Consider the following 102,329-nt stretch of genomic DNA (forward strand, 5'->3'; position numbering starts at 1 on the left):
TTAACGCCTTTTGTCAGCGCGTTTATCACGGTGTGCAGAGAGCCTGTCGCACTCATTGCCCCGGCAAAGCTAAAGGCGCTGAAAACGGTAACGAAGCTGCTAAACATTGAAATAGCGCCGCCTCGCTCCAGTAAGCGGGAAACATCGGAAGACAGTGTCGGCAGATTATCTCCGGTAAGCATTGCGAGCTTAAAGCCACTGACAACGGATTCGCCGACAGAGGATGCCGTGAATTGCTGAAAGACTAACGCCAAAATCATTGAGACTATCGTAGATAAAAAGAGCATCGGAATGGGCGGTCTTTTTGACAGTGAGCCATATAAAACGATGATCGGCGGGAGTAGCAGCAGAATATTAAAGTGATAAATCTGACCAATAGAATTCATCAAGTTGGTAATGTTTTCTGGCGCGCTGGACGAGGCATCAATGCCCATGCCCATATAGCTGTAAACGACGCAGCAAATAATAAAACCCGGGCCGGTAGTCCACAGCAGGTGGCCGATATGCGAGTACAGGTTTACCCCGGCAGCCAGTGCAGCCATGTTGGTTGAATCAGAAACCGGTGAGAGCTTATCACCAAACCAGCAGCCTGAAACAATAGCACCAGCGGCAATGGGCAGCGAGACATTCAGACCAATCGCTACGCCAATCATGGCAATACCAACGGTCCCGATAGAACCCCAGGAGGTACCGGTGCATACTGAGATCAGTGCTCCCAGCATAAATGCCGAAATATAGAAATACTGCGGATTAATCCACTTCAGACCATAATAAATCATCATTGGAATAGTGCCTGACACCATCCATGCGCCAATTAAGAAACCGATACTGGCGACGATTAATATGACCGGCAGCGCTTCAGATATTTTATTGCAAATAGATTGTAGAATGTCATCCCATGTATAGCCGTGAGCGATGGCGATAAATGAGGCGGTTGCCGTTCCCATCAGGATCATGGGCTCAGCTCGAATATTGAAGATAAAATATCCGATACTAATCCCGCCCAGCATGACTACCATGGGTAAAACTGACCAAAAGAAAGACAATGGCTTTCTGTTGTTGGCGGTGCAGTTATTTAATTCCATAATTCCATCCCAATCGTTAATGGTTGAACACGTCAAATAAATACCTGCTACAGGTCACTCATGTCTGAGCAACATAGTTGCCAGAGTTCATGGCTGAACCCTATTTTATTAACTGCTGCAGATTATCTTTTTTGACCTGCTATTCTGGTGCTTATATTTAGTAGTAAGGTAAGAGAACGTTTGGTGAATAAATTACCCCTCGGCATAAGGTGAATGATGTCGGCGTTGTTGACTCAATTTTCGATACTGCTGTGGCGGCATGCCGACGTATTTATGGAACGAGCTGTAAAATCGACTGCTAGAGCGAAAACCTGCAATTGTAGCGATATCCAGAATTGTTTTATCCGTATCGCTGAGTAAAGCCCGCACATGGTTAATGCGCATCGCGGTAATATACTGTTTCATCGTCAGTTGCATCACCCGATGAAAAATACCCATCGCATAATTGGGATTGAGCTTAACGTGTTCGGCAATAGCATCAACCGTAAGCTGTTTGTCGCAGTTGGCGGCAATAAACTCCAGCATCTGGCTGACGTAAAACTGTGAATGTCGTGAAATACTGTTTTTCTGGGTGCGCGACGTTTTGTTACCCAGTACCGGCCGCCAGCCAGCGAGGCTAAAGCGCTTGAGCATTAGCGCGATTTCATCAATGGCTAACTGGCGAATTTGTTCGTTATCGCTATTGAGTTCATTCTGCCAACGCTGTACTTCAAACGCGCTCAGCTGCTGTGAAGCCAACGAAGTAATCACCATCCCGTGGGTTACGTGATTAATCAGCTCCCTGTCCAGCGGCCAGGATAAAAACAGATGCATCGGTAAGTTGAAGATGGCCATCTGTTTACAGTGCCCGGCATCCGTGAGTTGATGGGGAGTACAGGCCCAGAACAAGGTGATAAAACCCTGTTTGCTCTTCACCACTTCGTCATTAAAGAGATACTCCACATCACCATCAAACGGTACGTTCACCTCAACCTGGCCATGCCAGTGGCTGTAGGTCATAGCCAGCGGCGCCCGCAGTTCGACATCCATACGCTGATACTCGGAATAGAGCGCCAGCGGACTTCGCGACTTTTTCTCATAGCTGCGACACATATGTGGGTCGAGCGGCAGCTGCGGGGTACTTTTTGCCATTATGGTTGGGTTCCTGGATAGTGATTCCGGCCATGGGGTAACACCAAAGCATGAACATAGCTTAACCGAAAAAAAACGTCGTTTTCTCTCCATTTTCGCGAAGTTATTCCCAAAAACTCAGATCCTGTGCCTGTCGCTTGCCGATCTGAGATATCGGGAATGGTGAGCTTTAATCTTAAAAGCGCTCAATCATAAGGGACTTTGCAGTACCTGACGGATGCGGCGCGGGTACCTTATCTGGGCCTACTAAAGCCTGTAAGCCGTAGGCCTTATAAGCGAAGCGCCATCAGGCATTGATGACCAGTAGCTTGCATCATGCGGACTTTATCGTTAGAGGGGGAGGCTCACAAACCGTACAGTTTTATTTTTCTATAGAGCGTGGCAATGCTGATCCCCAGTTCTGTCGCGGCTTGTTTTTTTCCCTCAACGCTTGAGCCGAATCGCTGGATGACGTTTTCGATAGCTTCCCTTTCCGCCTGTTTTCCTTTGCTGGCAAGCTGACGGGGTTGCGCGGCCATCGTCGTTTTTCTACCGTCAGCGGCGGTGAGCAGGTAGGGGGGAAGATGGCTGGCGTTGATCCCGGCGGCTTCTCCGCGCATCACAAAAATGTATTCGATCACGTTGCGTAATTCACGAATGTTGCCCGGCCAGTGCCAGGCATAAAGGCGGTTAATAACGTCATCAGGCAGTTTTTGCGGTGGTCGCTGGTAACTGACCGAGAACTCATCGGCAAAATACTGTGCGAGGACCGCGATATCAGCCCGGCGTTCACGCAGGGAAGGAAGTACCAGAGGGACCACGTTCAGGCGATAGAAAAGATCTTCGCGAAACTGATTATTCTCCACCATCGCATTAATGTTTTTGTTGGTCGCGGCAATAATGCGCACATCAATATTGATGGTGTTATTTGAGCCAACGCGGGTGATCGCCTTTTCCTGCAAGACCCTGAGCAGCTTGGCCTGCAGGTGCAACGGCATATCGCCAATTTCATCCAGAAACAGGCTGCCGCCGTTGGCCAGTTCAAATTTTCCCATTCGTCCTTTGGGATCGGCCCCGCTGAATGCGCCGCGAACATAACCAAACAGTTCGCTTTCCAGCAGTTGTTCGGGGATAGCCGCGCAGTTGATTGTCACGAAAGGCGCGGTTTTACGTGGACTGCTTTGGTGAATGGCAAAAGCCACGACCTCTTTCCCCGAGCCACTTTCCCCGGTGATGAGCACGCTGGCGTAACTGTTGGCGATTTTACCGATGGTGCTTCTGAGTTGCTCCATTGAGGGAGAGTGACCAATCAGTCGCACCTGCATGTCGGACTCATAAGGGGATGGAGTAAGGTTACTCAGGTAGTCGTGGGCATCACGAAAGATAACCATGGTTAAGCGATCGTTTTCCTGCGAGGAGAGCGAAATTTGTTTGCACAGTACATGATGTTTCTGACCTTCAAGCGTCAGCCACGCTTCTCCATCGCCATACAGGCTATCCCCGGTTGTTTCAATGGTCAGTGGTAATCCCTGAACCTCACGGTTGAGGATGCGATCGGCTGAATGATTGGCATGCCAGATAAGCCCCTTGCCATCAATCGCCACCACGCCGCGGTCCATAGCATCGATCAGACGCCGAAATGCGCCAAGCGTTTCCTGCGCGCGTAAACGCTCCAGGCATTCAAAGACCTTACTGGAGATCATTACGGCGATTTGCTCAATAAAGGTGACAAATTTATCAATCTGGCTCAGTAACGTGTCACGCTGTGCCTGGGTTGAGCAAATAATCCCGATCACGCCAATCACGCGATTATTGAGAAAAATTGGTGCGTTCAAATCCAGCATTTCAGAACAGTAGTGGTGTTTTTCACATAACTGACACAGCGGATGCTCGCCGGGATTTTTGATCAGTACCGTTTCTCGCACCTGCAATACGTGACGATAGATGTAGCCATTTTTGGCCACGTTCTCATTGAGCATATGCCGGTATTTCCCGGTACCCGCGATGCGCATTAAAGATTCATCAATGATTTCAACGTCCGTGCCCGTTATGCCAGAAATAGCGTCGGCATAATTGCATATATCATCCTGAATATTGCTGAGTACTGAAATCATGGTACTTCTCCGGCAGTGTGTCGCATTTCTCAAGGAAAATGATAAATAGGCGAAGCAATGCAAAAATGATTTGCGAAAAATCAATCTATCACGCTGTTTTTGGATGTTTTTCTTATTTTATCTTCAGCGATCACACTATTTATCAATAATGAGAATTTATCAAAATGAGGCGATAAACTGACGCAGTGATTTTTTTTGGTGTCAATTTTTAATTCTATTTAATTCATTGAAATCAAAGCCTTTATTAAAATTATTTTAAGAATTTACTCAATTTATAAAAAGCTGGTAAGCATTTTGCTCTATTGCCAATACCGATAACGGAAATATCTCTGTATTGCACCGATTACAGGGAATGAAATACCAGGACAATGAGGTTTTATGATGCAGGAAAACTTATCATTTTTTATTAACCAGACACCGTTTACCGAACATCCGAATGCGCCGTTGGCACCGTTTAGCCGCCAGGAACTGGTAAAAGCGTTGAATTTTCATCGGTCTATTCCGGGCTACGCGCCGACGCCGCTGTATACGCTACCGGCGCTTTCACAAAAACTGGGCGTAAAAAATATCTACCTCAAAGATGAATCTCAGCGTTTTGGCCTGAAAGCCTTTAAAGCGCTGGGTGGCTCCTATGCGATGGCGTGCCATATCGCTGAATTAGTTGGTAAGGATATCAGCGAACTGCCGTTTGACGTGATGACCAGTGAAGAGGTACGCCACGATCTGCAAACCGTCACGTTTGCCACCACTACTGATGGCAACCACGGTCGCGGCGTGGCATGGATGGCGCGCCAACTGAAGCAAAACGCCGTGGTGTATATGCCGAAGGGCTCTTCGCAGCAACGTCTGACCTCTATCCGTAACGAAGGCGCTACCGCTGAGATCGTCGATATGAACTATGACGATGCGGTTCGTATGACCGCAGAGCAGGCCGAAAAGTACGGCTGGATTGTGGTGCAGGATACCGCTTGGGAAGGATACGAAAAGATCCCGCAGTGGATTATGCAGGGCTACGGCACGCTGATGCTGGAGGCGATAGATCAGCTGCATCAGGTTGCGCCGACGCACATTTTTGTGCAGGCAGGCGTCGGCTCGTTTGCCGGAATGGTTCAGGGAATGGTGACGGCAGCCTGGGGGGAGAATCGCCCGAAAGTGATCGTCGCCGAAGCGTTAATTGCCGATTGCCTCTACCGCTCAGCCCGTTCGAAAGAGGGAGATGCCATTGCGGTGGGAGGTGATTTACAAACCGTGATGGCCGGTCTCGCCTGCGGTGAGGCGAACAGTATCGGCTGGAAACTGCTGCGCGATTATGCCAACGCATTTGCCTCCTGTCCTGATGAAGTTGCAGCGTTGGGCATGCGCATGTTGGGCAACCCGTTGGCAGGCGATCCACAGATTATTTCGGGGGAATCAGGTGCGGTTACTACCGGTCTGCTGGCGCTGCTGATGACCTCGCCTGAACTGGCGCAAACGCGTGAGCAACTGGGGCTGGATGCGCACTCTCGTGTGCTGTTAGTCAGCACCGAAGGGGATACCGACCCGCAACAATATCTGGATATTGTCTGGGGCGGTCAGTACCCGGGCATCAACAAATAATTCCCTGATTGAGAGATATAACGGAGAAACCCATGTTATCTGCAAACCGCATTGAAGAAGTCATTAAAAACTGTCAGGCACTGATCCAACAAAAAAGTTATTCCGGTCAGGAAGGGGAAGTGGTTAATGCCATAAAAACAATGATGCAGCATTACCAATTCGATGACATCCATGTTGATAAGTACGGCAACATTGTTGGCGGCATTGTCGGCAACCAGCCGGGGAAAACGCTGGTTCTCGATGGACATATCGATACCGTGCCGGTGAATGAAGAGAAGTGGTCCCGCAACCCATACGGCGGCGATATTGAAGATGGCAAAATTTATGGTCGCGGCACAACTGACATGAAAGGCGCCGTGGCGGCGATGATCTCCGCCGTGGGCTTTTTCGGTCAAGACAATCAGCGAAATTTTGCCGGGAAAATCTACGTTGCGTGCATTGTGCACGAAGAGTGTTTTGAAGGTATTGCTGCCCGCCTGGTCAGCGAGCGCTATAAGCCAGACTACGTGATCATTGGTGAAGCTTCCGAGTTAAACCTGAAAATTGGTCAGCGTGGCCGTGCTGAGATTGTGGTCGAAACCTTTGGTAAGCCCGCACACTCCGCTAACCCACAGGCGGGGATTAACGCAGTGTACAAAATGGCGCAATTGATCGACAAAATTCGCACGATCACGCCGCCGACGCATCCGGTTCTGGGGCCTGGTATTCTGGAACTGACCGACATTAAATCTTCGCCGTACCCGGAGCCTCGGTGGTACCGGATTACTGTCGCGCAACCTACGATCGCCGTTTGCTGGTGGGTGAAACCAAAGAAAGCGTGATTGCTCCGCTGGAAAATGCGCTTGCTGAACTTATTGCTCAGGATCCGCAGTTTAAGGCCCGAGTGTCCTACGCGGTGGGTCAAGAGTCTTGCTATACCGGCGCCACGATTGAGGGAGAGCGTTTCTTCCCTGGCTGGGTGTACGACGAGTCCGACGAATTCGTGCAGGCAGCGTTGGCGGGCATTCGTGAGGCTGGCTTTAATCCAACCATTACGCAGTACTCATTTTGTACCAACGGCAGCCACTATGCGGGCGAAGCGGGAATCAAAACCATCGGCTTCGGTCCTTCACGAGAAAACCTGGCACACACCATTGATGAGTATATCGAGATCGATCAGTTAACCGGCTCGGCCAGCGGCTATTACAGCATCATCCAGACACTCTATCGCCAATAAAAATAAAGATAACCACCTCTTACCTTACAGGCGGTGTCGCTCAGCAGCACCGCCATGGAGAATAACGATGAAAACCATTTTCAAAAACGGAAATGTAATCGATGGGACGGGCAGTGAAGGCAGAATTGCCGATGTGATGGTTGATGAAGGACGTATTGTCGAAATCGGTCAAATTGAGGTTGGCATCAATGAACAGGTAATTGATGCAACAGGAAAAATTATTTGCCCTGGCTTTATTGATACCCATACGCACTCTGACCTGTCGGCCATTATTAACCCCGCGCTGTCGGCAAAAATTCGTCAGGGTATCACCACCGAACTGTTGGGCCAGGATGGCGTCGCCTTAGCACCGCTACCTGAAGAATATATTCCAGCCTGGCGTAAAAATATCGCCGGACTGGACGGTGACACCGACAAAATTGACTGGAAGTATAAAAATACAGACGGTTATCTCAATCTGCTGGCATCGCGTCATCCGGCGACAAACCTCGCGTATTTAGTTCCTCATGGCAACGTGCGCATGGAAGCGATGGGCCTGGATGGGCGTCCTTCGACCCGTGAAGACGTGGCGAAGATGTGTGAAGTCCTTGAGCGGGAGCTAAAGGCTGGGGCATTTGGACTTTCCACTGGACTTATCTATATGCCTTGCGCCTTTGGTGATACTGCCGAAATGATTGAACTGTGTAAGGTCACGGCGAAATATGACGGGATCTTTGTGGTGCATCAGCGCAGTGAAGCTGACGATATTATCAACTCAACCCAGGAACTGATTGATATCGCCAAAGCCACCGGCGTCTGGCTACATATTTCGCATATGAAGGTTTGCGGCAAGAAAAACTGGGGGCTGATCGACCAGATGCTGGGCATGCTGGAACAGGCGCAGGAAGAGGGAATTCGTATCTCTTTCGACCAGTATCCGTATGTGGCGGGCAGTACGATGCTTGGCGTGATCCTGCCGCCCTGGGTTCACTCCGGTGGTACGGACAAATTACTTGAGCGTCTCGCCTCGCCCGAACTGCGCGCCAAAATGATTGATGATATTCAGCAGGGTATTCCTGGCTGGGATAACTTTATCGATTTTGCCGGCTTGGACCAGATTTTTGTCACCAGCGTGAAAACGGCAAAAAATCAGGATGCTGTCGGTTTGAACCTCGTCCAGTTGGGCGAGCTGCGCGGAAAAGATCCGTATAACGCCACCTTCGATCTGCTCTTTGAAGAGGAAAACGCCGTGGGGATGGTCGACTTCTACGGTACCGAAGAGCACGTGATTAAGTTTCTCTGTCGACCTGAGCAAAACGTCTGTACCGACGGCTTAATGGGGGCAGGCAAACCGCACCCGCGCGTGTTTGGCGCATTCCCTCGCGTACTCGGTAAATATGTCCGTGAAGAGGGATGTCTGAGCTGGGAAGCGGCAATCCGCAAGATGACGGGAAAACCTGCTGAAGTATTGGGTTTGCAGGATCGCGGACTGCTGAAGGTGGGTTATGCAGCGGATATTGTGATGTTCGATCCGAACACAATTACGGATAAAGGCACTTTTGTGGAACCCAATCAGTACCCGGAAGGGATTGAAATTGTCATGGTTAATGGGCGCATTGCCTTAATCAATGGCACGGAAAGTTATGCCTGTAGCGGTACGGTTATTAGAAAACAATATTAATAAATAACGCTAAACACGCATGGATCTATCGCGACTATTTATGGCCGCGGTAGATCACTACACCCTAAGGACATCACAATGAACCTACAAACGTCTTTACCTTCAGGTAAACCCAAGACCTGGAAAGCAAGATATACCGTCCTGACTCTGATCTGGCTGGCGTGGCTGCTCTCTTTTCTCGACAGAATGGTGATGAGCGTTTCGCTCCCTTATATTGGTAAAGATTTAAATCTTGATACGACTCAACAAGGTTTAATTATTAGCGCCTTTTTTATTGGTTATGCTGCGTTTCAAATTCCCGGTGGATTACTGGCAGATAAGTTTGGCTCGCGCAAAATCATGGCCATTGGTATTGCATGGTGGTCTGTGTTCACCAGCTTAACCGGCGCTGTGCTGACGCTGCCGCTGATGTTAGCAGTACGGTTCTTCTTTGGTATCGGTGAGGGATGTTTCCCGTCGGCCTCATGGAAGATGATATCAACCTATTTCCCGTCGAAAGAGCGTGGTCGCGCCACGGCGATTCAGTCAACGGTGAACACCTTAGGCCCAGCGCTGGCGGTAGTTGTGGCGGCAAGCATCATCGGGGCATTTGGCTGGCACATGGTTTTTATCGTGCTGGGTATTCCCGGTCTGTTTATCGCGGCAGGTATCTACTTATTTACGCGTGACAACCCGAAAGATCACCCTGCCATTACGCAGCAAGACCTGGCTGAGCTGGCTGCTGACGATCAGGGGAGCCTGCAAAACACCAGTGCTATCGCGTTTAAAGACGTACTCAAAATGCCGGTGCTCTGGCAAATGGCCAGCATCTGGTTTTTGTTTGATATCACCTTCTGGGGTTTTTCAACCTGGCTGCCAAGCTACCTGATTACCGTACGAGAATTTTCTCTGGCAAAGACCGGTGTCATGGCGGCCATACCTTTCCTGTTCGGGGCAGGCGGAACATTATTAGGCGGTTATTGCTCAGACAAATTCAAACCCCAGCGTAAAACGCTGTATGTCGTAACCTCTGTTATTGCCGCGGGATTCCTGTATCTGACTTTCAGCGTGAGCAGTGCAGATATGGCGGTGGTTTATCAGTGTGTCTCAGCCCTGTTCATGTTCTTTGCCATGGCGACGTTCTGGGGCATTCTGATGGATACGATCCCGAGCAACATCATGGGGCGGGCATCCGGTATTGTTAACTTTGGTGGCCAGATGGCAGGGGTTGTATCAGCGCCGATCATCGGCTGGCTTATCCAAAGCAGCGGCGGAAGCTATAACAGCGCCTTTATCTTTATGATTGCTGCACTGTTGTGCTCAGCTGTCGTTACGCTAACAGTCAAAAGTTCGCACGCAGTGGGGGCGTTGCCCAGTAAAGCCTGATTAATGTTTCTCTCTCTTGTGGCTCTGCTGTTCCAGAGCCACATTAAGGATGACGGAAATAAGTGATTAAGAGCCTATCCCATTAGGCTCTTAGTGGAAACTCAGGAATCGGTTGGAAAGAAATGCAGAGGATCTTTTAATCGTTTTCTCTAAGGAAAACAGTATAGGATTTTGTAAACTACAAAAATGAGATGTTTTGTTATCTCTTTTATCTATAACAGGAAAGGGGTAAAAAACCTTATTTTTAGGGAAGCATTCTGTATAAATGCTCATATGGTTTAATACTTCGCTGTTCAATGGTTTGGCCTTGTTACATATCTCGTTGGCGAATGCACTGCATTTGCTGCAATTACAACGACATGCAGAATAGTCAGTCGAGATGAGGGAATCATTATTGCCAATATTAAATCCTAACTTTCCTCGCCGGATATAAGCATCCATTATTCCACTGGCTTCATATTTTAGCAGTAATCCCTCCCGTTCACTCCGCGTTAAAGATGGCGATAATATATAACTCAGCAACAAGGTGGTTCTTTCATTTATGGATGGATATATATTTAAGTTGTTGATCTGTTTCGTCTTAATGATGAAATAGGACGCGATGACAAAGCCAAGGCATCGAGCGGTGCTCATCTGCAGATCCCAGTTGTCTTTTTGTACGGTATATTCGTATGTTACAGGCATGAGTGAATGTTCGTACGCTAAAAAGTCGGCAATAAACTCCATGGTCCTGATATACGGAAGTTGGTTGCCATTCATCTTGATGTATTGATGTTGGTAACACATCAAATGAACCAATTCATGAAAGAAAACAAAGTTCATAAAAGATCGGGCGGTGTTAAGAGAAACCTCTACTGAATGTATGTCAACGCGATTGGCTATAATGCATAGTGCTGTATCGGCTAAGGCTGTGTGTTTAAATATGGAGGCAAGGTCGAGACTGATGTTTAAGTTGTATGCTCCCGCAACAATAATTACCCATGAATAGAATCTGTGATTAATTGCAATATATGCAATATCTTCGTGGATAACTATCTGGATTAATGGTTCATTTTCGTTCACAAAACCCCATACGGTTTTGTTCACCGGGATGAGTGAGTCTTTACCCAGCCATGCTTCGATCATCAAATCCAGCTCAGTAAATGAGTACCATGTAATATCGGTATCAATATCTTCAGGTGAACACCAGGATTGATAAGGCCATGCGTCAGGCATTGTGTCAGGGAATACAACATTGTTTAATGATTCTCGTATTTGATTCATTTTGCTATACGCCATCAATCAATTGCTTTGCTTACTACCAGAAGCGAAACGTAAGTTGCTGTTCTGGTAACCTATTTTTCTCCTTAGAATGTGAAAGTGGTGCCTTTAACGTTGGCCGGTTTTTCTTCCCGCCAGGTTGTGCCAGTGTACGATCCCTCTGTGTTTACAGTTTCTCCAAAATTCAGGTTAGTAAAATTGTTATCACCCGAAAGTATGAAAAAATGCGCTATCTTATTTTTTTAGCAGCGCATCGATGTAACCTGGAAATTTGAAAATGCGCTGTTTCTGCTTTATTTAAGCATAAAGACAAGTGTAGGATAATTTCATATAGAAATAAAATTAACAAAAAACGGTCGTAGGCAACGTATTGAAAAATAATATTTGTTTGTAATGTAAAGTTGCTGGCATAGAAATATGCATGGGAATGTTCAACGTAAGCGGCTATTTGATGGCGGCTTTCCACCATGCCACCCTAACGGAATGTTCGTCAGATGAGGGCATTTTCCGTATTTTTACGGTTCTAATGCTTACTACGCTATTGATATTAATAACTTTGTTAAGAATGAACCCTAATAAATGAAAGACCTGTCCTACATGTGTAGGAATTTTCTTTTACGTTGTGTTAATGATTTGATATTCGCAAAGGTTCAAAGTTTAATTTTTGTAAATCAAAATGTTATTTTTATGATTTATTCATTCGAATTATGAAAAAATAATAAAATATACGCGTGGCTATGCTAGAATTTTCCTCTTAAAGTCTTGCGTTTATAAAACATAATATTGAAGACTCATCTGCTCTATAGCCATCGCCTCTCTTTATTTATCGGGATTCTTATACGCAATGAACGCGATAATCGTTGACGATCACCCATTGGCTCGCATTGCCATCCGCAACTTACTCGATACCAATGGTATCGCTGTGACCACCGAACTCGACAGTGGGGATCAAGTGGTTCAAACCGTTGAAAAAACCAAACCGGAGCTGTTGATTATCGATGTGGATATTCCGGGTATCAGTGGCATCGAAGTGCTGGAGCAGCTGAGAAAGCGGCACTATGCTGGTGTAATCATTATCATTTCAGCCAAAAATGAATTTTTTTACGGCAAACGTAGCGCCGAATACGGTGCCAACGGATTTGTGAGTAAAAAAGAAGGTATGAATAATATTCTTGCCGCAATCGAAGCAGCAAAAAATGGCTATAGCTATTTTCCCTTTTCCCTTGAGCATTTTACTGGTTCATCCGTCAGCGAGCAGGATAAGCTTGATACGTTGTCGAACCAGGAAATGAGAGTATTGCGTTATATCCTTAATGGCATGGATTACAGCACAATTGCCAGCAAAATGAATATCAGTAATAAAACGGTAAGTACCTATAAAAGCCGGTTGATGGAAAAATTAGATTGTTCATCATTAATGGAAATTTATGATTATGCGCAGAGAAATAAAATAGGATAGAGTAATGCTGGAACGCTTTTTTATTTTTTTGATGGTCATCTTTACCATCGGGTTGTCTACGGGTGTAAGCTCAGCTCGGCAAGTTGAGCTAAAAAGTAACTATAATACCTCAGTGCAAAATATCGGCTTGAACAGGGAAGAAACAAACTGGTTAGCGCATAAAAAAACCTTGGTTGTTGGCACCTGGTTACCGGAAGTCTCCCCCATTGTTTATCAAAATAGCGGTGAATATTATCGGGGCGTCAACGCGGATTACCTTGCGTTAATGCAAAAGAACCTCAATCTAAAAATCATTATAAAGCAGTATGATAATGAACAAGAGGCGCAGGCCGCGCTCGCCAATAACGATGTTGATACGCTGATAACCCAACTGTCACGACGCCAGGATGTTGGCGGAAATCTGTTGCGCACTTCGGCATTGCTGACCACATGGCCGACGCTTGTAACATCGCTAAAAAACACTCTGCTGCCGCTGACCACGAACCATCAGGTTAGCGTCGCGTGTGTGCGGGATTGCCCTTTTATCGATGTTATCCAGGGGGCTTTTCCTGAGGCTAAAGTCTCATTTTATGACGACGAGTATCAGGCTATGGCGTCGGTAGTGAATGGCGATAACCAATATTATATTGGTAACAATATCACCAGCAGTCATTGTATCTCTCGATACTTCTCACAATCACTGGTTATTACGCACTACTTTGATAAGCAAGAACAATATAATTATTTTGTCGTTAACGAAGATCAGCCTGTATTAAGAAATATTCTTGATGGTTTCATTACGTCAATCAGTAATGAAATTCATATGCAAGTCATGCAGAACTGGCTGAACCGCGGCAACCTTGCCTATCTGAATGCGCCTATTCCTTTCACCGATCAGGAAAAAGCGTGGTTGAAGAAAAAGCATGTTATCCGCATTTTAATCAACCCAGATTACTCGCCCTATACGCTGGTCGATCGCAGTGGTGAGTTACGCGGTATTGTTGGTGATTTGCTGAATATTATTCATCTGCAAACGGGGCTCGATTTTGAACCCATTTTAGCTAGCTCCAAAAGTGAGCAGACAAAGCAAATAAGCGGCGAACAGTGGGATATGTATCCCACTATCACGCTAACTCATCAAAACCCGAGCAATTCGGCCTTTAGCGATCCGCTGATGAATGTGGCATTTGTGATGATCACTTCCCGTGAGGAAACCGCCAATTCGCTACTGGAGAAGCCGATACGCATTGCTTTGCCTGCCGGGCATGTGCTGGAAAGCGAGCTGAAGCAACGCTATCCGCAGGCCACCTGGGTGAATGCGGATACTGGCAGTGTTGCGATGGCCATGGTTAAGGAGGGCAGCGTTGATGCGGCAATCGCTACCGAATTGTCGGCAAGATTTATGGTCGATCATTACTACCAGAAAAATATGCACTTTTTTAGGCTTCCAGATATGCCTGGTGCGTCGGTAAGTTTTGCAATCTCTCCCCGCGAGCCGATGTTGAAGTCTGTTATGGATAAAGCGCTACAGGCCATACCGCCACGTGAGATTTTGCAGATGACGGAGAGGTGGTCGAAAATTTCCAATACGCAGGTCGATTTCTGGAGTCGATATAGCAAACAGTTCTATCAACTGGGGATATTCGCGCTGCTGCTGATAGCAATTAGCCTGATCTGGGGGATCTCACTCTCCCGTGAGGTAAATAAAAGGAAACAATCGCAGCGGCTACTGGAAGAGCAGCTTCATCTCAAAGAAGCATTATCTCAAGAACTGGAAAACGAAAAGAATAAAGCAATTGAAGCAACCAAGGCCAAAAGTCGCTTTCTGGCGAGTATGAGCCATGAATTACGTACTCCGGTAAGTTCGATTGTTGGCTTTGTGGAATTACTGTCGAGTTCAGAACTCAGCCCGGCACAGCGAAAAGAGGCGATTGCCCTTACCGGGGCGACGGCCCAGTCATTGCTTGGGCTGATCGGTAAGATTCTGGATGTGGATAAGATTGAGTCTGGTAAATACCAGGTTGTTCCTCAATGGACAGATCTCTCGCAGCTCATTGAATTGCAGTGCCACTCTTTCGATGCTTTAGCCAGACAGAAAGGCATTACGCTTGCCTGCGTTAGCCAGTTGCCAGCAAACGAGCGGGTATTTGTCGATCAGCAGGCTTTGCGGCAAATTCTCACCAACCTGGTGGGTAATGCGTTGAAGTTTACCGAGCAGGGCAGCATTCATGTAACGGCCCGTTTGACGCCTGATGGGGAGAATCACGGTACCCTGACCATCGCCATTAGCGACACCGGTTGCGGGATTAGTGAAGAGGAGCAGGCGGGGTTGTTTCAGCGTTACGCTCAGGGGCGCTGTGGGCGTCAACAAACCGGTTCTGGTCTGGGGTTATTTATCTGTAAAGAACTGGTGACGCTGATGGGCGGGACGCTGGAGTTGATGAGCGTCCCGTTGCAAGGAACCACGTTTACCATAACGCTGCCGGTTGAAACGGCTCGACAGTCAATTGTATCGGATGGCGATGCGCCAGGTACTCTGTTACCGCTGCCGTGTCTGTCTATTTTGATAGCTGACGATAATCCAACCAATCGCCTGCTGCTCAAGCGACAGTTGAATGCCATTGGCTACAGCGTGGATGAAGCGTGTGATGGGGAGGAAGCAGAAGCCAAACTGGCGAAAAAATCGTACGATCTGCTGATAACCGATGTAAATATGCCGAAAAAAGACGGGTTTGATCTCGCGGCTTCGCTACGTCGTCAACAGCCGAATTTACAAATATGGGGACTGACGGCCAGCGCACTTCCACAGTCACGCGATCGATGCCTGCAAAATGGTATGAATTTGTGCCTGTTCAAACCTGTGTCGATTCAGACACTGACCCATGAATTGAGTAAAATCGAAACCGGTTATTCGTCTCCTTGTACAATCCGGCATTTGAAATTCAATGTGTTGACGGAAAATACCGGCGGCGATCGCGCACTCATGAACGAGATTCTCGAGACATTTCGCGAGGCAACGCTGAATGATATACAAGCGGCTGAGAAAGCCGTTTTGCAAGATGAGCCTCAGCTGTTTTTGCGAGCCCTTCACCGGTTGCATGGCTCGGCGCAAATTCTGGGTATCACTGCGCTACAGAACCTGTGCGAACCTTTCGAATCCAGACGACATGACGATCTTCCTCTGGCAGTACGCGAGGAGGCATTGCAGAAGATTATTGCTGTTATGCGGGAAATTGAGATTGAGATAGACAGTCTGATTAGCCATTAATCCCCCTGATCGGGTGGCCGTAGCTGCCCGATCAGGAGAGAAAGTCCTGGTTCAACACTCCGTAGTGCTGAGTACTACTGGCCTGCGCCGATCATCTCGCTATCGACTACAATGCCATCTTCAGCACCTTTTAACACAAGGTTTGCTTCATAGTATTTACCGGAAGTCAGCAGTTTTTGCGCGCTGGTAACGGCTTTACGAGTCTGATTCAGAGGCATCAGGTATTGGGTCTGAAGCACGCTGATACCAGCCAGTTGCAGGGTATCCACTGCACCTTTCCAGTCGCCTTTGGCCATTTTGCCATTCGCTGTTTTGATAGCGGATTCTTTGGCCGGAGTCGCAATATAGTCTTCTGACAGCGCGACCGTAGCGTTAATAACCACGTACTGATCGTCAATCATCTTGGCTTTAGGCGCAGCTTTTACAAATTTCGCCCAATCTTTGCTGTCGCCTGCCAGCAGGGAAGCCGCGTCATCGGTTAATTTTTTAGCGCTGTCAGGCTGTCCATGAAACAGGGCCAGACGAGCAAGCTGAATATCACGCATCGCATTTGCGCCTTGCACTGCGACCTGCATAACATCGGCAGCTTCTTTTTGTACATTTGCTGTAGCAGCTTGCGCCGGAGTGGTTGTGGTAGCAGTAGCAGCCATCACTGGTGCTGAACCCATCATGGTTGCAAGCACACCCGCAAGAATAATCTTTTTCATTACTTTCTCCTGAATAAATTTGGTATATGTCACCAAACGCAATAAGCATATTAAATAATGTTAAAGAGAGGAATCAGAGCCAAGATAGAATAATGACCGTTTAATCCTACACGTGTCAGATGTCTGACATGTGTAGGAATATACGCATAGCGACATTCTCTTGTTCTTATATACGCTTCCTTAGTGGAAGTCTTATCATTCCACTGTAAGTAACATATGTTGAGTGAGTAATAATTCTTGTGTCAACAGGTTACATTGCGTTTATGTATAACGGAGGATGTATGTTTGTTTTTAATCAGCGTAGCCTGAGAGCGTTTAATGAAAAAACACTCGTTCATTATAAAAAGCACGCGACGATTATGGCGGTGTTGATGTTGATTTGTGGCATCTGCTGCTTGATTTATCCGATTGCTGCAGGTGTTTATTTAAGCTATGCAACCGGTTTTATGTTCCTGGTATGTGGTTTCTATTCTATTTATAGCCTGTTTAGCTCAGGTAAAAAGCAATTGAAAGCCAAATTTACTTATGCCTTTTTTGCTATCGCGTGGTTACTGCTGGGTTACTGTTTCCTCGTGAATCCTGTGATAGGCATGAATTCACTGGCAATGGTATTTTGCTGCCTGTTTATTCTGGGGGGTATTTTTCGTATCGCCTCTGGGGTCAAACTGTTCCGTAGTCCGGGTTATGGATGGAACATTTTCATTGGTATTTTTGACCTGCTTATTGCCGGCGTATGGCTGAATATGGATCCCGACAGATCGTATGTATTTACCTCAATCTTTATTGGTGTCGAGATGATCTTTAGTTCTTTAGCTTTTATCAGTCTGCGTAGAAATGCGACGCTGGTTAAAACTGATAAGCTCGCCGATAAAAATTAATACTACTTCTGGAGCGCATAGTGAATATTAAGATGATGGTTTCTGCAGCTATTCTTGTGACCTCTATTATGGCGCCAATGACCCGTGCTTTGGCTACTCAGGCAACGGAAGCTGCGCCACAAGATATGACCTGTAAAGAATTTGTTGATATGAGTCAGCAATACAAGACGGCAATTGCCTTTGTGATTGTTAATAAAAATTCGGACTTTAAAGGCGATGATTATGTTCCCCTGCATGAGGTGGAAACGGAAGCTGTACCGAAAATGGTTAAAATGTGCCATCAGCATCCGAATACAAAACTGGGTGAACTGGCTGTAAATCTGAAAGGTTCCGGTCTGCACTATTGATTAACCGTTTTGATAGCCTGGCTTTAGTTAGAATTGACAACCTCTGTTCCTACCCTCAGTCGTTCCTTATAAAAAATCCGCGTAATGCTTACCCTGCTATCCACGAGAAACTCGCTGGATAGCCGTGCCCACTAATAACCGTAGGCCTGACAAACGAAGCCCCATCCCTGGGATTTAATAATCTAAACCCAGGGATAGGGCAGGGGATCAGCGTCGAGCTTTAAATCGCGCTAACATATTTTCAACGAGTACAAAGAACACTGGTACAAAATAGATTGCCAGTACCGTTGCGGCCAGCATCCCTCCGATAACCCCCGTACCGACGGCATTTTGCGCACCAGAGCCCGCGCCGTTGCTTATTGCCAGCGGAATAACCCCCAGGATGAAGGCCAGTGAGGTCATCAGAATTGGACGTAAGCGCATTTGCGCGGCTTCCACTGCAGCTTCAAGCGGCGTTTTCCCTTCTTTCTGCATAATCTCGACGGCAAACTCGACGATCAGAATGGCGTTTTTAGCCGACAGCCCCATGGTGGTGAGCAGGCCTACCTGGAAATAAACATCATTGCTCAGGCCGCGCAGATCGGTAGCCAGTAAAGCGCCGACCACCCCGATTGGCACAACCAGCATCACCGAGAACGGGATCGACCAGCTTTCATACAGTGCCGCCAGCGCCAGAAACACGACGATCAGCGAAATGCCGTACAGCATTGGTGCCTGGTTTGTGGATAGCGCCTCCTGATAAGACAGACCGGTCCAGGCATAGCCGACGCCTGCGGGCAGTTTATTAATCAGCGATGCCATAAATTTCATCGCATCACCACTGCTTTTCCCTTCAACCGGCTGGCCCAGAATTTCCATTGCTGGTTGACCGTTGTAGCGTTCAAGGCGAGGAGAACCGTAGGTCCACTCGGTGGATGAGTAGGCGGAAAGCGGCGTCATTGCGCCGGAGGCGTTACGTACGTACCAGTGGTTGATATTGTCCGGCAACATACGGAACGGCGTATCGGCCTGGACATACACTTTTTTTACGCGCCCCTGGTTCAGGAAATCATTAACATAGCGACTACCAAACGCGGTGGAGATGGTCTGATTAATATCTGATAACGCAACGCCCATAGCTTCAGCCTTTTTGGCGTTGACGTGAATGCGGAACATCGGTGTATCTTCCAGGCCGTTCGGTCGTACCCCGTCAACCTCACCGGATGACTGGTTGGCCAAAGCCAGAAGCTGGTTCCGCGCCTGCATCATTTTCTCATGCCCAAGATTACCGTTATCCAGTAGCTCCATATCAAAACCTGAAGCCGTCCCCAGCTCCGCGACTGCGGGTAAATTGAACGGATAAACGACGGCATTATTGATGGTGCTTAAGGCCATCATTGCCCGTCGAATAATGGCGGTAACCGAGTTTTCTTCGCCAATGCGTTCTGACCAGGGCTTCAGGCTGATAAACGCCAGACCGTTGTTTTGTCCCTGGCCGCTGAAACCAAATCCGCCAACGGTGAAAACAGAAGCGACGTTTTTCTGTTCTTTTGTCAGGTAGTAGTCGGTTATTTCTCCGAGCACTTTGCTGGTGTTCACCATCGTTGAACCCGAAGGCAATTGTGCCGTGGTCATGAATACCCCCTGATCTTCTTCAGGCAGAAAGGAGGTCGGAGTGCGTAAAAACAGCACAATCATGCCCGCGCCAATGACTAAATAGACGACCATATAGCGGCCTGTGCGACGTAGCAGTCTACGGGTGCTGTCCGTGTAGTGCTGAGTGCATTTCTCCATGAAGTGGTTGAAACGGGTAAACAGAAAATGTGTGTTTGCTTTTTCTCCCTCGTGAGATTTTAACAGCATGGCGCAAAGTGCTGGCGTCAGGCTCATTGCCACAAATACCGACAGCAGCATGGAAGAGATTAAGGTGATGGAAAACTGACGGAAAATTTCACCCGTTGCTCCGCTCATAAACGCCATCGGCATAAATACGGCGGATAACACGACGGCAATACCAACCAGCGCCCTCTGGAGTTGGCCCATTGCTTTATGCGTTGCCGCTTTTGGGGACAAGTGCTCTTCAGCAATAATACGTTCTACGTTCTCAACCACCACGATGGCATCATCGACCAACAGCCCTATCGCCAGCACCATGCCAAACATCGTGAGCGTGTTAATCGAAAAACCGGCGACGTCGAGTATTGCAAAGGTTCCGAGGATAACCACCGGAACGGCGATAGTGGGGATAAGCGTCGCACGGAAACTCTGCAAAAACAGATACATGACGAGGAATACCAGAATGATTGCCTCGATCAAAGTATGAAAAACACCCTGAATCGAAATCTCGATAAACGGCGTGGTGTCATAGGGATAAACGGTTTTCATACTGGCCGGAAACCAGGCCGATAATCTGTTCAGCTCTTGTTTGACCGCCTGGGACGTTGCCAGGGCATTGGCGCCAGCGGCAAGTTTAATCGCAATCCCGGCGGCGGGTTTGCCGTTGTAACGTGCAACCGTTGCATAATTTTCCGCACCCAGCTCAATGCGCGCGACATCGCGCAGCAGAACCTGAGAACCATCTTGCTGAACTTTAAGGAAGATCTTGCCAAATTCATCGGTCGTTTGCAGACGCGTCTGGACGATTATCGACGCATTTAACTGCTGATCGGCTGACTGAGGCATGCCCCCCAACTGCCCGCCAGATATCTGATTATTTTGCACTTTGAGCTGGGTAATGACGTCCTCGGGAGTGAGGTTATACTTGTCGAGCTTTTGCGGATCCAACCAGATGCGCATGGCGTATTGAGAACCGAATAACTGCACGCTCCCCACCCCGGCAGTGCGGCTTAGCGGATCTTTAATGTTCGAGGCCACATAGTCGGCAATATCATATTGGCTCAGGCTGTTATTATCAGAGATAAAACCGGCGACCATTAATATATTGCTGCTGGATTTATCAACGCTGATCCCTTGCTGTTGTACTTCCTGTGGCAAGGAAGGCATCGCCAGCTGTAGTTTATTCTGTACCTGAACCTGCGCAATATCGGGTGACGTACCCGTTTTGAAGGTCAGGATAATCGAGGCATTACCTGCCGCATCGCTGGTGGATGACATATACATCAGGCCATCAAGACCATTCATATTCTGTTCAATCACCTGGGTGACGGAGTCTTCAACGGTCTTTGCGTCAGCCCCTGGGTAGGCAGCGCTGATGGTAATGGTTGGGGGCGCAATTTGTGGATATTGGGCGACAGGCAGGTTCATTATCGCGATACCGCCCGTAAACATCATGATAATAGCGAGCACCCAGGCGAAAACCGGGCGCTCAATAAAAAAGTTGGCCATGAAGAAAGTGTCCTTAATGCCTGAAATATTACTGTTCAGCTACCGTGTCAGATGTGTTCAGTTTTGAAGGGAGGACCCGGGCTTTGATTCCCGGACGAATTCTTTGTAATCCGGACACAATGACCCGATCGCCAGGACGTAATCCCGCGGTCACTAACCATTGATTACCAACGGCCTTCACTGCGTTTATTTCACGCAGTTGCACTACGTTTTCCTGGTCAAGGATCAGCGCGGTGGCTTTTCCTTGCTCGTTATGCGTAATTCCTTGCTGGGGGACCATCAACACGTTTTGTTGACTGCCTTCGTCCAGCAACGCCGTGACATACATACCGGGTAAAATTTCACCTTCAGGATTGGGAAATACGGCGCGCAGGGTCACCGAACCGGTGGTCTCATCAACAGCGGGATCGGAAAACTCAAGCGTACCGGTATGGCGATAGGGCTTGCCGTTTTCCAGCATCAGCTCAACCGGAATTTTGCCTTGTTGCTGGGCGATTTGGCCGTTGGCTTTCTCTTCTTTCAGGCGTAAGAAGTCCTGTACTGACTGGGTTAAATCAACATAAATCGGATCTAATCTCTGAACGGTGACCAGCGCGTTTTCCTGATTGGCAGTAACCAGGGCACCCACGGTCACGGAGGATTTACCGCTGATGCCATCAATGGGCGAGGTAACATTGGCGTATCGAAGATTGATGGTGGCTTGTTCAAGATCCGCTTTAGCGACGGCAACATTGGCTTGCGCTTCATTAAGCTGTGTACGCGTCGTGTCATAGTCCTGGCGGCTGACGTAATTAGATTTTATTAATGCTGACTGCCGATTGAGTGTCAGACGAACATTATTGGCGGTAGCCTGTGCCTTTGCCAACGCGCCTTTGGCTGAGTCCAGCCGTGCCTGCAGCGGGGCAGGATCAATTTGATACAGTGATTCTCCTTTGCTGACTTTATCGCCTTCAACAAAGTTGCGTTTTATGATGATCCCACCAACCTGAGGGCGGATTTCGGCGATCTCGAACGCAAGCGCGCGACCCGGAAGTTCACTTTTAATATTTACTGAGGAGGGCGCTAAGGTAACAACGCCGACCTCGGGCTCCATGGCGGTTTTTACTGCAGGTTTATTATCACAGGCGGTGATGATGACGCTACTAAAGAATAATGGTATCAACAGTAAGCATTTTCTGTTCATAGTAATCCCTGAATAATGTGTAAACACAAATGTTCTTTTATTGCATGCAGGGTGGGGGAGTTGTCGGTAAATAAAAAAAGATGGTCAGGCATGAGAAGGGTAAAGCCCATTTCTTCGCTAAAGAATTAGCGGTTAAAAATTATATGTAACAGGAAGAATGCATGTTAAGCGAAGGATCTCATGAAGCAGGATGGCGCAATAAGATAAACACGGGGTGATGAGAGGGGGTGTTTGCCAACACCTGACTCCGGAATATAGTCGCGCCATCTTACCTCTGGGATTATTTCACTAGCTCCGGAGTTACCTGAGTGACTGTATTGGCGTAGTAAGGCGCTCCCCACATCGGCTCAGGCCAGAATGCGCCGTAACCATAATCCCACATGTTATAGGTGGTGTTGACAGACTCAGTTAAATGCCAAACCTGGATTCCTTGTAAATCAACTTTAACAAAGTTGTACGGGACTTTGTTGATGAATCCTGACTCATCTCCTTGAATTGTTCCCAAAATAGTCACGAAATGGTTTCTGTAGTTTACCGGATCGAGGAAACCTTTCTGCTGGGCAAGAATACGTCCCTGATAGCTCGCGTCTATTTGTGGCTTAGCAGAGTCGTTCAGTGGCAAAACGGCGATTTCCAGCAACGTATCATTTTTGGTGTTAATCACATTGATGACTTTACCGCCAAAGCGAGCCTGTTGACCGGTATATAAACCGGGCTGGTTATGCACGGAGATAAAGTTTTTTTGGATATCGGGTTGATTATTACCTTTGATATTCTCAGGAATGGAAGCACATGATGCCAGGGTGAAAGCAAGGGCAATAATCATCAACCCTTTTGTATTTTTCATTTTACTTTCCTGCTTAAAAAAGACAGGTCTATAGTAAACCTTTGCGTATTATTGTCAGCATGCGCATTGTTGATTATCTAATATTAATATAATTGTAGCTTATGGTAATAACGGATTGTATTTTATCTGGTCGCTGAATGAGGACGATATTTTCAACGACCAGAAAAGTAACGGCTGACATCAAGGTTTCACGTCACGCTGGCGGGAATGTAATAAAGCGGATCGTCAATTTTCGCGGCGCTCATCACCCGACAGAATGACCGAGTTCATTACTCCCGTCACCCAGACGGTAGGCCAGCGCTACCACTAACGACTGCACCAGGCATAGCGTCGCTGACTGGGAGCGAAACGCGTCGACCTGCGCCTCTTTCACCACAAAGCAGAGATCGCTGAATGTGGCCAGCGGGCTTATCTGGCTGTCGGTAATCACGATCTGGCGCGCGCCGGCATTGGCCGCAGTTTCGCTGACCATCACCGTTTCTTCCGCATAAGGTGAGAAGCTTATCGACACCACGATATCGTGCGCTTTGATGCGGTTAATCTGCTCGCGCAGCATTCCGCCCATTCCGTCGAGCAAAATAGGGCGACACTCAAGATGGCTCAGGGCGTAGGTGAGATAGGCCGCTACGCTAAACGAACGACGCAGACCTGCAATGTAAATGGTATCGGCTTCTGCCAGCAATTGTACGGCGCGTTCCAGCATTTCAGGTTCGGCACGGGCTGCCAGCTGCTGGAGCGCCTGGGTATTCGAACGGGCGAACTCCTGCAGGATATCGAGCGGGGTTTCCGGTACGGCTTCGCTTTCCATCTCACGGAACATGCGCGCGCGGTCGCTGTAGCTGGCGGTTTCCTCTACCAGGTTCATACGAAACAGCTGTTTCATTTCGTTGAAGCCGGTGAAGTCAAAAGCATTGGCGAAGCGGATCAGCGTAGAGGGTGGTACTCCGGCTCGTTCAGCAATGACGGCAACCGTATCAAAAGCCACGCTATTGGTATTATCCAGCACATAGCGGGACACCTGCTGCAACCTCTTACTCAGGCTATCGTAGCGATCGCGGATTTGCTGCTGCAGCTCGTTCAGGCTGGTTGCTGTTGTCATTTTACCTCCTGGTACATAGTTTTATGATTCTAAACGCAAAACCGCGTCTTTGAAATGTCACTCATTCATCTGGCTGTAAAAACGAAACAAAAGCTTCAGGCTTGCCGTTCGCTGAAACGTTCTGCCAGTGCACGCTAATCATGCGATTCCGCTTGTTAACATAAAAACCCATCCTTGATCACATTAATCATTATTTATTTTATTTCAACTTAAAATGGAATGTTTGTTTCATATATAGTACACAGATAACAGTGTTCAGGTAACAGTCACGTATCAACAGCGAGAGGTTAAGGATGGAGACAGTAGCGAATTTTATCCACGGCGAATGTGTCACCGGTTCAGGCCAGCGCGTTCAGGCAATCTTCAACCCGGCCACCGGCGAGCAGATCCGCCAGGTGGTGATGAGTACGACACAGGAAACCGAGCAGGCTATTGCGGCAGCGCACGACGCATTCCCCGGTTGGGCGCGTCATTCTCCGTTAAAACGTGCGCGAGTGATGTTCCGCTTTAAGGCGCTGTTGGAAGAAAACATGGAGAGGCTGGCTCGCATCATCAGCGAAGAGCATGGCAAGGTATTCTCTGACGCAGTTGGTGAACTGACCCGCGGCCTGGAAGTGGTGGAGTTTGCCTGCGGCATCCCACATCTGCAAAAGGGCGAACACTCAGCCAACGTAGGTACCGGCGTTGATAGCCATTCGCTGATGCAACCGCTCGGGGTTTGCGTCGGGATCACGCCGTTTAACTTTCCGGCAATGGTACCGATGTGGATGTTCCCCATCGCGCTGGCAACCGGGAATACCTTCGTGCTGAAACCCTCAGAAAAAGACCCTTCTCTCGCCCTGGCTCTGGCCAAACTGCTGCAAGAAGCCGGATTGCCGGACGGCGTGTTCAACGTTGTGCAGGGGGACAAAGAGTCCGTTGACGTGCTGTTAACTGACCCGCGTGTGCAGGCCGTGAGCTTTGTCGGCTCTACGCCGATTGCGGAATACATTTATCAGACGGCATCGGCCCACGGTAAGCGTTGCCAGGCGTTAGGTGGCGCTAAAAATCACTGCATTTTAATGCCGGATGCCGACATGGATATGGCGACCAACGCCATTATGGGGGCTGCTTACGGCGCGGCGGGTGAACGCTGCATGGCACTTTCGGTCGTGCTGGCGGTAGGGGACAAAACGGCAGATGAGCTGTGCTCGCGACTGGAAAAACAGATTGCGGCGCTGCGTGTCGGGCCGGGGCTTGATCAGACACCGGAAAACGAAATGGGACCGCTTATCTCCTCGGTACACCGTAATAAAGTGCTCGGTTATATCGACAGTGGGGAATCGCAGGGGGCCAGCCTGCGCGTGGATGGTCGGCGTTTTAGCGTTAAAGGCCATGAGCAGGGGTATTTTGTCGGGCCGACCCTGTTTGATAACGTCACGCCGGAGATGACCATTTATAAAGAAGAGATTTTTGGGCCGGTGCTTTCTGTGGTGCGCGTAGCAGATTACAGCAGCGCGGTGGAACTGATTAACCGTCATGAATATGGTAATGGCACGGCAATTTTCACGCGTGACGGCGGCTGTGCGCGTCGCTTCTGCGAAGAAGTGCAGGCGGGCATGGTGGGCGTAAACGTGCCTATTCCGGTGCCGATGGCGTTCCACAGTTTTGGCGGCTGGAAGCGGTCCATTTTTGGTGCGCTTAACGTTCATGGCAACGATGGCGTGCGCTTCTACACCCGGATGAAAACCGTCACCGCACGCTGGCCGGAGATGCTGCAGGACACAGGGGCCGCGTTCTCCATGCCAACGCTGGGCTGACAGGAGGGTTTATGCAAATCGAACGTATGACCATGGCTCAGGCGCTGGTCAAATTCCTTAATCAACAATATATCTGTGTCGATGGCGTGGAAACGCCCTTTGTCGAGGGTGTCGCCACCATCTTTGGTCACGGTAACGTGCTTGGCATTGGCCAGGCGCTGGAGCAGGCACCCGGTCATTTGCAGGTGATGCAGGGATGTAATGAGCAGGGAATTGCGCACATGGCGACCGGATTCGCCAAACAGCATCGGCGCCAGCGTATTTTTGCCGTGACGTCATCGGTTGGGCCGGGAGCGGCAAACATGGTGACCGCCGCAGCAACCGCGACGGCGAACCGTATTCCGCTGTTGCTGTTGCCTGGCGATGTCTATGCCAGTCGTCAGCCGGACCCGGTATTGCAGCAAATTGAGCAATACCATGACCTTGGCATCAGTACCAACGACTGCTTCCGCCCGGTCTCGCGATACTGGGACCGGATTAACCGCCCGGAGCAGTTAATGAGCGCGATGCTAAACGCGATGCGAACGCTTACTGACCCCGCAGATACTGGTGCCGTAACTATTTGCCTGCCACAGGATGTGCAGGGAGAAGCCTGGGTCTATCCGCAGAGCTTCTTTGCGCGCCGCGTTCATTTGATCGAACGTCGACCGCCCGACCCGCAGCGTCTGGCGATGGCGCGGGCGCTGATTGCCCGCAAACGCCGTCCGCTGGTGGTATGCGGCGGCGGGGTACGATATTCCGGCGCGCATGAGGCGTTTCGTACGTTTGTTGAAACGCTGCAACTGCCGTTTGCCGAAACTCAGGCCGGAAAGGGAGCGCTGGTTAGTGACCACCCACTTAACCTCGGAGGCATTGGGGTAACTGGAGGGATGGCAGCGAATCAGCTCGCACCGCAAGCCGATCTGGTGATCGGCATCGGTACGCGCCTCACCGACTTTACCACCGGTTCGAAAGCGCTGTTTTCTCATCCGGAGGTTGAGTTCCTGCTGCTGAACGTGGCGGAGTTTGACGCACTGAAGCTTGATGCCACTGCGCTTATCGCCGACGCCCGTACCGGGCTTACGGCATTAACTGAAACACTGAAAGACTACCGCAGCGATTGGGGGAAGGAGGTCGCGCAGGCGCAAGAGGCCTGGCGCGATGAGTGCCAACGTTTATGGGAGCGCGACTGGCGTCCCGATGACGAACCCGAAGTGGCTGGGCATCTTGACGCTCAGTTGGCGGAATATGGCGACACGCTAAACACCAGGTTGACCCAGACGAAGGTGCTGGGGCTTATCAATCAGCACATTGAAGATAACGCTATCGTCGTAGGGGCCGCCGGATCGCTACCTGGCGATTTACAGCGTATCTGGCAGGTCAAAACCCCGGACAGCTATCACCTGGAATACGGTTACTCCTGTATGGGCTATGAGATTGCGGCTGCTATTGGAGCCAGGCTGGCGAAGCCGCAGCAGCCGGTATATGCCATGGTGGGGGATGGCTCGTACATGATGCTGCATTCCGAGCTACAAACCGCCGTCCAGGAGGGGATAAAAGTCACTATCCTGCTGTTTGATAACGCCAGCTTCGGGTGTATTAACAACCTGCAGATGGGGCATGGGATGGGGAGTTTCGGTACGGAAAACCGTCACCGTAACCCGCAAACCGGACGGTTGGATGGGCCGCTGGTGAAGGTCGATTTTGCCAAAAACGCGGAAAGCTACGGCTGTCGGGCATGGCGTGTACATGACGAGCAAAGCCTGCTGACGGCGCTGGAAGCCTCCCGTGCGCATTCGGGGCCTGTGCTGCTGGATATCAAAGTCCTGCCGAAAACCATGACCCACGACTATGCCGCCTGGTGGCGCACTGGCGATGCGCAGGTGGCGGAATCTCCGTCGGTGCGAAAAGCGGCTGAGCAGACGTTTGAGCAGGTGAAAAACGCACGTCAGTACTAAAAGCGATTAATGCCGGATGGCGCCGCGCTTATCCGGCCTACAGCGGATTCTATCCCCCAGGCCGGATAAGGCGTTAGCGCCGTCATCCGGCAACCTGCGACAACGAAATTTTCATTTCATTTTTCCTTTTTCTTCATCCATCGCCTCCTTCCTGAACGGAAGGGGGCCAATTCCTGCATCTTCCCTGTTGTTATGTTGTGATATTGATAACAGATTTTATCTCGATCATCTCAAAAGTGTTAACTTGCACTCAAAAACATAATTTTCACTATTTATAAAAATGAAATAAATGTTTTATTTAAAGGGTCGTTAGTTCATCGCATTCACCAACACCGGGAGCCGTTATGTTTAACATTGCTTTACTGGGCGCTGGCCGAATTGGCCAGGTACATGCAGCTAACATTGCCAGTCACAGTGCTACTACCCTCTGGTCCGTCGTCGACCCGAATCAGGAATTTGCCACCCGTCTTGCCACACAGTACCAGGCTCGTTTGCAAAGCCTGGATGAGGCGATGACGGACCCTAACGTTCACGCCGTGCTGATTGCCTCCGCGACCGATACCCATGCGGATCTGATTGAAATGGCCGCCCGCCACGGTAAAGCCATCTTCTGTGAAAAGCCGGTCCACCTGGATCTGGCCCGTGTACGCGACTGCCTGAAAGTGGTCAAAGAGTACGACGTACCGTTGTTTATCGGTTTCAACCGCCGCTTCGATCCACAGTTTCGCCGTGTGAAAACTGACGCACTGGCCGGGCGTATCGGAAAGCCGGAATCGCTGCTGATCATCTCCCGCGACCCGTCGCCGCCGCCTGCGGAATACGTGCGTGTGTCCGGCGGTATGTTCCGCGATATGACTATCCACGATTTTGATATGGCGCGCTTTATCATGGGCGAAGAGCCGGTTTCGGTGTATGCCCAGGGCAGCAATCTGGTGGATCCGGCGATTGGCGAAGCGGGCGATATCGATACCGCGTTCATCGTACTGAAATATGCCTCCGGCGCGATGGCGACCATCGTCAACAGCCGCCGTTCTTCTTACGGATACGATCAGCGCCTTGAGCTGCACGGCTCTGAAGGATTGCTGTGCGCGGGCAACATTCTCGAAAATCAGGTGCAGCACTACGCGAAGACCGGCTGCACCAGCGCGTTACCTGAACATTTCTTCTTGCAGCGTTATAAATCGGCCTATGCCGCGGAATGGGAACACTTTGTTGCGGTACTGCGCGGCGAAGCGGTCCCTGATTGCAGCGGGGACGATGGCGAGCGTGCGCTGTATCTGGCGGATAAAGCGCTGGAGTCACTGCATAGCCAACGTGAAGTTCTCCTCTGATTGTCACCACAACCTACCCTACACAGAGAGACATAATAATGAAAAAACTGATCTTAGCTGTCCTCATCGCCATGACATCCGGGGCAGCCATTGCTGAAAATGAGCAAATTGTTTTCAGTACGCCAAACCTGGCGATGCCATTTGAAGTTCACATGCAGCGCACGGCGGTGAAAGCCGCAAAAGAGATGGGCGTGAATTTACAGGTCCTGGACGGGCAGGGTAGCTCGCCAAAACAGGTCGCTGACCTGGAAAATGCCATAACTCGTGGCGCACAGGGCTTTATTGTTTCACCAAACGATGTCAACGCGGTGTCCAGCGCGGTAGATGAAATTCAGGATGCGAAACTGCCCGTTGTTACCCTTGACCGCTCCGTTGACAGCCAGAAAAAAGTGCCGCACTTCGGCGCGAACAACTACAAAGGCGGCCAGGCGATTGGCGACTTTGTCAAAACCAAATTCCCTGACGGGGCAGACATTATTCTGCTGACCGGCCAGCCAGGCTCCTCCTCCAACATTGAACGTACTAAAGGCATTCGCGACAGCCTGAAGGCGGGTGGTGAAAAGTACAAGATCGTTGCCGATCAGACCGGTAACTGGATGCGTTCTGAAGGGATGCGCATTGTCGAAAGCGTTCTGCCTTCGTTGCCGAAGCGTCCGCAGGTGATCCTCTCTGCTAACGACGATATGGCGCTGGGCGCGATTGAAGCGTTACAGGGACAAGGACTGAAACCGGGTGAAGTTCTGGTCACGGGCTTCGATGCTGTGCCGGAAGCACTGGCGCGTGTGCGCGACGGCTGGCTGGCAGTGACGGCGGATCAGCGTCCTGGCTTTGCGGTGAAAACGGCCATGAGCCAGTTGGTGAATAACGTCCGTGAGAAGACTGCGATCACCGGGGCTGACTACCCGCCAACGCTTATCACCAAAGAGAATTTGCAGCAGGCCGAGCGTATTAACGAAGCCGGTAACTGATTTATACACGTCATCCTTCAAGCTGCCTCTGTGTTGGCTGCATCTGCTCACCCCAGTCACTTACTTGAGTAAGCTCCTGGGGATTCTCAGACTTGCCGCCTTGATGCAACTTGAATGATTTTGTGTATATCTGGAGCCGCCGTTACGGCGGCTCACTCTAAAGGAGGAGCAGACCGATGTCGCAACCCTTACTGAAAGTGACCGACCTGGCGAAAAGCTTTTCCGGCGTTTGGGCGCTGAGCAGCGCACAGCTGACCGTTGGTGCAGGCGAAATTCATGCGCTGTTAGGTGAGAACGGTGCCGGAAAATCGACCCTGCTGAAAGCGCTGGCGGGCGCACAGCCGCAAACACGCGGGGATATTTGGTTCAACGGCGAAACATTGCCGGTAGAAGACTCTCCGGTTGAGCGGCAGAACAAGGGCATTATCACGATTTATCAGGAATTTAATCTGCTGCCCAATATGACCGTCGCCGAGAATATGTTTCTCGGACGCGAACCGCGTAAACGCAATCTGATTGTTGACGAAAAGGCGGTAAATCAGGAGGCGCAGGTGATTCTGGATTACCTGCAACTGAACGTTGCGCCAACCACGGCCGTGGCCCGGCTGAGCGTGGCGCAGCAGCAAATGGTGGAAATTGCGCGGGCGCTGACGCTGAACGCAAAGCTGATCATTATGGATGAACCTTCCGCCGCGCTGAGCGACAGCGAAGTAGAAAGCCTACATCGTGTGGTGCGGGAACTTAAAGGGCGCGGCGTGAGCATTATCTACGTCACCCATCGCCTGCATGAAGTTTTTCAACTCTGCGACCAGTTCACCGTTTTCCAGGATGGACGATTCACCGGGAATGGCGCGGTTGCACAGACCACCGTAGAACAGCTGATCCGCCTGATGGTGGGGCGCGATGTGGCCTTTAATCGCCGTCCGGCCAGCGAAACTCACCATGAAGATAAACCTGTGCGTCTGGCGGTGAAGGGGCTTAGCCGCGAAAAACCGCCGCTGGATCCGCATGGTATCGCGCTGCACGATATTAGCTTCCACGTGCATGCTGGCGAAGTGTTAGGCATTGCCGGACTGGTGGGTGCCGGGCGCACCGAAGTGGCCCGCTGCCTGTTTGGCGCCGACGGTTTTACTTCCGGCAGCTTTGAACTTGATGGCGTGCCATATCAGCCGCGCGACCCGCTGTTTGCGCTGGATCAGGGGCTGGCGCTGGTACCGGAAGATCGTAAAAAAGAGGGCGCGGTGCTTGGGCTGTCGATCCGCGACAACCTGTCGCTCTCCAGCCTCTCGTCACTGCTGCACTGGCGCTGGTTCGTGAATACCCGTAAAGAGGATGCCCTGATCGAGTCATACCGCCAGGCGCTGCAGATCAAAATGGTCAACAGCGCGCAGGAGGTGCGCAAGCTCTCCGGCGGGAATCAGCAAAAAGTGATCCTCGCGCGCTGCATGGCGCTTAATCCTCGAGTGTTGATCGTGGATGAACCAACGCGCGGCATCGATGTTGGCACCAAATCAGAAGTCCATCAGGTGCTGTTTGATATGGCGAAAAAGGGCGTGGCGGTGATCGTGATCTCCTCCGATCTACCGGAAGTTATGGCGGTTTCCGATCGGATCATCACGTTGAGTGAAGGCCGGGTGACTGGCGAGATCCACGGCGATGACGCCAACGAAGAGCGGCTAATGACGATGATGGCCATCAACCACAACGCCCTGATGCGGCATAACGGAGTGATTCATGACGCAGATTATTTCTAAAACGCAGGTTCCTGCCAAACGCGGCGGACGTCTTGATCCCATTGCCTTTTTTGAGCGCTTTGGGGTATTGATTTTCATGATCCTGCTGCTGATTTTCTTTCAGTTGCAGAACAGCAATTTTCTTTCTGAACGCAATATTTTCAACATCCTGACCGAAGTCTCCATCTACGGAATCATGGCGGTGGGGATGACGTTTGTCATTCTGACTGCCGGGATCGATCTGTCGGTGGGGTCCATCCTGGCGGTCTGCGCCATGACCGCCGCGTATGTGATTAAGGGCGACAACTTCACCACTGTCGACCCGAACGCCTGGGGGGGCATGAGCTGGCTGATTGGCCTTGGTATCTGTATGGCGATGGGCACCGCGATTGGTTTTCTGCATGGCCTCGGCGTGACCCGCCTGCGTCTGCCGCCGTTTATTGTCACCCTCGGCGGGATGACCATCTGGCGGGGCCTGACGCTGGTGATTAACGACGGTGCACCGATTGCCGGTTTCGACGCGGGATACCGCTGGTGGGGACGCGGTGAACTGCTCGGTATCTCCATTCCAATCTGGATATTCGCGCTGGTGGTGGTAGGCGGTTATCTGGCGCTGCATAAAACCCGCTGGGGGCGCTTTGTGTACGCCATCGGCGGCAACCCGGAGGCGGCGCGTCTGGCAGGGGTCAACGTGAAGCGCGTGCTGGTGAGCGTCTACGTACTGATTGGCTGTCTGGCGGGGCTGGCGGGCTTCATCCTCAGTGCTCGTCTGGGAAGCGCAGAAGCGGTCGCCGGGATCTCGTTTGAGCTGCGCGTCATCGCTTCGGTGGTCATTGGCGGCACCTCGCTGATGGGCGGCTACGGGCGTATTGGCGGCACCATTATCGGCTCGATCATCATGGGCATCCTGATTAACGGTCTGGTGCTGATGAATGTCTCGGCTTACTACCAACAAATTATTACCGGCTTAATTATCGTTCTGGCGGTGGCGTTCGATACCTACGCCAAGAGCCGTCGCGGCGCATTGTGAGGATCATGATGAAAGAAGTTCGTATTGGATTGATTGGCACCGGGTATATCGGCAAGGCGCATGCCATTGCCTATGCTCAGGCCCCGACGGTATTCAACCTGCGCGGCAAACTGGTGCGCGAAATGGTGGCGGAAGTCACGCCGGAGCTGGCCGCCGAGCGGGCGCAGGCGTTTGGCTTCAACCGCTCAACCGGAGACTGGCGTGCGCTGGTGGCTGACCCGGCCATTGATGTCGTGGATATCTGTTCTCCTAATCATCTGCACAAAGAGATGGCGCTGGAAGCGATTCGCCATGGCAAGCATGTGTACTCAGAAAAGCCGTTGGCGCTGAACGCCCACGACGCGCGTGAAATGGTTGAAGCAGCACAGCGGGCAGGAGTGAAAACGCTGGTGGGGTTCAACTATATGAAGAACCCAACGGCGCAGCTGGCGAAAGAGGTCATTGCGTGCGGAGAAATTGGTGAGGTGATCCATTTCTACGGCACCCACAACGAAGACTACATGGCCGATCCGCTTGCGCCGATCCACTGGCATTGTTTTAAAGAGACCGCCGGACTTGGTGCGCTTGGCGATCTGGCGGCGCATATCGTCAATATGGCGCAGTACCTGGTTGGGGATATTCAGCAGGTCTGCGGCGACCTGAAGATCGTGGTGCCACAGCGTCCGGCGAAAGTCGGTTCCTCGCAAATGGTGACGGTAGAGAACGAAGATCAGGCCCACGCGATGGTGCGCTTTGCAGGCGGTGCGCAAGGGGTGATTGAAACCTCCCGCGTTGCCTGTGGCCGCAAGATGGGGTTGTCGTATGTGATTACCGGGACCAAAGGAACTATCAGTTTTACCCAGGAGCGCATGGCTGAGCTGAAGCTCTATCTGCATGACGATCCGGTCAACCGTCAGGGGTTTCGCACTTTACTGGTTGGCCCGGCGCACCCGGACTACGGCGCGTTTTGCATGGGAGCCGGGCATGGTATCGGCTTTAACGACCAGAAAACTGTGGAAGTACGCGACCTGGTGGACGGCATTGCCGCCGATGCACCGATGTGGCCGGACTTTGAAGAAGGCTGGAAGGTGTCGCGCGTGCTTGACGCTATCGCACTCTCGCACCAGGAAGGCCGCTGGCTGAACGTGAACGACATTGTCTGAAGAGGTATCAACGTGGAAAAGCAGTTTGATGTGATATGCATGGGCCGCGTGGCGGTTGACCTCTACAGTCAGCAAATTGGCGCGCGCCTGGAAGATGTGTCGAGCTTTGCCAAATACCTTGGTGGTTCGTCCGGCAACGTGGCTTACGGTACGGCACGCCAGGGACTGCGTTCCTCAATGCTGGCGCGGGTTGGCGACGAACATATGGGGCGTTTCCTGCGTGAAGAATTAAACCAGGTAGGCTGCGATACCAGCCATCTGATCACTGATAAAGACCGCCTGACAGCGCTGGTGCTACTCGGCATTAAAGACCGGGACACCTTCCCACTGATTTTTTACCGTGATAACTGCGCGGATATGGCGATTACCGCCAGCGATGTTGATGAACAGTACATCGCTTCTGCTCGTTGTCTTGCCATCACCGGGACGCATCTTTCTCATCCACAAACCCGCGAGGCGGTGTTGACGGCGCTCGCTTACGCCCGGTGTCACGGCGTGCGTACGGCGCTGGATATCGACTATCGCCCGGTGCTGTGGGGACTTACTTCCTTAGGCGACGGCGAAACACGCTTTATCGCCGCCGATCAGGTCACCCGCCAGTTGCAGGAGGTGCTGCATCTTTTTGATGTAATTGTCGGCACCGAGGAGGAATTTCATATCGCGGGCGGCAGTACCGATACGCTGCAGGCGTTGGCGCAGGTTCGCGGCGTGAGTAACGCGACGCTGGTCTGCAAGCGTGGTGCACTCGGCAGCTCGGTGTATACCGACGCGATCCCACCCCGGCTGGACGATGGCCTGACGGTCACCGGCGTACGCGTAGAGGTGCTGAACGTGCTGGGGGCGGGGGATGCGTTTATGTCCGGTCTGCTGCGCGGCTATCTCAACGATGAGGGATGGGAGCAGGCGTGCCGCTATGCCAACGCCTGCGGTGCGCTGGTGGTGTCGCGTCACGGCTGTGCGCCGGCAATGCCGAGCAAAATTGAACTTGATGATTATCTTTCTCGCGCCGCAGAGGTTCCTCGTCCGGATCTCGATCCGCATCTCAACCATTTGCATCGCGTGACGACTCGCCGCCGCACATGGCCGGAGCTATGCGTAATGGCCTTCGATCACCGTAGCCAACTGGAAGAGATGGCGTTGCAGTGCGGCGCGTCTTTGAAGCGTATTCCGGCATTGAAACAGCTTATTTTGCAGGCCAGCCGTGAAGCGGCGAACAGCGCCGGGCTGGAAGGTAAAGCCGGACTGCTGTGCGATGGCACGTTTGGTCAGGATGCGCTGAATGCGATAACCGGAGAGGGCTGGTGGATTGGTCGCCCTATCGAACTGCCGGGGTCGCGCCCGCTGGAGATGGAACACGGCAATATCGGTTCGCAGCTCATTAGTTGGCCGCAGGAACATGTGGTGAAGTGTCTGGTTTTTTTCCATCCGGAAGATGCCCACGCGTTGCGCCTGGAACAAGAACAGAAAATCGCTGAGGTGTACCGCGCCTGTTGCCAGTCCGGTCATGAGCTGCTGCTGGAGGTGATTTTACCGGCCAGTATGCCGCGCAGTGATGAACTGTATTTGCGCGCCATTTCCCGTTTCTACAACTTAGGGATCTACCCCGACTGGTGGAAACTCCCACCGCTGACATCTGCTGGCTGGACGGCGTTGAGTGACATTATCGAACGGCGCGATCCGCACTGCCGTGGCGTGGTGATTCTGGGCCTGGACGCACCGGCAGAGCAACTGCGTGCTGATTTTAAAGCGGCTGCGGGTCATGGGGTGGTGAAAGGATTTGCCGTGGGACGCACGCTGTTCGGCGACGCTTCCCGCGCGTGGTTGAAACACGATATTGACGATGCGCAACTGGTGGCGCGCATTAAAGATAACTACCTGCAGCTTATCGCCTGGTGGCGCGAGCGCGGACAAGCATAATTCAGGAGAAGATGATGACGGTACAATTAGGTATTAATCCACTGACATGGACGAATGACGATCTTCCTTCACTGGGCGCTGAGACGTCGCTTGATACGTGTCTGAGCGAGGGCAAAGAGGCTGGATTTGCTGGTTTCGAACTGGGTAATAAATTCCCGCGCGAGGCGCGACTGCTCGGCCCCATTTTGCAGCGCCACGACCTGCAACTGGTTTCCGGCTGGTACTCCGGACGTCTGCTGGAACGCAGCGTGGAGGAGGAGATTGCCGCCGTGCAGTCACATCTGACGTTACTGCGCGAACTGGGAGCGAAGGTGCTGGTCTTTGCCGAAGTCAGTGGCTGCATTCACGGCGAGCAGCAGACGCCGGTACATCTGCGTCCGCGCTTCCCGCAAGAGCGCTGGCAAGAGTACGGTGAAAAGCTCACCGAGTTTGCGCGTTACACCCAGCAGCAGGGGGTACAGATTGCCTATCACCACCACATGGGAACGGTGATTGAATCTGCTGAAGATGTGGATAATCTGATGACGAATACCGGTGATGAAGTTGGCTTGTTGCTCGATACCGGGCATTTGACCTTTGCGGGTGCCGATCCGTTGGCTGTGGCGCAGCGCTGGGCATCACGTATCAACCATGTTCACTGCAAAGACGTGCGTGCCGACGTGCTGGCGGATGTCAAAAACCGCAAAACCAGCTTCCTCGATGCGGTGCTGAGCGGCGTCTTTACCGTGCCGGGAGATGGCTGCGTTGATTATCCGCCAATCATGGCATTGCTGAAGGCGAACCAGTATCAGGGGTGGCTGGTGGTGGAGGCGGAGCAGGATCCAGCCATCGCGCATCCGCTGACGTATGCGCGTCTGGGCTATAACAACCTTAGCCGTCTGGCGCGGGATGCCGGGTTTATCTGAGGAGGTGATATGTCACGTTTATTATCACGCTGGCAGCAGCCGGACGCGCAAGGGTGTACGCAGTCAGTGACGCCGGAAAGCGCCGGTTGGGGATATGTTGGCTTTAGAGCGTATGAACTGGAGGAAGGGCAGCAGCTTACGCTGCCCGCCGTCAGCGAAGAACGTTGTCTGGTATTGGTTGCCGGACGCGCGACCGTCACTACGCCGGGCGCAACTTTTACGGATATTGGTGAGCGGATGAGCCCGTTCGAACGGATCAAACCGTGGGCGGTTTATGTCACTGCTGGTGAAACCATACAGGTTCAGGCGGTGACCAGACTGGAGCTGGCAGTCTGCGCTGCGCCGGGGAAAGGCACGCACCCAACGCGGCTGATCGCACCTAAGGATATTGACGGGGAAGCGCGTGGCAAAGGTCACAACCAGCGTTATGTGCATAACATCTTACCGGAAGATAAACCCGCAGATAGCCTGCTGGTGGTGGAGGTGTGGACCAACGAAGGTTGTACCAGTTCTTACCCAAGCCATAAACATGACACCGATAATCCCCCGCAGGAAACCTATCTGGAGGAGACTTACTACCATCGCCTCAACCCGCCGCAGGGATTCTGTATGCAACGGGTCTACACCGACGACCGGTCGCTTGACGAGTGTATGGCAGTCTATAACCGCGACGTGGTGATGGTGCCGAAAGGGTATCACCCGGTGGCAACCCTGGCGGGATATGACAGTTACTACCTTAACGTGATGGCCGGCCCGGTTCGCAAATGGATGTTTACCTGGGAAGATGAACATGCGTGGATTAACAGGGATTATCCGGTTGATAAGTAAGGATGAAAGCGTTTGGCGAGAGTGAAACAGGATTTGCTGTCGCCACTCGTGGAGTTAGGGGCTGTGCGTTACAGTGGCGCTGATCTGGTTTAACTTTAGAAACAGATTGCGATGAGGCCCGATGCTTGATTGCGGCTTATTCCTAATAATAAAAAACCGCTTTCGCGGTTTTTTATTATTCAATGTTTGGAAGATTATTCGCTGACTTTTTTCTCAACGGAGGCAGCACCTTCTTTAGTCTTATTCCAGCCTTTCTCGGTACCTTCTTTTGTTGCATTCCAACCTTTTTTAGTACCTTCTTTGGTTGTATTCCAGGCTTTTTGTGAACCTTCACTCACCTTGCTGCTCAGGTCATCTTGTTTACCTTCAGCAGCATGTTTGGCTTTTAATTTTTGCTCTTCGCCCTGATTCTGCGCCTGATGCAGTTTTTCTTTTGCAGTATTGGCGTTTTCGTGTGCGGCGGCTACATCATTATCGGTTGCGTGTGTTGTTGCGGCAATAACCGGAGAAGCCAGCAGAATTGCAGATAATGCGATAATTGTCTTTTTCATAATATCCTCGCTTAGCGTTATAAGTTATTAGCGTGGTTAAGCATGGCATACAAACGAAGCGCTGGCTTTAGGAAAAAACTGTAAATGCTGATAACGGTATTTATCTATTTTGTGCAATTGCGAGTAATTAATACGGTTTTTTTGTTGGGGGAACCCACATTTAATGCTGGGTTAAATAAAGAGTAATAATCATTATTCAGCATGGGAGCGACATCATAATGCTGCCTGATATTTATTTGGGGATGTTTTTTTATTAGAAATGAGGTTGAATTTTAATCACGTTTTACGTGTGAAACTATACGTGTACCCATTTCTCAGTGTTTGACCGGTACTACGGGTAATACAGAGACCAAAAAGCCCTCAACTTGCGCTGAGGGCTTTTCTCCGGTGTTTGGTGGCTGGCGGAGTCTGAGTAAAGTACACAATACTTTAAATTTTAAGGATTTTTTTTCGTATTCAACTTTCAGTCGAGTACCTAAATGTGTACCAATTTCCTCACTGTGGCTGCGTTGTATCTCGTATAAACAGGGAACTAAATATGCGGTTAATCATGGGGCAGCATCATTAGGAGGATATACATTGACCGATGTACTTACACGATGAAACTCTAGTATATTGCCAGTATGGTGACCAGGGATAGCTTCAAACACCCCAAGAAATCGGTACAGTGTCCTGTTCAACTCATCACGAGAATGTGCCATAACAATTCGTTTATCCCAACGTTCTGTGTATCCCTCATCATCTTTTATATTCCGCTCTATGATTTTGTTACCATCGTCAGTCAATTCATTTCCCCAATCTGAATTTCCATATAGTTTTGGAAACCAAACCATGCACTTTCCTGATAGACCCATTGCTTCACTTATGTGAGAAGGAATGCTCCAACCGCCAGACTGATGATGCCCTTTGTTGTAACCGAAACAGTTCAAAGCATCCCGGTGGTATCTGAAGACGGCATCCGGGCCTACAGATATCCTTCCTGCCTTAAGATGAGGATGAGCTGTATATTTATTATCAAAATCCCATTCTTTGAATTTTTTATCTTTAATCATTCTATTTTTACGATTGCGTATCAATTCAATAAATTCATTGATGTAACGATCGAAAATTTCAAGGCTTATTTTGCTTGCGGGAATTCTTTTCTCTAAAAATCCTGTGGCTTCAGTAATATCCATACGACGTTTTGCATCATCTATTTGTGATTGCTCACTGTTGTGATGCCCTTCATCAATTTCTAGATAAAGTTCCAGTTGTGGGAAAAATAAATCTGCCAAATAGATTTTTCCATTTTCTTTTCTGATACATTGCTGGCAGATGAATTCAATATCGGGATCATTTAAAAGATGATAAATGCGAGTTACTGCATAATGTTCCCATCGTTTTTTTGAGGTTTTCGTAAGTGAACGCAGGATGTAATCAGTTTTATCCATTTATATGTCTTCCTTCTTCCTTCTTAGTTCTTCATATAATGTGACTTTTCTTATGAAGATAGTATTACCTATCGCCATAAGATGCGTAAATATTTTTTTAATCTAACTGTTCACCTTGTGGCAATGGTCAGAAAGGAAAAGACCGGCTGTTGCCGGTCGAGGTGCGGATTCGTTGCAATTCGGTAGCCAGTCGACGTAGCTTTCCTCTTTCAGCGGCAGATTAGTTTGTATCCCCTGCTATCGTTCTTTTTTGGCGGTCGGTCGTTGATAATGAAAGCGCCAGAGCATTTTTCCTGTCGTCTTACGATGAGGAATAAACCCTCGCTGTTATGAAGAGTAAGCTCTCTTGCCCGCTTTAGCTTGTAGAACTTCGGTGTTGGTCAGGGGGCACATTGTCCATGCCATTGTGGCCGCTGCTCCAGGAATTGGTATGCGCTTTTAGGTATACATCCTTCCGTATACCTAAAAGCGCATACCAATAATCACCGGATTTAGCCGGATATCCTGGGACAACGACAGACACAAAAAAGCCCGCAGGGCTTGCGCCGTGCGGGCTCTTAGGACTTCAACGGATGACTCTGGTAATCACCGATGGAGAATTTTGGTGGGCTGGCGGAGTCTGAATTGGTGTTGTAATTGTTTGAAATATTTAATCTAATCTCTGATTCAACTTTCCTTGGGTGCCTATATAGGTGCCTAAAAGTTTTTCACTCCTTTAGAGGGGTAATAAATGAAGGATGGGTAAGGGGGCTTACACAATTTACGTGCTCATCAGCCTGGTAGCTCGTCTGGCTCTGAGAATATCGGTCGTGGTCAGAAATGGTGTGTCGTTAAGCGCCAGGCCGTGATGATGTTTTGCAGACAAGTGAACATCTGTTGCGGGACTCGAGCCGCGGACTGGCATGGACATCTCTAACAAGTATCGCCTCACCTCAATCTAGTCGCTGCTTTAGTGATTGGATTGAGTTGTAGAAGTTGTCGCCCGCTGGTATCGCCAGCGGGGATCCTAAACTGTACGTACTCAAAGTTACAATTTATTCAAACAGAAAGTATTGATTATTATAATCAACAATTTAAACATGGTTCCAATTAAGGCTTCCTTGAAGCATTGTGATCAATTATTTCGGTGATTGATTCAAAAATGTAGTTAAAGTTCGAAAAGTTAATTGCTTTACGCTGCTTTAACACCACGCCAGTAGCAAAAAACTCTTTGCCATATTCATTATCTTTGCATTTTGCATTCGTTCGATTAAATACTTTTCCCCCCAGCTTGGTTTGTAACACCGAACTGTGGAAAAGATCCTCCATCGAACTATCATTTAATCCATTGAGAGGGGTAAAGATTAAATATAAATTCTTTGTAACCCAAGTCCATTTTTGGTTTCTTAATTCATCTTTCGACAAAGTAATGTTAGGGAATGCTTTCCCTATTAAAGTTTGGAAGATCCCATTAGATCCACCACTGCCTGAGTCATTATCTAAAACAATAATGACAGGTTTTTGTTCGGCGATTGCTTTAAACGCATTTGTCTTTTTTTCATAGCCAACAATGAAGTCTTTAAGGTGTGATGCTCCACCATCTAAGTTTAAAAAATACTTGCTTTTAGTGGTGTTTTTGAAGAATTTAACTCCATAGTCTCGTACGATTTTATTACCTATTTTTTTATTGCCAATCAGGTTAGGGTAATTTGCTGATAAAGAATCCAGAGCTACTCGCAAGTACGTAATGTCCGTCTTTCCCTCAGTCAAGATAGTTGGCTTTGGGTTTGCCCAAAAAGCAGAATAGTAAAGGAAATCAGAATATACATTTTCTCGTTTGTTAAGCGAGGTTTTAGTGGCATGAGGAAGTCTATTATTGTGTTTGTCGACATAATCAATAAAGCTGAGCATCCCACCTAACTCATTAATATTACCTGCTCTTTGTTCGCGTGTTTTTTCGTCTGTTAATGTGTATCCCCCTTTAGTAAACAGACTGTGTGCCATTGCGCGAACTTTTTTTGCATATTTATTATCGACATTTACAAACCTATTAACTGTCAACCCCGTAACTTCTTGACGGCATTTCCTGTCAAAAAGTCTTAATTTATTAAGGTTTATTTGAAAACCTGAAGAAATTATTTCCTTAAGAAATTTTTTATTTAAATCTATGGAGTTCTCGTTGTGGGATTTAATAATTTTGCGAGGAAACTCTTTTTTATTGGTAGATATTGTTATATCGTCGGCATATCGTGTATATGTACAACCTGCACGATTGCACAAGTTACTTAGCCGCCTATCTAAAGAAAGTAGAATTAAATTGGTTATGACGGGAGAGCAGGGACTTCCCTGTGGTAACTTATCTTGATGACAGGCGATTTTAGCTATTAAAGTGGAAAGCTCTGTGTTGAGAGAAAATTTTTTATTTTTTAGAAAGTAACCTCGAACTCTTCCAAAATTGAATTCATCAAAGAAGTTGCTCAAGTCAATATTTAAAACCCATTTCTTTGACTTATGTTTTTCTGCATTTGTAATAATACTACGATTGCGTTCAAATCCATGGGAGAAATTATTCTCTTCTTTTGAGTTTTCTCGAATGTTATTTAAGCAATCTTGAAGTAAGTCGGAAAGTTTACTTTGAATTTCTTTGAGTTCAGGGTCTGGGGCTGATATGTGCCTATCACTACCATTCTTTTTTTTAATAGTGAATTGTGAATAAAGATTATCTGTATTTCTTATGTATATGACGCGCGTCATAAATACGGGATCAATTCCTAAAAGCCGTGCTAAATCGGGTTTGGAATTACATGATTTTAATTTATCTAGGCGGGTAGTCATCACTGCTCCTTGAATAGCGGTGTGCAGGCACTCTTACGCACTTTTACAATATTATCAGCAAATACTGCTATGAGAATCATAGCAGCGAGAGCTTGAGCCCTTGAAATCAAGAATTGCGAAACACAATTCAAAATTCTGCCTGCACACCAGCCTTGAATATTCCACACATTCCTTATGATTTCAACAGGATTCTCCGCTAAATGAATGCCTTAACAATTGTTCACGCGTTCCTAATCGGCAATACGCTGCATTACTTCATGCTATCCAGCAGACTTTCTGCCATTACCCACAGGGCACGATTGAGCTTAACATCGCCGTCGATACCTTTAACGGCTCGGGTATGGGCACGCTTGCCTTTGGTCGTTCGCCCCGACAGACCACCTTTAACCAGGTTTTCCTGAATACGCTGGTAAGTGGTCCACAGGTCATTACTCTCATCCTGCAAGCGGCGCGGGGAAAGGATTTGCGATTCCGTCACCGGCTGATGCTCTTCACCAAAGCGATAGGTTAATGCCGCTTTTGCCATCGCCTGCTGAGCGGGCGGCGGTAACAGAAGTGACTGCATTGCATCGCGCTTCTCCTCCACCCGGTCAAACACGCCGAGTACTTCGTAAGCCCCCTCAATTACCTTCTCAACAACATTCCCTTTATGCGGTACCCGCACGTCTCCGAATGACTGACCGCAGACCAGGCCGTTGGTACAGACGCCACGAAACAGGCCCGGCAGCATCTGGTAGCTTGATGAGCCGTCATGACTGTTAAGTAAAATGATTTCCGGTACCTGATGCCCGGTCAGTTGTCCGGCACGACGCAAGCGCAGCATGTGTTTGGTGTGCTCCCGCTTGCTCAGGTCACGAACCTTCGTCTGGCAGGCAAAGAACGGCTCAAAGCCTTCACGCTGCAGGCTTTCGAGGATGGTGATGGTCGGGATGTAGGTATAACGATCTGAGCGTGATTCATGTTTATCACTCCCGAACACGCTGGGAACATGGTTCATCAGCTCTTCATGGGTAAGCGCTCGGTCACGCCGTATCTGGTTAATGCGGCCGAAGCGGCTGGCTAAACGGGTCATAACAGGTTCCTTAAATAGACAGAAAAAGCCACTCCGGAGAGTGGCCTGGTCGGAAAATTAAATGTTCAGGGTGAAGCAGGTGGCTATGTCTCATTGTCTTGAGACGGCAGTGAAGTGGAGGACGGGTAATCCCAGACTTGACGTAAACGTACAAGGATAACAGGCAGGTTCTGCCTTAAAAAACGGATGTACTGTTCATGGGTAAACCTTCGTCGGATGAATAAGGGAAAATGCCGGTATGCTTTACTGCACACAGAAAAAGCAAATGCGTCATCCCTGAGTCTTGCCTCTGCCAGCACCGCCAGCTCATGGATAACAATGCGCCTGACAAACCGTTGGTATGTTTTGTCCGGGATTTTTATCAGGGGAAGAGTGTCTTCTGGTCCCGTATCAGGTGCACATTTGGCTTTGCCAGGCAGCGAACCCTTCAGACCAGAGTGGCGAGTTTTTTTATCAGTGTTACCAGGCACAGTGTGGTCAGGCTGGCCCCTATCGTCTGACACACGACAGACTTGCTTCGTAGAAGTGTTATTCCGGCGACGCAGAAGACTACAGGCCAGGTAAGACTGGGTGATGTGGTCAGGGGCATTTTTTCATCTTGAAGGTGATTAGCTTTCATGGGGATTCCATAATGACCGGTATAGCAGAATGCCTATACCGGGTCAGGTGAGTGATTAAGGGAGATCGGCAGTCGCTATTTCTTCAGAGGTATTAGTGGTACCGCTGTAAACGCTCACGTATTCATTAACCGGATAAATAACTACAGCGTTCTTTTTCGGATTAAATGTGCACCCGTTGACACCTGCAATCGCAGCAGTTTTCCCTGTGCTGATATTTTTAACGGTGAGTCTGCTGTCAGAACAGTTGTTGCTTTGGGAAAAGTGAACTGCATATCCATCCTGTTCAGCGACAATATCGTCAACTGGTACATTATTCTGAGTTTTATTGGGCACCGTTTCAGAACGGTGAGCGCCGTTGTATGGCACATACTGTGCGGAGTCGTTGCGCAGAGTGGGTGGATCATTTTTCAGGCTCAGATAGACCGGGCAGTCAGATGTGCCCACCTCACAGCTTTTGTCGAATATTGCGCGCGACGGCCAACCCTGGGTGCCAATGTAAGCTGCACCGGTTTCATCCAGGCAGTAGGTTTCCTCCCATGAATAATTTTTATTAGTACCCGGCATGTTACGGGAAGTGATAAGGCAGGTCAGGGCCTTGACGGGTTTACTGTCGTAGCGGATAAAGTTCCCTTCAAGTGGTGATGCGGCATAGAGCAAAGGCGAAATATTCGCTGCAGCGGCCATTCTTTGCGCCTCAAGGGTGAAGCCTGCTTTATTGTTGAGCTTGACGCTCACTGCGGCATCGTTCATATCGCGCAGCATTTCGCCTCCTTTCTCTGTCAGAAAGAACGTGTAACGTCCGGGGTGTATATTTCCGGGGATAACAACAGCAGAGCTCAAAGCGGGAAATAGCAGAGCTGAAATGACGGTAAGTCGTGAAATTAGTGCCTTCATTTTTACATCCTGAATCGTCTGTAGTGAGGTTGTCGCAATTATCGATAACCCAGTGAATCTTTATGAACAGGGCATCTCATGAGCCTTAATGGCTGATACAGTCCTGCCAGCTCAGGTCAGTCAATGCTTCGTGCAGCCCCGTAGTTTTAAAGGTTCCCGGAAGAGGTTTATCTTTCACCGTGATCTCTATCGGCTCCTGACCATCGGAATTTTTGAGCGCAATAAAGGCCGTTTCGCCTGGAATGTATGAGGTTGCGTTAATGCTTATACCGGTGGCTGAGACCCGATAGTCCTTTGCTGGAACGCTGTAAGAGAAGGTCATATGCTTGTCTGAGCAGGTCAGCGTCAGGCGCTCTCCGGTGGCATTGTCGGTGCTAATTTCAAACTCCATGGCATTGATGTAGCCATACCAGTCACCCCACTGTTGTTCGGGAGTAACGGCTTGTGCAGCAGTCGCTGTCAGCGATGAGCAGAGAAAAAGAACTGTGCGAATGTTCAATTAAATCTTTCCTTTACTGTGTGATTTATATGGTGAAAAGCCACTTCCCGGCATGCAGGAAGCAGCCTGATCGTATGCATTCGTGGTCTGTTGGGATAATCGTTAATACAGATCGGTTATCAGAAATTGATCGTTATTATCTATTGTAAAAACGATCGATTATTCATTAATTGATAGTTGCTGGCTATCATTGTGTCAGCATCGATCGGCATGACAGATCAATAAGCCATAGAAAGGGAATCTGAGTCTTTTTCCATTCGCTTAAGTGATTTAGGTATGAAAATATCTGCAATATAAATTTAACTAAATGTGGAATAAAACATCCGTAATAATGAGAACTTTTATCTTCTCTCGAATATCTAACTTCAGAGTGATTATTGAATATATTATGTAAGTTAATTGTCTGAAGTTAATGTTTCTTTCTTCTATAGCAAAAATGTTTATCGGTTAATATTGCATGTCTGATTGGTATTAAAATAATAAAGATGGGTTAATACTGTTATAGCAATAGCATTGACTATTGTTCAGAATGTAAATTTAAATGTATTAATTAACTCTCTATGCAAATTGTATTGAGATGAATAACACAAGGACTGAAGTATGAGCAACGATATGGGTTATAATCAGCATTACATTAATCGTATTCATGAAACGCTGCAAAGTTCATTACGTGAATACCCAAGGACGTTTATCCTGAATATTATTCTTAGGTTTCCTGATGCCAATTACGAAAGCTATAAGGCAGACCATACAGTCATAACACGCTTTATTGAATCCTTAAAATCACAGATTAAATTCACGCAGAAGAGAAAGGAAAAACAGGGAAAGCGGGTACATCCCTGCAACCTTCGCTATGTATGGGCAAGGGAGTTCGGTGAAGAAAAAGGGAAGAAACATTATCATGTGGCATTGATGCTAAATAACGATGCCTGGTGTAGTGCTGGTACCTATTATCCGGTGCAGGGACATTACGTTCACTGTCTGGGATTGATGATTATGGAAGCATGGGTCAGAACATTGAACCTTCACGTTCAGCAGGATTATGAAAAGAAATATTATCCCCTGATAGAGTTTGTCCTTGAAGGTGATTTTAATTTGAATACCAAGGGGGAACATTTCGCCTGGCATTACGATACTATTATGAGAAGACTGTCATATCTTGCTAAGCGATTTAGCAAAGATAATTCTGATGGACAGCGGAATTTTGGTTGCAGCCAGTCCTGAATTATTGAGAGGCCCAATCAAAACCACAATCAGAAACGATTGTAGCAGCGTTGTAGCGGCACAGGCGCTAACACGAGGCAACATTTCTGAGCTGTAGTGCTACATCGCCAGAGTGTAGTGAAGTGAATCCGTCTGTTCAGGGTTGAACGATTTGTGAGCAAAAGAGCATGTTTCATTTGCGGGTGCTTTCCAGAATGCCGCTACAGTTCGCTACAGTAGCGGTTGTAGCAGAGAAGCAATGTATCACTGTGTATTTTTCAGATGGATAAGGCTCGCGATCTCCTCCGGACCACGAGCCTGTGTATTGTTGTGTTATCCAAAATAGTGCTCAGGTATGAGGTAGCTATTCTGGCTAAGCAGGGTTCTGAGGCGAAGGCGGCTGTTTATCATCAAATGGCCTGTAGTGACCATTGTTCATTCGCCAGGTAATATAAACCGCCGGGTTTTCAGGTGATTTAACCATGTATGCGAAAGTACCTGTAGTCATGATGGCATTCAGCAACGGTTCCAGTTTTTCGCTGCGGCGAAATTTGTTCGGACCATATTTAATGACATCGTTCTTTTTGAACGGAAAGCCGTTAGTGGACCTGAATTTATGATGGATCCACTGGGTTAGTATTTGCACGTCCTGCTGGAATTTATACTCATCCGTGAATTGATAAAACCAGGCTGCGGTATGATTGAGATACCAGTTCACTATCGCTGATGCTCGCGAAATAACATCAGTAGTAATAATATCATCCTCCTGGTTGGTTAAGTAATTCAGCAGCGCAGCGATACGCAACACATTCGTACTGGCTTTCAGTACCATGGGTTTGATATATGACCAGGCACTACCTGGGAGTGTGTATCTCAGCCAGTTCTCACGCATCGTCTCCCAGTGGACTTCTGCTTCAGGTGAAAGCTTGAGAACCTTTTTCTTACCTTCACCAGAATTAATTTGTTTTAGCTGCTGCCCGAGTAATTTTCCAATCAGGTCGTGAAAGCAGGTTAAAGCATTTTCATCACGGTAAGCGGTATCCGGACGATAATGGTGGCTCATCACACAGGAACTCAGCATGGTGTTCGGGGTGATATTTGAAAAGAGGAAGCGGGATAAAAAACCGCTCTCTAATGCTTTATCACCATCCTTTTTCATGTAATCGAAAAAAAGCGAAGGCTGTAACATTAAGGACACCGTCAGCGTCGGTTTAAAGCTCTGGGTGGCACGCTGATGACGATTATGCTCATACATATCGCCATCCCAGGCTTTATTGAAGAACGCCAGATTATCTTTAAGACGAGCGTCAAAGAAGTTGCTGGCTTCATCAGAAATCAGACCTGCGCACGGATACTCATTCAGGCCAGCGATGAGCGCGGCAAGCGAGGTGTCATTGTAGACCAGCGTGGGTAGCACAGGTCTGACGGGTTCAACCGATGCGTGAGATTTCAGGGCTGCCTGGGCCTCGTCTGTACACTGGTCTTTTTTAACTGCATCGCGCAGCTTACTTTCCAGCGCCTTTAAACTGGTTTTCCATACGACATAATCTTCGCGCCAAACAGCCTGGTTAACCCGATGTGATTCGGCCAACTCAGCCCTGAAAGCATCAAAGGGCTTCATTACCTGTTTGCTGACGGACGATTTGCCCGTCCCTGAATCAGCGAGCGTCAGGATGTTGAGTGAACAATGCTCCTCTATGTCCGTGTAAGGATTGAGTACATTGATATGCGAATGGCAGGCCAATGATACTGCCGCTAAAACAGCGTTCACGGCCAGTACAGTCGGTACTTTTCCACCATCCTGAAGGTAGTTGATGGTGTTTTGCATTATCAATGGCAATGCATCAACGGGGAAGGGACTGGCAGAATTAACCATTGGAAGTGCAGGGGGTAAATATGACATTTCAATTTCCTTTTTTTCAATCCAAATAGCGTAGGGATGACATCACCGATGCGGCTTACCCTGCCGGGTAAGGGCATGCGGTGAATGTTTTTTAATATGGTATTTCAGGATGCTCCTTCGACAGTCGCCTGCAGAGGAGAGAGAAGATCAGAGCAGTGCGTGTTTGCGCTGCAAAACCCAATCGTCAAGTTCGGATTCGAGCCAGCCAACGGATTGTTTACCTAGAGGGTAGGGTTTCGGGAATGCTGGGTCATGACGTGGCGATTTGGCATTGAGCCAGTCATAGATGGTCGATCTGGCGATCCCGAGCTTGCTGACAACTGCGGGTAAACGTAGTACTTTCACTGTTGATATGGTCATTTTGCTTTGCCTCTGTTTGGGTTGTTTTGAACAGGACAGAGACTAACGGTAGAAAGAAATGTTTGGGAGACGTGAGGTTAAGTATAAAAAAACATTAGCTCACGTATTGACATTCTGGAGGCGATTTTGAAAGGAAATGATGTTAGTGCCCTTTTTAACGAGTTGAAAGACGCTTATGAAATCAAGCTTGATGAATTAAAAAATGAGAGGGAAATATCGACAAAAAAATATCAAGAGGATGTTCAAAGATTTTGCGCAGAGAGAGAAAATGAATATGGTGGGATTGAATATTTTCTGGCAGAAAGTACACAGTTGCTAAAAAGTGAGGCTGCATCTATCTGGGTTGATGCAGTTTTGCAGGGAAAGTTTGATAAGTATCTGTACATATCGTTATGTTATTACCATCTGGCCTGTCTCGTGTCAGGCATAGGGCGGATTACCGATGGCAGTAAGTATATTCAAGATGCCATGTATTTTTATGGGAAATGGCAGGGAAGCCGAGAAAATAAGGAGTGGGCTAAAGATAAGGAAAAAAAAGAAGAGGAAAGGTGTGAAAATGCTAAAAAATCCAAAGAAGAAAAATATCTCCCTATAAAATTTGAAATCATTCGACTTTTATATTCCCAAAAGTCTTTGGGGAAATATGCCTCCGAATCTAAAGCAATTGAGGGAATTGAGGTTGAATTAGTAGAGTTTCTTGAAAATGAACCTAAAGAAATCTCTTCTAATTTAGACTCTAGCAATCTGAAGAGAACAATAAAAGGCTGGCTGAAGAAAGATATTTATTTAGCGTTTGCGTTTAGTGAAGTTGTTCACAATAAATAAATTTATTTTCCTTGTTTTTCATGCCGTTATAGAAGGTTGACTTAACATGGTGATTAATGTTACATGAATGTAGTGATTCATTAGCGCAGGATTTTTAAAAACTATTTTTTTTTGGTTGTTTAAATTGTGATGTTTCTCACAATAAAGTGGAGCGCGGCAATAGGGATTCTCGATATATGACAGCACTTGTAACTAAAGTTGTTGAAGTAGATGATGATGTCTGTGGTCTAGTTTGGTCTGTTAATGATCTCAATGAATTGTCCAAATTGATTGCTGTCATTACGCTCGGTCAGGCACAGCACGCAGCAAGAATCATCGTTGAGCTTGAACTCCAGGGGCCAGCATTTTCAAATGGAGAGCTTTATGCTGGAGCCAGAGGACAAATGCGCATAAAAGGTGAGAACGAGAAACAACGTGAAGTGTCTCGCTACCATCGAGATGGATTTCTCTTTGAGTGCATTTCTTGGATTACAGCGCGGCAAACAGCAACAGATCGTACATTTCTTAAAGATCCTCACATTAGTTCAACTACGCAAGGTCTAGATGGCCTTTCGATAACATTGCATCCAGATGAACCTGTTGTTGTAGGTGTGACAATTTTCGAAGATAAATGCACTGAAAATCCCAGAAATAAATTCAGAGACGAAATCATGCCTACCTTCACCGAACATCATGAGAATAAGCGAAGTCGTGATCTTGTAGCTAATGCTGTTAGCCTTATTAGGGAGGGCGGCATAAATGGCACTGAGGCTACACGTGCGGCTGCGAGAGTTTTGGACAAACAGTATAGAACTTATCAAGCAGCGCTTACTGTTGGCTCTAACATTGCCACGGTAAAAAAAAGGAAAAATCTTTTCAAGGGATATAACGACCTTATGCATATAACTAGGAATCAACGCATCGGGGCAACTTTTTTGATTGATGGCGATTTACGAGATTGGTTTCAAGAGCTCGCTAATCAAGTAATTACTAGGCTAAATGAATTTGAGGCAGAAGATGTTTGATGCACTAACCTCTCAACTTCTCCGCTCAGCACCCGACCTGCCCGAACTTAATGCGAGTCAGATACCGCAGTTGCTGACGCGGCATTACGCTGAACTTGTATCCGCGAGACTTAAGGGAAAAGAACAAATCGGGCCCGAAACGGAGCATTGGTCTCTCGATCGTATCGCTGATGCATATGAAATCATAGCTTCTCTCGAGGAGGATCCCGCTTTACGCCGAGCCTCAGCATTCGTGGCAGGTACAGCCCAACAGATTATTTCTAGGCGGTCCAGTGAGTCTGGCAATAGCGATGCGCCTCTCCTCGACCGTGATAGAGTGGATGCATCTATTGCTGCAGCCGTGCTTTTCCTTGCGGCTGAACAGTATGCAGATGCAAATGAGGCTGCGGCTGCAATCCCTGCTGGTAGAGGTCCAGTTGAAATAAAAGTCCTTGTGGATCATATTAGAGACCTTGTTCGCGGGCGCTTAGACTCGATCCTCAAGCGCGCAAATAGTTGGCGGTTGCTGAAGGCAGGTAAAGGAGCGATTCAAAGGCGGGCACTTCGGCTTCTTGCTGCCACTCTTTCTGAAGGCATCGAACTGTTAGCTGTAGACATGATGTCCGCGGAAATACCTGAAGCCGTACCGAAACGATTTAAGAACGCGCAAGAAGCATTTCGCTGCGTTATCGAATTATCATCCCAAACTAATTACAATCTAAGAGATTCGCTCGATGGTGAATTGCTAACAGTATATTCTGGACCGGCACATTTAGCTTCGCTTCTGCTTTCTGCGGCAGATGCGATCGAAAAATCGGCTCTAACCAAGCTATCCCCACCAGATGGGGCTGATAATGCTATTTGGAAAAAGTGGCTAGGTATACGAGCTGTTGACATGCCTTTCGTTTGGCAGAATCATCGAGAAGCTATTAAAGAAGATTTCTATCAAACGGGCACATCAGCTGTCCTAGTCCTACCCACTGGCGCAGGGAAAACAACTGTCAGTGCGCTTAAGATTGCCGGAACACTCTCACGCGGTAAGAAAGTTATTTTCTTGGCTCCTACTCATGCTCTTGTGGAACAGTTAACTGAAGATCTTCAGGCGATCTTCCCACAGGATGAGTTTGGTCTCGAAGTATCTAGTGATTTTGATTCCTTACTTCTAGATGATGCCCAATTACAGGACATAGAGGTGATGACGCCTGAGCGGTGTCTAGCCATGCTGTCATTTTCAGCCACCTCATTTCAGAAAGTTGGTCTTCTCGTCTTTGACGAATGTCACCTTTTGAGCCCTCAGTCGGGAAAGATCGGTCGAGCTCTGGATGGAATGCTATGCCTGTTGGCGTTTAGCGCTGCATCCCCTAATGCAGATATGCTGTTCTTGTCGGCAATGCTTAAAAATGGTCCTCAATTTGCTGAATGGATTGCTGATCTGACTCATCGTCCATGTAAGTCAGTCGACTTACTTTGGAAGCCCAGTCGTCAGGCAAGAGGTGTTGTTGTCTATGAAGAGTGTGAAATCAATGAATCCATTAAGCGTGCCTTGAAGAAACAGAAGAATCTAAATGAAGAAAAAGGCAAAAAAGCAAAGACTTTGCGTGCAGGAGCGAAGCGTGAAATTCTGGGCAAGCCCTATGTTGTCTGGGGTTTACAACATAATTGGATATCCACACCCGATTCATTTGCGTTCACCTCTATCGCTAATGTTCCCCTGCAACTTGCTGGCGGCTTTGACAATGGAAGAGTTTGGGCGACTCCTAATGCCAATGGCATCGCTGCAAATATAGCAGTTAGTGCTAATAACAGCGGCCTCAAAACAATCGTTTTTGTTAACACAAAAGCTGACGCGATTGGGGTTGCCCGAAATATTGCTAGTGAGCTTGGGCAGGTCGTTGTTTTGAATGAAAGTGAGCGGGCTCTTTGGGAGGCGCTGGTACAAGAGTTAGGCGATTCAAAGCACTCTATTTTCGGTGAGACGAATTTTGGTGCAGTTCCACATAATTCAACCATGCTTCGGCTAGAGCGTTCTCTTTCTGAGAAACTTTTTCGACGTATTGACGGCGCACGCGTGATTGTTGCTACGCCTACCCTTGCACAGGGGCTAAATCTTCCCGCTCATTTGGCTATACTTGCTGGAGATAAACGAGCCGGTGAAAATCCAGGTGACCGTGAAGAACTTGAGGCCCATGAGTTATTAAATGCGGCAGCACGAGCAGGGCGGGCAGGACATCTTGCTAATGGTATTGTTATCCTTATTCCCGAACCTATAATCAAATTTATTCATAAAAAAACATTAAATGAGCCATTAAAGAAAAAGCTTGCATCAGTGCTGCCGGAGGATGATCGCTGCGTTGCCATAACAGATCCGTTGGGCATAGTTCTTGACCGGGTAATGGAGGGAGAGCTAAAAGATCGAGAAGTCACTTATACAATCAACCGACTCGCAGCTCTTACAGCTGCCGGTGCAGAAGTGATACCGCCAAACAATTTAATGTCACGATCGTTGAGTGCTTTCCTTGCCATCAAACATTCTGAACAAAAAGAATATAACGAAAAGGTCGAGGAACTTTGGCAGCAAACGAGGAAGGCAGTGGAAGACACTCCCGATGCTAAAGTTGTATTAATAGCTTCGCAAAGTGGCTTACCTCTTGATTTACTTGGGCGGCTTAGGGCTCGTCTGCTGGAAGAGAAAGGTTCTTTGTCCACCACAATTGAAGGCTGGATTGATTGGACGATCGATTGGCTTAAAGATGACTCGAGCGCGCGCGAATATCTATTACGAGATGTATATCGCTCTGCGAGCGCGGCCGTAGGAAAATCAGTCACATATCCTGTAAATTCTGCTGTTCTCAGTGCTCTTACTCCAGGTTTAAAGGCATGGATTACCGGCAAACCACTTAACGCTATAGAAATAAGCCTTGGTGGCGATCCAAATGGTAAGTCCGAAACTGTGAAAATGTGCCCGCGAGCCCGTGAACTTATTTCAACTTTCATTCCAAGAGGCCTGTCTTTTATCATGGGTGTGGTAGCTAGAATGACTGAAGAGCTAGATTTGGCTTCAAGCCAAGAAGATCTTAATGAATCCTTCTTGCAAAGTCTTTCAGCCGCAGTGAGGCGCGGTTTTGATATGGTTGAGAAACTTGAGTTTTCCTACGCAAACAAGAATATCTTGAGCCGTGTCCAATTGCATAAAATTTTTAATGAACGTCAGACGCACTCTGATTTTGATGATATTATTTGAATGTGCTGATTTAAATAGATTTTTCTTTGCCACGCTATCAGGCTTTTCGATACAGGGCTCCACGTTGGGAAGTGGTTGATGATGATAGTGATGAGCAAAAAAATTAAGAAGGGAGGATGTGTTCAAGCAGAATTTCACCGAGTTGATTTTTATGAGGGGGAAGGCGCTGATATGGAACATATCCTCAACTGAGTTTCGGGATTAGATGCGTCGAATAAGGTTTATGCGATTACGCCGAGACTAAATTCAATAGAAGTAAAATAATTGGTGAGGTGAGCAATGTGAGTAATGCACAGGTTGAAAAATATCCAGCTACCGCTGTATCTACATGGAGCGGGTACGTTTACCAAGGAAAAGTTGCGCTCTACCACTGCCTCAAGCTAATAAGTCAAGGCGATGTAGATTTTGAGCTTCAATTGGACAGTAGTGACGATTTTGCTATTTATAAACACGGTACTTTAGTTAGCGCTCATCAAGTAAAGGCTAAGATTAGTAGTTACCGTAGCGGCTATGCTGAAGCTTTGGAAAAATCATCAGCTATCGAATTTGACAGAACCGTGGGGATTTCTCGTTATTTTCATGTTTCCGTCCCGTTAAACGATACTAGCGATTATACTGGAACAAATGGAGAAAACGTCCAATTCTACGTCTATGGTAAGAATAAGTATTGTGGTTTGGGCGAAATCGAAAAATTGACAAAAGAGCTTATCACGCAGATCTGTATCAGCAAATCAGTTACTCTAAGTGAGAATCTTTTACATTATAACTACTGCCTCCTTTCCGAAAAAATTAGTTCCAAAGCAGTAGCAATACACCGCTTAGTTCAAGATGATCGTAAAAAAGCCAACAAAGCCGCTTATGAAAGCAGGATTGTTGCGCAGCTTTTATTAGATGACATATTGATCCGGAATCCTTATAACAGCACTGAGTACTATGCTGTTGATCTGAAGGCTAGGCTACACAGCTACCTTGAAGATAGACTTGACCAAGCATTGCCTAGTATGAGTGATAAAACGTATGCCAGAGCTCGGCGTCTCTTCGAGCACATTCGGATTACGGAGACCAGTGAAATGAAGACGCTCTGTCAATTAATGAAGCCTTCTGAGCGATTTTCAAGCCTTCAAAAAGCAGACATTAGGCGTTATTCCGGGCTGATTGAAGCCATGAATATTGAGCCCATTCTAAAACTATTTCCTCACTACTTAGATGGTGAAAAAAAGTTTTATCTTCCTACTGCCCTTGACCTGCCTTTGATTGATGACCGAGAAGGTTGTACGTCTGATTTGGTGGGAGAAATGGAAAGCAACGGGGAACTTCGTAAACTGCTATTCGAGTACAACCATCTAATTGCATGCAGGTCTTGTGAGTCTTTTACGATTAATACCAAATACACAGATTCAGATGATCTAAGCGATCAGGAGGTTAAAGATCGCATTGATAGTAATTTCACTAAATCATTTTGCCTAAGCATAATGAGTAAAGAAGACGCAGAGGCTAGACTAAATGATAAATAAAATTATTGATGAGGCATTAATCGCTCATGATTTCAAAAAAGAGCATGAGACAGAACTGACGGGATTCTACATTCGTGAATTCGGTTCTGCTATCAGGTTTGCGATCTTACATAGGTTGGATGAGCTTACGAACCCTGCAGCATTAAATGCCGTTATCAACCAATCGGTGCCAGAGTCTTTTATTAATCATCCAGCCTTTAAAAAGAACTGCGATCTTATCTGTGTTCACCGTCTAAAAAAATTAGCAGAGTTCAAAGACTTCGAGGAACAAATATTCGCAATTGAAGAAGATCCTCACTTTTTCAAAAAATATATTCTGTACTATAGCGATACCGAAGAAACCGCAATTCAAGATTATTCATTTGAAAAGCTAGCGGCCACGATATCGGACAAGAGCCAGTTCATTAATTATAAGAGTGAACCACTGGCTGCAACACAATACAGTGTAGCTGCAAAGATTTTCATCAAACTTCCATTTCTCGAACTTCCATTCACAAGAGAGAAACTCGTCTCCTTGCGCCTACAGGCTAGTGAAGCTGTCGCAGAAGAGGGATTAGTGGAAACATATGAAATTATTCAGAAGCTTACTACAAATAATGTCGACGAAATGATCAAGGAGTTGATTAACAATGAGTTGGAAAATAATCCGAATTGAAATTTCTTGCTTTAAAGCGTTTAAGCACATCGATCTAGATTTAGGCACTTCTTCTCTATTGACTCTAGATGGGCCAAATGGATACGGTAAGACTAGTATTTTCGATGCGGTCGAGTTGCTGCTTACAGGCCAGATAAAGAGAATAGACAATCTTTTCTCGACATTAATGACAAAAAGTAAAACAAATTATGATGATAATCTGTTCTGGAATATTCGTTCAGGTAAGAAAGATCTATCGATAAAAATCGAATTTTCAGACGGCGAACGCAAGTTAGTGTTAGCTAGACATACGCCTCGTAAGACGTTCGAAACTAAAGCGAACAACCGTGCTGATAAATTTAAACACTTTTACTTTATGAATTGCCAGATTTTGACTCTAAAGCCTATATAGAATCCAATAAACGTAATGACGAGTTTCTTGATGAAATTTTTGGGAGGAATTTTAGGGAGAATTTCTCATTTTTGAATTATTTAGAACAAGGTCAAAATAAGCTGCTTCATACTCGTGTAGATGAGCGTAAAGATGAGCTAGGGAGCTTATTTAATATTAGTGATATCGCCGCTGAAATTGAAAGCTGCCGATCTGTTTCGGCGAAAATCACCAAGTATTTAGGCGATGAGAAACGCAATGCAGACTTGGATTCCCTTAACAACGAGTGCACTACCTTGCGTGCAATGGTTCAAGCAGATTTAGGAAGAGTTGAATATAAAAAAGTATCTACTGCTGAGTATGAACCCGCTTGGGATAAGGAGAATGTCTTTCCTACATATGCTCCAGACTTTCACACTCAATTATTGGATTCAATACGCAAACTAAGCGACCTTCTTGCTCAGAAAGCAGCCATTCGTATCAGGGCTAATAATGAAACTATAGAAGCTGATGTTAATGCGCACATGGAGTTACTTAATAGCTTGGCTCGTATGGGGGCGGATATCAACAAGCTTGAAGAGCTGGAAGAATCGAAAAAGGAACTCGATCAACACACCACAGCTACAGCCATCATTAAAATGGGAGCTTCAGTCATTACGGTTGAGCAGGCACGTACGTTGAAGGGGTGGCTGCCGAATCGGCTTGAGTGGTTTGAAACGAAGATTACTGAACGTAATGGTCTTCAAAAAGAAAATACAATCAATGATAGCGCTGCAGCCGAATTATCTCGCTTAAAGCAACAACTAATTGATGAACACGCTAAGCTTTACCCGGAAGACCAGCTTTGCCCATTATGCGGTAACAACTGGCAAACCCACCAGTTGATGCTCAAAGCCATTGAGGAAAGAGCCCAGATAATTGCTGATACCTTGAGCACTGATGGTAAAAAATTAGTAAGTTTGATTACATCGATGACCTCTGAACTCGCCATCATTGAGGCAGACATTGCGGAGCGTGAAGCGATCTTGAAGCTTAAGTTCGACGACACACTGTATAAAACTTTGACAGCAGCTAAACCACGTTTAGGCGCAATCCAGCAACTAGCTGAACGGCTCACAGCCGAGGGTATTCAAATCACATACACTTTCAGCAACGACAAAACAGTTGTTGAAGCTAGGCTAGAAGAGTTATGCAATTTGATGCGTGCTAAGAAAACAGAAGAGATGTTTGCTTTACCCGAAGACTGGCGCCAGACCATCCATGCGGTGTTCAAGGACATACAGGACTTCTACATCTGCGTACCACAAGATTTAAAAGATAAAGAGTTATATATCAAGATAAAGGCTAATGAAGCGCAAAGTGGAAGGCTTAAAAAATGCTTGGAAGATCTTCAAAAAATTCAACGCGAGAACGCAGCAGCAGAAAAAGCCAAAGATAAGGTCAACAAGCTGCGTGCGACATTAGTCAAAGCGGAGCAAAAATATGCTGATCAGACCATTTCGGAAATTGAGCTTATTTTCCATATCTACAGTGGGCGACTTATCCAGAACTACCAGCGAGGTCTTGGATTGTTCATTGAGAGTCGAGATGGCAAGCAACTAAGGTTCCTGACAGCGGAAAAGTCAGACCATGATGCAGTTATGTCGATGAGTACAGGTCAAGTCTCAGCACTTAGCCTTGCCTTCTTCCTGTCGCTCAATAAAGTTTATGCAGATGTACCGCTTATTCTCATTGACGACCCCTCTCAGTCTCTGGATGAGGTGAACATAGCATCACTGACCGACTTGCTTCGCTGTGAGCTAAAACATTGCCAGCTCATCGTGTCGTCACATGAGGAAGATATTTCAGCATACATGCGATACCGTTTTAATCGAGCAGGATTGGCAACTAATTCTCTCAACATGCAACAATTAGCAAAAGAAGCGCAGTTTCGTTCATAACTAGAGCTTTATTTGCATGGCGATCAGGAATAGAACCATTCAACTACTTTACCAAGAGTATGTGATTTGGCACTAATTACTAACTACCTGCGTTTTTTCTAATGCATCTATGGCACATCTGTATCTGCTTAATAAGCTTTTACTTGTACCATTTGATATACCAGCTCAAATTTGAGCTGGTATATCTCATCCGATTAGTCGCATTCCTTTCATGCTACCCCCAATCATACTTCCATTATCAGCAGCTTTAACAAAGTCAGACCACCATTGCATCATTGGACGTCGTTGCTCAAGATAATCGCTGCGGTTGTACGCTCGACGTACTTCATTCTTGTCCACATGAGCAAGTGCTGCTTCAATGGCATCAGGAGGGAAACCTTGCTCATTAAGGGCCGTACTGGCAATAGAGCGCAGACCGTGTGAAACGAGCACTCCACCAAAACCTGCGCGTTTTAGCGATGCGTTTACGGTCTGACTGTTCATCGACTGGTTTGGCTTGATGCGGCTGGGAAAGATAAATTCGCGATTTCCACTTAACGGCTTCATCATCTCTAGTATCGCAATTGCTTCATCTGACAATGGAACAGTATGGTCGCGGTTCATTTTCATACGTGCTGCAGGAATCTTCCACTCTCGCGCTTCTATGTCTACCTCTTCCCAGCGTGCTTCAGCCGCTTCGGCAGGGCGGCTAATAGTAAGGAGTTGCCACATGAACAGGCAGCGTGTGGAAAGACTAATGCTGGCTGTTCGCATTGTTTGCATCAGTTGTGGTAGCTGATCCGGTCGAATGCTGGGCATGTTCTTTTTCTGAGGCTTCTCGAATGCTTTACCGATATTAACGCTGGGTACAGCATCAATCAGCCCTGTGTTTTGGGCATAGATCATGACCTCATTAATGCGCTGACACAGGCGACGAACGGTTTCCAGTGCTCCTCTGGCCTGAACCGGTTGGACGGCCTGAACCAGTGTGTGAGCTTTAATATCTGTAACGCTAACGTCGCCAATCGCAGGAAAAACATCTCTCTCAAGAGAGCGCCAGATATCCTCTGCGTAGTCTTCGGTCACACTGGTTTTCTTCACATTCCACCAACGTTCAGCCACGAGCTGGAAAGTATTGGTTTTAGCTTCCAGCGAACTGCGAAGTTGTTCTTGCTGATGTTCCTGAGGGTCGATTTGTTTCGCCAGAAGAGAACGAGACTCTGCGCGATAGTTTCTTGCATCGGCAAGCGTAACTGACGGGTAGGGGCCAATGCTCTTCTTCGCACGTTTCTTGGTGACAGGGCGAATGTAGCGAAACTGCCAGATTTTACTCCCGCTGGATTTGATGAGTAGCTCAAGGCCATCACCATCATAGAGAATGTAGTCCACTTCTTTGGGTTTGGCTGATTCGATTTCCTTAACGGAGAGAGGTTTGGTTTGTCTTGCCATTGCCGGGTTTCCATAGTTTTAGGCACCTCAAAAACAATAAAGCTTTATGAGGTGCCTAACAAGGTGCCTAAAAGGTTCGGATTTAATTAGTTGGCATCAGACTTCGCGGGACAAATTCAAGGCACAAAAAAGCCCGCAGGGCTTGCGCCGTGCGGGCTCTTAGGACTTCATCGGATGACTCTGGTAATCACCGATGGAGAATTTTGGTGGAGCTGGCGGGAGTTGAACCCGCGTCCGAAATTCCTACATCCTCGGTACTACATGCTTAGTCAGTCTTTACATTCGCCTGGCACCTGCGGACAGACACGCCACTACCAGACTAGCCTGATTAGTTTTAACGCTTCAACCCCAGGCAGGGCCTCCACGCGATCTCTTTTGGGTTTGACCTCTCTTTGATCCCCGTCTTAAGAGCGGAAGCTAGGGAGAGAGGGCTCAGAGCAGGTTATTAAGCTGCTAAAGCGTAGTTTTCGTCGTTTGCGACTATTTTTTTGCGGCTTTTTACGAGGCCAACCGCCCCTCGGCATGCACCTTGGGTTTCGCGAATCCCGTCGAATCCAGAATCAGCCCCAATGTGTTAGGACAAGTATAACAGACTTGTGACACGCGTGACCAGCCCCCGTAACCCCTAATCCTCAAGGATTTAGCGCTCGCGCAGCGCTTCTTTTGCGCGATTAAACGGTTTGATTAAATAGTCGACGATGGTTTTTTCACCTGTTTTTATATCCACTGTGGCAATCATGCCCGGTACGATGGAGAAATGGCGTCCCAGTTTGTTCTGTAAGAAGTCCTGATGCGTGCGGATAAACACGCGGTAATAGAAGATTTCCGGTTTCACTTTGTCCTGAATGGTGTCCGGAGAGATGGTTTCGACTACGCCTTCCAGGCCGCCGTAAATGGCGTAGTCATAGGCGGTAATCTTCACCAGCGCCCGTTGTCCAGGATGGATGAACGCGATATCACGCGGCGACAAGCGGGTTTCTATCAGCAGATGATCGTCCAGCGGCACAATCTCCATCATCTCGCCGTTGGGCGGGATAACGCCGCCGATGGTGGTGACCTGGATGTTTTTCACAATACCGCGCATCGGCGCGCGTACGGTCAGGCGGGTGACGGAATCCTCGCGTCCTTTTAAAATCGCCGCCAGCATGTCCACTTCGGCGTTAGCTTTTGACAGCGCTTCCCGCGCCTGCACGAAATATTGCGAGCGCAGGTCGGTGATTTTTAATCCCAGATCGCTTTTTTGTCGTTGCAGGCGCAGCACTTCTACGTGGCTGGCGGCGCCGCTTTTCTCCAGCCGTTGGGTGATGGCCAGTTCTTTATTAACTGAGACCAGGGCATCTTGCAGTTCCGCCATTGAATCCGCAAGCTGCGCGCGACGGCTTTTATACAGGCGAGTTTCGGAGGCGATGAGATCCGGCCAGGCGCGCAGTGAATCGGGAAAGACCAGCGGCAGATCGTTAACTTCGGCATTAAGCCTTGCGCTGGAAGCCAGTGAGGCGCGATAACGGGCGGCGCTCTCCCCAACGTTGGACTCAGAACGGGTAGGGTCGAGGCGCGCCACAATTTGATTGGCCTGCACTTTATCTCCCTCGCGTATCGTAAGCTCAGCGAGAATGCCGCCATCCAGCGACTGCAAGACTTGCTCTCGCGAGCTGGGGATCACTTTCCCGCTGCCGGTTGAGACTTCATCCAGCTTGCCGAAATATGCCCAGATACCCAGGACGGCAAACAGCAGCGTGCTGAGCAGAATAATGCGGCTGGCCCCGGAAAAACGGTGCTCGCGGCGGATATCGAGGTCGTCCATGGCGGCATCATGCGGATTGGTTTTCATTTTTCCACTCCCGACCGTGAGTTGGGGCGGGTGCCCGACTCGCATTTAATGCCTGCGCTTTCGGGGCATCCATAACCAGTTGGCCTTCTTTTAATACCACCACGCGTTCGACCAGCTCCAGAACCGGTACGCGATGGGTGGCGACAATCAATGTACGGTTGCCTAGCCATTGGTTCAGGCGCTGAATAAACTCCCGCTCGGTATGTTCATCCAGCGAGGCGCTGGGTTCGTCGAGCAGCACGATATTGGGCGATCGCAGCAGCATTCTTACCAGCAGGATCGACTGCCGTTGTCCACCGGACAAACCGTTGCCGCCCTCCATAATGGGATGCGCCAGCCCTTTGGCGAGCTGTTTAACGAAGGCTGCCGCGCCGCTGACCTCCAGCGCTTCGAAGATCTGCGCGTCGCTGGCATGCGGCGCGCCGAGGGTCAGGTTCTCGCGCAGGGTGCCGAAAAACAGCCGCGCATTCTGGCTAAGAAAACCGATGTTGCGGCGTAAATCAGCCATATCGATCTGCGCCAGACTCAGGTTGTCGAGCCGGACATCGCCCTGGATAATCTCCACTCCGCCCGCCATGGCCTGCAGTAGGGTTGATTTCCCGGCACCGTTACGCCCGAGAATCGCCACCCGTTCGCCGGGCATGACCTCCAGGCGCGAGATGCGCAGCGGAACGCGCTGATCGTCGCTGTGGTAGCGAAAGTGTGCGTTCTCAAACAGATAATGACCGTGAAAAATCTCCTGATGTACCCGGTCTTCGTCGTACTGCGTTTCGGTGGGGAGCTGCATGATGCTGTCCAACCCCATCTTCGCCGCCTTGACCTGTTGCCAGCGGGCCAGCACGCCGCACAGATTAGCCATTGGGGCAATCATTCTGGAACCGAGCATCGAGGCGGCCACCACGGCCCCGGTGGTCATCGTGCCTTCAATGACCATCGGCGCACCAAACATAATGATGGCGGCGTAGACCAGACTTTGTACCGACATGCCCCAGCCAATCAGCCCCTGAGTCAGCCTGCGCGTGCGCAGCCCGGACTCTCCGGTAATGCGGATGTAGCTGTTCCACTGCTGTAAAAAGCGGTTTTCAGCCTGCATCAGCTTGATGTCTTCCAACCCCTGGACGCTTTCGACCAGCACCGCGTTGCGCAGGGTGGATTCATGGGCAGCCTGGTTGGCGAGCACCGCCAGCTTCTTCTGTAACAGCAAACCGGGCAGGATCATCAGCAGGGCCGCGACGGGCGCTATCCATGCCAGCGGCGGGGCGATAAAAGCCAGCACCACGATAAACAAAAAGAAAAACGGCAGATCGACAATGGTCGACATGGTCGAGGAGGTGATCATCTCGCGAACCTGTTCCAGCTCGCGCAGTTGAGAAATGAAGCTCCCCGTCGAGCGAGGGACGGCGCTGTTACGCAGGCGCAATGCATGGCTGAATACGCGATCGGAAATACGCATATCGGCGCGTTTGCCGAGCAGGTCCATTATGTGGGTACGCGCTTCGCGCAGCAAAAAGCCAAACAGCACCGCCACCAGAACGCCAGTGGAGAGAACATACAGCGTTGGATAAGACTGAGCGGGGATCACCCGGTCATAAACCTGCATAGAAAAGATAATCCCGGCGAGCGACAGAACGTTAATCAGAAAGGCGGCAATCATGACCGGCAGGTAAGGGCGGATGTCCTTTAACACCAGTTCGCGCATCCAGTCGGGCTTGAAGCGCGAAATATAGCGGTCTACCCGACTGTCCTTCAGCGCCGACAGCGGGCGCAGCGCGGTAATACTCACGATCTCCGGCAGAAGCTCTGCGACCGTGAGCCGGTTACGCTGGCCCCCTTCGGCGATGATAAACACATCCAGTGCATCTTCGCCGTTGAAATGCTCTATCACCATTAGCTGGCCGTCGCGCAGTTCCGCCACCACCGGCAGATGCCACTGACCGAACGCCTGCGTGGCGGTATCCAGCGCATGAAATGACAGGCCCGCCTGACGCGCCAGTTGCGACAGGGCCGTTGCCCGGCTTTTTCCCGCAAACCACGGGGCGTTGGCCTGGATTGCGCCGGGAGAACAGGCCACGCGATAGTGATTGGCAATATGCGTCATCGCCTGCGCCCACTGGCTAAGAGCGTGTTCGCAAATCGCATCTTTTGCATGTGAATCGAGGTCGCTCATAGCTTGATCTCCACCGATTGAATGCTGCGATTATTTAAGGCGAACGCCTGGCGAAGCGAGCCAGTGTTATAGAGGCAGTTCAGCTGGAGCTGGTGCAGCTGGTTTTGAGTCTGGAGTTCGGCAAAACGGGCCTGATACACCTCTTGCTCGGCGTTAAGCACGTCGAGAAGCGGGCGCGAACCGAGGTCCAGATACTGCTGTTGATAAAGCTCGCGCGTTTGTTCACTCAGTCGCTGCTGGCGGCGCAGAATCTGCAGGGCGGTGGCGAGGCTCATTGCCTGGCTGCGGGACTCCAGTAATTTTTGTCGTACTTCGAGTCGGGTGCGCTGGATGGAGTATTGTGCAGACTCTACCGCATGGCTGGCGGCGTTGCGCCTGGCGGTGAGTCCGCCCCCCTGATACAGCGGCATCTCAACTTTTACCCACGTGGAGTACTGGGTTTTGTCGAGCACCTCATGGCTGGGGTATTTGTCGTTGAGATAATGCTGAACCGACGGCTCCAGAGAGATGGTGGGCGTCATCTGCGCGTTGGCGTAATCGAGATTTGCCTGTGCCACATTCGCTTGTGCCCAGGCCGCCAGAACCGCGGGAACCAGTTTATCTTCCGGTTTGACCACATCGCAGCTGCTGTCCAGTTTGGCCGGGAATTCGTTGCTGATGCCGTTAAGTGAGTTCCAGCCGAGGTAACTCATCAATGTGGCCTTACTGCTGTCGAGATTGGCCTGATACTGCGCCAGCTGAGAACGTGCAGACTCGATACGCGCATCGGTTTGCACCACGTCGGACAGCGAGGTTGCCCCTTCATCATTGCGTTGTCGGGTCAGTCGACCAATGTCGTTTAAGGCGGTGAGCTGTTCTTCGGCGGCATCCACCATTTGTTGCCACGTCTGCACCTGGACTATCGCGTTGGCGGTTGCGTGGGCGATGGTATCAATACTGAGTAACACATTCGCCTGCTGTTGTGCGGCTCCGGCGGTCTCGGCGCGGACCTGGCTTGCGACTTTACCGAAGTCGTACAGCATTTGTGACACCGAAATAACCAGCGCCGGGCTAAAGCCGTGGTCGGTATAGGTATTGCTGTAACCGTTATTCATTCCGGCAGAAACCTGCGGGTAATATTTCGATTTCGCCACGTCTATCTGCTCGTTTTGTGAGAGCAGTTTGCCGATCGATTCACGAATAGAAGGATGCCAGCTCACGGCACGACTTACCGCGTCGTTGAGCATCAGGTTGCCGGGGGCGGCAGCGCTCAGCGGCAGATCGGCAACCGCGCCGTCCAGCGAGGGAAGCATCTGGCTGGTGGCCAGTCCTTCCGGCGTAATAATTTGCGGTTCATCTTCGGCATTCACCCGCAGGGTACAGAGCGTTAATGCCAGAAGTAATGCAACAGGCGCGACATTTTTCATAGTTTATCCCTTACAAAATACGGCAGCGACGACTGTTATTGCCCCGGACGTCATGGCATCCGGGGCTGTAGTTATGGCGCTTTAACGCATTGCGTTAACGTCAGGGTACGATGTGATTTTGTTGCACCAGCTCATCGAGCGTGGTGTGTACGTTCTCCAGCGTTATGAGATTGGTTGAGTGATATGTGTTGCCCGTACCGTCGCGGTCGATGGCAATCACCGTGTTGTTACCGCTGGTGGTTACGGTGAGGTAGTTGCCGAGCGTAGCGTTCTGCCCGTTCCAGCCCACCAGCAGGTCGCCGATATCGATTTTGTCACCCTGGGCCAGCGAGAAGTTGGTCCAGGTATCGGTAGCACCATTGCTAATGTTGCCGCCGGTAGCGTCGTTGGCGTTGAGGAGGTGATAAATCAGCGTATCGCCGTAGACCGATCCGGTGATCACGTCATGCTGTGCGGTGCTTGCCATCTGCGGATTCATATTGATGGTCAGCGTAGCGGTGTCCGTATGCCCGTTTTGGTCGTTAAGCGTATAGGTAAAGGTCTCTTTGCTGGTGATCGATGCTACGGTTGTACCCGGCTTCAGCGTGTAGATGTATGAGCCATCAAGGTTCATGGTCAGTGAACCATAATGACCCTGAATTGTTGCGCTACTGGCGCTGCCGGCCGGATTAAGGGTGGCTGTACTGCCGTTAAAGCCGGTTACGGTGAGCTGGGTATGGACGGTTGAGAGCTGATCGTGCGCACCTGCGGCATCACTGCCATCAAAAATATTGCCATTCACCGTGGTGGCGTTAACGTCATAGGTATTGAGGTGCCATGTCGTACCCGTGACGTTCGGCGTAATACTGACGTTGCCAACTGCCAGTCCTCCCATCGTTCCGGTGAAGCTGATGTTGTAATGGCCTGCGGCTAACTCAGCATTACCCAGTGAGACGGCAATTGAACTGCCTAACAGGCTGATGGAACTGGCGGGTATCGAGCCTGAAAGCGAGAATCCGTCAGGACCGGTTATGGTCCAGGTCACGCCCAGCGTACCAACGGTGATAAGCGTGCCGATGCTGAAGTTAAGCGTGGCACCTTTCAGAACGTCATTTGTCGCGATATCAAACGAACCTGTACCGGTTGCTTTGCTCCCCAGTGTCGGAATTGTTGCTGTTCCCAGCGCGCCGCTTCCGTATGCAGCAGAGTCCTGAACGGTACTCACCGCCATCGTGCTGCTGACGTCATTTACTGCATCCAGCGCCTGCGGTGTTGGTTTGATATTCAGCGATGCACTGCCGGTATCGCCGTTTGGCGCTTTGACCTTATAGACGAAACTGTCCGGCGTATTGATACCGTCTGCGCCCAGTCCGCTTCTCAGCGTGTAGGTGTAGTTCCCTTTCGCATCAATAGTCAGCGTGCCGTACTGCCCGTTAATGGTGGTTGTACCCGTTCCGTTTACGGTGACACCGTTAACTTCGGTGATAACGGTATTGGCCGGAGCCGAGTCGTTGACCAGCAGGTTTCCATTGGTTGTCGCACTCAGGCTGTCGACGGCGTAGGTGTGATCGGCCTGGATATTCAGGGTATAGCTGGTCAGCAGCGTCAGACCGCCGGAGGCGTTAAGCAGGAACAGATAGTCACCGCCAGGCAGGGTGATGGTGTAATCCGTTGAGCTACCTCCTAGCAGCGCCGTGACCCAGTTGGGCTTCACGCGGAACTGCTCATACTGCTGAATGGACTCGTTGAAGCGATAAACATAGAGATCAAAACCGCCAACCGTGACGCCGAGAACGCTGGCCTTGACGGTCAGCGTGCGGGTTGCGCCATCATCCACATTAAATTTGATCGGATTGGTTAAACCGTTAACCAGACTGACATCCAGCACATTGCCCAGTCCGACGTTGGCGAGGGTGAAGCCGGTTTGCTGTGATGTGCCATGATCAACCGCGATGACCTGCGTCCCGTAAGTCAGCGCAGCCACATCGTCTGCCGCGGTTACCGTACTGGTGGTGGGCGCCTGACCGAGCGTTACCACCAGTTTTGCCGAGGAGTGATCGCTGCCATGCGTCAGCGTGTAGGTGAAACTTTCGGAACGGCCATACACCGAGATTGACGTATTGGTCAGGGTATAGGTGTAACTACCGTTCTGATTGATATGCAGGATGCCGTATTTCCCCTGCACATCAATGCCGCCCGCCGGGATGTTCACGACGTTGCCGTTACCGTCGGTGATGGCGGTGACCAGCGTGCCGGAAGGGGCATTATCCTGCCCGTTGGCGGGATCGGTATCGGTGATGATATTCCCGGATTCCGTGGTACCGCCGGTGATGGTCCCTGCGCTGGCTTTTACCACTGAGACATCAAGGCTGGTGTATGCCCCGGTCGCCAGCAGGTTGGTGTTGTAGCTGACCACGCGGTAATCACCGCCAGTCAGTCCGCTGTAATTGAGCGTTACGCCCGAGGCGCCCAGGGTAAGCAGGCTGGCAAAGTTTGGTTTCCCGGTATCCACCACTGTCACCCAGGTATTCAGCGCGGTGTCAAAGCGCTGGATGACGACTTCAAGCGTGTTTAAAAGCGACAGCACCACGCCGGTTGCAGCGGCATTGATCGTAATGGATCCGCTGCCGCCAGAGGCGATGCTGAAATTCACGCTTGCCGTATCGTTCCCCAGCACGTTGGCGACATTTCCCAGCGCATTGACCAACAGGAAACCATAATCGCTTTGATGCTCGGTGCTGACGGTGACATCGGTTTGTAGCGGCAGGCTGGTGACATTGTCTTCAGCCAGCAGCGGCAATACTGGTGCGAGAGCGTTTGTCGGCGATGAGGTATTTCCCGCCGCATCGGTCGCCGTGGCGGACAGCGACTGCCCTTCAATCTGGCGAACCGGCAGGTTGACGCTGTAGACACCGCTGCTGTTGGCGATTGCCGTCACGCTGGTGCCGCCGGGCAGAGAAATGGTGACGGTGCTTCCCGCTTCGGCGACGCCGCTGACGGTACCGCCATCGGCGCTGATCAGGATCGTTGGCGCGGTCGGTGGTGTGGTGTCCACAATTACGCTGAACGAACCGGACAACCCACTTGCGCCGTTGGCGTTGGTTGCCGTGGCGGTAAACGCATGGTTACCTTCGCTGAGTGCACCGGATGGGGTAAAGCTCCAGATCCCGTTACCGTCTGCGGTCGTGAAGCCCATTAGCACGCCGTTGTTGTACAGATTGATGACGGCGTTAGCCTGCGCCGTTCCGCTGAGCGTTGGCAGGGTGTCATTGGTGGTTTTACCGGGAGCGACGGGTCCCATGATAGTGCCGACGTCATCGAGCACGCTGGCAATAACAGGCGCAGGTGGTACGCCGGTAAACGGTGCCAGCACGTTACCCGCCGTACTGATGTTGCCTGCGGCATCCTGTGCGCTGACCAGCAGAGTTTGCCCACTGATTTGCGGTGGGTTCAGAGTGAAGGTGAAATTACCGGAGGCGTTGGCGGTTGCCGTGCCGAGCACCGTTCCTCCGCTGGAGGTAATAATGACCGTGCTGTTTGGCTCGGCAACGCCGGTGAGCGCGGTGCCGTTGGCGTTTACCGCCAGCCCGGTTGGGATACCCGGGGCAACGGTATCGACCACGATCGCTGCCGCAGACGATATGCCACTGGTATTACCCGCACTGTCCGTTGCAGTGATGGTAAACGAGTGGGTACCTTGTGCCAGCGCGGTAGTCGGGGTGTAGCTCCAGTTGCCGCTGCCGTCCGCCGTTACGCTGGTGACAAAGCTGCCGTTATCATAAATATCAACTCGCGCGTTGGCTTCCGTGATGCCGTTTAACGTTGGGCGCGCGTCATTGGTCGGCTGATTGCTGCCAATCGGCCCGGTGTTTGGCCCGACATCGTCAATAATGCTGCTGATTGAAGGCTGCGTCGGCGCCGTGGTGTCAACCACCACGCTAAAGCCTGCCGTCGCGCCGCTTGTGTTGCCCGCCGCATCGGTGGCGGTGACGGTGAAGGAGTGCGATCCATTTGCCAGCGGTGTGGTTGGGGTAAACGACCAACTGTTATTGCTTTGCACCAGCGCGGTACCCAACAGGGTGCTTCCGTCATAGATGCTGATAGTGCTGCCTGCCTCGGCGGTGCCGTTCAGCGTCGGACGTGCATCGTTGGTCAGCTGTCCGTTGCTGAGCGCTGCATTGAACACGCCGCCTGCGATATCATCCACCACAGAGACCAGCAACGGGACGGATGGTGCAATGGTGTCGACATTAATCGTAAACCCGCCTGAGACAGGACTCACGTTCCCGGCGGCGTCGGTGGCGATGGCGGTAAACACATGCTGACCGTTGCCAAGTGTGGTGGTCAGATATTCCCAGGTGCCGTCTATTGTCGCAGTCACCGTTGCCAGCAGCGCGCCATTATCGTAGATGGCTACCCGGGCACCGGCTTCCGCTGAGCCGCTGAGTACGGGGCGGGTGTCGTTGGTAGAGGCTCCGTTCGATAGCGTTCCGGTTCCCGGCTGCACGTCATCAAACGCCTGGATAATCGTTGGCGCAAGCGGGGCGACGGTATCAACAACGATGTTAAATCCTGCAGATGTCGGGCTGACGTTTCCGGCCGCGTCGGTGGCTGTTACCGTCAGCGCGTGGTTACCGTTGCTAAGTTGGGTTCCCGGTGTGAAGCTCCAGGCGCCCGTACCATCTACAGGAGCAGATCCGATCAGCGCTCCGTTATCGTAAATTTTCACCGTGGAATTGGCTTCTGCCGTACCGCTAAGCGTCGGGAGTGGATCGTTCGTGGCCTGACCGTTGTTCAGATTTCCAATCAGTGGGCCGACATCATCCGCAACCTGAGTAATCACTGGCGCTGTCGGTGCCAGAGTATCGACAGTGTAGGTAAAGCCACCAGAAGGCAGGCTGGTATTGCCTGCGCTATCTGTAGCCGTGACGGTCAGAGTATGCTGGCCGTTACCCAATGCCGCGGAGGGTGTAAAACTCCAGCTTCCGCCTGCGCCGACGATGGTGGTGCCAATGGCCTGACCATCGCTCAGGACGGTAATCGTCGCGCCAATTTCACCGGTACCGCTGAGCGCCGGGCGACTTTCGTTGCTGATTTGCCCATTGGAGATTGGCCCGGTTGTCGGCGCGGTATTGTCCTGAACGGTCAGAATTACCGGTGCAGACGGGGCAATAGAGTCCAGCTCAATAGTAAACGATGATGATACTCCGCCTGTGTTCCCCGCCTGATCTGTGGCAACGACGGTGAAAATATGTTGCCCCTGTCCCAGTGGAGCATCCGGAGTGAAGCTCCAGTTACCTGACTCGTCCACCTGAGTTGTACCTATTTCAGCGCCGTTATCACGGATCGTGATGATGGCGCCAATCTCGCCTTTGCCGTTCAGGGTAGGCTGCGCATCGTTTGTAAGCTGTCCGTTGGTCAGCGCGGTATTGCCGGGCTGATCGTCAATTACTGAGGTAATGCTCGGTGTGGCTGGCGCCAGCGTGTCGACGACGACCACAAATGGTGGCGTTGTCGGGCTAATGTTACCCGCGTTATCTGTAACGCTGGCAGTCAGCGAGTGGCTTCCTTCTCCGAGAGCAGGGACAGGCGTAAAGCTCCAGTTGCCATTTTCGTCGCTGGTGGTTGTGCCGATTACCGTGCCATTATCGCGGATGGTAACAACCGAATCCGCCTCGGTAACGCCAGCAAGCGTTGGGGTATTATCATTGGTCAACTGCCCGGAGGTCAGGGGCTGGATCGTACCAACGTTGTCCGTGACCGTCACAATAGATGGCGCATTCGGTACCAGGGTATCGACAATGATCCGGAAATCACTGGATGGATCTCCCTGGTTGCCAGCGGCGTCCGTTGCGCGGGCGGTAAAGAGATGATCGCCTTCTCCCAGCGGTGCTGTCGGGGTAAAGCTCCAGAATCCGTTACTGTTTACGGTCGTTGTGGCATAAGCGATACCGTTATCGTAGAGGGTAATGGTTGCCCCGGGTTCGCCAGTTCCGTTGAGCGTCGGACGTGAATCATTTGTAATTTGCCCTTTATCCAACGATCCAGTTCCGGGGGCAACATCGTCGATAATGCTGGTGATCGTTGGCGCTTGCGGTGCCGTCGTGTCGATGGTGATAGCGTAGTTGGGTGACTGACCGCTCAGTATGCCATTGACGGTTTGCGCCACAGTGAAGTTATAGGTTACGCCATTAGTCAGTGGGTCGGGTAACTGATAACTCCATGCGCCAGACACGGCATCGGCAGTTACCGTGATGGGGAGCAATGTGCCATTTATATAAATATTAACAGTCGCCCCTGCTGTGGCCGTCCCTTGCAGCAACGGTAATGTGTCATTGGTAGTTTTACCGTTGCCAATTACCCCCATGATGGGTGCAATGTCATCAACGATCTCAAGCGTTGGTGGATGAGGAACGCTGGAGGTTGCAGCGTTAAACGTTGTCGGATCGCTTTGATTTCCAGCGGGATCCTGAGCGATGGCGTTGAGCGCCTGACCGGTTGTTTGTGCTGGCGAAATTGTGACAGCGAAGTTACCTGAACCGTCTGCGATCCCTTGGCCGAGGATCGTGGTACCGCTGCGAATGATGACGGTACTGCCTGGATCGGCAGAGCCGCTAACCAGCGTACCTTTCGGGTCTACGCTGGTAACCGTAGGCGTTGCAGGCGGCAGGGTATCGACAATCAACGTCAGCGGGTTATCTGCTGTCAGTGAGTTACCTGCGTCATCCACGGCGCCGAAAGTCAGTGTGTGAGTGACATTGGGCGTGAGGGGGACATCCACACTCCAACTGCCGTTAGCAGCAACGATAGCTGTCGCAATGGCGATGGGATTGTTACCATCGAAAATCAAAATCGTACTGCCCGGTGTGCCGGTACCGCTAATGGTTGGCGTTGTATCGTCCGTGACGCTGCCGCTGGTTAGCGAACCGGTAAAGACGCCAACGTTATCCTGGATATCCGTGACCTGCGGCAACGTTAACTTCGTGTTGTTAACCGTAAACGAAATGCTGTTTGAATTGTCGCTGACGTTACCTGCGGGGTCAGTTGCGGTAGCGCTTAATGTGTAGTTTCCGTTTGCCAGCGCAGTCCCGGGGGTAATACTCCAGGTACCGCCTGCCACCGTTGCAGAGCCGATCACCGTACCGCCGTTATACAGAGTGATGATGTCTCCATTGACACCTGTACCACGAATGGTTGGCGTGGTGTCATCGGTCACGGCGTTGGGCGCAAGGTCACCCATGATATCGCCGACGTTATCATTGGCGGCGATAATCACCGGCGGCGCAGACGGCGTCGTGTCGATGTTCAGTGTTATAGCTGTTGATGGCTGGCTGACGTTGCCTGCCGGATCGGTTGCGGTGAGGGTTACCTGGTAAGTACCTGGAGTAACCGGTGCTGGCGGAGTAAAGCTCCAGGTTCCGTCTGCACCTACTGTTGTCGTTCCCTGCAAAGGGGGAGTGCCGTTCAGATAAATGGTAATCAAATCCCCGACGTTTCCCGTGCCGCTAAAGGTTGGCGTGGTATCGTTGGTGTTGCCGTTAGTGACCACACCTGTTACCGGAGCCACATCGTCGGTAATGATTGGCGCGGCTGGTTGTGCGGGAGGTGTGTTGTCTACCGTCAGGGTAAAGCTGGCTGATGGGATCCCCGTGTTGCCTGCAACATCAGTCGCTGTAGCGGTGAATTTGTGCGGTCCGTCGGCGAGTGAGGTTGGGGTAAATGTCCAGGTGCCGTCTGGCTGTACGGTGACGGTGCCAATGGAACCGCCATTATCATAAATCGTAATCTTCGCGCCGGGCTCGCCGGTTCCGGAGAGTTCGGGATTTAAGCTCTTGGTACTGCTGCCGTTACTCAGCGTTTGTAGATTTGTCCCAATCAGACCTTCTGCGGAGCTGATAACTGGGGCTGCTGGTGGGGTGGTATCAATCGTTAGCGTAAAGGTCCCGGCATTACTGGCGTTGCCTGCAACGTCCGTGGCAATAGCGGATAAATTGTGTGAGCCTTCACTGAGCGGTTGGTCGAGTTGAATACTCCAGGTGCCTCCGGGCAAAACAGTCGTGCTTCCAATTGGCGTAGTTCCATCATAGAGAGTGATCTTAGAACCGTCTGTTCCGGTTCCTTTCAGCTCTGGCAAGGTATCGTTTGAACGGCTTCCGGTAGGCAGATCGATCGGTGCATTCCCAACGTCGTCGGTAGCAGCCAAAATGACAGGATCGCCTGGCGGTTGGGTATCTACGGTAACGCTGACCACTGTGGGTGAGGTGATGACATTACCGGCGGCATCAGTTGCCGATACCGTAAACTGATGGGTGCGATCGCTGAGCACCTGATTCCCCGGAACGGTATAACTCCAGGTACCCGAGCTGTCGACAAGAATAACCGTCAATAACTGAATGCCATCGTACAGGTTCACCAGTGAACCTGGCTCACCGGTACCCGAGATGGTTGGCGTATTGTCGTTGGTGACCCAACCGTTATTTGCAACGCTGCCCGTAATGCTGCCAACGTCATCGTTAACCAACGTTATCACTGGAACAGTTGGCGCAATGGTATCGACAATTATTTTCCAGCTTGCCGCGCTGCTGGTGTTATTCGCGGCGTCTGTGGCTGTCACCGTGAAGATGTGAGCGCCCTCGCTTAGCGCCGAGACTGGCGTATAGTTCCAGTTACCGTTGATATCAGCGACAACGGTCGTCAGCAGGGTGCCGTTATCGTAAATTTTGACCTGAGAACCTGCTTCGGCGGTGCCTTCCAGCTTAGGTTTGCTATCGTTGGTGACATCGCCGTTTTTGAGAGGGCCCTGGTACATGGGCTGGTCATCCGTCACGGCGGTGATGATGGGTGTTCCGGGGGCGGTAATATCCGGAGCCACCGCGGAAGTTGGCTGACTCTCGTTATTGCTGCTGTCCGTTGCGGTAACTTTTACCGTTTCGCCGTTCATTTTCGACGGCGTAATCGACACCGTGAAGTTGCCGCCGCTGTCTGCCTGGCCTGTGCCGATCTGATTACCATTGCTGTCTTTTACGGTGACGGAGCTTCCCGCTTCAGCATGTCCGCTTACAGAACCACCGTCCCCGGCGACGATGACGCCGGTAGGAGCGTCAGGTGCCGTGGTATCCGGGGCGGTAATCGCGCTGTTGCCGCTGATATTGCCAGCCGCATCCGTCGCGTTGGCGACAAGATGTTCTCCGTTGGTCTGCGGCGGAACCAGCGTGGCGGTGAATTCTCCGTTCGAGCCGGCGGTTGCTGTTCCAATTATCGCGCCACCAGGATCCAGAATATGTACCGTACTGTTGGGTTCCGCCATGCCGGTAACCTGATCGCCTGTAGGATTAATCACCAGATTAGCTGGCGGTTGTGGTGCTGTGATGTCTGGCGCGAGCGCGGTTTCCGGTTGGCTTGGGTTCCCGGCGGGATCGGTGGCAATAGCGGTAATGGTTTCACCATTGGTCTGTGGCGGGTCAATGGTGATGGTAAATGAGCTATCCGTTCCGGCGACGCCGCTGCCGATCTGAAGACCGTTATTATTATTGATGGTCACGGTACTTCCTGGTTCGGCTGTACCGGTGACGACAGAGCCGTCGGCAGATACGTTCAGATCGTCCGGCGCTGACGGTGGCTGAGTATCGATAGTGATATTGAATGCCGCTGACGTTCCTCCCGTGCCCAGGTGGTTGGTTGCTGTGGTGGTGAAGGAGTATGAGTCGTCCTGCAAGTTGGTGTTGGAGGTCCAGGTCCAGTTGCCGCTGGAATCGGCAAGCACGCTTACAACAAGCGCACCGTTGTTATAAATGTTAACCGTGCTGTTGGCGTCTGCGGTACCCGAGATCGTAGGCGTTGGGTCGTTGGTGGCCTGATTATTGTTCAATGGTCCAGTTGAGGGGGTAACATCATCCACAATGCTGATGATAACGGGTACGCCCGGGTAGCCAGAGTTAGTGGCATTGAAGGAGGTATCTGGCCCGACGTTGCCTGCCTGGTCCTGAATCTTCGCGATCAGCGCTTCACCGTGCGTCTGTGAAGGTGAAATCGCGATGACGAAATTGCCGGTTTGATCAACGGTAGTTGAACCCAAAACCTGATTATTACTACCGATGATAATGACCTGGCTTCCCACCTCTGCACTACCGGTTACCTCGGTGCCTTGCAGGTTTACGGAGGAAATGACCGCGCCTTCAGGCGGGGTGGTATCAACGGTGAATGTCGGTACACTCGTTTCCGTGCTCACGTTACCCGCATCGTCAGTTTGCGTCAGCGTCAGATTGTGAACACCGTCGCTAAGCGGTGTATCCGGTGTAAACGTCCAGTTACCATTGTCATCCACCTGAACCATGCCAATCAGAATGCCATTATCAGAAATACTGATGTAAGAGCCCGCCTCACCAGTGCCTGTGAGTGTTGGAGTGGCATCGTCGGTTATGCCGTTATTACCTATCAAGCCTTTAATGGAACCTGAATCGTCAGTTACTTCTGTGACTACAGGGGCGTCGGGGGCAAGCGTATCGACAATAATCTCCCAACTGTCCGACATGTCGCTGCTGCCCGTACCGTCTGATGCACTGACGGTAAACTTGTGGGTACCGTCTGCGAGCGGAGAGGATGGCGTAAACGACCAGTTGCCGTTGGCATCTATAGTGACCTGGCCGATTTCGACGCCGTTATCAAAAATATGCAATGTGGCATTTGCGGGGCCGGTGCCCTGGAGAGTGGGCGTATTATCGTTGGTGGATTCCTGCTGATTAACAGGACCAGTAATCAGCTCCTGGTTATCGATTATGCTGGTGATAACGGGTACGTCAGGCATGTTAGGGGTTGTTGTTGGCGGTGAGCCGCCATCCCCATTATCACCGTTGCCATTTCCGCCATTTCCGCCATTTCCGCCATTTCCGTTTCCGGCGTTATTATCACTCCCGCCGCCGCCGCCGCCGCCGCCACCACCTGCCGCGAGGCCAATTCCGCCTGCGACCGCGATCCCACCAAGAACCCACGGCCAGACGGCGCCGCCTTCATGGCTTCCCTCGGCAGTCATTAGTGGAGTGAGATCGTCCAAATGCTGGAAATGGAATGCCCCATCAGTATCCTGAACCCACCACAGCGCACCATTACTGTCTTCCAGAACAAGCTGGTTTTGCGCATCACCTTTTCCGACGTAGAAGTTCTTAATGGTGATGGTTTCACCTGAGCGGAGTGTGACAACCAGATCCTGATTAACGCGTGTCAGTTGACTCACCTCCTCACGCGACACCGACAGTTTCACGATAGAAGGCGAACTGAGCGTAACTTCAGAGGATTCAACATTTGTGGAAACGCCAGTTAATTTTGATACAACGGCGAGTAGACGCATATGTTCACTCCTGATGGCATGTCGGGAGTATTAATCCGCAACAGCGCGCTGGGAAAATGAGCAGACAGGGGCCCCGTTCATCATAAAGATGAATTTAGACATGTAATTACATTGATTAGGTCATACAGATGTTCGTTTACTTATCAAATACGTTCGGGACCTGTCGGCTGAATAGTTCTTTCGTATTAGATGATATAGTCAGAAAGAAAGTATTCTGCAACTTATCCATATTAAAAATATATTTGGCTTATTGAAAAGGATACTTTCCGGTGCGTATTTAATGGTTGGTTTTTTAGTTAATTTATTGTATCTAAAGGGTTTGTGATTTAACTGGAATGAGGGGTGATATAATAAACAACAGTAATAATAGTGTTATTAAATAAGTTTAAATACAGGTGGTATGGTCTTGAAGTTTTATTTTATTAGACTATGGAGTGCTACGGTAATGCCAGGGAAGTTTATTTTATACCTGAACGATTCAGCTCAAACAAACCATAAACTCGATGAATGTATTAGGTGGGTTTCAATAACTAAAAAATAAGAACCAGTCTCAGGATGAGAGACTGGTCATAGGGGAGTAGCGATTAGCGACCAGCATTTTTCATAATACGCGCTTTATCTAACTGCCATTCGCGTTCTTTCACATCGGAGCGCTTGTCGTGCTGTTTCTTACCTTTTGCGACGCCAATTTTCACTTTGCACCAGGCATTTTTCCAGTACAGTGAAAGCGCAACGACGGTATAACCGTCACGATTCATACGACCATACAGGGAGTCGAGTTCACGCTGGTTTAACAACAGCTTACGGGTACGGGTGGGATCACATACCACATGCGTTGAGGCAACAGCCATCGGTGTGAAGTTGGCGCCAAACAGGAACGCTTCGCCGTCTTTAAGGATGACGTAGCTGTCGCCGATGTTAGCTTTACCCGCGCGCAGGGATTTGACTTCCCAACCTTGCAGAGCGAGTCCTGCTTCGAACTCTTCTTCAATAAAGTATTCGTGTCGTGCGCGCTTGTTCAGCGCGATTGTGGCTGAGCCAGGTTTGTGTGCTTTTTTCTTCGTCATAATGCCGCTCAGTATAGGTAATCTGGAATCGAAAAACACCCCATTTCATCCAGCGGGGCGCAAGGCGCTATCTTAGCACGAGTTAGGCTATAGCGTTTTTTTTAGCGGGGGATAAATGGTATTATTTGTGTGATTGATATTGATGGAAATTGTTATGCCTCAGATTAGCCGGACCGCTTTAGTACCTTACAGTGCGGAACAGATGTATCAGCTAGTGAATGATGTTAAATCCTATCCCCAGTTTTTACCGGGTTGCACCGGTAGCCGTGTGCTGGAGTCAACTCCGGGACAGATGACAGCGGCGGTGGATGTCTCGAAAGCAGGGATCAGCAAAACGTTCACTACGCGCAATCAACTGACCAGTAACCAGAGCATCCTGATGCATCTGGTCGACGGACCGTTCAAGAAACTCATTGGCGGATGGAAGTTTACGCCACTGAGTCATGAAGCGTGCCGCATTGAATTTCATCTCGATTTTGAGTTCACCAATAAATTAATCGAGCTGGCGTTTGGTCGTATCTTTAAAGAGCTGGCTTCAAACATGGTGCAGGCCTTCACGGTTCGCGCGAAAGAGGTTTACAGTGTCAGCGTCAGCTAAAATTGTCGTTGAAGTGGCGTATGCGCTGCCCGAGAAACAGTATCTGCAACGTGTAACGCTGCAACAGGGCGCTACGGTGGAAGAGGCTATCCGCGCTTCCGGGCTGCTGGAATTACGTACCGATATCGATCTCAGCAAAAATAAAGTGGGCATTTACAGCCGTCCGGTAAAGCTTGCTGATGTTCTGCAGGACGGTGACAGGGTGGAAATCTACCGGCCACTGATTGCTGATCCGAAAGAGCTGCGCAGACAGCGAGCAGAGAAATCCGCTAAAAAATAGCAGACAATAAAAAAGGTGCTCATTGAGCACCTTTTTTGATCTATCAAACCTACTTGTTGTCGGTCAAAGCAGGTTTGTTATCAATGTTGGTCAAAACGCCGCTGCTGTTAAAGGTTAGCGTCAGTGTTTGCTGGGTTACGCCTTCATGACCAGGTTGCTGACGGAACACATAAAACCAGGTGTTAGTGCCAAAAGGATCGGACATCATTGGTGTACCCAGAGCATAAGCAACCTGCTGTTGCGTCATACCCGTGCGCACTTTGGCGACATCGGTAGGTGTCAGATAATTTCCCTGGTTGATGTCAGGGCGGTAAACCACTCGCTCCAGAGTGGAACAGCCTGCAGTCAACATCAGTAGTACTGCTGCAGCAGCAGTCAGCGTTTTACAGCGCATAGTGATTTGATTCCTTTTCGGGCCCGAGCAGTACGCGGCTCATATGTAATATGCCGATGATAATAGACCTTTCACCACTTTAAAACCTTTTGCTGTCGGGTCGGTCGGCGATTTTATGTTGAACTCAGACCTTAACAAGGTAAAAAAGTTTATGCCGCCAGCAGTTCTTTTGCATTTGCGAGGGTATTGCGCGTTACTTCGCTACCGCCAAGCAGGCGGGCTAATTCCTGCAGGCGAGCGCGTTTATCAAGCGGCTGCATGTGTGTTTCGGTCATCGCGCCATCCGTTTCTTTGCTGACGTAGAAGTGTTGATGGCCACAGCCAGCAACCTGCGGCAGGTGAGTAACACACATTACCTGAGTTGACTCGCCCAACTGACGCAGCATTTTTCCCACTACCGCAGCAGTCGGGCCGCTGATACCGACATCCACTTCATCGAAAATCAGCGCAGGTGTTTCCATTTTGCGTGCGGTAATAACCTGAATAGCCAGCGCAATGCGCGACAGTTCCCCACCTGAAGCCACTTTCGCAATCGGCTGCAACGGCTGGCCTGGGTTAGTGGTCACTTTAAACTCTACGCGATCGGCACCGTCTGCGCTCAAATGATGTTCCTCAAATTTCACATCAATGCAAAAGACACCGTGCGGCATTGAGAGAGTATGCATGCTCTCTGTAATCAGTTGTCCCAGTTCCTGAGCATAATGCTGGCGCTGTTTGTGCAGCATTTTTGCCGTTTCCAGAGCCTGCTGGTGGTGATTATTCACCGCCAGGGTTAAGGTTTCGAGCGAGTCGGCCTGATCGTCTAACTGCTGTTGTTCATCCAGCAATGACTGATAGAACTGTGGCAGCGCTTCAGGGGCAACATGATGCTTGCGGGCCAATGAGATTTGTTTGGAAATACGCTGTTCAAGTTCGAACAAACGGTTAGGGTCCAAATCCAGACGATCGCAATAGTGGCGCAGCTCGTCGCTGGCTTCGCTGAGCTGGATAGTGGCCTCTTCCAGCATATCCAGGATACCGGAAAGTTTGCCGTCCATGCCTGCCAGTTCAGTGACCAGGTGCTTTGCGGTGTACAGTTGGCTTTGCAGGTTGATGTCTTCGCCATCCGTCAGGATAGCCAGCGCCTGTTGGCTGGTGGTGAGCAATTGCCCGCTGTTAGCCAGACGCTTGTACTCTTCATCAATTTGCTCAAATTCACCCGGCTGCGGGTTGAATTCGTTCAGTTCCTTTAACTGGTATTGCAACAGTTCCGCCCGGGCTGCGCGTTCCTGACTTTGTTGTTGATGATGCGCCAGATCACGACAGCTTTGGTGCCACAGCTGGTAGCGCGCAGCCATTTCCTGAGTCAGGGACGCTTCATTGGCGTAACCATCCAGCAGAGACTTTTGGTGTTCTGATTTTGTCAGGAGCTGATGCGCATGCTGACCGTGGATTTGAATAAGCAACTGGCCCAGCTCGCGCAGCTGTGACAACGGTACGGCAGTGCCGTTAATGAAGCCGCGTGAACGTCCGTCGCTGCTGATAACACGGCGCAGCAAACATTCACGGCCTTCCTCAAGCTGGTTTTCTTCCAGCCAGCGCAGAGCCGCGGGGGTGTCTTTTAAGGCGAATCGCGCGCAGAGGTCGGCTCGCGTGGCGCCTGCACGTACCATGTCGGCGTCTGCGCGTCCGCCCAGGCACAAACCGAGAGCATCAATGGCAATGGACTTACCCGCACCGGTTTCACCGGTAATAACGGTCATTCCGTTCTGGAAATCGATCTCAAGTTCACGAACGATAGCAAAATTGCTGATGGTCAGTTGTGCCAACATAGCTGTTTTCCTGTATGAAAAACCATAACTGTAATTACATACAGTATAAACTGGTTTTTTATACAGTAAAGAGGTTGGCGTTAAATTAGAATAATTTTTTTGACCAGCCTAGTTTAGTGCTTAATGTGTTGAAATAGCTGTAATCTTTTGGGTGTATCAGGTTTAGATGATAATCACAGCGGCGAATTAATACGTCTTCACCTTCCTGTATAGGCAGGGCGATCTGGCTGTCGCAACTGATTTCCAGATCGTTACGGCGATGAGAGAAGCGCAGGCGAATGGTGCTGCTACTGTTGATCACCAGCGGTCGCGCGGAAAGCGTATGCGGGAACATCGGGACCAGCGTAATAGCATCCAGCGAAGGCGTCAGGATCGGACCTCCGGCAGAGAGCGAGTAGGCGGTAGAGCCGGTCGGTGTGGAAATAATCAAGCCGTCCGAGCGCTGGGAGAAGGCAAAAACTTCATCGATATAGACTTCAAATTCAATCATGTGCGCCACTTTTCCGGGGTGCAACACAACTTCATTGATCGCCGTGCTAATACGCTTCTGGCAATCCTGTTGGCACACCTGGGCTTCAAGTAAAAAGCGCTTTTCGCTGATATAGTGGCCTTCCAGCACGTCAGCTAACTGTTGGTGGGCATTGTCTGGGTCAAGGTCGGTCAGAAAACCGAGATTACCGCGGTTAATGCCAATAACCTTGATGTCATAACGTGCCAGGGTGCGTGCGGCACCCAGCATATTGCCGTCGCCGCCGACTACCACGGCGAGGTCTGCCTGCTGGCCAATCTCTGCGAGCGTACCGGTTTTCACATTTTTCAGCTGCAGCTCGTGGGCGATTTGTTGCTCAACGATAACCTCATAACCTTTGGCGCACAGCCAACGGTAGAGCATTTCATGTGTGGTCAGTGCAGTGGGGTGACGTGGATGCCCCACAATGCCAATACACTTGAAATGTTTGTTCATTTTCTCGAGGTCCTTGTAACGAAGATTAGTGACAATGTGAGTACTTCCCTTGAATCCCTGAATCTGATCCCCATAATAAGCCAAGTTAGCGAGATGAATGCGAAAAAAACGCGGAGAAATTCATGAGTAGTAAAGAACAGAAAACGCCTGAGGGGCAAGCCCCGGAAGAAATTATCATGGATCAGCACGAAGAAGTTGAGGCGGTTGAACCAGACGCTTCTGCTGAGCAGGTGGATCCGCGCGATGAAAAAATTGCGAATCTGGAAGCTCAGCTTGCTGAAGCCGAAACGCGCGAGCGCGACAGCGTGTTGCGTATCAAAGCGGAAATGGAAAACCTGCGTCGTCGTACCGAACTGGACGTAGAAAAAGCGCATAAGTTTGCACTGGAAAAATTCGTCAACGAACTGCTGCCGGTGCTGGATAGCCTGGACCGTGCGCTGGAAGTTGCGGACAAAGACAATGACGCTATGGCGGCTATGGTCGAAGGTATTGAGCTGACCCGTAAGTCAATGCTGGATGTTGTGGCGAAGTTTGGCGTACAGGTGGTTGCGGATATCGACGTGCCGATGGACCCGAACGTGCACCAGGCGATTGCAATGGTAGAGTCTGACGACGTTGCTGCCGGTAATGTGCTGATGGTTATGCAGAAAGGCTATACCCTGAACGGACGTACCATCCGTGCGGCGATGGTCTCTGTGGCGAAAGCCAAAGGCTAATTAGCCTCAGACCGGGTAATGCTGATGCACTACCCGGTCTGGATTACTCTCACTGGTCCGATACGCTTTCCCGCAGCGGTTTGACGGGCAACACCTGCACCTGTTTAATCATATTATCCTGCACGTCGAGAATATCGATATCGTACTGCCCAATACGCACACGTGTGCCAGCAATCGGGATCTCTTCCAGCGCTTCAAGAATAATACCGTTCACAGTACGTGCGTCATCTTCCGGCAGATGCCAGTTAAACGCCTTATTGATTTCACGAACGTTGGCGCTACCGTCAATGATCACCGAACCGTCATTCTGCGGTGTGACTTCTTCGGCAAGCGTCGGTGACATTGAGGTCGTGAAGTCACCAACAATCTCTTCCAGGATATCCTCGACCGTAACCAGTCCCTGAATATCGCCATATTCATTGACGACCAGGCCCACTTTCTTCTTATTGCGCTGAAATTTAATGAGCTGGGTGCTGAGCGGTGTGCCTTCCGGAACGTAATAAATTTCGTCGGCGGCGCGTAACATGGTCTCTTTGGTGAACTCTTTTTTCTCGGCCATCAATCGCCAGGCTTCACGTACGCGTAGCATGCTGATGGCGTCATCGAGCGAGTCGCGATACAGCACAATACGACCGTGCGGAGAGTGCGAAAGCTGACGCACGATTGATTTCCAGTCATCGTTAATATCAATGCCGATGATTTCATTACGCGGGATCATGATGTCATCGACGCTGACTTTTTCCAGATCCAGCACTGACAGCAGCATATCCTGGTTACGGCGTGAGATTTGCGAGCGCGATTCATTCACCAGCGTTCGCAGTTCATCTTTACTCAGCGAACCGCTCACTACGATATCCGTTTTGATGCCCATCATGCGCATCAGCAGCCGCGTGATGGTGTTGAGTAGCCATACTAACGGCATCATCAGAATCTGCAGCGGAGCCAGCAGGACGCTGCTCGGATAGGCGACTTTTTCCGGATATAGCGCGGCAATCGTCTTTGGCAGCACTTCGGCAAAAACCAGCACCACAAACGTCAGTACCCCGGTGGCAATGGCGACGCCCGCATCGCCATACAGGCGCATACCGACAATGGTGCCGAGCGCGGAGGCCAGAATATTCACCAGATTATTACCGATGAGCACCAGGCTTATCAGGCGATCCGGCTTGCGAAGTAACTTTTCAACGCGTTTCGCCTGTCGATTTCCCTGCTTGGCCCGATGACGTAGACGATAGCGATTCAGGGTCATCATTCCGGTTTCAGAACCGGAAAAATAGGCGGAAATGACCACCATGATGAGGAGCGTGACAATGAGCGTGGTGGTGGAGATGTGTTCCACGTAGGATTCCTTAAAGATTTAACTCACGAACTGCTGCAGGATGCGACTGCCGAAATAGGCCAGCGTCAGAATGCCTGCGCCTGCGACGTTAAACCATACGACGCGACGTCCGCGCCAACCTTCATGGTAATGCCCCCACAACAGAACGATATAGACAAACCATGCCACGATAGAGAGAACGGCTTTATCAATGTTCTCGGTACTGAACAGGTTATGCATGTAAAACAGGCCAGTGCACAGGGTGAGCGTCAGCAGAACCACGCCAATTTGGGTGATATGAAACATTTTCCGCTCAATACTCATCAGTGGCGGCATCTCATTGCTGAAGGCCAGTTTCTTGTTTTTCAGCTGGTAGTCAATCCACGCAAGCTGTAGCGCATAGAGTGCGGCGATAATCAGCGTGGCGTAAGCGAACAGCGATAGCCCGATGTGAATCATCATGCCCGGCGTAGCTTCGAGATGAGTGATGAACTCGTTAGGCATAAACGTGGCGAAGGCCAGGTTTATCAGCGCAAAGGCGTAGACAATAGGCAGCAATAACCAGCCACGATTGCGGGACGCGACGATGGTCATTACCGTACAGATCATCAGGCTTACCAGCGAGCCGACGTTCAACAGACTCAGGTTTTGTCCGCTTTCACCGCCGGGTAGGATACGCGCTTCCAGGGCAATAGCATGGCTTACCAGCGCAACGACCGCAGAAAGAATAGCCATACGCCGCCAGCCGCTGTTTTTTTGCAGCAGTGCGGGAATAATCAGCGCGAGGCTGACTGAGTAGGCGACAAGGGCGAGCAGAGCAAAAACGGGCATATAGGTGTCGACAGTTGGCCAGTGATAAAGAAAAGCAGTATAGCGTTACGTGACCGCTGCTCCAACCGTTGCATAACAACAAAGGCGGCTTCATGTTATACTGCGACAAATTTCTGTTGATGTGTCGCTGTCGCGACCGACCGTTTCCACCCCAGGCGAGAGACAATGTTTGATAATTTAACCGATCGTTTGTCGCGCACGCTGCGCAATATCAGTGGCCGTGGACGCCTTACTGAAGACAACGTTAAAGAGACGCTGCGCGAAGTGCGCATGGCGCTGCTGGAGGCTGATGTAGCGCTGCCGGTAGTGCGTGAGTTTATCAATCGCGTAAAAGAGAAAGCGGTTGGTCATGAAGTTAACAAAAGCCTGACGCCGGGTCAGGAGTTCGTCAAGATTGTCCGTAACGAGCTGGTTGCGGCAATGGGCGAAGAAAACCAGACCCTGAATCTGGCGGCACAGCCGCCAGCCGTGGTGCTGATGGCGGGCCTGCAGGGTGCGGGTAAAACGACCAGCGTCGGTAAGCTGGGTAAATTCCTGCGCGAGAAGCACAAGAAGAAAGTGCTGGTGGTCTCCGCGGACGTTTATCGCCCGGCGGCGATCAAACAGCTGGAAACGCTGGCCGAGCAGGTCGGTGTGGACTTCTTCCCGTCGGATGTCGGCCAGAAGCCGGTCGATATCGTTAACGCCGCGCTGAAAGAAGCCAAACTCAAATTCTACGACGTGCTGCTGGTGGATACCGCCGGTCGTCTGCACGTTGACGAAGCGATGATGGACGAAATCAAACAGGTCCACGCTTCTATCAAACCGGTAGAAACGCTGTTTGTGGTCGACGCCATGACCGGTCAGGATGCCGCGAATACCGCAAAAGCCTTTAACGAAGCGCTGCCGTTAACCGGCGTAGTGCTGACAAAAGTTGATGGTGATGCCCGTGGCGGTGCGGCGCTCTCTATTCGTCATATTACCGGTAAGCCGATTAAATTCCTCGGCGTCGGCGAGAAAACCGAAGCACTGGAGCCGTTCCATCCGGACAGGATTGCTTCGCGCATTCTCGGCATGGGCGACGTGCTGTCGCTGATCGAAGATATCGAAAGCAAGGTTGACCGCGCGCAGGCAGAAAAATTAGCCAGCAAGCTGAAAAAAGGCGATGGCTTCGATCTCAACGATTTCCTTGAACAGCTCAACCAGATGAAAAACATGGGCGGTATGGCAAGCCTGATGGGCAAGCTGCCGGGCATGGGTCAGATCCCTGACAATGTGAAATCGCAGATGGACGATAAAGTGCTGGTGCGTATGGAAGCCATCATCAACTCGATGACGATGAAAGAACGCGCTAAGCCGGAAATTATCAAAGGTTCCCGTAAACGCCGTATCGCTGCCGGTTGCGGTATGCAGGTTCAGGACGTAAACCGCCTTCTGAAACAGTTCGACGACATGCAGCGCATGATGAAGAAAATGAAGAAGGGCGGAATGGCGAAGATGATGCGTGGTATGAAGGGGATGATGCCGCCTGGATTCCCAGGCCGCTAATCGGCCTGGCTTGTTTGCCATTTCGGCACCGGGGTGTGCTCGCCATCCTCACGTACTGCGTGTACGCTCCGGTGGCTGCGCGCACGCCGGCACCGAACTGACGGCACCGCCAACGGCCTTTTATAGCAGAGTTATCAACTGCTGATTGCATTTTCCCCAGAAATCAGTAAAATTTTCGGGCTTTTAATATGACACCCGGGCTCCGTTCCTCGATGGGGCCTGGGTGTTTTATTCACACAAGAGGATGTTATGGTTACTATTCGTTTAGCTCGTCACGGCGCTAAAAAGCGTCCGTTCTACCAGGTTGTTGTTACCGACAGCCGTAATGCACGCAACGGTCGCTTCATCGAGCGCGTTGGCTTCTTTAACCCAATCGCTAGCGAAAAAGAAGAAGGCACTCGCCTGGATCTGGATCGCATCGCTCACTGGGTTGGCCAGGGCGCGACTATTTCTGATCGCGTAGCTACGCTGATCAAAGCAGCAAACAAAGCAGCTTAATCTGTCACGGTGGTCATGATGAGCAAGCAACTCGCCGCACAGGCTCCTGTGGAACCCATCGTTTTGGGGAAAATGGGGTCTTCTTACGGTATCCGTGGTTGGCTCAGAGTGTTTTCTTCCACTGAAGACGCCGAAAGCATTTTTGACTATCAGCCCTGGTTTATCCAGAAGGCGGGTCAGTGGCAGCAAGTACAGCTGGAAAGCTGGAAGCACCACAATCAGGATCTGATCATCAAGCTGAAAGGCGTTGACGATCGTGATTCGGCGAATCTACTGACTAATTGCGAAATTGTCGTGGATTCCTCGCAGTTGCCAGCGCTGGAAGATGGTTCCTACTACTGGAAAGACCTTATGGGCTGCCAGGTAGTGACTACTGAAGGCTACGATCTCGGTAAAGTCGTCGATATGATGGAAACCGGTTCGAATGACGTCATCGTCATCAAGGCAAACCTGAAAGATGCGTTTGGTATCAAGGAACGTCTTGTGCCGTTCCTCGATGGGCAGGTTATCAAGAAAGTCGATCTCGCTACTCGTACTATCGAAGTAGATTGGGATCCTGGTTTTTAAACCACCGGATAAACGGTAAAAGTCGGCGTTATGGGGATTGGCTTGTGTTTATAGGTATCGTTAGCCTGTTTCCAGAAATGTTCCGCGCAATTACCGATTACGGGGTAACTGGCCGGGCAGTAAAAAATGGCCTGCTGAACATCCAGAGCTGGAGTCCTCGTGACTTTACTCATGACCGGCACCGTACCGTGGACGATCGTCCTTACGGCGGCGGACCGGGGATGTTAATGATGGTGCAACCTTTACGGGACGCCATTCATGCAGCAAAAGCTGCGGCTGGTGAAGGCGCAAAGGTGATTTATCTGTCACCTCAGGGACGCAAGCTTGATCAAGCGGGCGTTAGCGAACTGGCCACGAATCAAAAGCTGATTCTGGTATGTGGTCGCTATGAAGGAATAGATGAGCGCGTGATTCAAACCGAAATTGACGAAGAATGGTCAATCGGCGATTACGTACTCAGCGGTGGTGAGTTACCGGCAATGACGCTGATCGACTCCGTTTCCCGGTTTATTCCGGGAGTTCTGGGTCATGAAGCTTCGGCAATCGAAGATTCTTTTGCTGATGGGTTGCTGGATTGCCCGCACTATACCCGACCTGAAGTGTTAGAGCAGATGGAAGTACCGGCAGTGTTACTGTCGGGGAACCACGCTGAGATACGTCGCTGGCGTTTGAAGCAGTCGCTGGGCCGGACCTGGCTTAGAAGACCTGAACTTCTGGAAAACCTGGCTCTGACTGAAGAGCAAGCAAGGTTGCTGGCGGAGTTCAAAACGGAACACGCACAACAGCAACATAAACATGATGGGCAGGCGTAAGCCCCCAATATCAGTTTACCCAGGATAAGAGATTAAATTATGAGCAACATTATTAAGCAACTTGAACAAGAACAGATGAAGCAGGACGTACCTTCCTTCCGTCCGGGTGATACCGTGGAAGTGAAAGTATGGGTTGTTGAAGGTTCCAAAAAACGTCTGCAGGCATTCGAGGGCGTGGTTATCGCTATTCGTAACCGCGGTCTGCACTCTGCATTCACTGTTCGTAAAATTTCCAACGGCGAAGGCGTTGAGCGTGTCTTCCAGACTCACTCTCCGGTAGTTGACAGCATTGCTGTTAAACGTCGTGGTGCTGTTCGTAAAGCTAAACTGTACTACCTGCGTGAGCGCACTGGTAAGTCTGCTCGTATCAAAGAGCGTCTTAACTAAGATTCGCGCAAGCGACATCCTGTTAGAAAAGGGCTGGCCGAAAGGCTGGCCCTTTTTTTTATCCCGACGTTTACTCTTTTGTTCTTTATGGCAATGGAAGGACTGCGCGGTGCGCAGTCAGTTGGGGGACGATTATGGTGTCGTGATCACGACCGCCACGCGGCGGTTTTCAGCGCGACCTTTTGATGTCTGGTTGCTGGCAATGGGATATTTCTTCCCGAGTCCCTGAGTAGTCAGGTTGGTGCGGGGAATATTAGCGCCCTGCGCCCAGGCATCGGCAACGACATTAGCGCGTTTGAGTGACAGAGCTTCGTTATAGCTGTCTTCACCGTAGTTATCAGTATGACCATCCAGGCGAGCATGATTTAGCCCGGTAGCTGCCAGTTTGGATGCCATTTCCTTGATCTGTTTTTCACTTTCAGGACGGAGTTTATAGTCATTTTTGTCAAACAGGATGGTGTCAGACAGGCCGAGAGACCAGTCTCCTGATGCTTCAGTAAATCCGTATGATTTCATGGCTGCAATTTGCTCTGGGGTAAATTTTCCCTGAGGTGCCTGACAGCCAGCCAGAATCAGTAAAAGCAGAAGAAACGGGGATAATAAACGTTTTAGCATGTGTGTAATTCCTTATTTTTTAATAATGCGTTCAGAACGCAAATGTTTAGCCTGATACATATTTTGATCGGCAAGTTCTTGTAATTTTTCGGCAGAGGCATGTTCCCACGTCAGCGCAAACCCAATGCTGAGCGTCATGCTTGCCAGATGACCATTATGCAGGTCAAAAGGTCGGTTAAACTCTTGTGACAGTGCCGCGCAGATCCGCTGAACCTCATATTCAGAATGAACGCTATACAGCACCATGGCGAACTCATCGCCGCCAAGTCTGTATGGGTAATGGCGACTCCCCCCAAACTCGGATAACCTTTTTGCGACTTCAATCAGGACCCGATCCCCCGCTGCGTGGCCCCAGGTATCATTAATAAATTTAAAATTGTCGCCATCAAGGAATAACAATGCCGAGCTGCTGTGGGCGGCATCATCATTCATTAGGGCATTTATGCTGCTGCGAAATGCGGCGCGATTTGCCAGACCCGTCAGAGGATCATGTAGTGCAGTACGCAAAAGCTGAGCGTTTTTTGCCTGCAGTTTAAGTTGCCACTCCTCCATCTCGTCCAGCAGACTATTAAAGTCCAGGGCAAAGAGATGAAACTCTTCAATGCGTTCCTCTGATACGCGCCGTGAAAAGTTACGGTTGGTACGAACATCATGTACCACCTCGGTAATGTTTTGCAGTGCATCCACAACGCCATTGTGTAAATAGCGAGTGAGCATTAATGCAATTCCGGATGCCAACAGAATGCACCCGGTAAGGACGGCCAGCGACAAATAGATGAAATGACTGATAACGCTATCGCGCGCAGTCAATCGTACTTCGCCGATGACGTTGCCATTGTGCAAAATCGGCTGAGTGACCGGTTGTGGGAACAGCCAGTGGCTGATCATCCCGCTGATCTTTTCAGTGGTATCCTGCGCGTTATAGCGCCAGGTGGCGATCACCTTCTGGTTTTTATTACGAACTTCTGCAACGGAAAATTGCCCCTGCTGACCCAGTGCCGCCAGCGTTTCAGTTGCTGCAACACTATCAGAAAAGACTAATGCCGCTTCGAGCGTACGGGTCATGGTAGCGGCAGTCAGATCCAGATTCTTTTGCGCATACTGTCTTAATGCCAGCACGGAAGAAATGCTGAGCAGCAGCCAGATCAGCATCATGGTTACCAGAACGCTGATTATGCTGATACGCCGTAATGTTCGCTTAAACGTCGGGCGTGCTATGGGAGAATGGCCCTTATCCATGCTTATTATTCCGTGCAAGCATCAATACGTCTGGACTGACCCTTACGCCGCTGCGTGAAAGGGAATCCATATTTACGGAAAATCTCACATCTTCGTCTTTAATTATGAGGCAAAAGGCGCTGCCAATAACGCATTCGGGGTTCTGTTCAGCAATTAATAACAATGCCTTAGTCGGATATTTATTCTTTAATTCCACCTGATAAGTAGGGGATTCTTTTCCAAAATAAAAACCGTCACACTGCGAAACTAATATTTCTTGTTCCGTACGGATGATGACGGGAAGATAGGGTAATGCGCCTGCACTGGTATCTTTCAGGACACTGGAAAAACGCGATGAAGAGAAAATACACAGTTTTGGGGGCCCGGAAAGTGCAGGCCAGCGTGTATAACTGACGATGCCGGAAACCATAGCGCGTACCGATTTTGCTTCTTCCGTAACGCTTTGGGCATACAGCGGTAATCCGGTCAGGAGCAGTGCCAGTAGAAGTATGAGTCGGTAAGAATAGCTCATGAATAGTTACCTACCAGCGTTTGCTGTAAAACGTCGAAATACATTCAAGATTGTTTGCAACAAAATAACATTATTTTCCTAAGCCGTCATTATTCCTGGAATAATGCTATTGGTGATTTAAGTTAAATCTTAATGGTTTATAAAATATAAACCATTGTTTAATTTAACCTTATCGAGGCAGCGCCCTCGTTTGCCCCTTGCTGCCAGGCGCTGTGTAACTGGTCAACATTTTCGACAGTATCGCAACTGGGCGGAAAAGTTTTCCCGGTCAGGCCTCTGGCATAAACAAAATCCTGCTGGCAGGTTTTACGTTGCCCCTCGGCGTAACCCTTAAGGTATTCCGTACGATCGACGTCGGGGTCATTGTAGTTGTCGGCAAGCGTTTCATTATCTTTAACGGCATAACCCGAAATGGCATCTTGTATCCCGGCGTCGTACCAGTCGGTACCAGTCCAGGTAGGGGCATGGGTGTAGGGGTCTATCTGACATCCGCTAAGAAGTAATAGAAACAAGATGCTGATGAGTTGCTTCATTGCCTGTGCTCCTTCGTTTTTTTAAGCATAGTGGATCTGAAAACTCGGTGGTGTAAATTTAAATGTACATTCATAAGGGCTGTTTTTGCCTTAAAATAACACTATGTAAATTAAAATTTACGGATTGTGGATTGAAATCTTTACCTGTTGTGATATCGTTATTTCCTCCTCGCTGAGGATCAACTATCGCAAACGAGCTAAACAGGATCACCATCATGCAAAAAGACGCGCTGAACAACGTACATATTACCGACGAACAGGTTCTGATGACTCCGGAGCAGCTGAAAGCTGAATTTCCGCTGAGCCAGGAGCAAGAGGCGCAAATCGCCCAGTCGCGTAAAACCATCTCAGATATTATCTCCGGTCGCGATCCGCGCCTGCTGGTCGTATGTGGCCCATGCTCCATTCACGATCCTGAAATGGCGATTGAGTATGCTCGTCGATTTAAAGCCCTTGCCGCAGAGGTCAGCGATAGCCTCTACCTGGTGATGCGCGTCTATTTTGAAAAACCCCGTACCACTGTCGGCTGGAAAGGGTTAATTAACGATCCTCATATGGATGGCTCTTTTGATGTTGAAGCAGGTCTGAAAATTGCGCGTCAGCTGCTGCTTGAACTGGTAAATATGGGACTGCCGCTGGCAACTGAAGCGCTGGATCCAAATAGCCCGCAATACCTGGGCGATCTGTTTAGCTGGTCCGCAATCGGTGCCCGTACTACGGAATCGCAGACTCACCGTGAAATGGCTTCCGGTCTTTCGATGCCGGTTGGCTTTAAGAATGGTACCGACGGTAGCCTGGCGACCGCCATTAACGCCATGCGCGCGGCCGCGCAGTCGCACCGCTTTGTCGGTATTAACCAGGCCGGGCAGGTTGCACTGCTGCAAACACAGGGGAATCCGGACGGTCACGTGATCTTGCGCGGAGGTAAAGCGCCGAACTACAGCCCGGCAGATGTCGCCCAGTGCGAAAAAGAGATGGAGCAGGCGGGACTACGACCTTCTCTGATGGTAGATTGCAGTCATGGTAATTCCAATAAAGATTACCGCCGTCAGCCTGCCGTGGCTGAATCCGTGATTGCACAAATCAAAGATGGCAATCGCTCAATCATTGGCTTGATGATTGAAAGTAATATTCACGAAGGCAACCAGTCTTCTGAACAGCCGCGCAGCGAAATGAAATACGGCGTATCCGTAACTGACGCCTGCATTAGCTGGGAAATGACGGATGCGCTGCTGCGTGAAATTAGCCAGGATTTAAACGGTCAGCTGTCGGCGCGTGTAGCATAAGAGGTTGGTTATGGTTGCTGAATTGACCGCATTACGCGATCAAATTGATGAAGTCGACAAGGCGCTGCTGGATTTACTGGCACGCCGCCTGGAGCTGGTTGCCGAAGTAGGTGAAGTAAAAAGCCGCTTTGGGCTGCCGATCTATGTGCCGGAACGGGAAGCCTCTATGCTGGCCTCTCGCCGGGCGGAAGCGGAAGCCCTGGGTGTGCCGCCGGACCTGATTGAAGATGTGCTACGCCGCGTTATGCGTGAGTCCTACTCCAGTGAGAACGACAAAGGGTTTAAAACGCTTTGTCCTTCTCTGCGGCCGGTGGTGATTGTCGGCGGCGGCGGTCAGATGGGGCGTCTGTTCGAAAAAATGCTCACCCTGTCAGGTTATCAGGTACGGATCCTGGAACAGCAGGACTGGGATCGCGCGCCGGAGATCGTCTCTGATGCCGGCATGGTGATCGTCAGCGTGCCGATCCACGTCACCGAGCAGGTGATCGCCAAACTACCGCGTCTGCCGTCTGACTGCATCCTGGTGGATCTGGCTTCGGTGAAAAATGGTCCTTTACAGGCGATGCTGGCTGCACATGATGGCCCGGTGGTGGGGTTACACCCAATGTTTGGTCCGGACAGCGGCAGTCTGGCCAAGCAGGTCGTCGTTTGGTGTGACGGACGTCAGCCGGAAGCTTATCAGTGGTTTCTGGAACAGATTCAGGTATGGGGTGCGCGACTGCATCGGATCAGCGCCGTTGAACATGACCAGAACATGGCGTTTATTCAGGCACTGCGTCACTTTGCGACCTTTGCTTACGGTCTGCATTTAGCGGAAGAGAACGTTCAACTGGAGCAGCTGCTGGCGCTCTCTTCGCCGATTTACCGGCTTGAGCTGGCGATGGTTGGCCGTCTGTTTGCCCAGGATCCGCAGCTCTATGCCGATATTATTATGTCGTCTGAGAGCAACCTTGCGCTGATTAAACGCTACTACCAACGTTTTGGCGAGGCGATCGGTTTACTGGAGCAGGGCGATAAGCAAGCGTTTATCGACAGTTTCCGTAAGGTGGAGCATTGGTTTGGCGATTATGCGAAACGCTTCCAGAGTGAAAGCCGTACTTTGTTACGCCAGGCGAATGATAGCCGTCCTTAATTAAGATGCCGGATGGCGGCTTCGCCTTATCCGGCCTTCAAAAATCGTATGAACCGTAGGCCGGATAAGCGTAGCGCCATCCGGCATTGTCAAACGTTAGCTCGGATCGACTGGCACCACGTTCTCACTTGGATAGCACCCCAGTACTTTCATCGAACGCGTAATCTCACCCAGCTCTTTCAATGCTTTTTGCATCTGGGGCGACTCCAGGTTGGCCTGGATATCAAGATAAAACATCTCTTCCCACGGATTGCCGTGAATCGGGCGTGACTCCAGTTTAGTCATAATCAGATTATGGTTACGCAGTACCAGCAGCGCCTCAACCAGCGCACCGGCCTGTTGTCCTGTTGCCATCAGCAGCGTGGTTTTTGCCGGAACCTGGTTGGATACATTGATTGCTTTACGTGCCAGCACCACGAAACGGGTGATGTTTTGCGACTGGTTAGCCTCAATATGTTCGAGAACCTGCAATCCATACAGTACGCCTCCGGCTTCGCTCCCCAGGGCCGCCACGCGCGGTGAGTTAGCCTGCGCAACTTTTTCCATCGCCGCAGAGGTGCTTTCGGTGTACTCAATCTTCCAGTGCGGGTAGCGATTCAGGAACTTGCTGCACTGCTGGAACGGCTGCGGATGACTATATACCGTTTCAATGGTCTCAAGATCCGTTGTGCCAGACACCAGTACACAGTGGTCTATTTTAATGGTCATCTCGCCAACGATAGACAGGCTGGTGTGCTGCAGCAGGTCGTAAACGTCGTTAATCCCACCGGAGCTGGTGTTTTCAATCGGAACTACAGCATAGTCAGCCTGTCCGGTTTCGACCTGATTAAAGATATCGGCAAATTTTGCGCAGCCGCTTTCAATAAATTGTTCAAAATGGCGGGCAGCGTACTGACGTGCTGCGAGGTGAGAATATGACCCTTTTGGCCCAAGGAAGGCCACGCGCGCGGAGTGTGGGTTAATTTTGTTCAGGTGCTGCTGGAGCAGTGCCTGTTGAGTCAGGACGGAGTCTTCGATGATGAGCTGGAACAGGCGAGTAATGTAGTGAGCATCAAGATGATGTGCTTTGCCAAGCTGAATGAGTCGGTCCAAAAGGTCACGTTCACGGTCGATATCACGAACCGGACGATGCGAAAGCAGTTTGGCTTTACCAACTTCTACGGCCAGTCCACGTCGCTCAGCCAGCAGGGCCAGTAATTTTTCATCCAGCGTGCTGATCTTATCGCGCAGCGCCAGCAATGGGTTTTCCGATGTCATAGTGTTGCCTTTCTTGTTATCAATAAAAAAGGCCCCCCGTTGTGGGAGGCCTTATTGTTCGTCTTCGCATTCTTTATCACACGACGAAACGCCTCCCATTCAGGGGAAGGTAAAAAAGAATGCGAAGAAGAACGGGACAAGTTTCATGTAATTTTCCTTTGGCTACGTCAGTAAAGTACCCGTACTGTTTTCACCCTGTCAACAAAAAACGCGCCCGAAGGCGCGTTGGCGATACACTCAATGTAAGGGACTACTCTTCTTCTGCTTCGACGAAGTTGGCGTCTTTGACTGAAGTTGTTGCACGACGGGCTTCGCCTTTGTGCTGCACTTTATTGAGCTGCCGTTCCAGCTTGTTGATCAAATCGTTAATTGCGGTGTACATATCCTCGTGTTTTGCGCTGGCGACCAGATGTCCGTTCGGTGTATTGATGGTGGCATCAGCAATGAAACCCTGTGGCTCCTTAGACAGAATGATATGTGGATTAATCAGATGAGTTTGCCATTTTTCTAGTTTGGCGAGACGGTCTGCGACATGCTGGCGAATTGCCGGAGTAATTTCCATTTGTTTACTGGTAATGTTCATTGTCATAAATTTTACCTCTTGTCTTTCCCGTCTTGGTGATTCCAGCATACCGTTCCCAATGTCAAAATGTGTGATCTAAATCACATTATTTTGTCGCTTTTTGTCAAGAAAACCTTTTTGTGAGGCACCGCAGGAACAGGCGATTTTTTACTTGAGGAATACCTGAAAGCAGGCCATATTTGATGGGATGCGTCGGAGCTAAACCGCTTCAGTTGTGGCGTTAACGGATAAAAAACGGCAGCCCTTGGGCTGCCGTTTTGCATTCTGAGGCAAATCAGGTATTGCTGCTGTTGGCGGCAATGATTTTCGCGACTTTTTCAGCCTGCGCATTCATCTGCATCTGGCGATAAGCGTTTTCCATCAACGGCAGGGCATTACGTGTTGCCTGGGTATCAGGGTAGTCGCGCAGCATGCCTTCCACACGGTTTACCACGGCAACCCATGCGCCGCGGGCAGTGTAGTATTCTGCAACGGAGTATTCATACTTCGCCAGGCGGTCTTTCAGGAACACCAGACGTTTGGTGGCGTCAGTGGTGTACTGGCTATTCGGATACCCACGCACCAGTTTGGAAAAGTCATTAAACGCAGCTCGGGCATGTTGTGGATCGCGATCGCTGCGATCAACACCAAAGAATCCTTGCAGTGCGCTATCATCCAACGCCATATTGGTCAGGCCACGCATATACATGACATAATCAATGTTAGGGTGTGTCGGGTTAAGACGGATAAAACGATCGATAGCAGCCTGAGCAAGTGGCAGATCGGCGTTTTTGTAGTAGGCGTAGATGAGATCTAATTGCACCTGCTGAGAATACGGTCCAAATGGATAACGGTTATCCAACGCTTCCAATTGCGTTATTGCCTGTTTCCAGTTACCGTCCTGCAGCTTTTGCTGAGCAGTCGCGTAGATTTCATTTGGCGGATTATCGGGCACCTCTTCCTTTGAACCAGAGCAACCCGCCAAAAACAGGCTCAACGTGGCTGCTGCCACCAGATATTTCATGCGCGTCATGACGTTTTGACTTTCCTCAAAATGTAATACGGGAGATTCTCTGTTCCTGCTCCCGGTTAAGACCAGCTACAATAGCACACTATATTAAACGGCAAAGCCGTAAAACCCAACGTTAAACGAAGAAGCAGTTTATGGCACAACGAGTAGAACTCACCGCAACAGTCTCCGAAAATCAGCTCGGTCAACGCTTAGATCAGGCTTTGGCCGAATTGTTCCCTGATTATTCGCGATCGCGCATAAAAGAATGGATCCTCGACCAGCGCGTACTGGTAAATGACCAACTTTGCGATAAACCGAAAGAAAAAGTGTTGGGTGGAGAGCGTGTCTCCATCAACGCAGAAATTGATGAAGAGGTTCGTTTTGAACCTCAGGATATCCCACTGGATATCGTTTATGAAGATGACGACATTCTTGTCATCAACAAACCCCGTGACCTTGTAGTGCATCCGGGCGCCGGGAATCCCGATGGCACGGTATTGAATGCGTTACTGCATTACTACCCGCCAATCGCGGATGTTCCTCGTGCTGGTATCGTGCACCGTCTGGATAAAGACACGACCGGATTAATGGTGGTGGCAAAAACGGTTCCGGCGCAAACACGTTTGGTGGAGTCGTTGCAGCTGCGCGAAATTACCCGTGAGTACGAAGCCGTGGCGATTGGTCACATGACTGCTGGCGGAACCGTTGAGGAACCGATTAGCCGTCACCCGACCAAGCGTACGCACATGGCCGTACACCCAATGGGGAAACCGGCGGTAACGCACTATCGCATTATGGAACACTTCCGTGTGCACACGCGTCTGCGGTTGCGTCTGGAAACCGGACGTACGCACCAGATCCGCGTGCACATGGCACATATCACTCATCCTCTGGTGGGCGATCAGGTCTACGGTGGCCGTCCACGTCCACCGAAAGGCGCTTCTGACGAATTTATCTCCGTACTGCGTAAGTTCGACCGTCAGGCGCTGCATGCGACCATGCTGCGTTTGTATCACCCGATTTCCGGTATCGAAATGGAATGGCATGCGCCGATTCCACAAGATATGGTGCAATTGATTGAAGTGATGCGCGCTGATTTCGAAGAACACAAGGATGATATTGCCTGGCTATGAGTAAGCTAATTGTCCCGCAGTGGCCGATACCGCAAGGTGTCGCGGCGTGTAGTTCTACCCGTATTGGCGGAGTCAGTATGCCGCCTTACGATTCGCTGAATCTGGGCGCCCATTGCGGCGATAACCCGGAGCATGTTGAAGAGAACCGCAAACGACTGTTTGCTGCGGGCAATCTGCCGTCAAAGCCGGTCTGGCTGGAGCAGGTCCACGGTAAGGATGTCCTGAAACTGACCGGCGAGCCTTACGCCTCCAAACGTGCAGATGCGTCGTACAGCAACACGCCGGGCACCGTGTGTGCGGTGATGACCGCTGATTGTTTGCCGGTGTTGTTTTGCAATCGTGCCGGAACGGAAGTTGCTGCTGCCCATGCGGGTTGGCGCGGATTATGCGCCGGCGTGCTGGAAGAGACGGTGGCGTGTTTTGCCGACAAACCTGAAAACATTATTGCCTGGCTAGGCCCGGCGATAGGTCCAAACGCGTTTGAAGTTGGACCAGAAGTCCGCGAGGCGTTCATGACGAAAGATCCGCAAGCGGACCTTGCATTTGTGCCGCGCGGCGACAAGTATCTGGCGGATATCTACCAGCTTGCCCGTCAGCGCCTGGCCAATGTCGGCGTGGAGAATCTCTACGGTGGCGACCGTTGCACCTTCAGCGAAAGTGAGACGTTCTTCTCTTATCGTCGCGACAATACCACGGGTCGTATGGCAAGTTTTATTTGGCTGATATAACCTAAAGAATCAAGACGATCCGGTACGTGTAATTTTCTTTTCACATAATTCAGGTCATTCACCTTGAATAATTGAGGGATGACCTCATTTAATCTCCAGTAGCAATTTTGACCTGTTATGGGAGGAGTTATGCGTCTGGATCGTCTTACTAATAAATTCCAGCTTGCTCTTGCCGATGCCCAGTCACTCGCATTGGGGCACGACAATCAATTTATCGAACCACTTCATCTAATGAGCGCCTTGCTGAATCAGGAAGGGGGATCGGTACGTCCTTTATTAACGTCTGCTGGCATTAATGCTGGCCAGTTACGTACAGCCATTGACCAGGCGTTGAGCCGTTTGCCACAGGTAGAAGGTACCGGCGGCGATGTGCAGCCTTCTCAGGAACTGGTGCGTGTACTGAATCTTTGCGACAAGCTGGCGCAAAAACGTGGGGACAACTTTATTTCGTCAGAACTGTTCGTTCTGGCGGCGCTTGAGTCACGCGGTACGCTGACCGATTTATTAAAATCAGCAGGCGCGACGACCGCCAATATCACTCAGGCAATTGAACAAATGCGTGGAGGTGAAAGCGTGAATGACCAGGGGGCTGAAGACCAACGTCAGGCCTTGAAAAAATATACCGTTGATCTGACCGAACGTGCCGAACAGGGCAAACTCGATCCGGTCATCGGCCGTGATGAAGAAATTCGCCGTACCATTCAGGTGCTGCAACGTCGTACTAAAAATAACCCGGTGTTAATCGGTGAACCCGGTGTCGGTAAAACCGCCATCGTTGAAGGGCTGGCCCAACGCATCATCAATGGTGAAGTGCCGGAAGGCTTAAAAGGCCGTCGTGTACTGGCACTGGATATGGGCGCGCTGGTGGCTGGGGCCAAATATCGTGGTGAATTTGAAGAACGTTTAAAAGGTGTGCTGAACGATCTCTCGAAACAGGAAGGCAACGTCATTCTGTTTATCGACGAATTGCATACCATGGTTGGGGCGGGTAAAGCCGATGGCGCAATGGACGCCGGGAACATGCTGAAACCTGCGTTGGCCCGTGGGGAGCTGCACTGCGTAGGCGCAACAACGCTTGATGAATATCGCCAGTACATCGAAAAAGATGCGGCGCTGGAACGTCGTTTCCAGAAAGTGTTTGTGGCTGAACCTTCAGTGGAAGACACCATCGCAATCTTGCGTGGCCTGAAAGAACGTTATGAACTGCACCATCATGTGCAGATTACTGACCCGGCGATTGTTGCGGCAGCTACGCTGTCTCACCGCTATATTGCCGATCGTCAGTTGCCGGATAAAGCTATCGACCTTATTGACGAAGCGGCATCCAGCATTCGTATGCAGATTGACTCCAAGCCGGAGGAACTCGACAGACTCGACCGCCGTATTATCCAGCTCAAACTGGAACAGCAGGCATTAATGAAAGAGTCTGATGAGGCAAGTAAAAAACGTCTCGATATGCTCAACGAAGAGCTGGACGACAAAGAACGTCAGTATTCTGAGTTAGAGGAAGAGTGGAAAGCTGAAAAAGCTTCCCTCTCGGGAACGCAAACTATCAAGGCTGAGCTGGAGCAGGCAAAAATCGCCATCGAACAGGCGCGCCGCGTTGGCGACCTGGCGCGGATGTCTGAACTGCAGTACGGCAAAATTCCTGAACTGGAAAAACAGCTGGAAGCAGCTACCCAGTCTGAAGGCAAAACCATGCGTCTGCTGCGTAATAAAGTCACGGATGCAGAAATTGCTGAGGTGCTGGCGCGCTGGACCGGGATCCCAGTTGCTCGCATGCTGGAAGGTGAACGGGAAAAACTATTGCGTATGGAGCAGGAGCTGCACAGCCGCGTGATTGGTCAGAACGAAGCGGTGGAAGCCGTTTCTAACGCCATCCGTCGTAGCCGTGCGGGCTTGTCCGATCCGAATCGTCCGATTGGTTCATTCCTGTTCCTTGGTCCAACCGGTGTCGGTAAAACCGAACTGTGCAAAGCGCTGGCAAACTTTATGTTCGACAGTGACGATGCAATGGTGCGTATCGATATGTCCGAGTTTATGGAGAAACACTCCGTGTCTCGTTTGGTCGGGGCACCTCCGGGATATGTCGGTTATGAAGAAGGTGGTTACCTGACGGAAGCAGTACGTCGTCGTCCTTACTCTGTCATCTTGTTGGATGAAGTGGAGAAGGCGCATCCGGATGTGTTCAACATTCTGCTGCAGGTGCTTGATGATGGTCGTCTGACTGACGGACAGGGGAGAACGGTCGACTTCCGTAATACGGTTGTCATTATGACCTCAAACCTGGGTTCCGATCTGATCCAGGAACGCTTCGGTGAGCTGGATTACGGCCATATGAAAGATATGGTGCTGGGCGTTGTGAGCAATAACTTCCGCCCGGAATTCATCAACCGTATAGATGAGGTTGTTGTGTTCCACCCGCTGGGTGAGCAGCATATTGCTTCTATTGCTCAGATCCAGTTGCAGCGTCTGTACAAACGTCTGGAAGAGCGTGGCTATGAAATCCATATTTCTGACGAGGCGCTTAAACTGCTGAGCGCGAATGGTTACGATCCGGTGTATGGCGCGCGTCCATTGAAACGTGCTATCCAGCAGCAGATCGAAAACCCGCTGGCGCAGCAAATTCTGTCTGGTGAACTGATTCCGGGCAAAACGATTCGTCTGGAAGTGAATGACGATCGCATAGTGGCAGTGCAGTAAGTCACAAAACAACAATAAACGGGCCCTGCGGGGCTCGTTTTTGTTTAAAATCCAGGAGGAAATGGACGTATTGATTGAAAAGTAATCGCTTGATAAGTTTTTTATATTTTTAACTTGTCAGCCTGAAATAACTCCCTATAATGCGCCTCCACTGACACGGAACAACGGATTACAAGCCGCCGGGTCAGCGGGGTTCCACTGAGAACTCCGGCGAAGAAAGCGAAATTAAATGCTTGACTTCGTAGCGGGATGGCGTAATATGCACACCCCGCGCCGCTGAGAAAAAGCGAAGCGGCACTGCTCTTTAACAATTTATCAGACAATCTGTGTGGGCACTCGAAGATACGGATTCTTAACGTCGCAAGACGAAAAATGAATACCAAGTCTCAACGAGTGAACACGTAATTCATTACGAAGTTTAATTCATTGAGCATCAAACTTTTAAATTGAAGAGTTTGATCATGGCTCAGATTGAACGCTGGCGGCAGGCCTAACACATGCAAGTCGAACGGTAGCACAGAGGAGCTTGCTCCTTGGGTGACGAGTGGCGGACGGGTGAGTAATGTCTGGGAAACTGCCCGATGGAGGGGGATAACTACTGGAAACGGTAGCTAATACCGCATAACGTCGCAAGACCAAAGAGGGGGACCTTCGGGCCTCTTGCCATCGGATGTGCCCAGATGGGATTAGCTAGTAGGTGGGGTAACGGCTCACCTAGGCGACGATCCCTAG

General features: G+C 50.0%; 74 protein-coding genes, 1 rRNA gene, 1 other RNA gene, 2 pseudogenes and 1 other annotated feature (2 of these 79 cut by a window edge). Of the genes and pseudogenes, 40 read left to right on the forward strand and 38 right to left on the reverse strand.

The window, feature by feature from the left end; translation table 11 throughout:
* The 3 genes from nhaC to OGX89_RS08075 all read right to left on the reverse strand — a co-directional run.
* Nucleotides 1–1,085 carry the 5' portion of a Na+/H+ antiporter NhaC gene (gene nhaC, locus OGX89_RS08065; protein WP_032944663.1) on the reverse strand. It extends 376 nt beyond the left edge of the window, so the window shows 1,085 of its 1,461 coding nt (coding positions 1–1,085); it begins with the start codon at nt 1,083–1,085; the stop codon falls past the left edge of the window.
* 192 nt (nt 1,086–1,277) lie between these two features.
* Complete coding sequence (melR, locus tag OGX89_RS08070) at nt 1,278–2,216, reverse strand: transcriptional regulator MelR (protein WP_003826064.1); 939 nt, start codon at nt 2,214–2,216, stop codon at nt 1,278–1,280.
* A gap of 344 nt (nt 2,217–2,560) precedes the next feature.
* Nucleotides 2,561–4,309, reverse strand: a complete 1,749-nt coding sequence (locus OGX89_RS08075) for a sigma-54 interaction domain-containing protein (protein WP_279892473.1) — start codon at nt 4,307–4,309, stop codon at nt 2,561–2,563.
* A 381-nt stretch (nt 4,310–4,690) separates the two neighbouring features.
* Between OGX89_RS08075 and dpaL the strand changes: the two genes are divergently transcribed.
* The 4 genes and pseudogenes from dpaL (at nt 4,691) to OGX89_RS08100 (ending at nt 10,146) form a co-directional block, all read left to right on the forward strand.
* Complete coding sequence (gene dpaL / locus OGX89_RS08080) at nt 4,691–5,905, forward strand: diaminopropionate ammonia-lyase (protein ID WP_020996285.1); 1,215 nt, start codon at nt 4,691–4,693, stop codon at nt 5,903–5,905.
* A 32-nt stretch (nt 5,906–5,937) separates the two neighbouring features.
* Nucleotides 5,938–7,121 (forward strand): annotated as a pseudogene (locus OGX89_RS08085) (YgeY family selenium metabolism-linked hydrolase).
* 67 nt (nt 7,122–7,188) lie between these two features.
* Complete coding sequence (locus OGX89_RS08095) at nt 7,189–8,781, forward strand: N-acyl-D-amino-acid deacylase family protein (protein WP_008785573.1); 1,593 nt, start codon at nt 7,189–7,191, stop codon at nt 8,779–8,781.
* Nucleotides 8,782–8,859: 78 nt separating this feature from the next.
* The gene (locus tag OGX89_RS08100) at nt 8,860–10,146 is read left to right on the forward strand and encodes an MFS transporter (protein ID WP_003826074.1); all 1,287 of its coding nucleotides are present in this window, start codon (nt 8,860–8,862) and stop codon (nt 10,144–10,146) included.
* Between the two features lie 90 nt (nt 10,147–10,236).
* Here the strand turns inward: OGX89_RS08100 and OGX89_RS08105 are convergent, their stop codons facing one another.
* Nucleotides 10,237–11,409 carry a hypothetical protein gene (locus OGX89_RS08105; RefSeq protein WP_126956682.1) on the reverse strand — a complete coding sequence of 391 codons (1,173 nt, stop codon included), beginning with the start codon at nt 11,407–11,409 and terminating at the stop codon, nt 10,237–10,239.
* 841 nt (nt 11,410–12,250) lie between these two features.
* Between OGX89_RS08105 and evgA the strand changes: the two genes are divergently transcribed.
* Nucleotides 12,251–12,865, forward strand: a complete 615-nt coding sequence (evgA, locus tag OGX89_RS08110; protein WP_008785570.1) for an acid-sensing system DNA-binding response regulator EvgA — start codon at nt 12,251–12,253, stop codon at nt 12,863–12,865.
* A gap of 4 nt (nt 12,866–12,869) precedes the next feature.
* Complete coding sequence (locus OGX89_RS08115; protein WP_125112797.1) at nt 12,870–16,112, forward strand: ATP-binding protein; 3,243 nt, start codon at nt 12,870–12,872, stop codon at nt 16,110–16,112.
* Nucleotides 16,113–16,186: 74 nt separating this feature from the next.
* Here OGX89_RS08115 and OGX89_RS08120 read toward each other — a convergent pair whose 3' ends face one another.
* Nucleotides 16,187–16,819: a YfdX family protein gene (locus OGX89_RS08120; RefSeq protein WP_125112796.1), complete on the reverse strand. Its 633-nt coding sequence runs from the start codon at nt 16,817–16,819 to the stop codon at nt 16,187–16,189.
* 281 nt (nt 16,820–17,100) lie between these two features.
* Here OGX89_RS08120 and OGX89_RS08125 point away from each other — a divergent pair, with 281 nt between their 5' ends.
* Both OGX89_RS08125 and OGX89_RS08130 read left to right on the forward strand, forming a co-directional pair.
* The gene (locus OGX89_RS08125) at nt 17,101–17,697 is read left to right on the forward strand and encodes a DUF308 domain-containing protein (RefSeq protein WP_003826082.1); all 597 of its coding nucleotides are present in this window, start codon (nt 17,101–17,103) and stop codon (nt 17,695–17,697) included.
* Nucleotides 17,697–18,044 carry an HdeA/HdeB family chaperone gene (locus tag OGX89_RS08130; RefSeq protein WP_125112795.1) on the forward strand — a complete coding sequence of 116 codons (348 nt, stop codon included), beginning with the start codon at nt 17,697–17,699 and terminating at the stop codon, nt 18,042–18,044. Before OGX89_RS08125 ends, OGX89_RS08130 begins: the two co-directional genes overlap by 1 nt.
* A gap of 207 nt (nt 18,045–18,251) precedes the next feature.
* Here the strand turns inward: OGX89_RS08130 and OGX89_RS08135 are convergent, their stop codons facing one another.
* The 4 genes from OGX89_RS08135 to OGX89_RS08150 form a co-directional block, all read right to left on the reverse strand.
* Nucleotides 18,252–21,368 carry an efflux RND transporter permease subunit gene (locus OGX89_RS08135; protein ID WP_125112794.1) on the reverse strand — a complete coding sequence of 1,039 codons (3,117 nt, stop codon included), beginning with the start codon at nt 21,366–21,368 and terminating at the stop codon, nt 18,252–18,254.
* Nucleotides 21,369–21,396: 28 nt separating this feature from the next.
* A complete protein-coding gene (locus OGX89_RS08140) occupies nt 21,397–22,551 on the reverse strand; it encodes an efflux RND transporter periplasmic adaptor subunit (RefSeq protein WP_003826087.1) in 1,155 nt (384 codons plus the stop codon).
* 280 nt (nt 22,552–22,831) lie between these two features.
* Nucleotides 22,832–23,398 (reverse strand): Slp family lipoprotein, encoded by a 567-nt coding sequence (locus OGX89_RS08145; RefSeq protein ID WP_003826090.1) that lies wholly within the window; start codon nt 23,396–23,398, stop codon nt 22,832–22,834.
* 244 nt (nt 23,399–23,642) lie between these two features.
* A complete protein-coding gene (locus OGX89_RS08150; protein ID WP_003826091.1) occupies nt 23,643–24,497 on the reverse strand; it encodes a MurR/RpiR family transcriptional regulator in 855 nt (284 codons plus the stop codon).
* Nucleotides 24,498–24,790: 293 nt separating this feature from the next.
* On the opposite strand from OGX89_RS08150, the gene OGX89_RS08155 reads away from it, so the two are divergent.
* The 10 genes from OGX89_RS08155 to iolB all read left to right on the forward strand — a co-directional run bounded on the left by OGX89_RS08155 (nt 24,791) and on the right by iolB (nt 38,087).
* Nucleotides 24,791–26,296: a CoA-acylating methylmalonate-semialdehyde dehydrogenase gene (locus tag OGX89_RS08155; RefSeq protein ID WP_003839780.1), complete on the forward strand. Its 1,506-nt coding sequence runs from the start codon at nt 24,791–24,793 to the stop codon at nt 26,294–26,296.
* 11 nt (nt 26,297–26,307) lie between these two features.
* Nucleotides 26,308–28,233: a 3D-(3,5/4)-trihydroxycyclohexane-1,2-dione acylhydrolase (decyclizing) gene (gene iolD / locus OGX89_RS08160; protein ID WP_125112793.1), complete on the forward strand. Its 1,926-nt coding sequence runs from the start codon at nt 26,308–26,310 to the stop codon at nt 28,231–28,233.
* A gap of 344 nt (nt 28,234–28,577) precedes the next feature.
* Nucleotides 28,578–29,564, forward strand: coding sequence for an inositol 2-dehydrogenase (iolG, locus tag OGX89_RS08165; protein WP_003826096.1), 987 nt, complete (start codon nt 28,578–28,580; stop codon nt 29,562–29,564).
* 38 nt (nt 29,565–29,602) lie between these two features.
* Nucleotides 29,603–30,532 (forward strand): sugar ABC transporter substrate-binding protein, encoded by a 930-nt coding sequence (locus tag OGX89_RS08170; protein WP_003826099.1) that lies wholly within the window; start codon nt 29,603–29,605, stop codon nt 30,530–30,532.
* Nucleotides 30,533–30,708: 176 nt separating this feature from the next.
* Nucleotides 30,709–32,286 (forward strand): sugar ABC transporter ATP-binding protein, encoded by a 1,578-nt coding sequence (locus OGX89_RS08175; protein WP_125112792.1) that lies wholly within the window; start codon nt 30,709–30,711, stop codon nt 32,284–32,286.
* A complete protein-coding gene (locus tag OGX89_RS08180; protein WP_125112791.1) occupies nt 32,267–33,295 on the forward strand; it encodes an ABC transporter permease in 1,029 nt (342 codons plus the stop codon). The genes OGX89_RS08175 and OGX89_RS08180 overlap by 20 nt, the downstream gene beginning before the upstream one ends.
* Nucleotides 33,296–33,303: 8 nt before the next feature.
* Complete coding sequence (locus tag OGX89_RS08185) at nt 33,304–34,437, forward strand: Gfo/Idh/MocA family protein (protein WP_063941010.1); 1,134 nt, start codon at nt 33,304–33,306, stop codon at nt 34,435–34,437.
* Nucleotides 34,438–34,449: 12 nt separating this feature from the next.
* Complete coding sequence (locus tag OGX89_RS08190) at nt 34,450–36,354, forward strand: bifunctional 5-dehydro-2-deoxygluconokinase/5-dehydro-2-deoxyphosphogluconate aldolase (protein WP_125112790.1); 1,905 nt, start codon at nt 34,450–34,452, stop codon at nt 36,352–36,354.
* A 14-nt stretch (nt 36,355–36,368) separates the two neighbouring features.
* Nucleotides 36,369–37,259, forward strand: a complete 891-nt coding sequence (iolE, locus tag OGX89_RS08195; RefSeq protein WP_125112835.1) for a myo-inosose-2 dehydratase — start codon at nt 36,369–36,371, stop codon at nt 37,257–37,259.
* A gap of 9 nt (nt 37,260–37,268) precedes the next feature.
* Nucleotides 37,269–38,087, forward strand: a complete 819-nt coding sequence (iolB, locus tag OGX89_RS08200) for a 5-deoxy-glucuronate isomerase (RefSeq protein WP_048215741.1) — start codon at nt 37,269–37,271, stop codon at nt 38,085–38,087.
* Nucleotides 38,088–38,281: 194 nt separating this feature from the next.
* Here the strand turns inward: iolB and OGX89_RS08205 are convergent, their stop codons facing one another.
* The 7 genes and pseudogenes from OGX89_RS08205 to OGX89_RS08235 form a co-directional block, all read right to left on the reverse strand.
* The gene (locus OGX89_RS08205) at nt 38,282–38,638 is read right to left on the reverse strand and encodes a KPN_00521 family repetitive protein (RefSeq protein WP_125112789.1); all 357 of its coding nucleotides are present in this window, start codon (nt 38,636–38,638) and stop codon (nt 38,282–38,284) included.
* A gap of 548 nt (nt 38,639–39,186) precedes the next feature.
* A complete protein-coding gene (locus tag OGX89_RS08210; protein ID WP_063941013.1) occupies nt 39,187–40,068 on the reverse strand; it encodes an AbaSI family restriction endonuclease in 882 nt (293 codons plus the stop codon).
* A gap of 246 nt (nt 40,069–40,314) precedes the next feature.
* A pseudogene (locus OGX89_RS08215) lies at nt 40,315–40,473 on the reverse strand (integrase); the annotation flags it as partial.
* A 684-nt stretch (nt 40,474–41,157) separates the two neighbouring features.
* Nucleotides 41,158–42,882, reverse strand: coding sequence for a retron Ec67 family RNA-directed DNA polymerase/endonuclease (locus tag OGX89_RS08220; RefSeq protein ID WP_286560241.1), 1,725 nt, complete (start codon nt 42,880–42,882; stop codon nt 41,158–41,160).
* A 250-nt stretch (nt 42,883–43,132) separates the two neighbouring features.
* Nucleotides 43,133–43,954 (reverse strand): DUF932 domain-containing protein, encoded by an 822-nt coding sequence (locus tag OGX89_RS08225; protein ID WP_286560243.1) that lies wholly within the window; start codon nt 43,952–43,954, stop codon nt 43,133–43,135.
* Nucleotides 43,955–44,628: 674 nt separating this feature from the next.
* The gene (locus OGX89_RS08230; RefSeq protein WP_143364164.1) at nt 44,629–45,468 is read right to left on the reverse strand and encodes a hypothetical protein; all 840 of its coding nucleotides are present in this window, start codon (nt 45,466–45,468) and stop codon (nt 44,629–44,631) included.
* An 85-nt stretch (nt 45,469–45,553) separates the two neighbouring features.
* The gene (locus OGX89_RS08235; protein WP_021530652.1) at nt 45,554–45,967 is read right to left on the reverse strand and encodes a hypothetical protein; all 414 of its coding nucleotides are present in this window, start codon (nt 45,965–45,967) and stop codon (nt 45,554–45,556) included.
* A gap of 600 nt (nt 45,968–46,567) precedes the next feature.
* Here OGX89_RS08235 and OGX89_RS08240 point away from each other — a divergent pair.
* Entirely contained in the window at nt 46,568–47,191 is a 624-nt protein-coding gene (locus OGX89_RS08240) for an inovirus Gp2 family protein (RefSeq protein ID WP_192082416.1), read from the forward strand.
* 352 nt (nt 47,192–47,543) lie between these two features.
* On the opposite strand, the gene OGX89_RS08245 is transcribed toward OGX89_RS08240, so the two are convergent.
* Complete coding sequence (locus tag OGX89_RS08245; RefSeq protein WP_192082415.1) at nt 47,544–49,073, reverse strand: YfjI family protein; 1,530 nt, start codon at nt 49,071–49,073, stop codon at nt 47,544–47,546.
* Nucleotides 49,074–49,220: 147 nt separating this feature from the next.
* The gene (locus tag OGX89_RS08250; protein ID WP_021530648.1) at nt 49,221–49,433 is read right to left on the reverse strand and encodes a helix-turn-helix transcriptional regulator; all 213 of its coding nucleotides are present in this window, start codon (nt 49,431–49,433) and stop codon (nt 49,221–49,223) included.
* Between the two features lie 126 nt (nt 49,434–49,559).
* On the opposite strand from OGX89_RS08250, the gene OGX89_RS08255 reads away from it, so the two are divergent.
* The 7 genes from OGX89_RS08255 (at nt 49,560) to OGX89_RS08285 (ending at nt 58,961) form a co-directional block, all read left to right on the forward strand.
* Complete coding sequence (locus OGX89_RS08255) at nt 49,560–50,258, forward strand: hypothetical protein (protein WP_021530647.1); 699 nt, start codon at nt 49,560–49,562, stop codon at nt 50,256–50,258.
* Between the two features lie 176 nt (nt 50,259–50,434).
* The gene (locus OGX89_RS08260; RefSeq protein ID WP_286560253.1) at nt 50,435–51,262 is read left to right on the forward strand and encodes a hypothetical protein; all 828 of its coding nucleotides are present in this window, start codon (nt 50,435–50,437) and stop codon (nt 51,260–51,262) included.
* Nucleotides 51,237–54,482 carry a DEAD/DEAH box helicase gene (locus tag OGX89_RS08265; protein ID WP_077764055.1) on the forward strand — a complete coding sequence of 1,082 codons (3,246 nt, stop codon included), beginning with the start codon at nt 51,237–51,239 and terminating at the stop codon, nt 54,480–54,482. The genes OGX89_RS08260 and OGX89_RS08265 overlap by 26 nt, the downstream gene beginning before the upstream one ends.
* A gap of 281 nt (nt 54,483–54,763) precedes the next feature.
* Nucleotides 54,764–55,996, forward strand: coding sequence for an ABC-three component system protein (locus tag OGX89_RS08270; RefSeq protein WP_021530644.1), 1,233 nt, complete (start codon nt 54,764–54,766; stop codon nt 55,994–55,996).
* Nucleotides 55,986–56,651 carry an ABC-three component system middle component 1 gene (locus OGX89_RS08275; protein ID WP_021530643.1) on the forward strand — a complete coding sequence of 222 codons (666 nt, stop codon included), beginning with the start codon at nt 55,986–55,988 and terminating at the stop codon, nt 56,649–56,651. The genes OGX89_RS08270 and OGX89_RS08275 overlap by 11 nt, the downstream gene beginning before the upstream one ends.
* Complete coding sequence (locus OGX89_RS08280) at nt 56,626–57,042, forward strand: AAA family ATPase (RefSeq protein WP_286560258.1); 417 nt, start codon at nt 56,626–56,628, stop codon at nt 57,040–57,042. The genes OGX89_RS08275 and OGX89_RS08280 overlap by 26 nt, the downstream gene beginning before the upstream one ends.
* A 71-nt stretch (nt 57,043–57,113) precedes the next feature.
* On the forward strand, nt 57,114–58,961 hold the full coding sequence (locus OGX89_RS08285; protein ID WP_286560261.1) for an AAA family ATPase: 1,848 nt from the start codon (nt 57,114–57,116) through the stop codon (nt 58,959–58,961).
* 186 nt (nt 58,962–59,147) lie between these two features.
* Here OGX89_RS08285 and OGX89_RS08290 read toward each other — a convergent pair whose 3' ends face one another.
* From OGX89_RS08290 to smpB, 7 genes are all read right to left on the reverse strand, one after another.
* Nucleotides 59,148–60,389, reverse strand: a complete 1,242-nt coding sequence (locus OGX89_RS08290) for an integrase (protein WP_286560264.1) — start codon at nt 60,387–60,389, stop codon at nt 59,148–59,150.
* Between the two features lie 204 nt (nt 60,390–60,593).
* Nucleotides 60,594–60,957: a transfer-messenger RNA gene (gene ssrA, locus OGX89_RS08295) on the reverse strand.
* 72 nt (nt 60,958–61,029) lie between these two features.
* Nucleotides 61,030–62,193, reverse strand: a complete 1,164-nt coding sequence (locus OGX89_RS08300) for a beta-barrel domain-containing protein (RefSeq protein WP_122973896.1) — start codon at nt 62,191–62,193, stop codon at nt 61,030–61,032.
* Between the two features lie 7 nt (nt 62,194–62,200).
* Nucleotides 62,201–64,387: a type I secretion system permease/ATPase gene (locus OGX89_RS08305; protein WP_125112771.1), complete on the reverse strand. Its 2,187-nt coding sequence runs from the start codon at nt 64,385–64,387 to the stop codon at nt 62,201–62,203.
* Entirely contained in the window at nt 64,384–65,793 is a 1,410-nt protein-coding gene (locus tag OGX89_RS08310; protein WP_003826391.1) for a TolC family outer membrane protein, read from the reverse strand. The genes OGX89_RS08305 and OGX89_RS08310 overlap by 4 nt, the downstream gene beginning before the upstream one ends.
* A 100-nt stretch (nt 65,794–65,893) precedes the next feature.
* Entirely contained in the window at nt 65,894–77,116 is an 11,223-nt protein-coding gene (locus OGX89_RS08315; RefSeq protein WP_125112770.1) for a BapA/Bap/LapF family large adhesin, read from the reverse strand.
* 584 nt (nt 77,117–77,700) lie between these two features.
* Nucleotides 77,701–78,183 carry an SsrA-binding protein SmpB gene (gene smpB, locus OGX89_RS08320; RefSeq protein WP_003031211.1) on the reverse strand — a complete coding sequence of 161 codons (483 nt, stop codon included), beginning with the start codon at nt 78,181–78,183 and terminating at the stop codon, nt 77,701–77,703.
* Nucleotides 78,184–78,337: 154 nt separating this feature from the next.
* On the opposite strand from smpB, the gene ratA reads away from it, so the two are divergent.
* On the forward strand, nt 78,338–78,781 hold the full coding sequence (gene ratA / locus OGX89_RS08325; RefSeq protein ID WP_003826396.1) for a type II toxin-antitoxin system toxin RatA: 444 nt from the start codon (nt 78,338–78,340) through the stop codon (nt 78,779–78,781).
* Nucleotides 78,765–79,061, forward strand: coding sequence for an RnfH family protein (locus OGX89_RS08330; protein ID WP_008785525.1), 297 nt, complete (start codon nt 78,765–78,767; stop codon nt 79,059–79,061). Before ratA ends, OGX89_RS08330 begins: the two co-directional genes overlap by 17 nt.
* A 49-nt stretch (nt 79,062–79,110) precedes the next feature.
* Here OGX89_RS08330 and bamE read toward each other — a convergent pair whose 3' ends face one another.
* The 3 genes from bamE to nadK form a co-directional block, all read right to left on the reverse strand.
* The gene (gene bamE / locus OGX89_RS08335; RefSeq protein WP_003826401.1) at nt 79,111–79,455 is read right to left on the reverse strand and encodes an outer membrane protein assembly factor BamE; all 345 of its coding nucleotides are present in this window, start codon (nt 79,453–79,455) and stop codon (nt 79,111–79,113) included.
* 149 nt (nt 79,456–79,604) lie between these two features.
* Nucleotides 79,605–81,266, reverse strand: coding sequence for a DNA repair protein RecN (gene recN / locus OGX89_RS08340; RefSeq protein WP_125112769.1), 1,662 nt, complete (start codon nt 81,264–81,266; stop codon nt 79,605–79,607).
* Nucleotides 81,267–81,351: 85 nt separating this feature from the next.
* Nucleotides 81,352–82,230, reverse strand: coding sequence for an NAD(+) kinase (nadK, locus tag OGX89_RS08345; protein WP_125112768.1), 879 nt, complete (start codon nt 82,228–82,230; stop codon nt 81,352–81,354).
* Between the two features lie 122 nt (nt 82,231–82,352).
* On the opposite strand from nadK, the gene grpE reads away from it, so the two are divergent.
* On the forward strand, nt 82,353–82,946 hold the full coding sequence (grpE, locus tag OGX89_RS08350) for a nucleotide exchange factor GrpE (protein WP_003826408.1): 594 nt from the start codon (nt 82,353–82,355) through the stop codon (nt 82,944–82,946).
* 49 nt (nt 82,947–82,995) lie between these two features.
* Here grpE and OGX89_RS08355 read toward each other — a convergent pair whose 3' ends face one another.
* Nucleotides 82,996–84,285, reverse strand: coding sequence for an HlyC/CorC family transporter (locus tag OGX89_RS08355; protein ID WP_003826409.1), 1,290 nt, complete (start codon nt 84,283–84,285; stop codon nt 82,996–82,998).
* 18 nt (nt 84,286–84,303) lie between these two features.
* Nucleotides 84,304–85,095 carry a cytochrome C assembly family protein gene (locus OGX89_RS08360; RefSeq protein ID WP_003031224.1) on the reverse strand — a complete coding sequence of 264 codons (792 nt, stop codon included), beginning with the start codon at nt 85,093–85,095 and terminating at the stop codon, nt 84,304–84,306.
* 165 nt (nt 85,096–85,260) lie between these two features.
* Between OGX89_RS08360 and ffh the strand changes: the two genes are divergently transcribed.
* The 5 genes from ffh to rplS all read left to right on the forward strand — a co-directional run bounded on the left by ffh (nt 85,261) and on the right by rplS (nt 88,886).
* Complete coding sequence (ffh, locus tag OGX89_RS08365) at nt 85,261–86,622, forward strand: signal recognition particle protein (RefSeq protein WP_003031226.1); 1,362 nt, start codon at nt 85,261–85,263, stop codon at nt 86,620–86,622.
* A gap of 249 nt (nt 86,623–86,871) precedes the next feature.
* Nucleotides 86,872–87,120 (forward strand): 30S ribosomal protein S16, encoded by a 249-nt coding sequence (gene rpsP / locus OGX89_RS08370; protein WP_003031228.1) that lies wholly within the window; start codon nt 86,872–86,874, stop codon nt 87,118–87,120.
* 18 nt (nt 87,121–87,138) lie between these two features.
* A complete protein-coding gene (rimM, locus tag OGX89_RS08375) occupies nt 87,139–87,687 on the forward strand; it encodes a ribosome maturation factor RimM (protein ID WP_003031230.1) in 549 nt (182 codons plus the stop codon).
* A gap of 44 nt (nt 87,688–87,731) precedes the next feature.
* Nucleotides 87,732–88,499, forward strand: coding sequence for a tRNA (guanosine(37)-N1)-methyltransferase TrmD (trmD, locus tag OGX89_RS08380; RefSeq protein WP_003826417.1), 768 nt, complete (start codon nt 87,732–87,734; stop codon nt 88,497–88,499).
* 39 nt (nt 88,500–88,538) lie between these two features.
* Nucleotides 88,539–88,886 carry a 50S ribosomal protein L19 gene (gene rplS, locus OGX89_RS08385; RefSeq protein WP_002914145.1) on the forward strand — a complete coding sequence of 116 codons (348 nt, stop codon included), beginning with the start codon at nt 88,539–88,541 and terminating at the stop codon, nt 88,884–88,886.
* Between the two features lie 132 nt (nt 88,887–89,018).
* On the opposite strand, the gene OGX89_RS08390 is transcribed toward rplS, so the two are convergent.
* From OGX89_RS08390 to OGX89_RS08405, 4 genes are all read right to left on the reverse strand, one after another.
* On the reverse strand, nt 89,019–89,501 hold the full coding sequence (locus OGX89_RS08390; RefSeq protein ID WP_003826447.1) for an OmpA family protein: 483 nt from the start codon (nt 89,499–89,501) through the stop codon (nt 89,019–89,021).
* 12 nt (nt 89,502–89,513) lie between these two features.
* Nucleotides 89,514–90,740: a diguanylate cyclase DgcN/YfiN gene (gene dgcN, locus OGX89_RS08395; RefSeq protein WP_003826449.1), complete on the reverse strand. Its 1,227-nt coding sequence runs from the start codon at nt 90,738–90,740 to the stop codon at nt 89,514–89,516.
* Entirely contained in the window at nt 90,733–91,251 is a 519-nt protein-coding gene (yfiR, locus tag OGX89_RS08400; RefSeq protein WP_003826451.1) for a regulatory sequestration protein YfiR, read from the reverse strand. The genes dgcN and yfiR overlap by 8 nt, the downstream gene beginning before the upstream one ends.
* Nucleotides 91,252–91,409: 158 nt before the next feature.
* Nucleotides 91,410–91,784: a DUF2799 domain-containing protein gene (locus OGX89_RS08405; protein WP_008785516.1), complete on the reverse strand. Its 375-nt coding sequence runs from the start codon at nt 91,782–91,784 to the stop codon at nt 91,410–91,412.
* 215 nt (nt 91,785–91,999) lie between these two features.
* Between OGX89_RS08405 and aroF the strand changes: the two genes are divergently transcribed.
* Nucleotides 92,000–93,070, forward strand: a complete 1,071-nt coding sequence (aroF, locus tag OGX89_RS08410) for a 3-deoxy-7-phosphoheptulonate synthase AroF (RefSeq protein ID WP_003031241.1) — start codon at nt 92,000–92,002, stop codon at nt 93,068–93,070.
* A gap of 10 nt (nt 93,071–93,080) precedes the next feature.
* Nucleotides 93,081–94,202, forward strand: coding sequence for a bifunctional chorismate mutase/prephenate dehydrogenase (gene tyrA, locus OGX89_RS08415; RefSeq protein WP_003826456.1), 1,122 nt, complete (start codon nt 93,081–93,083; stop codon nt 94,200–94,202).
* 96 nt (nt 94,203–94,298) lie between these two features.
* On the opposite strand, the gene pheA is transcribed toward tyrA, so the two are convergent.
* From pheA to bamD, 4 genes are all read right to left on the reverse strand, one after another.
* On the reverse strand, nt 94,299–95,459 hold the full coding sequence (gene pheA / locus OGX89_RS08420; RefSeq protein ID WP_125112767.1) for a bifunctional chorismate mutase/prephenate dehydratase: 1,161 nt from the start codon (nt 95,457–95,459) through the stop codon (nt 94,299–94,301).
* A 22-nt stretch (nt 95,460–95,481) separates the two neighbouring features.
* Nucleotides 95,482–95,607: a sequence feature (Phe leader region), on the reverse strand.
* Entirely contained in the window at nt 95,559–95,606 is a 48-nt protein-coding gene (gene pheL / locus OGX89_RS08425; RefSeq protein ID WP_100250063.1) for a pheA operon leader peptide PheL, read from the reverse strand. It overlaps the preceding feature by 48 nt.
* 102 nt (nt 95,608–95,709) lie before the next feature.
* Nucleotides 95,710–96,048, reverse strand: a complete 339-nt coding sequence (gene raiA, locus OGX89_RS08430) for a ribosome-associated translation inhibitor RaiA (protein ID WP_003031244.1) — start codon at nt 96,046–96,048, stop codon at nt 95,710–95,712.
* A 268-nt stretch (nt 96,049–96,316) separates the two neighbouring features.
* Nucleotides 96,317–97,054 (reverse strand): outer membrane protein assembly factor BamD, encoded by a 738-nt coding sequence (bamD, locus tag OGX89_RS08435; RefSeq protein ID WP_003826460.1) that lies wholly within the window; start codon nt 97,052–97,054, stop codon nt 96,317–96,319.
* A gap of 131 nt (nt 97,055–97,185) precedes the next feature.
* Here bamD and rluD point away from each other — a divergent pair, with 131 nt between their 5' ends.
* The 4 genes from rluD to OGX89_RS08455 all read left to right on the forward strand — a co-directional run.
* Nucleotides 97,186–98,166, forward strand: a complete 981-nt coding sequence (gene rluD / locus OGX89_RS08440; RefSeq protein WP_003826464.1) for a 23S rRNA pseudouridine(1911/1915/1917) synthase RluD — start codon at nt 97,186–97,188, stop codon at nt 98,164–98,166.
* Complete coding sequence (gene yfiH, locus OGX89_RS08445) at nt 98,163–98,894, forward strand: purine nucleoside phosphorylase YfiH (protein WP_063941895.1); 732 nt, start codon at nt 98,163–98,165, stop codon at nt 98,892–98,894. Before rluD ends, yfiH begins: the two co-directional genes overlap by 4 nt.
* Before the next feature lie 129 nt (nt 98,895–99,023).
* Complete coding sequence (clpB, locus tag OGX89_RS08450) at nt 99,024–101,597, forward strand: ATP-dependent chaperone ClpB (protein ID WP_003826468.1); 2,574 nt, start codon at nt 99,024–99,026, stop codon at nt 101,595–101,597.
* A 443-nt stretch (nt 101,598–102,040) separates the two neighbouring features.
* Nucleotides 102,041–102,329, forward strand: a 16S ribosomal RNA gene (locus OGX89_RS08455) (it continues 1,253 nt past the right edge of the window).

Source organism: Citrobacter sp. Cpo103 (assembly GCF_030332605.1).
In the GTDB taxonomy this organism is placed as follows: domain Bacteria; phylum Pseudomonadota; class Gammaproteobacteria; order Enterobacterales; family Enterobacteriaceae; genus Citrobacter; species Citrobacter portucalensis.

Excerpts from the sequence above, each read along its gene's own strand:
- melR (WP_003826064.1), bottom strand. The coding sequence starts at position 2,216 with ATGGCAAAAAGTACCCCGCAGCTGCCGCTCGACCCACATATGTGTCGC.
- OGX89_RS08075 (WP_279892473.1), bottom strand. The coding sequence starts at position 4,309 with ATGATTTCAGTACTCAGCAATATTCAGGATGATATATGCAATTATGCC.
- dpaL (WP_020996285.1), top strand. The coding sequence starts at position 4,691 with ATGCAGGAAAACTTATCATTTTTTATTAACCAGACACCGTTTACCGAA.
- OGX89_RS08095 (WP_008785573.1), top strand. The coding sequence starts at position 7,189 with ATGAAAACCATTTTCAAAAACGGAAATGTAATCGATGGGACGGGCAGT.
- OGX89_RS08100 (WP_003826074.1), top strand. The coding sequence starts at position 8,860 with ATGAACCTACAAACGTCTTTACCTTCAGGTAAACCCAAGACCTGGAAA.
- OGX89_RS08105 (WP_126956682.1), bottom strand. The coding sequence starts at position 11,409 with ATGAATCAAATACGAGAATCATTAAACAATGTTGTATTCCCTGACACA.
- evgA (WP_008785570.1), top strand. The coding sequence starts at position 12,251 with ATGAACGCGATAATCGTTGACGATCACCCATTGGCTCGCATTGCCATC.
- OGX89_RS08115 (WP_125112797.1), top strand. The coding sequence starts at position 12,870 with ATGCTGGAACGCTTTTTTATTTTTTTGATGGTCATCTTTACCATCGGG.
- OGX89_RS08120 (WP_125112796.1), bottom strand. The coding sequence starts at position 16,819 with ATGAAAAAGATTATTCTTGCGGGTGTGCTTGCAACCATGATGGGTTCA.
- OGX89_RS08125 (WP_003826082.1), top strand. The coding sequence starts at position 17,101 with ATGTTTGTTTTTAATCAGCGTAGCCTGAGAGCGTTTAATGAAAAAACA.
- OGX89_RS08135 (WP_125112794.1), bottom strand. The coding sequence starts at position 21,368 with ATGGCCAACTTTTTTATTGAGCGCCCGGTTTTCGCCTGGGTGCTCGCT.
- OGX89_RS08140 (WP_003826087.1), bottom strand. The coding sequence starts at position 22,551 with ATGAACAGAAAATGCTTACTGTTGATACCATTATTCTTTAGTAGCGTC.
- OGX89_RS08145 (WP_003826090.1), bottom strand. The coding sequence starts at position 23,398 with ATGAAAAATACAAAAGGGTTGATGATTATTGCCCTTGCTTTCACCCTG.
- OGX89_RS08150 (WP_003826091.1), bottom strand. The coding sequence starts at position 24,497 with ATGACAACAGCAACCAGCCTGAACGAGCTGCAGCAGCAAATCCGCGAT.
- OGX89_RS08155 (WP_003839780.1), top strand. The coding sequence starts at position 24,791 with ATGGAGACAGTAGCGAATTTTATCCACGGCGAATGTGTCACCGGTTCA.
- iolD (WP_125112793.1), top strand. The coding sequence starts at position 26,308 with ATGCAAATCGAACGTATGACCATGGCTCAGGCGCTGGTCAAATTCCTT.
- iolG (WP_003826096.1), top strand. The coding sequence starts at position 28,578 with ATGTTTAACATTGCTTTACTGGGCGCTGGCCGAATTGGCCAGGTACAT.
- OGX89_RS08170 (WP_003826099.1), top strand. The coding sequence starts at position 29,603 with ATGAAAAAACTGATCTTAGCTGTCCTCATCGCCATGACATCCGGGGCA.
- OGX89_RS08175 (WP_125112792.1), top strand. The coding sequence starts at position 30,709 with ATGTCGCAACCCTTACTGAAAGTGACCGACCTGGCGAAAAGCTTTTCC.
- OGX89_RS08180 (WP_125112791.1), top strand. The coding sequence starts at position 32,267 with ATGACGCAGATTATTTCTAAAACGCAGGTTCCTGCCAAACGCGGCGGA.
- OGX89_RS08185 (WP_063941010.1), top strand. The coding sequence starts at position 33,304 with ATGAAAGAAGTTCGTATTGGATTGATTGGCACCGGGTATATCGGCAAG.
- iolE (WP_125112835.1), top strand. The coding sequence starts at position 36,369 with ATGACGGTACAATTAGGTATTAATCCACTGACATGGACGAATGACGAT.
- iolB (WP_048215741.1), top strand. The coding sequence starts at position 37,269 with ATGTCACGTTTATTATCACGCTGGCAGCAGCCGGACGCGCAAGGGTGT.
- OGX89_RS08205 (WP_125112789.1), bottom strand. The coding sequence starts at position 38,638 with ATGAAAAAGACAATTATCGCATTATCTGCAATTCTGCTGGCTTCTCCG.
- OGX89_RS08210 (WP_063941013.1), bottom strand. The coding sequence starts at position 40,068 with ATGGATAAAACTGATTACATCCTGCGTTCACTTACGAAAACCTCAAAA.
- OGX89_RS08220 (WP_286560241.1), bottom strand. The coding sequence starts at position 42,882 with ATGACTACCCGCCTAGATAAATTAAAATCATGTAATTCCAAACCCGAT.
- OGX89_RS08225 (WP_286560243.1), bottom strand. The coding sequence starts at position 43,954 with ATGACCCGTTTAGCCAGCCGCTTCGGCCGCATTAACCAGATACGGCGT.
- OGX89_RS08230 (WP_143364164.1), bottom strand. The coding sequence starts at position 45,468 with ATGAAGGCACTAATTTCACGACTTACCGTCATTTCAGCTCTGCTATTT.
- OGX89_RS08240 (WP_192082416.1), top strand. The coding sequence starts at position 46,568 with ATGAGCAACGATATGGGTTATAATCAGCATTACATTAATCGTATTCAT.
- OGX89_RS08245 (WP_192082415.1), bottom strand. The coding sequence starts at position 49,073 with ATGTCATATTTACCCCCTGCACTTCCAATGGTTAATTCTGCCAGTCCC.
- OGX89_RS08250 (WP_021530648.1), bottom strand. The coding sequence starts at position 49,433 with ATGACCATATCAACAGTGAAAGTACTACGTTTACCCGCAGTTGTCAGC.
- OGX89_RS08260 (WP_286560253.1), top strand. The coding sequence starts at position 50,435 with ATGACAGCACTTGTAACTAAAGTTGTTGAAGTAGATGATGATGTCTGT.
- OGX89_RS08265 (WP_077764055.1), top strand. The coding sequence starts at position 51,237 with ATGAATTTGAGGCAGAAGATGTTTGATGCACTAACCTCTCAACTTCTC.
- OGX89_RS08275 (WP_021530643.1), top strand. The coding sequence starts at position 55,986 with ATGATAAATAAAATTATTGATGAGGCATTAATCGCTCATGATTTCAAA.
- OGX89_RS08280 (WP_286560258.1), top strand. The coding sequence starts at position 56,626 with ATGAGTTGGAAAATAATCCGAATTGAAATTTCTTGCTTTAAAGCGTTT.
- OGX89_RS08290 (WP_286560264.1), bottom strand. The coding sequence starts at position 60,389 with ATGGCAAGACAAACCAAACCTCTCTCCGTTAAGGAAATCGAATCAGCC.
- OGX89_RS08300 (WP_122973896.1), bottom strand. The coding sequence starts at position 62,193 with ATGGACGACCTCGATATCCGCCGCGAGCACCGTTTTTCCGGGGCCAGC.
- OGX89_RS08305 (WP_125112771.1), bottom strand. The coding sequence starts at position 64,387 with ATGAGCGACCTCGATTCACATGCAAAAGATGCGATTTGCGAACACGCT.
- OGX89_RS08310 (WP_003826391.1), bottom strand. The coding sequence starts at position 65,793 with ATGAAAAATGTCGCGCCTGTTGCATTACTTCTGGCATTAACGCTCTGT.
- OGX89_RS08315 (WP_125112770.1), bottom strand. The coding sequence starts at position 77,116 with ATGCGTCTACTCGCCGTTGTATCAAAATTAACTGGCGTTTCCACAAAT.
- smpB (WP_003031211.1), bottom strand. The coding sequence starts at position 78,183 with ATGACGAAGAAAAAAGCACACAAACCTGGCTCAGCCACAATCGCGCTG.
- ratA (WP_003826396.1), top strand. The coding sequence starts at position 78,338 with ATGCCTCAGATTAGCCGGACCGCTTTAGTACCTTACAGTGCGGAACAG.
- bamE (WP_003826401.1), bottom strand. The coding sequence starts at position 79,455 with ATGCGCTGTAAAACGCTGACTGCTGCTGCAGCAGTACTACTGATGTTG.
- recN (WP_125112769.1), bottom strand. The coding sequence starts at position 81,266 with ATGTTGGCACAACTGACCATCAGCAATTTTGCTATCGTTCGTGAACTT.
- nadK (WP_125112768.1), bottom strand. The coding sequence starts at position 82,230 with ATGAACAAACATTTCAAGTGTATTGGCATTGTGGGGCATCCACGTCAC.
- grpE (WP_003826408.1), top strand. The coding sequence starts at position 82,353 with ATGAGTAGTAAAGAACAGAAAACGCCTGAGGGGCAAGCCCCGGAAGAA.
- OGX89_RS08360 (WP_003031224.1), bottom strand. The coding sequence starts at position 85,095 with ATGCCCGTTTTTGCTCTGCTCGCCCTTGTCGCCTACTCAGTCAGCCTC.
- ffh (WP_003031226.1), top strand. The coding sequence starts at position 85,261 with ATGTTTGATAATTTAACCGATCGTTTGTCGCGCACGCTGCGCAATATC.
- rpsP (WP_003031228.1), top strand. The coding sequence starts at position 86,872 with ATGGTTACTATTCGTTTAGCTCGTCACGGCGCTAAAAAGCGTCCGTTC.
- rimM (WP_003031230.1), top strand. The coding sequence starts at position 87,139 with ATGAGCAAGCAACTCGCCGCACAGGCTCCTGTGGAACCCATCGTTTTG.
- rplS (WP_002914145.1), top strand. The coding sequence starts at position 88,539 with ATGAGCAACATTATTAAGCAACTTGAACAAGAACAGATGAAGCAGGAC.
- OGX89_RS08390 (WP_003826447.1), bottom strand. The coding sequence starts at position 89,501 with ATGCTAAAACGTTTATTATCCCCGTTTCTTCTGCTTTTACTGATTCTG.
- dgcN (WP_003826449.1), bottom strand. The coding sequence starts at position 90,740 with ATGGATAAGGGCCATTCTCCCATAGCACGCCCGACGTTTAAGCGAACA.
- yfiR (WP_003826451.1), bottom strand. The coding sequence starts at position 91,251 with ATGAGCTATTCTTACCGACTCATACTTCTACTGGCACTGCTCCTGACC.
- OGX89_RS08405 (WP_008785516.1), bottom strand. The coding sequence starts at position 91,784 with ATGAAGCAACTCATCAGCATCTTGTTTCTATTACTTCTTAGCGGATGT.
- aroF (WP_003031241.1), top strand. The coding sequence starts at position 92,000 with ATGCAAAAAGACGCGCTGAACAACGTACATATTACCGACGAACAGGTT.
- tyrA (WP_003826456.1), top strand. The coding sequence starts at position 93,081 with ATGGTTGCTGAATTGACCGCATTACGCGATCAAATTGATGAAGTCGAC.
- pheA (WP_125112767.1), bottom strand. The coding sequence starts at position 95,459 with ATGACATCGGAAAACCCATTGCTGGCGCTGCGCGATAAGATCAGCACG.
- raiA (WP_003031244.1), bottom strand. The coding sequence starts at position 96,048 with ATGACAATGAACATTACCAGTAAACAAATGGAAATTACTCCGGCAATT.
- bamD (WP_003826460.1), bottom strand. The coding sequence starts at position 97,054 with ATGACGCGCATGAAATATCTGGTGGCAGCAGCCACGTTGAGCCTGTTT.
- rluD (WP_003826464.1), top strand. The coding sequence starts at position 97,186 with ATGGCACAACGAGTAGAACTCACCGCAACAGTCTCCGAAAATCAGCTC.
- yfiH (WP_063941895.1), top strand. The coding sequence starts at position 98,163 with ATGAGTAAGCTAATTGTCCCGCAGTGGCCGATACCGCAAGGTGTCGCG.
- clpB (WP_003826468.1), top strand. The coding sequence starts at position 99,024 with ATGCGTCTGGATCGTCTTACTAATAAATTCCAGCTTGCTCTTGCCGAT.